Annotated in this window: 105 protein-coding genes, 2 pseudogenes and 1 riboswitch; of the genes and pseudogenes, 42 read left to right on the forward strand and 65 right to left on the reverse strand. The window is 62.8% G+C overall.

The window, feature by feature from the left end; all coding sequences use genetic code 11:
- The 5 genes from HGO38_RS25640 to HGO38_RS25660 form a co-directional block, all read right to left on the reverse strand.
- Positions 1-1,816 (reverse strand): methyl-accepting chemotaxis protein (locus HGO38_RS25640; RefSeq protein WP_250958646.1); only part of this gene is annotated, 1,816 nt, incomplete at its 3' end.
- Between the two features lie 340 nt (positions 1,817-2,156).
- Positions 2,157-3,995, reverse strand: a complete 1,839-nt coding sequence (locus HGO38_RS25645; RefSeq protein ID WP_250958647.1) for a methyl-accepting chemotaxis protein — start codon at positions 3,993-3,995, stop codon at positions 2,157-2,159.
- 404 nt (positions 3,996-4,399) lie between these two features.
- On the reverse strand, positions 4,400-4,903 hold the full coding sequence (locus HGO38_RS25650; protein WP_250958648.1) for a plant virulence effector HPE1-like domain-containing protein: 504 nt from the start codon (positions 4,901-4,903) through the stop codon (positions 4,400-4,402).
- Between the two features lie 148 nt (positions 4,904-5,051).
- Positions 5,052-6,323 (reverse strand): phosphoribosylamine--glycine ligase, encoded by a 1,272-nt coding sequence (gene purD, locus HGO38_RS25655; RefSeq protein ID WP_250958649.1) that lies wholly within the window; start codon positions 6,321-6,323, stop codon positions 5,052-5,054.
- A 55-nt stretch (positions 6,324-6,378) separates the two neighbouring features.
- The gene (locus HGO38_RS25660; RefSeq protein WP_250958650.1) at positions 6,379-7,434 is read right to left on the reverse strand and encodes an acyltransferase family protein; all 1,056 of its coding nucleotides are present in this window, start codon (positions 7,432-7,434) and stop codon (positions 6,379-6,381) included.
- 227 nt (positions 7,435-7,661) lie between these two features.
- Between HGO38_RS25660 and HGO38_RS25665 the strand changes: the two genes are divergently transcribed.
- From HGO38_RS25665 to dmeF, 6 genes are all read left to right on the forward strand, one after another.
- Positions 7,662-9,974, forward strand: a complete 2,313-nt coding sequence (locus HGO38_RS25665) for a Tex family protein (RefSeq protein WP_250958651.1) — start codon at positions 7,662-7,664, stop codon at positions 9,972-9,974.
- Positions 9,975-10,118: 144 nt separating this feature from the next.
- On the forward strand, positions 10,119-11,375 hold the full coding sequence (locus HGO38_RS25670) for a cyclopropane fatty acid synthase (RefSeq protein WP_250958652.1): 1,257 nt from the start codon (positions 10,119-10,121) through the stop codon (positions 11,373-11,375).
- Positions 11,376-11,439: 64 nt separating this feature from the next.
- The gene (locus tag HGO38_RS25675; RefSeq protein WP_250958653.1) at positions 11,440-11,934 is read left to right on the forward strand and encodes an acyl-CoA thioesterase; all 495 of its coding nucleotides are present in this window, start codon (positions 11,440-11,442) and stop codon (positions 11,932-11,934) included.
- Between the two features lie 101 nt (positions 11,935-12,035).
- Complete coding sequence (gene ubiA / locus HGO38_RS25680; protein WP_250958654.1) at positions 12,036-12,989, forward strand: 4-hydroxybenzoate octaprenyltransferase; 954 nt, start codon at positions 12,036-12,038, stop codon at positions 12,987-12,989.
- A 92-nt stretch (positions 12,990-13,081) separates the two neighbouring features.
- Complete coding sequence (locus HGO38_RS25685) at positions 13,082-13,360, forward strand: metal/formaldehyde-sensitive transcriptional repressor (RefSeq protein WP_250958655.1); 279 nt, start codon at positions 13,082-13,084, stop codon at positions 13,358-13,360.
- Entirely contained in the window at positions 13,357-14,490 is a 1,134-nt protein-coding gene (gene dmeF / locus HGO38_RS25690) for a CDF family Co(II)/Ni(II) efflux transporter DmeF (RefSeq protein WP_502941632.1), read from the forward strand. Before HGO38_RS25685 ends, dmeF begins: the two co-directional genes overlap by 4 nt.
- Before the next feature lie 85 nt (positions 14,491-14,575).
- Here the strand turns inward: dmeF and HGO38_RS25695 are convergent, their stop codons facing one another.
- Complete coding sequence (locus HGO38_RS25695; protein ID WP_250958656.1) at positions 14,576-15,142, reverse strand: DUF6101 family protein; 567 nt, start codon at positions 15,140-15,142, stop codon at positions 14,576-14,578.
- Positions 15,143-15,425: 283 nt separating this feature from the next.
- On the opposite strand from HGO38_RS25695, the gene HGO38_RS25700 reads away from it, so the two are divergent.
- From HGO38_RS25700 to modC, 5 genes are all read left to right on the forward strand, one after another.
- Positions 15,426-17,597, forward strand: a complete 2,172-nt coding sequence (locus tag HGO38_RS25700; protein ID WP_250958657.1) for a DUF1217 domain-containing protein — start codon at positions 15,426-15,428, stop codon at positions 17,595-17,597.
- Between the two features lie 350 nt (positions 17,598-17,947).
- Positions 17,948-18,244, forward strand: coding sequence for a hypothetical protein (locus tag HGO38_RS25705; RefSeq protein WP_250958658.1), 297 nt, complete (start codon positions 17,948-17,950; stop codon positions 18,242-18,244).
- 168 nt (positions 18,245-18,412) lie between these two features.
- The gene (modA, locus tag HGO38_RS25710) at positions 18,413-19,210 is read left to right on the forward strand and encodes a molybdate ABC transporter substrate-binding protein (protein ID WP_250958659.1); all 798 of its coding nucleotides are present in this window, start codon (positions 18,413-18,415) and stop codon (positions 19,208-19,210) included.
- 12 nt (positions 19,211-19,222) lie between these two features.
- Positions 19,223-19,915 carry a molybdate ABC transporter permease subunit gene (modB, locus tag HGO38_RS25715; RefSeq protein WP_352230511.1) on the forward strand — a complete coding sequence of 231 codons (693 nt, stop codon included), beginning with the start codon at positions 19,223-19,225 and terminating at the stop codon, positions 19,913-19,915.
- Complete coding sequence (gene modC, locus HGO38_RS25720) at positions 19,912-20,997, forward strand: molybdenum ABC transporter ATP-binding protein (protein WP_250958660.1); 1,086 nt, start codon at positions 19,912-19,914, stop codon at positions 20,995-20,997. Before modB ends, modC begins: the two co-directional genes overlap by 4 nt.
- Positions 20,998-21,283: 286 nt before the next feature.
- Here the strand turns inward: modC and HGO38_RS25725 are convergent, their stop codons facing one another.
- The 4 genes from HGO38_RS25725 to HGO38_RS25740 all read right to left on the reverse strand — a co-directional run bounded on the left by HGO38_RS25725 (position 21,284) and on the right by HGO38_RS25740 (position 24,662).
- Positions 21,284-21,670 carry a winged helix-turn-helix domain-containing protein gene (locus HGO38_RS25725; protein ID WP_250958661.1) on the reverse strand — a complete coding sequence of 129 codons (387 nt, stop codon included), beginning with the start codon at positions 21,668-21,670 and terminating at the stop codon, positions 21,284-21,286.
- A gap of 10 nt (positions 21,671-21,680) precedes the next feature.
- Positions 21,681-23,138, reverse strand: a complete 1,458-nt coding sequence (locus tag HGO38_RS25730; protein ID WP_250958662.1) for an FAD-binding oxidoreductase — start codon at positions 23,136-23,138, stop codon at positions 21,681-21,683.
- A 27-nt stretch (positions 23,139-23,165) separates the two neighbouring features.
- Positions 23,166-24,140, reverse strand: coding sequence for an L-threonylcarbamoyladenylate synthase (locus tag HGO38_RS25735; protein WP_250958663.1), 975 nt, complete (start codon positions 24,138-24,140; stop codon positions 23,166-23,168).
- Positions 24,141-24,239: 99 nt separating this feature from the next.
- Positions 24,240-24,662: a nuclear transport factor 2 family protein gene (locus tag HGO38_RS25740; RefSeq protein WP_250958664.1), complete on the reverse strand. Its 423-nt coding sequence runs from the start codon at positions 24,660-24,662 to the stop codon at positions 24,240-24,242.
- A gap of 243 nt (positions 24,663-24,905) precedes the next feature.
- On the opposite strand from HGO38_RS25740, the gene HGO38_RS25745 reads away from it, so the two are divergent.
- Positions 24,906-25,976 (forward strand): GGDEF domain-containing protein, encoded by a 1,071-nt coding sequence (locus HGO38_RS25745; RefSeq protein WP_250958665.1) that lies wholly within the window; start codon positions 24,906-24,908, stop codon positions 25,974-25,976.
- A gap of 22 nt (positions 25,977-25,998) precedes the next feature.
- Here HGO38_RS25745 and HGO38_RS25750 read toward each other — a convergent pair whose 3' ends face one another.
- The gene (locus HGO38_RS25750) at positions 25,999-26,604 is read right to left on the reverse strand and encodes a DUF6656 family protein (protein ID WP_250958666.1); all 606 of its coding nucleotides are present in this window, start codon (positions 26,602-26,604) and stop codon (positions 25,999-26,001) included.
- 312 nt (positions 26,605-26,916) lie between these two features.
- Positions 26,917-27,119: riboswitch (cobalamin riboswitch) on the forward strand.
- Between the two features lie 104 nt (positions 27,120-27,223).
- Between HGO38_RS25750 and HGO38_RS25755 the strand changes: the two genes are divergently transcribed.
- From HGO38_RS25755 to HGO38_RS25765, 3 genes are all read left to right on the forward strand, one after another.
- Positions 27,224-28,468, forward strand: a complete 1,245-nt coding sequence (locus HGO38_RS25755) for an aromatic ring-hydroxylating oxygenase subunit alpha (RefSeq protein WP_250958745.1) — start codon at positions 27,224-27,226, stop codon at positions 28,466-28,468.
- A 1-nt stretch (position 28,469) separates the two neighbouring features.
- Entirely contained in the window at positions 28,470-29,552 is a 1,083-nt protein-coding gene (locus tag HGO38_RS25760) for an FAD-binding oxidoreductase (protein WP_284739558.1), read from the forward strand.
- Positions 29,553-29,853: 301 nt separating this feature from the next.
- Positions 29,854-30,282 carry a BA14K family protein gene (locus HGO38_RS25765; RefSeq protein WP_250958667.1) on the forward strand — a complete coding sequence of 143 codons (429 nt, stop codon included), beginning with the start codon at positions 29,854-29,856 and terminating at the stop codon, positions 30,280-30,282.
- A 65-nt stretch (positions 30,283-30,347) separates the two neighbouring features.
- Here HGO38_RS25765 and HGO38_RS25770 read toward each other — a convergent pair whose 3' ends face one another.
- From HGO38_RS25770 to HGO38_RS25785, 4 genes are all read right to left on the reverse strand, one after another.
- On the reverse strand, positions 30,348-31,343 hold the full coding sequence (locus HGO38_RS25770; RefSeq protein WP_250958668.1) for a transporter: 996 nt from the start codon (positions 31,341-31,343) through the stop codon (positions 30,348-30,350).
- A 109-nt stretch (positions 31,344-31,452) separates the two neighbouring features.
- On the reverse strand, positions 31,453-32,568 hold the full coding sequence (locus HGO38_RS25775; protein WP_250958669.1) for a ligand-gated ion channel: 1,116 nt from the start codon (positions 32,566-32,568) through the stop codon (positions 31,453-31,455).
- The gene (locus HGO38_RS25780) at positions 32,565-33,692 is read right to left on the reverse strand and encodes a cache domain-containing protein (protein WP_250958670.1); all 1,128 of its coding nucleotides are present in this window, start codon (positions 33,690-33,692) and stop codon (positions 32,565-32,567) included. Before HGO38_RS25780 ends, HGO38_RS25775 begins: the two co-directional genes overlap by 4 nt.
- A 203-nt stretch (positions 33,693-33,895) precedes the next feature.
- Complete coding sequence (locus HGO38_RS25785) at positions 33,896-35,809, reverse strand: PhoX family protein (RefSeq protein WP_250958671.1); 1,914 nt, start codon at positions 35,807-35,809, stop codon at positions 33,896-33,898.
- 275 nt (positions 35,810-36,084) lie between these two features.
- On the opposite strand from HGO38_RS25785, the gene HGO38_RS25790 reads away from it, so the two are divergent.
- From HGO38_RS25790 to HGO38_RS25800, 3 genes are all read left to right on the forward strand, one after another.
- Positions 36,085-37,863: an acyl-CoA dehydrogenase gene (locus tag HGO38_RS25790; RefSeq protein WP_250958672.1), complete on the forward strand. Its 1,779-nt coding sequence runs from the start codon at positions 36,085-36,087 to the stop codon at positions 37,861-37,863.
- Positions 37,864-38,176: 313 nt separating this feature from the next.
- Positions 38,177-38,938, forward strand: coding sequence for a crotonase/enoyl-CoA hydratase family protein (locus HGO38_RS25795; protein WP_250958673.1), 762 nt, complete (start codon positions 38,177-38,179; stop codon positions 38,936-38,938).
- A gap of 152 nt (positions 38,939-39,090) precedes the next feature.
- Positions 39,091-39,414, forward strand: a complete 324-nt coding sequence (locus tag HGO38_RS25800) for a hypothetical protein (RefSeq protein ID WP_250958674.1) — start codon at positions 39,091-39,093, stop codon at positions 39,412-39,414.
- A 53-nt stretch (positions 39,415-39,467) separates the two neighbouring features.
- Here the strand turns inward: HGO38_RS25800 and HGO38_RS25805 are convergent, their stop codons facing one another.
- Genes HGO38_RS25805 through HGO38_RS25815 form a run of 3 tightly spaced genes read right to left on the reverse strand, consistent with a single transcriptional unit; the run spans position 39,468 to position 41,668 of the window.
- On the reverse strand, positions 39,468-40,721 hold the full coding sequence (locus HGO38_RS25805) for a class I SAM-dependent RNA methyltransferase (RefSeq protein WP_250958675.1): 1,254 nt from the start codon (positions 40,719-40,721) through the stop codon (positions 39,468-39,470).
- The gene (locus tag HGO38_RS25810; protein ID WP_250958676.1) at positions 40,718-41,482 is read right to left on the reverse strand and encodes a TlyA family RNA methyltransferase; all 765 of its coding nucleotides are present in this window, start codon (positions 41,480-41,482) and stop codon (positions 40,718-40,720) included. The genes HGO38_RS25805 and HGO38_RS25810 overlap by 4 nt, the downstream gene beginning before the upstream one ends.
- Before the next feature lie 6 nt (positions 41,483-41,488).
- Positions 41,489-41,668, reverse strand: a complete 180-nt coding sequence (locus HGO38_RS25815; RefSeq protein WP_250958677.1) for a hypothetical protein — start codon at positions 41,666-41,668, stop codon at positions 41,489-41,491.
- Between the two features lie 255 nt (positions 41,669-41,923).
- Between HGO38_RS25815 and HGO38_RS25820 the strand changes: the two genes are divergently transcribed.
- Entirely contained in the window at positions 41,924-43,855 is a 1,932-nt protein-coding gene (locus HGO38_RS25820; RefSeq protein WP_250958678.1) for a methyl-accepting chemotaxis protein, read from the forward strand.
- A 95-nt stretch (positions 43,856-43,950) separates the two neighbouring features.
- On the opposite strand, the pseudogene HGO38_RS25825 reads toward HGO38_RS25820, so the two are convergent.
- Positions 43,951-44,085, reverse strand: a pseudogene (locus tag HGO38_RS25825) (TlyA family rRNA (cytidine-2'-O)-methyltransferase); the annotation flags it as partial.
- Positions 44,086-44,474: 389 nt separating this feature from the next.
- Between HGO38_RS25825 and HGO38_RS25830 the strand changes: the two are divergent.
- The 3 genes from HGO38_RS25830 (at position 44,475) to HGO38_RS25840 (ending at position 49,736) form a co-directional block, all read left to right on the forward strand.
- The gene (locus HGO38_RS25830; protein ID WP_250958679.1) at positions 44,475-46,412 is read left to right on the forward strand and encodes a HAMP domain-containing methyl-accepting chemotaxis protein; all 1,938 of its coding nucleotides are present in this window, start codon (positions 44,475-44,477) and stop codon (positions 46,410-46,412) included.
- 180 nt (positions 46,413-46,592) lie between these two features.
- A complete protein-coding gene (locus tag HGO38_RS25835; RefSeq protein ID WP_250958680.1) occupies positions 46,593-47,591 on the forward strand; it encodes a DUF4424 domain-containing protein in 999 nt (332 codons plus the stop codon).
- Between the two features lie 213 nt (positions 47,592-47,804).
- A complete protein-coding gene (locus HGO38_RS25840) occupies positions 47,805-49,736 on the forward strand; it encodes a methyl-accepting chemotaxis protein (RefSeq protein WP_250958681.1) in 1,932 nt (643 codons plus the stop codon).
- Between the two features lie 61 nt (positions 49,737-49,797).
- Here the strand turns inward: HGO38_RS25840 and HGO38_RS25845 are convergent, their stop codons facing one another.
- From HGO38_RS25845 to HGO38_RS25890, 10 genes are all read right to left on the reverse strand, one after another.
- Entirely contained in the window at positions 49,798-50,310 is a 513-nt protein-coding gene (locus tag HGO38_RS25845) for a YcxB family protein (protein ID WP_250958682.1), read from the reverse strand.
- A 3-nt stretch (positions 50,311-50,313) separates the two neighbouring features.
- The gene (dxs, locus tag HGO38_RS25850; RefSeq protein ID WP_250958683.1) at positions 50,314-52,233 is read right to left on the reverse strand and encodes a 1-deoxy-D-xylulose-5-phosphate synthase; all 1,920 of its coding nucleotides are present in this window, start codon (positions 52,231-52,233) and stop codon (positions 50,314-50,316) included.
- A 118-nt stretch (positions 52,234-52,351) separates the two neighbouring features.
- Positions 52,352-53,278 (reverse strand): pirin family protein, encoded by a 927-nt coding sequence (locus tag HGO38_RS25855; protein ID WP_250958684.1) that lies wholly within the window; start codon positions 53,276-53,278, stop codon positions 52,352-52,354.
- Between the two features lie 115 nt (positions 53,279-53,393).
- Complete coding sequence (locus tag HGO38_RS25860; protein WP_250958685.1) at positions 53,394-53,756, reverse strand: HepT-like ribonuclease domain-containing protein; 363 nt, start codon at positions 53,754-53,756, stop codon at positions 53,394-53,396.
- Positions 53,746-54,057, reverse strand: a complete 312-nt coding sequence (locus tag HGO38_RS25865) for a nucleotidyltransferase family protein (RefSeq protein WP_250958747.1) — start codon at positions 54,055-54,057, stop codon at positions 53,746-53,748. Before HGO38_RS25865 ends, HGO38_RS25860 begins: the two co-directional genes overlap by 11 nt.
- Positions 54,058-54,099: 42 nt before the next feature.
- A complete protein-coding gene (locus HGO38_RS25870; RefSeq protein WP_250958686.1) occupies positions 54,100-54,462 on the reverse strand; it encodes a DUF1850 domain-containing protein in 363 nt (120 codons plus the stop codon).
- The gene (locus tag HGO38_RS25875) at positions 54,459-56,570 is read right to left on the reverse strand and encodes a TRAP transporter permease (protein WP_250958687.1); all 2,112 of its coding nucleotides are present in this window, start codon (positions 56,568-56,570) and stop codon (positions 54,459-54,461) included. Before HGO38_RS25875 ends, HGO38_RS25870 begins: the two co-directional genes overlap by 4 nt.
- Before the next feature lie 237 nt (positions 56,571-56,807).
- Positions 56,808-57,767 carry a TAXI family TRAP transporter solute-binding subunit gene (locus HGO38_RS25880; protein ID WP_250958688.1) on the reverse strand — a complete coding sequence of 320 codons (960 nt, stop codon included), beginning with the start codon at positions 57,765-57,767 and terminating at the stop codon, positions 56,808-56,810.
- 361 nt (positions 57,768-58,128) lie between these two features.
- Complete coding sequence (locus HGO38_RS25885; protein WP_250958689.1) at positions 58,129-58,383, reverse strand: exodeoxyribonuclease VII small subunit; 255 nt, start codon at positions 58,381-58,383, stop codon at positions 58,129-58,131.
- Positions 58,384-58,390: 7 nt separating this feature from the next.
- Positions 58,391-59,326 (reverse strand): histone deacetylase family protein, encoded by a 936-nt coding sequence (locus HGO38_RS25890; RefSeq protein WP_250958690.1) that lies wholly within the window; start codon positions 59,324-59,326, stop codon positions 58,391-58,393.
- A 183-nt stretch (positions 59,327-59,509) separates the two neighbouring features.
- Between HGO38_RS25890 and HGO38_RS25895 the strand changes: the two genes are divergently transcribed.
- The gene (locus HGO38_RS25895; RefSeq protein WP_250958691.1) at positions 59,510-59,911 is read left to right on the forward strand and encodes an acyl-CoA thioesterase; all 402 of its coding nucleotides are present in this window, start codon (positions 59,510-59,512) and stop codon (positions 59,909-59,911) included.
- 16 nt (positions 59,912-59,927) lie between these two features.
- On the opposite strand, the gene HGO38_RS25900 is transcribed toward HGO38_RS25895, so the two are convergent.
- The 12 genes from HGO38_RS25900 to HGO38_RS25955 all read right to left on the reverse strand — a co-directional run bounded on the left by HGO38_RS25900 (position 59,928) and on the right by HGO38_RS25955 (position 68,950).
- Positions 59,928-60,449 (reverse strand): SH3 domain-containing protein, encoded by a 522-nt coding sequence (locus HGO38_RS25900; protein ID WP_250958692.1) that lies wholly within the window; start codon positions 60,447-60,449, stop codon positions 59,928-59,930.
- 314 nt (positions 60,450-60,763) lie between these two features.
- A complete protein-coding gene (locus tag HGO38_RS25905) occupies positions 60,764-62,095 on the reverse strand; it encodes a PQQ-dependent sugar dehydrogenase (RefSeq protein WP_250958693.1) in 1,332 nt (443 codons plus the stop codon).
- Positions 62,096-62,243: 148 nt separating this feature from the next.
- Positions 62,244-62,531: a hypothetical protein gene (locus HGO38_RS25910; protein WP_250958694.1), complete on the reverse strand. Its 288-nt coding sequence runs from the start codon at positions 62,529-62,531 to the stop codon at positions 62,244-62,246.
- Positions 62,532-62,717: 186 nt separating this feature from the next.
- On the reverse strand, positions 62,718-63,833 hold the full coding sequence (gene pqqE / locus HGO38_RS25915) for a pyrroloquinoline quinone biosynthesis protein PqqE (RefSeq protein ID WP_250958695.1): 1,116 nt from the start codon (positions 63,831-63,833) through the stop codon (positions 62,718-62,720).
- Positions 63,830-64,153, reverse strand: a complete 324-nt coding sequence (gene pqqD, locus HGO38_RS25920) for a pyrroloquinoline quinone biosynthesis peptide chaperone PqqD (RefSeq protein ID WP_250958696.1) — start codon at positions 64,151-64,153, stop codon at positions 63,830-63,832. The genes pqqE and pqqD overlap by 4 nt, the downstream gene beginning before the upstream one ends.
- A complete protein-coding gene (gene pqqC, locus HGO38_RS25925; protein ID WP_250958697.1) occupies positions 64,150-64,929 on the reverse strand; it encodes a pyrroloquinoline-quinone synthase PqqC in 780 nt (259 codons plus the stop codon). Before pqqC ends, pqqD begins: the two co-directional genes overlap by 4 nt.
- Positions 64,913-65,827 carry a pyrroloquinoline quinone biosynthesis protein PqqB gene (pqqB, locus tag HGO38_RS25930; RefSeq protein ID WP_250958698.1) on the reverse strand — a complete coding sequence of 305 codons (915 nt, stop codon included), beginning with the start codon at positions 65,825-65,827 and terminating at the stop codon, positions 64,913-64,915. The genes pqqC and pqqB overlap by 17 nt, the downstream gene beginning before the upstream one ends.
- A 24-nt stretch (positions 65,828-65,851) precedes the next feature.
- Positions 65,852-65,947 carry a pyrroloquinoline quinone precursor peptide PqqA gene (pqqA, locus tag HGO38_RS25935; RefSeq protein WP_028736886.1) on the reverse strand — a complete coding sequence of 32 codons (96 nt, stop codon included), beginning with the start codon at positions 65,945-65,947 and terminating at the stop codon, positions 65,852-65,854.
- A gap of 408 nt (positions 65,948-66,355) precedes the next feature.
- Positions 66,356-66,637: a DUF930 domain-containing protein gene (locus HGO38_RS25940; protein WP_352230512.1), complete on the reverse strand. Its 282-nt coding sequence runs from the start codon at positions 66,635-66,637 to the stop codon at positions 66,356-66,358.
- A 438-nt stretch (positions 66,638-67,075) separates the two neighbouring features.
- Positions 67,076-67,639, reverse strand: coding sequence for a biotin transporter BioY (locus tag HGO38_RS25945; protein WP_250958700.1), 564 nt, complete (start codon positions 67,637-67,639; stop codon positions 67,076-67,078).
- Positions 67,640-67,670: 31 nt separating this feature from the next.
- A complete protein-coding gene (locus HGO38_RS25950; protein ID WP_250958701.1) occupies positions 67,671-68,273 on the reverse strand; it encodes an energy-coupling factor transporter transmembrane component T family protein in 603 nt (200 codons plus the stop codon).
- Positions 68,270-68,950, reverse strand: coding sequence for an energy-coupling factor ABC transporter ATP-binding protein (locus HGO38_RS25955; protein ID WP_250958702.1), 681 nt, complete (start codon positions 68,948-68,950; stop codon positions 68,270-68,272). The genes HGO38_RS25950 and HGO38_RS25955 overlap by 4 nt, the downstream gene beginning before the upstream one ends.
- A gap of 132 nt (positions 68,951-69,082) precedes the next feature.
- Here HGO38_RS25955 and HGO38_RS25960 point away from each other — a divergent pair, with 132 nt between their 5' ends.
- Positions 69,083-70,309, forward strand: a complete 1,227-nt coding sequence (locus tag HGO38_RS25960) for a winged helix-turn-helix domain-containing protein (protein WP_250958703.1) — start codon at positions 69,083-69,085, stop codon at positions 70,307-70,309.
- Positions 70,310-70,570: 261 nt separating this feature from the next.
- Here the strand turns inward: HGO38_RS25960 and HGO38_RS25965 are convergent, their stop codons facing one another.
- The 5 genes from HGO38_RS25965 to HGO38_RS25985 all read right to left on the reverse strand — a co-directional run bounded on the left by HGO38_RS25965 (position 70,571) and on the right by HGO38_RS25985 (position 77,809).
- Positions 70,571-71,527, reverse strand: a complete 957-nt coding sequence (locus tag HGO38_RS25965) for a flagellin N-terminal helical domain-containing protein (RefSeq protein ID WP_250958704.1) — start codon at positions 71,525-71,527, stop codon at positions 70,571-70,573.
- A gap of 163 nt (positions 71,528-71,690) precedes the next feature.
- On the reverse strand, positions 71,691-72,197 hold the full coding sequence (locus HGO38_RS25970; RefSeq protein ID WP_250958705.1) for a DUF1993 domain-containing protein: 507 nt from the start codon (positions 72,195-72,197) through the stop codon (positions 71,691-71,693).
- A 128-nt stretch (positions 72,198-72,325) separates the two neighbouring features.
- Positions 72,326-73,426, reverse strand: a complete 1,101-nt coding sequence (ribB, locus tag HGO38_RS25975; RefSeq protein WP_250958706.1) for a 3,4-dihydroxy-2-butanone-4-phosphate synthase — start codon at positions 73,424-73,426, stop codon at positions 72,326-72,328.
- 12 nt (positions 73,427-73,438) lie between these two features.
- Positions 73,439-74,533, reverse strand: coding sequence for a chorismate synthase (aroC, locus tag HGO38_RS25980; protein ID WP_250958707.1), 1,095 nt, complete (start codon positions 74,531-74,533; stop codon positions 73,439-73,441).
- Positions 74,534-74,707: 174 nt separating this feature from the next.
- Positions 74,708-77,809, reverse strand: coding sequence for a putative bifunctional diguanylate cyclase/phosphodiesterase (locus HGO38_RS25985; RefSeq protein ID WP_250958708.1), 3,102 nt, complete (start codon positions 77,807-77,809; stop codon positions 74,708-74,710).
- Between the two features lie 362 nt (positions 77,810-78,171).
- On the opposite strand from HGO38_RS25985, the gene HGO38_RS25990 reads away from it, so the two are divergent.
- Positions 78,172-78,432 (forward strand): DUF1344 domain-containing protein, encoded by a 261-nt coding sequence (locus HGO38_RS25990; RefSeq protein ID WP_250958748.1) that lies wholly within the window; start codon positions 78,172-78,174, stop codon positions 78,430-78,432.
- Positions 78,433-78,450: 18 nt separating this feature from the next.
- Here the strand turns inward: HGO38_RS25990 and HGO38_RS25995 are convergent, their stop codons facing one another.
- The 4 genes from HGO38_RS25995 to HGO38_RS26010 all read right to left on the reverse strand — a co-directional run bounded on the left by HGO38_RS25995 (position 78,451) and on the right by HGO38_RS26010 (position 81,967).
- On the reverse strand, positions 78,451-79,041 hold the full coding sequence (locus HGO38_RS25995; protein WP_250958709.1) for a histidine phosphatase family protein: 591 nt from the start codon (positions 79,039-79,041) through the stop codon (positions 78,451-78,453).
- Between the two features lie 17 nt (positions 79,042-79,058).
- Positions 79,059-79,877, reverse strand: coding sequence for an enoyl-ACP reductase FabI (fabI, locus tag HGO38_RS26000; protein ID WP_250958710.1), 819 nt, complete (start codon positions 79,875-79,877; stop codon positions 79,059-79,061).
- 122 nt (positions 79,878-79,999) lie between these two features.
- Positions 80,000-81,244: a DnaJ C-terminal domain-containing protein gene (locus HGO38_RS26005; protein WP_250958711.1), complete on the reverse strand. Its 1,245-nt coding sequence runs from the start codon at positions 81,242-81,244 to the stop codon at positions 80,000-80,002.
- Positions 81,245-81,511: 267 nt separating this feature from the next.
- Positions 81,512-81,967 (reverse strand): RT0821/Lpp0805 family surface protein, encoded by a 456-nt coding sequence (locus tag HGO38_RS26010; RefSeq protein WP_502941634.1) that lies wholly within the window; start codon positions 81,965-81,967, stop codon positions 81,512-81,514.
- 64 nt (positions 81,968-82,031) lie between these two features.
- Here HGO38_RS26010 and pdxH point away from each other — a divergent pair, with 64 nt between their 5' ends.
- Positions 82,032-82,652 carry a pyridoxamine 5'-phosphate oxidase gene (gene pdxH, locus HGO38_RS26015; protein ID WP_250958712.1) on the forward strand — a complete coding sequence of 207 codons (621 nt, stop codon included), beginning with the start codon at positions 82,032-82,034 and terminating at the stop codon, positions 82,650-82,652.
- A 17-nt stretch (positions 82,653-82,669) separates the two neighbouring features.
- Here the strand turns inward: pdxH and HGO38_RS26020 are convergent, their stop codons facing one another.
- The 3 genes from HGO38_RS26020 to HGO38_RS26030 all read right to left on the reverse strand — a co-directional run bounded on the left by HGO38_RS26020 (position 82,670) and on the right by HGO38_RS26030 (position 86,455).
- Positions 82,670-83,713 (reverse strand): polysaccharide deacetylase family protein, encoded by a 1,044-nt coding sequence (locus HGO38_RS26020; RefSeq protein WP_250958713.1) that lies wholly within the window; start codon positions 83,711-83,713, stop codon positions 82,670-82,672.
- A gap of 390 nt (positions 83,714-84,103) precedes the next feature.
- Positions 84,104-84,895: a sulfite exporter TauE/SafE family protein gene (locus HGO38_RS26025; protein WP_250958714.1), complete on the reverse strand. Its 792-nt coding sequence runs from the start codon at positions 84,893-84,895 to the stop codon at positions 84,104-84,106.
- An 87-nt stretch (positions 84,896-84,982) separates the two neighbouring features.
- On the reverse strand, positions 84,983-86,455 hold the full coding sequence (locus HGO38_RS26030) for an MFS transporter (protein ID WP_250958715.1): 1,473 nt from the start codon (positions 86,453-86,455) through the stop codon (positions 84,983-84,985).
- Positions 86,456-86,836: 381 nt separating this feature from the next.
- Here HGO38_RS26030 and HGO38_RS26035 point away from each other — a divergent pair, with 381 nt between their 5' ends.
- The 4 genes from HGO38_RS26035 to HGO38_RS26050 all read left to right on the forward strand — a co-directional run bounded on the left by HGO38_RS26035 (position 86,837) and on the right by HGO38_RS26050 (position 89,820).
- Positions 86,837-87,142, forward strand: a complete 306-nt coding sequence (locus tag HGO38_RS26035; protein ID WP_250958716.1) for a hypothetical protein — start codon at positions 86,837-86,839, stop codon at positions 87,140-87,142.
- Positions 87,143-87,276: 134 nt separating this feature from the next.
- Complete coding sequence (locus HGO38_RS26040) at positions 87,277-88,593, forward strand: D-alanyl-D-alanine carboxypeptidase (RefSeq protein WP_250958717.1); 1,317 nt, start codon at positions 87,277-87,279, stop codon at positions 88,591-88,593.
- 168 nt (positions 88,594-88,761) lie between these two features.
- Positions 88,762-89,298 carry a hypothetical protein gene (locus HGO38_RS26045; protein ID WP_250958718.1) on the forward strand — a complete coding sequence of 179 codons (537 nt, stop codon included), beginning with the start codon at positions 88,762-88,764 and terminating at the stop codon, positions 89,296-89,298.
- Between the two features lie 219 nt (positions 89,299-89,517).
- Complete coding sequence (locus HGO38_RS26050) at positions 89,518-89,820, forward strand: MazG nucleotide pyrophosphohydrolase domain-containing protein (protein WP_250958719.1); 303 nt, start codon at positions 89,518-89,520, stop codon at positions 89,818-89,820.
- Positions 89,821-90,100: 280 nt separating this feature from the next.
- Here HGO38_RS26050 and HGO38_RS26055 read toward each other — a convergent pair whose 3' ends face one another.
- Together HGO38_RS26055 and HGO38_RS26060 are read right to left on the reverse strand one after the other, a co-directional pair.
- The gene (locus HGO38_RS26055) at positions 90,101-90,283 is read right to left on the reverse strand and encodes a hypothetical protein (RefSeq protein ID WP_250958720.1); all 183 of its coding nucleotides are present in this window, start codon (positions 90,281-90,283) and stop codon (positions 90,101-90,103) included.
- Between the two features lie 15 nt (positions 90,284-90,298).
- Entirely contained in the window at positions 90,299-90,907 is a 609-nt protein-coding gene (locus tag HGO38_RS26060) for a TetR/AcrR family transcriptional regulator (protein ID WP_250958721.1), read from the reverse strand.
- A gap of 154 nt (positions 90,908-91,061) precedes the next feature.
- On the opposite strand from HGO38_RS26060, the gene HGO38_RS26065 reads away from it, so the two are divergent.
- Positions 91,062-91,823: an SDR family NAD(P)-dependent oxidoreductase gene (locus HGO38_RS26065; RefSeq protein WP_250958722.1), complete on the forward strand. Its 762-nt coding sequence runs from the start codon at positions 91,062-91,064 to the stop codon at positions 91,821-91,823.
- 135 nt (positions 91,824-91,958) lie between these two features.
- Here HGO38_RS26065 and HGO38_RS26070 read toward each other — a convergent pair whose 3' ends face one another.
- The 7 genes and pseudogenes from HGO38_RS26070 to HGO38_RS26100 all read right to left on the reverse strand — a co-directional run bounded on the left by HGO38_RS26070 (position 91,959) and on the right by HGO38_RS26100 (position 95,656).
- Entirely contained in the window at positions 91,959-92,300 is a 342-nt protein-coding gene (locus HGO38_RS26070) for a YciI family protein (RefSeq protein ID WP_250958723.1), read from the reverse strand.
- A 5-nt stretch (positions 92,301-92,305) separates the two neighbouring features.
- Positions 92,306-92,671, reverse strand: coding sequence for a type II toxin-antitoxin system RelE/ParE family toxin (locus HGO38_RS26075; protein ID WP_250958724.1), 366 nt, complete (start codon positions 92,669-92,671; stop codon positions 92,306-92,308).
- Position 92,672: 1 nt separating this feature from the next.
- The gene (locus tag HGO38_RS26080) at positions 92,673-92,924 is read right to left on the reverse strand and encodes a ribbon-helix-helix domain-containing protein (RefSeq protein ID WP_250958725.1); all 252 of its coding nucleotides are present in this window, start codon (positions 92,922-92,924) and stop codon (positions 92,673-92,675) included.
- 110 nt (positions 92,925-93,034) lie between these two features.
- Entirely contained in the window at positions 93,035-93,190 is a 156-nt protein-coding gene (locus HGO38_RS26085; protein ID WP_250958726.1) for a GNAT family N-acetyltransferase, read from the reverse strand.
- A gap of 9 nt (positions 93,191-93,199) precedes the next feature.
- Positions 93,200-93,678: pseudogene (locus HGO38_RS31185) on the reverse strand (GNAT family N-acetyltransferase); the annotation flags it as partial.
- The gene (gene tldD / locus HGO38_RS26095; RefSeq protein ID WP_250958727.1) at positions 93,606-95,021 is read right to left on the reverse strand and encodes a metalloprotease TldD; all 1,416 of its coding nucleotides are present in this window, start codon (positions 95,019-95,021) and stop codon (positions 93,606-93,608) included. The gene tldD and the pseudogene HGO38_RS31185, both read right to left, overlap by 73 nt.
- 110 nt (positions 95,022-95,131) lie before the next feature.
- Positions 95,132-95,656: an invasion associated locus B family protein gene (locus tag HGO38_RS26100; protein WP_250958728.1), complete on the reverse strand. Its 525-nt coding sequence runs from the start codon at positions 95,654-95,656 to the stop codon at positions 95,132-95,134.
- 360 nt (positions 95,657-96,016) lie between these two features.
- Between HGO38_RS26100 and coxB the strand changes: the two genes are divergently transcribed.
- From coxB to HGO38_RS26130, 6 genes are all read left to right on the forward strand, one after another.
- Positions 96,017-96,871, forward strand: a complete 855-nt coding sequence (coxB, locus tag HGO38_RS26105) for a cytochrome c oxidase subunit II (protein ID WP_284739564.1) — start codon at positions 96,017-96,019, stop codon at positions 96,869-96,871.
- Between the two features lie 17 nt (positions 96,872-96,888).
- A complete protein-coding gene (ctaD, locus tag HGO38_RS26110; protein WP_250958730.1) occupies positions 96,889-98,577 on the forward strand; it encodes a cytochrome c oxidase subunit I in 1,689 nt (562 codons plus the stop codon).
- 84 nt (positions 98,578-98,661) lie between these two features.
- On the forward strand, positions 98,662-99,618 hold the full coding sequence (locus HGO38_RS26115; protein ID WP_250958731.1) for a heme o synthase: 957 nt from the start codon (positions 98,662-98,664) through the stop codon (positions 99,616-99,618).
- Positions 99,618-99,755 carry a cytochrome c oxidase system small membrane protein gene (locus tag HGO38_RS26120; protein ID WP_250958732.1) on the forward strand — a complete coding sequence of 46 codons (138 nt, stop codon included), beginning with the start codon at positions 99,618-99,620 and terminating at the stop codon, positions 99,753-99,755. The genes HGO38_RS26115 and HGO38_RS26120 overlap by 1 nt, the downstream gene beginning before the upstream one ends.
- 18 nt (positions 99,756-99,773) lie before the next feature.
- Complete coding sequence (locus HGO38_RS26125; RefSeq protein WP_250958733.1) at positions 99,774-100,376, forward strand: cytochrome c oxidase assembly protein; 603 nt, start codon at positions 99,774-99,776, stop codon at positions 100,374-100,376.
- Between the two features lie 58 nt (positions 100,377-100,434).
- Positions 100,435-101,310, forward strand: a complete 876-nt coding sequence (locus tag HGO38_RS26130) for a cytochrome c oxidase subunit 3 (protein WP_250958734.1) — start codon at positions 100,435-100,437, stop codon at positions 101,308-101,310.
- Between the two features lie 92 nt (positions 101,311-101,402).
- Here HGO38_RS26130 and HGO38_RS26135 read toward each other — a convergent pair whose 3' ends face one another.
- Positions 101,403-102,008, reverse strand: a complete 606-nt coding sequence (locus tag HGO38_RS26135) for a phosphotransferase-like protein (protein ID WP_250958735.1) — start codon at positions 102,006-102,008, stop codon at positions 101,403-101,405.
- Between the two features lie 104 nt (positions 102,009-102,112).
- Here HGO38_RS26135 and HGO38_RS26140 point away from each other — a divergent pair, with 104 nt between their 5' ends.
- The 4 genes from HGO38_RS26140 (at position 102,113) to ispH (ending at position 104,673) form a co-directional block, all read left to right on the forward strand.
- Entirely contained in the window at positions 102,113-102,496 is a 384-nt protein-coding gene (locus HGO38_RS26140) for a DUF983 domain-containing protein (RefSeq protein ID WP_250958736.1), read from the forward strand.
- Positions 102,489-103,235, forward strand: coding sequence for an SURF1 family protein (locus HGO38_RS26145; protein ID WP_250958737.1), 747 nt, complete (start codon positions 102,489-102,491; stop codon positions 103,233-103,235). Before HGO38_RS26140 ends, HGO38_RS26145 begins: the two co-directional genes overlap by 8 nt.
- Positions 103,236-103,297: 62 nt before the next feature.
- A complete protein-coding gene (locus HGO38_RS26150; RefSeq protein WP_250958738.1) occupies positions 103,298-103,663 on the forward strand; it encodes a DUF1304 domain-containing protein in 366 nt (121 codons plus the stop codon).
- Between the two features lie 5 nt (positions 103,664-103,668).
- The gene (gene ispH, locus HGO38_RS26155) at positions 103,669-104,673 is read left to right on the forward strand and encodes a 4-hydroxy-3-methylbut-2-enyl diphosphate reductase (protein WP_250958739.1); all 1,005 of its coding nucleotides are present in this window, start codon (positions 103,669-103,671) and stop codon (positions 104,671-104,673) included.
- Between the two features lie 34 nt (positions 104,674-104,707).
- Here ispH and HGO38_RS26160 read toward each other — a convergent pair whose 3' ends face one another.
- Together HGO38_RS26160 and HGO38_RS26165 are read right to left on the reverse strand one after the other, a co-directional pair.
- Complete coding sequence (locus tag HGO38_RS26160; RefSeq protein ID WP_250958740.1) at positions 104,708-105,370, reverse strand: hypothetical protein; 663 nt, start codon at positions 105,368-105,370, stop codon at positions 104,708-104,710.
- Positions 105,367-105,783, reverse strand: a complete 417-nt coding sequence (locus tag HGO38_RS26165) for a RusA family crossover junction endodeoxyribonuclease (RefSeq protein ID WP_250958741.1) — start codon at positions 105,781-105,783, stop codon at positions 105,367-105,369. Before HGO38_RS26165 ends, HGO38_RS26160 begins: the two co-directional genes overlap by 4 nt.
- A 193-nt stretch (positions 105,784-105,976) precedes the next feature.
- Here HGO38_RS26165 and HGO38_RS26170 point away from each other — a divergent pair, with 193 nt between their 5' ends.
- Positions 105,977-106,675, forward strand: a complete 699-nt coding sequence (locus tag HGO38_RS26170) for a L,D-transpeptidase (RefSeq protein ID WP_250958742.1) — start codon at positions 105,977-105,979, stop codon at positions 106,673-106,675.
- Positions 106,676-107,000: the final 325 nt, after the last annotated feature.

Here is a 107,000-nt window from a genome sequence, read left to right on the forward strand (position 1 = left end):
GCTGGGCCATGCCGGCCAGCTGGCCGGACTGCGCGGCAGTGGAGACCTTGAAGCTGCGGATCAGCTCCAGCAGGTCGCCGGTGTCATTGGCGAGAACGTCCGCCGATGCGGTGGTTTCCTCGGCCATGGCGGCGTTCTGCTGGGTGGCGGTGTCGAGCAGGTTCATGGCGCTGGAGATGCTGCGAAGCGTGGTATCCTGCTCCTGGGCGCTATGGGCGATCTTGGAGACCACGGCATTGGCGCTTTCGATCTGGCTGGAGATGCGCTTCAGCGCCTCGCCGGTCTGGGCGACCAGCTGCACGCCCTGGCCGACCTGGCCGGACGAGCGGGAGATCTGTGCCTTGATCTCCTTGGCGGCAGCGGCAGAGCGCTGCGCCAGTTCGCGCACTTCCTGGGCAACGACCGCAAAGCCCTTGCCGCTTTCGCCGGCCCGTGCCGCCTCGACGCCGGCATTCAGCGCCAAAAGGTTGGTCTGGAAGGCGATTTCGTCGATCACGCCGATGATCTTGGTGATCTCGGCAGACGATTGCTCGATGCCGCTCATCGCCGTAATGGCGCGCTCGACGATGGCGTCGCTCTGCCGGGCTTCTTCGCTCACCGATTTGACCTGGCCGGCCGCCTCGCGGGCACCGTCTGCCGTCTGGCGAACGGCCACCGTCAGCTCGTCGAGAGCCGCCGAGGTTTCCTCGAGATTGGCCGCCTGGCGCTCGGTGCGCTGGGCAAGCTCGCCGGAAGCCCGGCGGATCTCTTCCTTGCTGACGGCAATGTCATTGCCCTTCAGGTTGACGCGGCCCATGGCTTCTTCCAGCCGGGTCAGGGCTTCGTTGAAGTTGTCGCGCAGCGTCGAATATTTCGGGCCGAGATCGGCGCAGCGCACCGTCAGGTCGCCATCCGCCAGCTGCGCCAGCGACGCGCCGATGGTCGAGACGACGCGGGCCTGCTGGGCGGCTTCGGCCTGCTGCATGTCGATATTCTGCTGGCGCTCGGTGCTGATCGCCGCATCCTGCTCGGCCTGGCGTTCGGCCATGGCGTGGCGTTCGCGGATCTTCTGCTGCAGCGAGAGCGTGGCCTTGGCCATCATGCCCACTTCATTGCCCATGGCGGTGTGGGGAATGTCGATCGAGACATTCTCGTCGGCCACGGCCTCCAGCGAGCGGTGAATGGCCGCCAGCGGCGTGGTGATGCCACGGATGACGTAGAAGGCTGCTATCATGCCGGCAAGCAGCACCAGGGCGCCGATACCGGCGGCCTTCCAGACCATCCCGCGGATCTCCGCCTGCAGATCGTCGATATAGACGCCGGTGCCCAGAACCAGGCCCCAGGGCGCAAATGCCTTGGCATAGGAGCTCTTCAGGTAAGCGCCTTCCTTCTCGCCAGGCTTGGTCGAGCTGTAATAATCGACAATGCCGCCGCCTGCCTTGCCGATCGACACCATTTCGTCGCGAAACATGTGACCCGTTGAGTCAGGTTTGCCCTTGCTGCTTTCGCCGACCTTGTTGGCAACCGGATGGATGCGCATCACGACGTCGTAGTCGTAGGCGAAGACGTAGCCGTCGGGATTGTATTTGATCGCGCTGATCTGGCGGAAGGCCTGCTTCTGCGCCTCTTCGCGGGTCAGTTCACCCGACACTTCGCGGTCATAATAGCTCTGCATGGTCGACAAGGCGGATTCCACCTGCGACTGCAGCATGCCGTAACGCTCGGCATAGATCGCGTTGGTGGCAGATTGGATCTGGTAATAGACCAGGCCGGCCGCAGCAATGAACAGGCCGACGACCAATATAATCAATTGCCGTGAAATCTTTAAATTTTTCATCTTCGAAACCTCAGGCCACGACGGGCGCAAACGGAACTGGAGATGCGCACGATCATGGGGCGCATATCGGGGATAGAGTTCCGGTACCTGGGCTGGTCATGGCCATGGAACATTCCGGCATGGCCAAACTATCAAGCAATCAAAAATCAAAGCTTAAAATTTGTCAAATTTTTCGCGCTTCATGTAGATTACGAATCGCTACATGAACATAAGCTGAATATCGGAAATATATGCCAGTTTATACTCGAAGCTTATGGGTTTATTCCTTGTGCAAGATTAATCACAAAGCCGCCAGTCGCAACGGACGGCTTTGTTCAACTCATGAGGGCTTGACGAAGGCTCAGCTGGCCCGACGCATCGGCTGGGCCATGCCGGCCAGCTGGCCGGACTGCGCGGCAGTGGAGACCTTGAAGCTGCGGATCAGCTCCAGCAGGTCGCCGGTGTCATTGGCGAGAACGTCCGCCGATGCGGTGGTTTCCTCGGCCATGGCGGCGTTCTGCTGGGTGGCGGTGTCGAGCAGGTTCATGGCGCTGGAGATGCTGCGAAGCGTGGTATCCTGCTCCTGGGCGCTATGGGCGATCTTGGAGACCACGGCATTGGCGCTTTCGATCTGGCTGGAGATGCGCTTCAGCGCCTCGCCGGTCTGGGCGACCAGCTGCACGCCCTGGCCGACCTGGCCGGACGAGCGGGAGATCTGTGCCTTGATTTCCTTGGCGGCAGCGGCAGAGCGCTGCGCCAGTTCACGCACTTCCTGGGCAACGACCGCAAAGCCCTTGCCGCTTTCACCGGCCCGTGCCGCCTCGACGCCGGCATTCAGCGCCAAAAGGTTGGTCTGGAAGGCGATTTCGTCGATCACGCCGATGATCTTGGTGATCTCGGCAGACGATTGCTCGATGCCGCTCATGGCGCTGATGGCGCGCTCGACGATGGCGTCGCTCTGCCGGGCTTCTTCGCTCACCGATTTGACCTGACCGGCTGCCTCGCGGGCACCGTCTGCCGTCTGGCGAACGGCCACCGTCAACTCGTCGAGGGCCGCCGAGGTTTCCTCCAGATTGGCGGCCTGGCGCTCGGTGCGCTGGGCAAGCTCGCCGGAAGCGCGGCGGATCTCTTCCTTGCTGACGGCAATGTCATTGCCCTTCAGGTTGACGCGGCCCATGGCTTCTTCCAGCCGGGTCAGGGCTTCGTTGAAGTTGTCGCGCAGCTCGCCGTATTTCGGGCCGAGATCGGCGCAGCGCACCGTCAGGTCGCCATGCGCCAGCTGCGCCAGGGACACGCCGATGGTCGAGACGACGCGGGCCTGCTGGGCGGCTTCGGCCTGCTGCATGTCGATATTCTGCTGGCGCTCGGTGCTGATTGCCGCATCCTGCGCGGCCTGGCGTTCGGCCATGGCGTGGCGTTCGCGGATCTTTTGCTGCAGCGACTGGGTGGCCTTGGCCATCATGCCCACTTCATTGCCCATGGCGGTGTGGGGAATGGTGATTGCGGTATTTTCGTCGGCCACGGCTTCCAGCGCCTTGTGGATCGCGTTGAGTGGCTGGGTAATGCCGCGGATCACGAAGAAGGCGGCGCCGAGGCCGAGAACGAAGACCACGAGGCCAACGGAGATCGCCTTGAAGATCGAGGCATTCACTTCTGCCTTCAGGTCGTCTGTATAGAGGCCGGTCGCCACCACGATTTTCCAAGGCTCGAAGGTCTTGCCGTAAGCGGCCTTGGCAAAGCTATAGTCATCCACCGGATGGCCGGGCTTCGGGCCGATGAACTCGACATAGCCGCCACCGTTCTGGCCGAGGCGGACCAGTTCGTCACGATAGGCATAACCATTCGGATCACCCTTGCCTTTGTTGCTCTGTCCCACCGACTTGGATGTCGGATGAAACACCAGAACCACGTCATAGTCGTAACCGAAGAAATATCCGTCCGGATCGAACTTCAACTTGTTCAAGGTGGCGAACGCCTGCGTCTTGGCATCCTCCAGCGACAGTTCGCCGGTCTGCACCCGATCGTCATAGGTCTTCATGACGGAGATGGCCGTTTCGACCTGCGTCCTCAAAAGCTCGTAGCGCTGATGATAGATCGCCTCGGACGAGGCGCGCACCTGGAAGAAGGTTGCAACAGCGAAAGCTGCCATCAGACCGCCGACAATCAGGATCAGCTGCATCGATATTTTCAGATTTCTCATTTCGCCTCACAGACATGGGTCGTCGGCCGGCGGATCTCGAACGCTGAGGTGCACGCCGTTGCAACCGAAAATGATTTCAGCGCTTCCTGCGCGTATAACGGTGCTACATCGCACTTGAGCGAAGAGAATTGCAGAATATTCTAAACAAATATCTAAAGTAATCCTAATGCATGGATCGTATCGTCAGAGACAAAACAAAAAGAGCCGCCGGATATTGATCCGGCGGCCCGTGCTTGATTTGCCGAGACTTGGTATTCGCTGGCCATGCGCATCTTCTGGGCCATAGCCCGGTGGTGAAAAGAAATGCGCCCCCGCTTTTGAGGGCGGAGGCGCATCTGCCCGCTTTGCAGCGGAACCCCTACAGCCCGGATCGTATGGCTGGGTGGGGCAGGGAATGGGGCCTTTTACGGCAGCCGAAGCGTGAAGTTCGAAGGGCGGAGAGCAGCCGGTGGCGCGCCCATCGCCGGGGGGGCCGGAGGGCCCATGCTTGGTGCGCCCATGTCGGCCCGTGTCGGCCGCGCCGTGACCGCCGACGTGGTGGCGGCCGGGTCGATGCCGTCGCCGTTGAGGCCCTTGATGCCATTGGTGGCCAGCATGCCGCCTTCGGCCAGCCAGCCGTCAGCCTTGCTGATGAACACCACCGGCGAGCCGCCCATCCAGGCCTCGGTCCGGCGCATGGTCGCCACGCCGTCGACATCGTGGATCTCGACCGTCTGGGTGCCCGTGGCAAGGTTCGGCACGATATAGCTCGGTTTGCGGGTATCGGCAGCCAGCGCCGGGCAGTCGCTGCAGCGCAGGGTCACGATACTGTGGCTGCTGCCGGTGGCCGGCGTGACGAATTCGATGGACGATGCCAGCACCGGACCGCTGCTCAAAACGGCAAGGGCTGTCAGGATCAGATGGCGCATCAACTCTACTCCGCTTGATTGTCAAGCTGAAGAATAGCGTGCAGTTGTTTCCATCCCGTCAGGGAGACCGGTAAATTTTGAACTAATCGTCGTTTTAATCCCGGCTTGGGGCGGGTGGCTCAAACCAGGCCAGGATGGGACTGGGGTCTCAGGCCTTTTCCCGCGCCACGGCGCGCCAGCCGATATCGCGTCGGCAAAAGCCGTTGTCCCAGCGCACCCCGTCCACAAGCCCGTAGGCACGGGCCTGCGCCTCTGCCACGGTGGCGCCGGTCGCGGTGGCATTCAAGACGCGGCCGCCGGTCGCCACCAGCGCGCCGTCCTTCATGGCTGTGCCGGCATGAAACACCTTTGCACCTGCGGCCTCGGCCGGCAGGTTGCCGATCGGCGTGTTCTTGGCATAGCTGCCCGGATAGCCCTTGGAGGCCAGCACGACGGTCAGCGCCGGATCGTCGCTCCACTCCGCCGTCACCTGGTCCAGCGTGCCGGTCGCCGAGGCATGAAGCAGCGGCAGCAGATCGCTTTTCAGCCGCATCATCAGCACCTGGCATTCCGGATCGCCGAACCGCACATTGTATTCGATCAGTTCCGGCCCCTTTTCCGTGATCATCAGGCCGGCGAAGAACACGCCGGAAAACGGCATGCCGCTGTCGGCCATGCCGCGCATGGTCGGCTCGATGATCTCCGTCATGGTCCGCTCGACCAGTTCCGGCGTCATGACCGGCGCCGGCGAATAGGCGCCCATGCCGCCGGTATTGGGTCCGCTATCGCCATCGCCAACCCGCTTGTGGTCCTGGGCGGTGGCCAGCGGCAAAAGCGTCTTGCCGTCGCAGAGACAAAAGAAGCTCGCCTCCTCGCCATCCAGAAACGCCTCGACCACGACTTCCGCGCCGGCCGCTCCAAAAGCGCCCTCGAAACAATCGTCGACGGCGGCCAGCGCCTCCTCGACGGTCATCGCCACGGTCACGCCCTTGCCGGCCGCCAGGCCGTCGGCCTTGATGACGATCGGCGCGCCCTGTTCACGGATATAGGCCTTGGCCTTCGGCGCATTGTTGAAGCGCTGATAGGCGCCGGTCGGGATATCATATTTGGCGCAGATATCCTTGGTAAAACCCTTGGAGCCTTCCAGCTGGGCGGCCGCCGCCGACGGGCCGAAGGTGGCAATGCCGGCTGCGCGCAGCACGTCGGCCAGCCCCGCCACCAGCGGCGCTTCCGGGCCGACCACCACGAAGTCGATCGCCGTGTCGCGGCAAAACGACAGCACGGCGGCATGGTCGTCGGTATCGACAGCGGCAATCGTGGCATGCTCGGCAATGCCGGGATTGCCAGGGGCGGCATAAAGGGTCGTCAAGAGGGGCGATTGCGCCAGCTTCCAGGCGAGCGCATGTTCGCGGCCGCCCGATCCGATCAACAGAACTTTCATCGCTCGCCCTCTCAATGCCGTGGTCACCGGCGGTTAAGGGCAGAGCGGCGAAAGGTCAAGAGGAAAGGCCCTGCGAGCCGGGCACGGCCGCCGATGCAGGTCCGGCGGGGCGCTGCCGGAGCCGGTTCTTCCACAGCGACAGCAGCAGATGGCGCGATGGTTTCTCGATGGCGTGGTAGCTGAGCGTCGCGACGCCAAGACTGGCGGCCAGGAAGAGCACGGCGCGCAGCCAGCCGGGCACACCTTCGGGCAGGGCGGCCATGGTCAGGTAGCCGATCGGCATGTGGAACAGATAGAGCGAAAAGCTGATCTTGCCGGCAAACCGCAGCGGTGGCGAGGACAGCACGGCCCTGGCAATCGGCGCTTCGCAGGCCGTCAGATAGACGATGATCGTGGCGATCAGCGCGGTCGAGGTTCCCCAGAACGGTCCCGGCGAGACAAAGACATTCTTGGCGAGGAAGAAGAAGGCGATCAGGCCGAGAGCCGCAAGCCCCGCGGAGGCGGTGTTCGGGCGAAACCAGCCGGTCGAAAACAGCCGTCCGGCCAAGGCGCCGAACAGGAAATAGGGGATCTTCGACAGCAGCACGATGCCGGGGCCGGGAAAGCCGAGATGCTGGGCCACCACGAAGCCGACCAGCAAGGCCGCGATCAGGCCCTGTCGCCGGCCCGGATGTTCGAAACACAGCCACAGCAGAAGAAAGAAGAGGTAGAACTGGATCTCCGGCGGCACCGACCAGAACACGCCGGTCGAGCCGATCATCGCCAGGTGGCGGACGATCTGCACGGCGCCGGTGATCGGTTGCGCATAGGTGAAACCCGGAAGATACGAGAGAAAGATGACGAAGAGAATGGCAACCAGATAGACCGGATAGATGCGCACGAAGCGATGCACGAGATAGTCGCTGACCGCCTCTCGGGTAAAGGCCTTCGAGCCGTAGAGATGGGCCATCAGGAAGCCGCTCAGCGCAAAGAACAGCGCCACCGATTCGTCGCCGATATGCAGGCCGGGGATGCCGACGCCCAGCATCAGCGACAGATGGGACAGCACGACGGCAAAGGCGGCCAGCCCTCGCAGCCCGTCAAGGCTCTGGATATAGGCGCTTCGTTCCATGCGTCACTCGCTTAGCGATCAGGATGGCTTGGATGATCTTGTTTTGATCTGTTCCGGACAATCATTACGAGCAGGACGTAAAGAATGAGCGCCTTTATGTGGTTAACGCTCCGTCTCGATGGGTGGAGGGCGGTGGATGAGCGCTTTCTTGTGGAGCTTGCTGCTTTGCTGTTGTCTTGCCATCTTGTCTGACTACAGTCCGCCGGCATTTTCCAGAAGGAAGTCCTATGGCTGACGACAGCAAATCCATCGCCGCGATCATCGCCTCCGAGATCAACGCCCGGCCCGAGCAGGTGGTCGCAGCGGTGGGGCTTCTCGACGAGGGCTCGACCGTTCCGTTCATCGCCCGTTACCGCAAGGAAATCACCGGCGGGCTGGACGATACGCAGCTGCGCAATCTCGCCGAACGGCTGACCTATCTGCGCGAGTTCAACGCCCGGCGCAAATCCATCGTCGAATCGATCACCAGCCAGGGCAAGATGACCGATGAGCTGATGGGCAAGATCTTCAAGGTGGTCACCAAGGCCGAGCTTGAGGACATTTATCTGCCCTTCAAGCCCAAGCGCCGCACCCGCGCCGAGATCGCCCGCGAAAAAGGCCTCGGTCCCCTTGCCGAAGCGATTCTCGCCGACCGCAGCTCGGATCCGGTGAAGCTCGCAGAGGCCTATCTCAAGGACGAGGTGCCGGACACCAAGGCGGCCCTGGAAGGCGCCCGCGACATCATCGCCGAAGGCATGTCGGAAAATGCCGATCTGCTGAAGACGCTGCGCACCTATCTGAAGGACAAGGCCTTCCTCTATTCCAAGGTCGTTGCCGGCAAGGAGCAGGCCGGCGAAAAATTCGCCGACTATTTCGATCATTCCGAGCGCTGGGCAACCGCCCCCGGTCACCGGGCGCTGGCCATGCTGCGCGGCTGGAACGAGGAAATGCTCACCTTGTCGATCGAGGCCGACAAGGACGATCCGGCGCCGATCAAGCCGGCCCACCGCACCATCGCTGCGGCCTACCAGATCGGCCAGAAAGGTCCCGCCGACCTCTGGCTGATGGAGGTGGCCGGCTGGACCTGGCGGGTCAAGCTCTCCATGTCGCTGTCGCTCGACCTGATGCGCGACCTGCGCGAGCGGGCGGAAGAAGAGGCGATCCATGTCTTTGCCCGCAACCTGAAAGACCTGCTGCTGGCGGCTCCTGCCGGCTCGCGTCCGACCATGGGCCTCGATCCGGGCATCCGCACCGGCGTCAAGGTGGCGGTGATCGACGGCACCGGCAAGGTGCTCGATACCACCACGGTCTATCCGTTCCCGCCGCGCAATGACATTCGCGGCGCGCAGGCCGAGCTTCTGGCCCTGGTGCGCAAGCATAAGGTGGAGCTGATCTCGATCGGCAACGGCACCGGCAGCCGTGAAACGGAAAAGCTGGTCGCCGACATGCTCACCGACCTGCCGGCCCCCAAGCCTACCAAAGTCATCGTCTCGGAGGCCGGCGCCTCGATCTATTCCGCCTCGCAGGCCGCCGCCACCGAGTTTCCCACTCTCGACGTGTCGCTGCGCGGCGCCGTCTCGATCGCCCGCCGCCTGCAGGATCCGCTGGCCGAACTGGTCAAGATCGAACCGAAATCGATCGGCGTCGGCCAGTACCAGCACGATGTCGACCAGGCCCGGCTCGGCCGCTCGCTCGATGCCGTGGTGGAAGACGCGGTGAACGCCGTCGGCGTCGATCTCAACACGGCGTCCGCGCCGCTTTTGGCCCGCGTCTCCGGTCTTGGCGGCTCGATCGCCGAGGCGATCGTCAACCATCGCGACCAGGAGGGGCCCTTTGCCACCCGCAAGGACCTGCTGAAGGTCGCCCGCCTCGGCAACCGCACCTTCGAGCAATGCGCCGGCTTCCTGCGCATTCCGAACGGCAAGGAGCCGCTCGATGCCTCCTCCGTGCATCCGGAAGCCTATGGCGTGGCCAAGAAGATCGTCGCCGCCTGTGGCCGCGATCTGCGCTCGCTGATGGGCGACAGCGTCGCGCTGAAGGCCGTCGATCCGCGCAAGTTCGTCGACGAGCAATTCGGCCTGCCGACCGTCAAGGACATCCTCGCCGAACTCGAAAAGCCCGGCCGCGACCCGCGCCCGAGCTTCAAGACCGCAACCTTTGCCGAGGGGATCGACGAGATCACCGACCTGAAGCCGGGCATGTCGCTGGAAGGCACCGTCACCAATGTCGCCGCCTTCGGCGCCTTCGTCGATATCGGCGTGCATCAGGACGGCCTGGTGCATGTCTCCCAGCTCGCCGACCGCTTCGTCAAGGACCCCCATGACGTGGTCAAGGCCGGGGATGTGGTCCGGGTCCGCGTCGTCGAAGTGGACGTCAAGCGCAAGCGCATCGCGCTCACCATGCGCAAGGACGGCGGCGAGGCGGAAGCGCCCTCGATGCGCGATCCGCGCGGCTCCGCCAATGCCATGCGCCACGCCAGCGCCAAGCCGGCCGGAAAACCGGAAGCGCCCGCCATGGGCGGCCTGGGTGCGGCGCTGGCCGAAGCCATGCGCAAGAAGTGAATGTCCAGGGCTGGCGCGGCGAGAGTCGATGCCGGCTCTTTTGGACAATGCTCATATGACGCAGCGCCTCTTGCTTGCAGATGGAAACGGGGTAGTTTTTGAAGGAGCTTCTGCAAGACACCGTTTTCAGGCACAGGTGTATGGATGGCCTCTTCTCTGCGTCGCATGCTGGCAAGGATCATCAGGACTGGGACGCTGGAGGTCACCGGCGCGGATGGGCGAAGGCAGAGGTTCGGCGATGGCACGGGCGGCGTGGTGGCGATCCGTTTTTCTGATGACGGCGCCGAGCGCGAGATTGCAGCCGATCCGCAGCTGAAGCTCGGCGAGATCTACATGCAGGGCCGCCTGACCTTCGACAGCGGCGACATCTACGATCTGGTCGCCCTGGTCAAATCCAACACGCTGGCCGAAGACCTGACCTTCGGCATGATCTGGCGCGGTGTGGCGCGGCTATTGCTGGCCCGCCTGAAAAGCCTGCTGCCGGTCAATCACAACCGGGAAAACGTCGCCCATCACTACGATCTGAGCGCGAAACTGTTCGATCTGTTTCTCGATGCCGACTGGCAATATTCCTGCGCCTATTTCCACCCGCCCGGCATTTCGCTTGATGCGGCGCAGGTCGCCAAGAAACGCCATATCGTCGCCAAGCTGCTGCCCGAGCCCGGCCAGCGCGTGCTGGAGATCGGTTCCGGCTGGGGCGGCATGGCCATGTATCTGGCGGAATCGTCCGGTGTCCATGTTAGCGGTATCACGCTCAGCGAAGAGCAGCTGAAGGTGTCGCGCCTGCGGGCCGAAAAGCGTGGCCTGACGGGGCGGGTACGCTTCGACTTGCAGGACTACCGCACCCTGAAGGACGAGCCCTACGACCGGATCGTCTCGGTCGGCATGTTCGAACATGTCGGTCCCGCCCATTACCGCGACTATTTCGCCAAGGCCGCAGAATTGCTGAAGGACGACGGCGTGATGCTGCTGCATTCGATCGGCCAGCCCTATCCGGCGCGGGTCAACAATCCGTTCTTCGAGAAATATATCTTTCCGGGCGGCTATATCCCTTCGCTTGCCGAAGTCCTGCCGGCCATCGAGGCATCCGGCCTGCTGGTCCGCGACATCGAGATCCTGCCCTGGCACTACGCCCATACGCTGCGTCATTGGCGGCAGCGTTTCCTGGCGCGGAAGGAGGAGGTTCTGGTCCTTTATGACGAGCGTTTCGTGCGCATGTGGGAATTCTATTTGGCTGCTTCCGAAATGGCCTTCACCCATGAGAATTTCTTCATCTTCCAGATCCAGCTGGCCCGCAACAATTCTGCGACGCCGGACAATCGCGGCTATATTGCCGAGCGCGAAAAAGCGCTTACCGCTTTCGATGCCACCCGGCCGCCCCTGGAAAAAGTGGTGTTCTAGCCATTGTCTTGAGCCCCGCAGGCGATAGGGTGGTGACATCGCGGATTAGCCGGATGGAGGCCCTATGGACGTCGGACATGACACAAGCCAGCTCGAAATGGTCGTGCTGATGACGCCCGACATGGCCAATTTCAGCGGCAAGGTGCATGGCGGCGCGCTGCTCAATCTGCTCGACCGCGTCGCCTTCTCCTGCGCCTCGCGTTATTCCCAGCAATATGCCGTGACGCTGTCGGTCGACCAGGTGGTTTTCCGCCAGCCGATCCATGTCGGCGAACTCGTCACCTTCCGCGCCGCGGTCAACTATGCCGGCCGCACCTCGATGGAAATCGGCATCCGGGTCGAGGCGGAGACCATTCGAACCGGCGAGCGCCGCCACACCAATTCCTGCTATTTCACCATGGTGGCCGTCGATGCCGAAGGCCGCCCGACACCCATTCCCGCCTATTCTCCCAAGACCGAGATCGCGGAGCAGCGCCTGCGCGCCGCCGAAGTCCGCCGCAGCCTGCGCCTGGAATTCGAAGCCCGCTTCAACGCCGCCGCCGCTGCGCCGAAGGGGTGAGCGGCGAGGGAGGCCGGAGGCCGGCATGAGGCGGGTTTTCCGACCTGCAACGGGTGGCAGATCTGTTCCATTTCCCAAGACTTTGTTCTAACACTCTGACCATGGACACAACAGACGAACATGCCGGGCGCGTTGCCGACGCGCCTTCCGACAACTGGGTCTACCGGGTGCTGCCGCGCTCCGCCTGGCCCTATGCGCAGCTGGCGCGCTGGGACAGGCCGATCGGCTGGCAATTGCTGCTCTGGCCGTGCCTGTGGTCCTCGGCGCTCGCCGCCAATGCGCTGGCTGCCGATGGCCGGCTGGATGTCGCGCTGTTCGTCGGTCAACTCGTGCTGTTCTTCATAGGAGCGGTGGCGATGCGCGGCGCCGGTTGCACCTATAACGACCTGGTCGACCACAAGATCGATATGGAAGTGGCCCGCACCCGCTCGCGGCCGCTGCCGTCCGGCCGGGTCAGCCGCGTTCAGGCCAAACTGTTCGTCGCCGTGCAGGCCCTGGTCGGCCTTGCCGTGCTGTTGTGCTTCAACCTCTTCACCATCGTGCTCGGCATCCTGTCGCTCGCCATCGTGGCGATCTATCCGTTTGCCAAGCGCTTTACCGACTGGCCGCAATTCTTCCTCGGCCTGGCCTTTTCCTGGGGCGCGCTGATGGGCTGGGCCGGCCTGACCGGGTCCCTGTCTGTCGCCGCCGTGCTGCTCTATGGGGCGGCGATCGCCTGGACCATCGGCTATGACACCATCTATGCCCACCAGGACACCGAGGACGATGCGCTGATCGGCGTGCGCTCGACGGCCCGCCTGTTCGGCGACAACACAAGGCAATGGCTGGTCGGCCTCTATGGCCTGACGCTCGTGCTGCTGCTGTTGTCCTTCCTGTTTGCCGGCGTCGGGCTGCTGGCCTATCTCGGCCTGGCTGTCGCCGCCGTGATGTTCGCCTACCAGATTGCCGTGCTCAACATTCACGATCCGGCCCAGTGCCTGGCGCTGTTCAAGTCCAACGGCCGGGTCGGCGCCATCCTGTTTGCCGGCCTGCTGCTCGCTTTGCCATTTGCCTGATCCCTTCTCAAAGATCTGACTGCGCCTCATAGGGGGACCGGCCGCGTCAGGCCTGTTGTCTTTCAGCCCAAAATAGGGTACCCCCCTATACTATGAGCCATACCATCAAGCACAAGACCAAGCTGCTGGCCCGCATCCGCCGGATGAAGGGGCAGATCGAGGCGATCGAGACCGCGCTGCTCGTCGAAGCGCCCTGCGGCGACATTCTCAACATGGTCGCCTCGGTGCGGGGTGCCGCCACCGGGCTGACGGCGGAACTGATCGAGGACCACATTCGCGAGCATGTGGTCAATCCGGACCGGGAGGAAGACGCCGACCGGGCCAAGGGTGCAGCCGATCTCATCGAGGTCATCAGGAGTTATCTGAAATGAGCGACCATCATCACGACGGCCATTCCCATTCCCATCCACATCCACATCCACATTCCCATCCGCAGGCCGGCGCCAGGCGCCTGGTTAGCCGCCACGACCACATGTTCCTCGGCGACGACCACGAGCGCAATGCGCGCCGCACCTGGATCGTCATCGCCATCACCGCGACGATGATGGTGCTGGAAATCATTGCCGGCTCTCTGTTCGGCTCCATGGCGCTGACGGCCGATGGCTGGCATATGGCAACCCATGCCGGCGCCATCCTGATCGCAGCGCTTGCCTATCACTATGCCCGCCGCAATGTCGGCAATCCGGATTTCACCTTCGGGACCGGCAAGTTCGGCGATCTGGCGGCCTTCGCCAGCGCCATCATCCTCGGCATCGTGGCGCTGCTGATCGGCTGGGAAAGCCTGATGCGGCTCAGAGCCCCCGTGTCGATCGATTTCAACGAGGCCATCCTGGTGGCGGTGCTGGGCCTTGCGGTCAACCTGGTCTGCGCTTGGCTGCTGAAGGACGACCACGGCCATCATCATGGCCACGGGTCTCAAGCTCATCATCATGGCCACGGGACTAATCCTCATCATCATGGCCATGGGTCTCCGACCCATCACGCTGCCGGCACCCATAGCCACGATCATGATCACGAGCATGATCATGACGCGCGTCACGACCACGCCAACCACAGCCGAGACGATCACGCCGGCCGCGACCAGAACCTGCGTGCCGCCTATCTGCATGTGCTGGCCGATGCGCTGACCTCGGTTCTTGCCATCGCGGCGCTGGTGGCCGGCACGATCTACGGCTGGCTCTGGCTCGATCCGGTGATCGGCATGGTCGGAGCGCTGGTCATCGCCCACTGGTCGATCGGCCTGATCCGCGATTCCGGTGCCGTGCTGCTCGACCGGCTGCCCTCCGGCGATCCTCTCTCCGGCGAGATCCGCGATATCCTGGAGAAGGACGGTGCCGAGATCGCCGATCTGCATGTCTGGCAGCTCGGTCCCGGCCACCACGGCGCCATCGTCTCGCTGAACGACGCGGCTCCGCGCGCCCCGTCCTATTACCGCGAACGGCTGGCACCGCTGAAGAACCTGTCCCATGTGACGGTCGAGGTGGAGCTGAAAAGCGCCTGAGGCGCATATCGACACAAAAGAAGAACCCGGATCGGCTGTCGCTGATCCGGGTTTTGTCGATTTGGGATAAGCTGCGGGGACCAGTTCAGGTCCGGGCGATGATTTCCTTGCCGGAAATCTTCATCGTCACGCCAAGGCTGCCAGTGGCGCGGCGCACCAGGAAGCGCGGCCGGCGATCGGCGAAATAGGAATGCCGGCGGCGCGGCTTGGCGGCATGTGCCCGGACATCGCCGAGATGCTCCTCGAGCGGCCGGGCAACGCCATCGGCCTCGATCATCAGCATGGGAATGCGGAAGGCGTCCGACCAGCCGCGCCAGTCGGCGGCAATGTCGCAAAGGTCGTGGGCAACCAGAAGCGGAATGCACAGGTCGGGATCGTCGTGATGCAGTTCCAGGGTCACGGTCACCTCGCCGTCGCCATGGTCGATCGCCCGGGCAGCCACACCCTTGAAAGCGCGGGCCGGCAGGGCGAAGGACAGCGGCAACCCGCTGGAGGGGAGGATCTTGCGCAGCACGGCGCCGCGCTCGTCGATCGTTATGGTGACATCGCCGGTCGCCTCGCGCAAAGCGTAAGTGACCTGTTGCGGAAAGCGCTTCGGGTCGAGCCGCAACGTTGCGCCTGCCCATGCAGGCTTCATAACGGTGTTTGTCATCAATAATACCCTTGTTTTACCTCGAGAGCCTGTTGGCCTACTCTTCGGGACTTTTCGTCCTCTGAGGGTCAAGATAGCGGCGCGCCCTTCCAGACAGCTTAAAAATCGCGGTTAAAAAAACTTTGCTATCTCAAATGGTTAGCAAATTGGCGCGGATAACGGTTTCGAACTGGTGAACATGATTCGCAAAGTTCGAACGATCGACCTTGCGAAAAGCCACGGACAAGCCTCGCAGCAGATACTCCGCGGGCCGGTCCGTAAGCCCAAGGGAAACGCACGAACAATGGTCTCCACCTATCTGAGCTATGATCTCGTCGCACGTGATACGAAGGCCAGCCTTGAGCGTGTCGCGACGAGCTCCCAGGTCCAGCGGGATGCCGCTTATTACAAGGAGAATATCGGCAAGGTCACCACGGTCGATGAATTCCTCGACGACTACCAGCTCTATTCCTATGCGATGAAGGCCCATGGTCTCGAAGAGATGACCTATGCCAAGGCCTTCATGAAAAAGGTGCTGGAAAGCGATCTGTCCGACGAGAACAGTTATGCCAACAAGCTCTCCGATGACCGCTATCGCACCTTTGCCACCGCGTTTACCTTTTCCACGGCGACCACCGATGCCCAGTCGGACAGCCAGGAAGACGAGATGATCGGCCTCTACAAGCAGGCGCTGACCGACGAAAGCACCGAGATCGAGGCGGAAATCGCCTATTACGACGAGGCCGTCGACAATGTTCAGACGGTCAGCGACCTGCTCGACAATTCGCGGCTGCGCAATTTTGTGCTCGATGCCTTCGAGCTCGACAGCACCTATTACTCCGTCGACTTTCTGACCTCGGTCCTGACCAGCGATGTCAGCGACCCCGCAAGCTTCGTCAACCAGGCCGGCAATGAGGACTATGTCTCCCTGGCGTCGGCGTTCAGTTTTAATGCCGACGGCACCATTTCCGGCACCACGGCCCAGACCGCCGCGCAGAAGACCTCGGTCGAGGATCTTTATCTTGAGGTCGTGCCGTCCTACACCATCCCCTATGTCGCCGAGCGCGAGAAAGCCTATTACGAATCGAAAATCGGCACGATCACCAATGTCGACGAGCTGACCAATGACAGCCGGCTGTTCAACTACGTCAAGACGGCCTTTCAAATGCCGGCGAGCACCTTGAAGGCGACCTTCTCCAATATCGTCACCAGCGACCTCACCGACCCCAACAACTATGCCATGCAGCAGGGCGGCTCGGCCTATACCAGCATCGCCGCGATGTTCAATTTCGAGACGGATGGCACGGTTGCCGCCGGTTCGGCGCAGAGCGCCACCCAGCTGGAGCGTACCAATACGGGCTATCTCAGCCACTATGACGATGCCGATCAGGAAGATCTGGACGATCTGGTGGATTACTATTCAACCCAGATGGGAACCGTCGAAACGGTCGACGACCTGCTGGGCAACACGAAAATGTACGCCATGCTGCTCAAGGCCTATGATCTGGAGGATGGCGAGGTCTCCAAGGCCAATCTGCGCCGAGTCCTGACCAGCGACCTCACCGACCCCAAGAGCTATGCCAACAAGAGCAAGGACGAGCGCCTGATCAGCATGGCCAGCGCCTTCAATTTTTCCTCCGAAGGCGATGCAACGGCGCCGCTTCTCGCCCAGTCGCAGATCGCCATTACCGATATTGCCAAGAGCTATATCGTCAACAAGACCCGCCTGCTGGAGGATCCGGAGCTGACAACGGCAAAGACCGCGGCGACCGAGGAATCCACCTATTACCAGGAAACGGTCATCGGCATCCGCACGGTCGAGGAACTGCTGGAGGATCCCAGACTCGTGGATTTCCTGCTGGTGTCCAAGGGGCTCGATCCCGAGGAGGTCGACGACGACTTCATGGAGCAGCTGTTCGCCTCGGATCTGGAGGATCCCGACAGCTTTGCCAATAGCCAGGCCGACGAGCGCTATGCCGAGATCGTTGCTTCCTTCAATTTCGACAGCGAGGGCAACCTGACATCCGACACGGTCGGCACGGTCCAGCAGCGCGGTGCCGTCCTGGAGACGCAGAATCTCTATCTGCACCAGACCATGGAAGAAGAGCAGGGCGAGAGCAATAACGGCGTTCGTCTGGCGCTGTACTGGGAACGCATGGCGCCGACCATCAACTCGGCCTACGATATTCTCGGCGATACGGCGCTTCTGGAGACCTTCCGTACCGCCTTCGGCTATACCTCGGATTTCAGCAGCCTGGATATCGACAAGCAGGCCGCACTGGTCGAGAAGAACCTTGATCTTGAGGAATTGCAGGATCCGGACAAGGTGAAGAAATTCCTGCAGCGCTTCACCTCGATGTATGACATCGACAATGTCGACACCACATCGGGAGCCTTGAGTGTCCTCAGCGGCAACGGTTCGGGCGGCATCAGCGCCGACCTGCTGCTGTCGATCTCGCAGCTCAAAAGCGGCTGAGGCGGGGCGTTTGAACGATCCTTAAGGCTTGCTGCCCGGAAATCGGTTGAATCAGACCTGCACGGTCTGCGGTTTTACGGCATCGCCCTGCCGTGAACTGGCCTCATGCGGTGTGAACTGCTATAGATAGTCCCAATGCGGATGTGTTGAGGAGCGCGATCAATGGCCGACGGGCGCAGAGAGTCTCAGGATTTCGTGGGCATGCCGGAGGAGGTTTACGACGACCTCCTGAAGAGATCGCGCCAGGTGTCGCCGGATACGGCCCAGAGCATTGATCAACATCGAAAGCTCGTTCGGCAAGAACGCGCTGAGCGCCGACAGTCCGAATCGGGGATATCCGCGGACGTCTGATGAAGCTCGATCCTGCGACAAGGCGCGACTTTCACAGAATATACGCCCATCATGAGCATCACAGTTCGGCGGACAATGCGCAGGCGATTGAAGACGCGCTCTACGAGGATGTCGCAACTTGCGATAGCCTGCAAACAGCAAGATACCGAGCGCTGACCTATAAGCGGGTCCGAAATGGCTATCGCCTCTTCTTCGTTGAGATCGCCGGCATCAACATCATCTACGCGATCTACCACCAACGGGAAGATTGGCAGACTTTGATCTCCGATCGCCGCGTCGGGTTGGATGAGGTGTAGGACCTGCTGCTGTCGATCTCGTCGCTCAAAAGCGGCTGAGGCGGGGCGTTGGAAAAACTTTAGAATCGTTCAAATTTACGGCCGGGCGGCTCTTGCTTGGCCTTTTCTTTTCCGCTATCGATATATCCATAGAGATATATCGATCGTTAAAAAAATGGAGAGTATTTCATGAGAAACGCTTCCCGGCGCGGCTTTTTCGCGCGGCTTCTTGTCATTGCCTCGTCCTTGGTTCTCGCGCCGGTGTCGACCGTGCTGGCGGGCGAACCCGTCACCGTCTTTGCCGCCGCCAGCCTGAAGGACGTGCTCGGAACGATCGCCGAGGACTGGAAGAGCGAGACCGGCGGCACCGTCGTCCTGTCCTTTGCCGCCAGTTCCGCCCTTGCCAAGCAGATCGAGGAGGGCGCTCCGGCCGATCTGTTCATCTCCGCCGATCTCAAATGGATGGATTACCTCGCCAAGGCCGACCAGCTGGTGGCCGATACCCGCACCGACTTGCTCGGCAACCGCATCGTGCTGGTCGCCCCCGCCGAAGCGACCGCGACCGTTCATATCGAAAAGGGCTTTCCGCTGGCCGATCTGCTCGGCGGTGGCCATCTGGCCATGGGCAATACCGACGCGGTGCCGGCCGGCGTCTATGGCAAGGCGGCGCTGCAGGCGCTCGGGGTCTGGGACAGCGTCAAGGACAAGGTCGCCCAGGCCGAAAACGTCCGCGCTGCCCTGCTGCTGGTATCGCGCCAGGAAGCGCCGCTCGGCATCGTCTACGAGACCGATGCCAAGGCCGATCCGAAGGTCAAGGTGCTCGACCGCTTCCCCGAGGACAGCCATCCGCCGATCATCTATCCGGCCGCCGTTCTGAAGCAGGCGAAAGGCCCCGAAGCCCGGGAATTCCTTGCCTATCTGCAGTCCGCCAAGGCCCATGCCGTGTTCACCGATGCCGGCTTCACCGTGTTGAGCAAGACCAACTGAAGCAGGCGACGCGTGATCCTGACGGACCAAGAAATCACGGCAATGCTGTTGAGCCTGAAGGTGGCGGCCACCGCCGTCGCCTTCTCGCTGCCGCTCGGCATTGCCACCGCCTATCTGCTGTCGCGGCGCGACTTCTGGGGCAAGACGCTGCTGAACGGGCTGGTTCATCTGCCGCTGATCATGCCGCCGGTGGTGACCGGCTATCTGCTGCTCTTGAGCTTCGGGCGCAAGGGCGCGATCGGTGCCTTTCTTGATCAATGGTTCGGCCTGGTGTTTTCCTTTCGCTGGACAGGTGCGGCACTGGCTGCCGCCGTCATGGGCTTCCCGCTGATGGTGCGCGCCATCCGCCTGTCGCTCGACGGCGTCGACCGGCGGCTGGAAACCGCAGCATCGACGCTCGGCGCCAATCCGCCATCGGTCTTTGCCACCGTCACCCTGCCGCTGATCCTGCCGGGCATTTTTGCCGGCTCCGTGCTGGCCTTTGCCAAGGCCATGGGCGAATTCGGCGCCACCATCACCTTCGTCTCCAACATTCCCGGCGAAACCCAGACGCTGGCCTCCGCCATCTATACCTATACCCAGGTCCCCGGCGGCGACGCCGCGGCGCTGCGGCTGACGGCGATTTCGATCGCCCTTTCGCTGGCAGCCCTGGTCGGATCGGAAGTGCTGGCGCGCCGCATGGCGGCAAGGCTGGGCGCACCATGACGCTGCAAATCGACATCCGCCATCGCCAGGGCGCCTTCGACCTTTCGGCCGAGGTCGAGGTCGGAGCAGGGCTGACGGCCCTGTTCGGCCCCTCCGGCTCGGGCAAGACGACGCTGGTCAACCTCGTGGCCGGCCTGGTCCGGCCCGACGAGGGGCGCATTACCTTTTCCGGCGAGGTCTGGAGCGACCAGCGCTCCGGCATCTTCGTACCGCCGCATCGCCGCCGCATCGGCTATGTCTTCCAGGAAGGCCGGCTGTTTCCGCATCTGACCGTGCGCGGCAACTTGGTCTATGGCACCCGCTTTGCGCCACGCCACGAGCCGGGCGAAACCCTCGACCGGGTCGCGGCCCTGCTGCGCATCGCGCCCCTGCTCGACCGCCGCCCGTCCCATCTCTCCGGCGGCGAGAAGCAGCGCGTCGCGCTCGGCCGGGCGCTGATGGCAAAACCCCGCCTGCTGCTGATGGACGAGCCGCTCTCGGCCCTCGACAATGACCTGAAGGCCGCCATCCTGCCCGATATCGAGCGCATCCGCGACGAGGCCGGCATTCCCATCCTCTATGTCAGCCATTCCGTCGAGGAAGTGACGCGGCTCGCCACCCGGGTTCTGGCCATGAGCGCCGGCCGGACGGTGGCGATCGGCACGCCGGACGAAATCCTCCATGTCGTGCCGCGCGCCTCCGGCGACCTCAAGGCCGGCAGCTTCCTGCATGCCATCGTCACCGGCCACAGTTCGGAAGAAGGGCTGACCTTTGCCGAATGCCGGGCCGGGCCGCTGTTCCTGCGGTTGACCGACATTGCCGTCGGCAGCCATATCCGCGCCTTCGTGCCGACCAGCGAAATCGTCCTGTCCACCTCCCTGCCGGCCGGCATCTCGACGCTCAACCGTCTGCCCGGCACGGTCGAGGAAATCGGCGACGCCGGCGCCACCATCATCGTCTCGATCGATTGCAACGGCGCCCGTCTGCTGGCCAAAACCCCCCGCCGCTCCGCCGCCAATCTCGAACTGGCCCACGGCTCGCCGGTGCACCTGCTGTTCAAAACCGTCTCGATCGCCGCCGAAGGCATTTTCCGCACGCCGTAGCGGGTTGGGGGGAGAGCGGGATTGTGTCCGCATCCGACAGAGCAAGTTCGCCCCCCTCTGTCACTCCGTGACATCTCCCCCTCAAGGGGGGAGATCGGCCGTCAGCTTGGTGCCCTCACACTCTCGTCCAGTGTCTTGCCACCACCGTGGAGTGATCGCGGCAGCGGCTCCATCCGATCTCCCCCCTTGAGGGGGAGATGCCCGGCAGGGCAGAGGGGGGTAAGCCGCAAATCGCAGCGGTCCTGTCGATTACCGTGATGCGCCTTTGGACCGATTCTCTCAGACTTTACTCCCCGTCCACCCCCTTGGCCGCCGCCTGAAACCCCATGTCCACGGCGGCGTCGAGCCAGGCGATATCGGCCTCCAGCACGCGCCGGCTCTCGGCCTCCATATGCCGGGCGCGGGCGAGAAGGGCGGTGCCGAAGTCGGTGAGGCCTGCGCCGCCGCCGCTTTTTCCGCCGTGCCGGGTGAAGATCGAGGGCTCGAGGAACATCCGGTTGGTCTCGTCGGCCAGAAGCCAGGCGCGGCGATAGGACATGCCGAGGGCGGCACCGGCCGCCCGGATCGAGCCGTGTTCGGCAATCCCGGACAGAAGCGCGATCTTGCCGGGTCCGAGCCGCACCCCATTGGCAAAATCGATCCTGAGCGTCACCCGCGTCGGCTTGTTGCTCATGGCTTTCTCGTCATAGCTGGCCGACAGGCGTGCCGGTCATCTGGCCTGTCACCTTGCCCGGATTCATGATGCCGGCCGGGTCGAAGGCCCGCTTGATGCGGTTCATCAGTTCCGTCTCGATGGCCGGTCGGCTGCCGATCAGCTCGTCGCGCTTCAGCTGGCCGACGCCGTGTTCGGCCGAAATAGAGCCATTGTATCTGTGCACGATGGCATGGACGATCGCATTCACCTCGCGCCAGCGGCCGATGAATTCTGCCTTGTCGGCCCCGACCGGCTGGCTGATATTATAGTGGATATTGCCGTCGCCGAGATGGCCGAAGCCGCAAATGCGCGCCCCCGGCACGGCGGCCATCACGGCGATCTCGGCCTCGCGCATGAAGGCCGGCACGGCCGAGACCGGCACGGAGACGTCATGCTTGATCGAGCCGCCCTCGGGTTTCTGTGCATCCGACATGCTCTCGCGCATGTGCCAGAGGGCCGCGGCTTGGGCCTGCGAGGCGGCGATCACCGCATCCTCGATCAGTCCGTCCTCAAAACCCTGTTCCAGCAGCGCCTGGACCATGACCGACGCGGTATCGGCCGAGTCCGACGTCGAAATGTCGATCAGCGCATACCAGGCATGGGGGTTTTCCAGCGGATCGCGCACGCCGGGAATATGCCGCGTGGTGAAGTCCACGCCGATGCGCGGCATCAGCTCGAAGCCGGTCAGCGCCGTGCCGCAGAGATTGGCGGCCCGCTCGAACAGCGCCAGCGCGTCCTCGGGCGATTTCAAGCCGGCAAAGGCCACCTGATGGCCGAGCGGCCGCGGATGCAGGCGCAGCACGGCGCCGGTGATCACCCCAAGCGTGCCTTCCGCGCCGATGAACAGGTCGCGCAGGTCGTAGCCGCTATTGTCCTTCTTCAGCCGCCGCAACCCGTCCCAGATCTCGCCGGTCGGCAACACCACTTCCAGCCCCAGGCACAATTGCCGCACATTGCCATAGGCCAGCACCGCCGTGCCGCCGGCATTGGTCGACAGGTTGCCGCCGATCCGGCACGAGCCTTCCGAGCCGAGCGACAGCGGAAACAGCCGGTCGATCTCTTCGGCGGCTTTCTGGATATCGGCAAGGATGCAGCCGCCATCGGCGACGATCACATTGGCCACCGCATCCACTTCGCGAATGCGGTTCATGCGCTCCAGCGACAGCACGATGTCCTGCCCGCCGTCGCGCGGCACCTGGCCGCCGACCAGGCCGGTGCGCCCGCCGGCCGGCACGATCGGCGTGCCGGTCTCGCTGGCAAGGGCAAGGATGGCGGAGACTTCGGCTGTCGAGGCCGGTTTGAGCACCAGCGGCGAGGCGCCGTGATAGAGGCCGCGGTTTTCGGTCAGATAGGCGGCAATGCCGGAGGTCTCGGTGACGGCATTGGCCACCCCGACAATGGCGACGAACCGCGCCATCAGTTCTGACGGATATCCGGCCTGGCTCATGCTCATTCCTCGTTATTGTTGCGTGCGTTATGGCCTTGGGGCGGCGGCGCGCTGCAGCCGGTCGTTGATCGCCTCGCCAAGCCCGGTCTGCGGGATCGGCGTGACGGCAATCCGCCCCGTGCCGCTGGCATCCGCGGTCTTCAGATAGTCAAACAGATTGGCGGCCGCTTCTGAAAGGTCGCCGGAAGGGCTCAGATCCAGCACCAGCCGCGCCACCTCGAAACCGTCCGGCAGCACTCCGGCAAAGGTGATCAGCGCATCGCCCGGATCGACGTGCGCCACATCGAGCCGCACCGCCGCATCCGGGGCATAATGGGAGGCGAGCATGCCCGGCGCTTCGATCGTCGCATGGCTGCCCACCGGCCGGATGACGGCAAGCCCGGTGGCCGCCTCGATCGCCTCGGCCGAAAGCCCGCCCGGCCGCAGCATGCGGATCGTGCCACCTTCCACTTTCAGAATGGTCGATTCGACGCCGACCGGCGACGCGCCGCCGTCGAGGATGAGCGTGATGCGCTCGCCGAGATCGGCGGCCACATGGGCCGCGCTGGTTGGGCTGATCTTGCCGGAAGTATTGGCGCTCGGGGCTGCCAGCGGCCGGTCGAAGGCGCCGATCAGCTCAGCCGCAAAGCCGCGCGGCACGCGGATGCCGACCGTGTCGAGCCCGGCGCTTGCCAGCGGATGGATGGTGCTGCCTTGTTTCAGCGGCAGGATCAGGGTGAGGGGGCCGGGCCAGAACCGTTCCGCCAGCCGGCGCGACAGCGGATCGAACACCGCATAGCGCTCCGCCATCGCAAGATTGGCCATATGGCAGATCAGCGGATTGAAGCGCGGCCGTCCCTTGGTCTCGTAGATGCGGGTGATCGCCGCCGGATTGGTGGCATCGGCCGCCAGGCCATAGACGGTCTCGGTCGGGATCGCGATCGGCAGGCCGGCCGACAATTCGGCGATGGCCGCGTCGATGGCTGCCTGCCTGTCGCTGTCGATGGAGATGTGCCGTGCCATTCTTGCCTGAACCTTGGACCTCGGCCGTCCATAGCGCGTCTTGGCCCGTAGGATCAAATTGTTTCGCCAGAAAGCGCGGTCTGGAGATTTACGGGACATTCAACGTCCGGAGTCGAGTGCGTTTTGCAACGGCTCGGCGGGAGATTTCGTCAGCGTCCCTTGGTGAAACAACATCTGCCATTTCGCCCCTGTATGCTTCCAGATGGAGCTTCGCAAAACGTGTCTCTCGGATCCATCACTTTTCTTGCGCCGCGTTCTGTAGGTCAACAGGACAGCGTCGCCCGAGATGGATACCAGAGAATAGGCGTCCGTATGGAGATCCCAGTCATCCGCATTGTCGCCCTCCCGAACCAGATGATCAACCATGTCTCCTCGCTGGTAAACGGTGCCGGAAGCTCCGATTTCAAAGAACCCTTCTGCAAGCAGTTCCTCGACGGCCTCTCGTGAGCGACGGATCTCAGGACGATGAAGCGCTTCTTCGAGCGCCCGGATTTCGGCTAGAAGCGTCAGAAGGTTGGTCATGGCTTGGCTCGCTCCTGCTCTTTATATGCTCGACTTTGGTGTCTTTCGCACGCGACTGCAACAGTCCCAGGACGTGCAGGTCGGGTTTGTGGCACTTGCTCTGAAATGTCGATTTTTGCACCCTTTCGGGACCCTTTGTGAGGACCGCTAAAAGTTTAGATATGGCTGTAACTGAAAGAAAGAGATGTTGCCGCTATGGTCCGCGTCAACGGTTTTCGTGTCATAGCCCGGGAAAGCAAGTCCATGCAGCCTTCGAAGAATCCGGCCTCCAGCATCGCCCTTCGCGTGGCCTCCGCCATGCACCAGATGGGCATCGACGGTCTGCCGCGCAATTACGAACTGGTCTATGAGGCCTATTCCGGCAGCAATCCGGACCTGGTGCGGGATTTCATCGGGCTCGGCAAGGTCAAGACCCAGGAAGCACTGGACGCGCTCGGCCGCAAATATCTGCCCCATCATCACGAAGACGGGCTGCTCAGCCGCCACAGCAGCAAGGTGCGGGCCGAGATGAGCAGCTTCATCAGCCTGCTCAACGAGGAAAAGGTCTCGCTGTCCGACTACGGCCGGCTGATCGGTGATGCGTCCAAGGTCATCCTGACCGACGGCGAGATCGAGAACACCGAGCTTGGCCAGTCGATCAAGGCGCTGAAGGCGGCGACCGAGAAACGCGCCAGCCAGAACAGTACCGTGGTGCGCACGGTCGTCGGCCACACGGCGGCGCTGGCCGACGTGCAGCGCGAGGCCGAGCATGCCGAGGTTGCGAAATTCGTCGATCCGCTGACCGGCATGGGCAGCCGCCGCGCCTTCAACAAGGCGCTGGCCAAGGTCTATGCCAAGCCCGACATGCCGGTTCTGTGCGGTCTGGCGGTCGGCGAAATCGATGAATTTGCCAAACTGGCCGAGCAGATGGGCCCGACGGTCGCCGACCGTTTCATCAAGCAGATCGCCAAGGTCGTGGATGCCGTGGCCGGCAGCGAGGATCTCGCCTGCCGCTTTGATGGCAGCCGCTTCGGCCTGCTGTTCTACACCTCCGACCAGGACGAGATCAGCCGCATCGTCGAACTGGTGCGCACCAAGCTGCGCGCCACCGCCCTCGTCAACCCGGCTTCGCGTGGCGCGCTTGGACCGCTGTCGATGTCCTTCGGCATCTGCCTGTCGCAACAGGCGCCCAATGCCTTCGATCTGCTGAGCTATGCCGAGCGTGCCCTGGCCTCGTCAAAGGCCTCTGGCGGCGACATGGTCACCATCTACGGCGCCAACGATCCGACCTATGTTCCAAAGGATTGGATGATCTACAAGAAGCAGGTTGTGTAAAACGACAGCCGTGTGAAGCGGGTCAGAGCTTGTCGATGATCTGGCGGAGTTCCTTCGAGCGGGTGCCGAGCTTCAGAACGTTCTTCAGGGCCTGCTTCGGGTCGTGGGTGCGAAACAGCAGCCCGTCCGGGCGGATCGACCGGTCGATCGTCATGGCCTTTGTCTTGGCATCCGGCTGCATGGCGACCGCGAAATACATGCGCGAATAGTAAGGCTGGATCTCTTCGAAGAAATGCTCGCCTTCGCCGATCTCGGCTGAAAAATTGGCGATGTAGAAGGCCCATTTGACATCGGCGAACTTGGCGAAGTTGGCGCGCGCAGCCGTGACATGGCAATAGCCCAGATGCGGGCTGTTCTCCAGCGTCTGGTGGAACACCAGCTTGGGAAAGCGAATGCTGCGATGGAAGGCATTGATCCGCTGATGGGTCGTTTCGCCGGCCGTCGTCAGGCGCCGCCCGGTACGTTCCGCCACTTCCTCATAGGTCAGGTAGCGCCGCTCGTCGACCAGCCAGTCCTCGTTCTTGCGCGAAATCCGGCCTGTGCGGAGAAACTCCGTATGCACCGCCTTCGGCAGAACCGCCACCGGCGACGTCTTTTCATTCGCTGCATAATATCTGAGCTTGGACATGGTGGCTCTCAAATCCCGATCTTGCCGCGCACCAATGAAGTGTACCCCGACAAAAATTAACGATATATTGCATCACCTTGGCCGCCGTCGGTTTCCCGAGGCTTGTGATGCGCGGCGGCGAGGGACAGGAATCGCCGCGACTTGTCTCTCTGCGCCATCGCATGGCAAGGCGCAGCCTGACTATTTTGATATCTATTTGTAATTAAAAGGGAATGGCATTTTCGACCTGGACCGGCAGAAATCCGTGTCATGTCGCAATCGCTGGAGGGCGTGTCGTATCGCAGTGCAGCGCACGACGTGCGCTTATGGTTAGATGATATCCAAGCTCAAGGTGCCGTCTTGCTAGGGAAGACGGAGAATTGGGAAGTCGGTCGAATTCCGGCGCTGCCCCCGCAACGGTAGTGGAGAGTGCGCAAGGCGAAAAGCCACTGGGGTTGAAACCTTGGGAAGGCGCCGGCGCGGACCGATCGGTCCATCTCCTGAGCCCGGAAACCAGCCGTGGGAGACAGGTCTTAAGCGGGTCGCGGTGGGCGGCTGCGGGCGGGTTCGGCCATGCCTTCGGGGCTTTGCCGCGCATTGCCTCGCGTCCCACCGCTTTTGGTCAAGGAACGAGGATATGATGGATTTTCAGAATTCCGTATTGCGCCAGTTGAAGGGTCGCCGCGACGGCTTCAGCCTGGAACAGCCCTTTTATATCGATCAGGACTATTTCAAGCTAGACATGGAGATGATCTGGTATCGCGACTGGCTGTTCATGGGCCATGATTGCGAGATCCCGCGGGCCGGCAACTATTTCACCGTGCAGATCGGCGATTACCCCGTCGTCATCGTGCGCGGCCGCGACGGCCAGATCCGCGCCTTCCACAACACCTGTCGCCACCGCGGCCACCGCGTTTGCACCCAGGACCGGGGTGCAGCTGCCAAGCTGGTCTGTCCCTATCACCAGTGGACCTATGAGCTGGATGGCTCGCTGCTGTTTGCCCGCCAGATGGGCGAGGATTTCGACAAGGCGCAATTCGGCCTGAAGCCCGTGCATTGTCAGAGCGTCGCCGGCTATATCTTCATCTGCCTGGCCAACGAGGCGCCGGATTTCGCGCCCGTGCGTGCCACCGTCGAGCCCTATATGGCGCCGCACCGGCTGCGCGAGGCCAAGGTCGCCCATCGCACCACCATCATCGAAAAGGGCAACTGGAAGCTCGTCTGGGAAAACAACCGCGAATGCTACCACTGCGCCGGCAATCATCCGGAACTGTGCCGCACCTTCCCTGAGGCGCCGACCGTCACCGGCGTCGAGGGCGCCATGGATGATCCGGTCATTCTCGAACACTGGAACCGGTGCCAGGCCGCCGGCCTGCCCAGCCAGTTCGCCATGGATCCGGCCGGCCAGTTCCGCGTCGCCCGCATGCCGCTGATCGAAGGCGTCGAGAGCTATACGATGTCGGGCCAGAATGCCGTCAAGCGGCGCCTGTCGGATGACGTCACCATCGACAAGATCGGCACCATGCTGTTGTTCCACTATCCGACCACCTGGAACCACATGCTCGGCGACCACGCCATCTCCTTCCGCGTGCTGCCGATCAGCGCCGAGGAAACCGCCGTCACCACCACCTGGCTGGTGCACAAGGATGCGGTCGAAGGCGTCGATTACAATCTCGACGAACTGACCCATGTCTGGAACATGACCAACGACCAGGACCGCTCCATCGTCGAGGAAAATGCCTTCGGCATCCGCTCGCCTGCCTATGAGCCCGGCCCGTACTCACCGGAACATGAGGGCGGCGTCATGCAGTTCGTCGAATGGTACGCGAATTTCATGACCCGGCGCCTTGAGGGCGAAAAAGCCCAGCTGTCGGTCGTGGCCTGATATGGCGGATCTGGGCGGCTACAAACATATCGATGAGATGCGTCCGTGGAGCGACCGGGTGCATCTGCTGGAATGCGTCGCCTGGACGCCGGAAGCACCCGACGTCATGACGTTCACCTTCAAGGCCGACCAGCCGGGCCATTGGTTTCGTTACCTGCCCGGCCAGTTCGTCACCCTGGAGCTTCCGGTCGGTCCCGAGCCGGTGCTGAGGACCTACACGCTGTCGTCCAGCCCGTCGCGGCCCTATACCATTGCCGTCACCGTCAAGGCGCAGAAGGAGTCGATCGGCACCCGTTGGATGTTCGATCACCTGAAGCCGGGGATGAAGATCCGCGCCATCGGCCCGGTCGGCGATTTCTCCTATGTGCGCCATCCCGGCGAGAAGTATCTGTTCATCTCGGCCGGCTCCGGCGTCACGCCGATGATGTCGATGACCCGCGACCTCGGCGACCGTGCCCCCGACACCGATATCGCCTTTATCCACTGCGCCCGTTCGCCCAACGACATCGTCTTTCGCTGGGAGCTGGAATACAAGGCGCGCTATATGTCGCACTTCTCGCTCGGCTTCATCGTCGAGCAGCTCGACCGCACCCAGCTGTGGTCCGGCCTGAAGGGCTGGATCGACAAGGCCAAGGTGGCACTGCTCGCCCCGGACTTCCTCGAGCGAACAGTGTTCTGCTGCGGTCCCGAGCCGTTCATGCGGACGGTGCGCGAGGCGCTCTCCGGCGCCGGCTTCGACATGCGCAACTACCACGAGGAAACCTTCCAGCCGGTGGCACCTGAACTGCCGGTGGTGGTCGCCGAGCATGCCGGCGACGCCAAGCCGGTACGCGTCAGCTTTTCGATGTCGGGCAAGCAGGTGCTGTCCGAGCCCGGCTTCACCATCCTGCAGGCAGCCCGCGCCAATGGCGTGCGCATCCCGGCGGCCTGCGAATCCGGGCTATGCGGCACCTGTCGGGTGATGAAGCTGTCCGGCGAGGTCGAGATGAACCACAATGGCGGCATCCTCGACGAGGAGATCGACGAGGGTTACATCCTCGCCTGCTGTTCGCGGCCGAAAGGCGATGTCGAGATCGAGGCATAGCGGTTACGCCGCAGCAACGCCTCTTTTGCGGCGCCTTCAGCGCTGGTCAGAATGTATTTCTACTGCCTGTTCGACTGGCCTCGGCGCCGCTAACCTTTGCCGACATTCAACAAAGTCGCACCCAGCTCGAAATATTCTTCCGCGCATGGAACCTAACCGCGCTTCGCGCGCTTAATGAATGTTAATCGTGGGTTCATCCTGGCCTCGCTAAAGTGCACACAGCTTACAACAACTGGAGTGCCTTCGTCACTGCAGGTGGAATGAGGCTTTCGATGAAATTTAAGCGGGAATGGAGAGTCCAATGACAGGAATGATGAAAAGCTGGGCCGCCGTCGGGCTGGCAGCCGCCGTCGTTATGACCAGTTTCGTGCCCACCCAGGCCATGCCGATGATCGCCCCGGCGGTCAAGGCGCAGGCCGATGTTGAAGCGGTCGATTATCGTCCGCCACCACCGATCTACCGCGGCCATCGCGGTTATCGCGATTACCGGCCCGGTTACCGTCGCCACAGCAACGGCTACTGGTTCCCGCTCGGCGCCTTTGCCGCAGGCGCCATCATCGGCGGTGCCGTGATGTCGCAACCGCGTCCGGCCTATAGCGGCACGGCCAGCGGGCTCAATCCGCGCCATTACGAATGGTGCCAGAATCGCTATCGTTCCTATGATAGCTATAGCAACACGTTCCAGCCCTATGGCGGTCCGCGCCAGGAATGCCTGTCGCCTTACTACTGAACACGGCGATTGTGATGTGTGATCAAAGACGCCCGGCCTCGGCCGGGCGTTTTTTCGTTCTCGTCTCAAAGAATGCCGGTACGGCGCAGCAGCAGCCAGGCGAGCAGGATCGAGCCGGTGATGAAGCCCAGCGCCAGCATCGAGCCGCCGGTTCCCTCGGTAAACGGCAGGTTCGAGGTGTTCATGCCGAAAAAGCCGGTGACCAGCGAGGGCGGCAGCAGGAAGGCGGTCATCAGCGACAGGATGTAGAGGTGCCGGTTGGTCTCGGAAGACAGCTTGGAGTCGATTTCTTCATGCAGCAGCCGGGCCCGCTCATGCAGCGCGTAGACGTCCTGGTCGGCCGCATCCAGCCGGTTGGTCAGCCGCTGCGCCACATCCTCGAAACCGGCCGGCATCTCGTCGTCGTCGGCCGCTGCCGTGCGGCGCATCAGCGCCAGCATGATGCGCAAATGCCGGTGCAGGCGCACGATGATCCGGCGCACCGGTGCCAACCGCCGCCGCTCGTCGCGCGTCTCGTGGTCGTAGACGATATCCTCGATGACGTTCAGCTCATCGGTCAGTTCCAGCACCAGCGAGATGATGCCGCGCTGGAATTCGGCGACCAGCGTCTCGAAGACATGCATCGGTCCGGTGAACTTGGCCGGGTTCTTTTCCACCGCCGCCCGCAACAGGTCGATCGAACGGATCGGCTGCAGCCGGGACGTGATGATGAAACGGTCGGACAGCGCGAAATGCAACCAGCCGATATCGCGGGTGGCGCTGTCGAAATTGCGTTGGAAATCGACCAGCGTGCCGTAGAACATCTGGTCGTCGACCGACAGGGCGGCATGGGTGTCGTGGGTGGTGAGTGCTGCGCGGGCCGCTTCCGTCAGGCCCGGAAACCCTTCCAGAAAACCGCTTACCCGCGTATCGCTGATATTGAGATGCAGCCACAGAAAGCCGCTGGCAACGTCAAGCGCCGACGTTTCGACATCGGCCGGCAGGCGCCGCGCCGTGCCGGTCGTCGGGTCGATATGATAAGCCCAGACCAGGCCCGGAACGACAGTGGACAGCGTATGCATCGGCGGGAACTCCTGGAATGACCACTCGTCCTCCATATGCCCGTTATATGAAAATCGGATCAAGCCTTGCCTGAGCACTTTCGGGCCGAGCCGGCCTTCATATCGGCCGTCACACCATCGAGCGCAGCACCGAGCAAAGGCAGGTCAGCAGGAAGACCGCCGGCACGGTGTAGCGGATGTTGCGGCGGATCTCGCCTTCCAGATGCGGATAACGGTCGCGGATCGCCAGCGGCGCATAGACCAGCAGGATGTTCATCAGCAGCACGCCGGTCAGATAGAGGTAGCCGATCGAGGTCATGAAGGCGATCGGCGAATTCATCGATATGCTGCCGGGAAAGCTGGCCTCATAGGTGAAACTCAAGGCCGCCAGCGCCATCAGCGCCGAAAAGGTCAGCGGCGCCTTGTCGCCGAGCAGTTTTTCCGGCGCCCACAGGATGAACACGGACACCGACATGACAGCGGCGAAGGGTACGAAGATGCGCAGGAGATAAAAGCTCCATTCCCGCTCGACCACCGCCGAGGCGATCACCCGCACGAAGGGCCGCGCGTTCCAGCCGTAGAAACGCTCCATGACGAACCGCATCGACCCTGCCGTCCAGTTGCTGGCCGACAGGGTTCCGGCCACCGACGACAGTTCCCGGTCGAGATCGGTCATCACGAAGATCACGTCATCGGCGGAATAGCGGGGCGAGACGAGGGACAGTTGCAGGTGCTGGCGGTCGAAGGGAAAGCTCGACATGTCGATGGCAACGCGGAAATCCGCGTCCATGCGGCTGATCAGCGTCACCGTCCCGTCCGCCCGGATCGAGATCGAGGTCGATTGCGAGCGCGGCACGCTGATCTGGTTCTCGATGACGGCGCCGGGCGTCCAGATCGACGAGAGCACGGCCTCGGCATCCGCGCCGACCAGGTCCCGGCGCCCGACGCCAGTCGCCCGCGCGTCAAAAGCCTGGCCAGGATCCTTCCATCTTTGCGTCACCTCGACGACGAGCGAGGCCTCGCGCAGCGGCTCATCGATTTTCGAGACATTGAGGATGCGCATGGCGATGTGCACGGGGACCGGCAGGTGGACGCCCCGAGGCATGGGCACGGACTGTCCGACCTGCTGCGCCAGCGCGGCACTGCTGGCCGTGGCAACCGTTCCGGCCACCAGCAGGCAGGTGAGCATGAGCAGCACCGACCGCGCAAGGGGAAAGGCCGGACGGAGTGTCGCGCCGCGGCTCATGCCCGGATACCGTGTGATCCGGCGCCCGGATCCCGGCTGGCGGCCAGCCGGTCTATGGCACGGCGAAGATCGGCGATTTCGGGTCGGCTGCTGGTCGCTGGCGCGTCCGGATCACCGGTGCCCGCGGCAAGCGCCTGCGCATGGGCGGTCAGGTCGGCGAGCGGCCGGATCAGCATGGCCCGCAGGCTGACCATGATGACGGCAAAGCCGATCAGCAGGCCGCCGAGCGCCACCGCGCAGGCCGTCAGGATCGAGCGGTCGAGGCCGCTGTCGAGGCCGGAGAAATTGCGGGCGATGATGATCGTGCCGATCATCCGGCCGCTATAGTCGAGCAGCGGCTGGCCATAGGTGCCGAGCTCCTCGCCGTTGATCCGCGCCGACCCCTGTACCGGCTCGCGGGCCAGGCGGATCTGGCCATCGCGATAGAGCGACTGGAACAGCGCCGAGTCGGTGGAGGATTCGATCTCCAGGCTGCCGTCGCCCGGCGCGGCCTGCTTGTTCTTGGCACCAATGCCGGCCATGTCAGGGCTGAGATAGAGGGCGAAATCGGCGCCGGAGGCCGATTTGGCCAGATCCAGCAGCGATTTCAGGTCGATGCCGACCTCCACCGTGCCGATCACGCTGTCGCCATCGACGATCGCCGAGACGGCGCGCAGGCTGAGCCCCGCCAGGCCGACCTCGAGACCCTTCTGCGAATTCCGGCTGCGGTTGGCCGCCAGGATCATCGGCCGGAAGCCCGACAGGTCCTGTCCGAAATTGCCGGGGTCCTGCACACGCAGGAAGGAGTGGATATCGCTGGTGTGGAAATGCAGCATGTCGACGCCGGCGACACTGGACAGATTGGCATAGATCGGCTGCATCAGGGCCTGCAGGCCGGCCCGGTCGCCGCTGCGCATCAGCGTCTTTACCTCGGGGCTGCGGGCGATCTGGTCGGCATGGGTCTGCGACAGGCTGGCGGCTTGCGCCATCGCCGTCGTCAGCAGCAGCGCCGTGGTCTGCATTTCGCTGGCCTTGCTTTCGTCCAGCCTCTGGCGGCCGCTGGAAACAACGATCGTGCAGGAAATCGCCAACACCACGGCGAGCAGCGCTGCGGTGGTGATGGCCAGGCTTCTGTCCAGTGTCATGATATCCGGCCGGTTCGAAAGGAATGCGATGCCGGAAGATCTAGGGGATTCACCGGATCAGCGGAACGGCCAAATCTGGGGGCAATTCGATGCCACGCCTTGTGGGGCAAGACGATCGCTCTGTCGGCGCATGATCATTTGCCCTTAAGCGGGCAGACAGCGCGCCGGTTAACGGCGCGCTGTCCTGTCGTGTGTTACGGCAATCAGCCGATCAGGGCGTTGTCGTCGCGCTTGACGGCGATGACGGTCGAACGCGGCAGCTTGCCTTCGCCATCCGGGAACGGCGCGTCGGGGTGCTGGATGCCGACGAAGTGGGTGCGCTTGTCGGCCGACCAGGTCTGGCCGGTGACCTCGGCGCCCTTCGGTGCGGTGAGGAAGCGTTCGATGCGGCCCGTTGCCGGATCGCCGGCCAGCATCTGGTTATTGCCCTGGCCGAGGAACTGGCCCTCGTTGCTGTCCTCGCCGTCGGTCTGGATCCACAACAGACCGGTCGAGTCGAACATCATGCCGTCGGGCGAATTGAACATGTTGCCCGAGTTGATGTTGGACGAACCGGCATAGGCGTCGCCCTTGTGCACATCCGGATTGCCGGCCATGACGAACAGGTCCCACTTGAACTTGCCATCGGCATGGTCGTCGTTTTCCGGATACCAGCGCACGATCTGGCCGTATTCGTTGGCTTCGCGCGGGTTGACGGCGCTGATCTCCATGACATCGCCGCCGGCATTGGTGCGCATCTTGCCGTCCTTCATGACGGCGCGGTTGCTGTTGTTGGTCAGTGCGCAATAGGCTTCGATGGCGACCGGGTTGACGGCGACCCATTCCGGGCGGTCCATGGTGGTGGCGCCGACCTTGGAGGCGGCCTGGCGGGTGAAGACGTAGATCTCGTCGGCCTTCATGCCGGTTGTTTCAGGCGTCAGAGCCAGCCATTCGCCGGTGCCTTCGTCGGTGAACTTGGCAACGAACAGCGTGCCTTCGTCGAGCAGCTTGGACGTGTCGCCGCCCGGCACGTAGATGCCGTTCGAGACATACTTGTAGAGGAACTCGCCCCGTTCGTCGTCGCCGAGATAAACCACGACGCGGCCGTCGCGGGCAACCACGACAGCGGCATTCTCATGCTTGAAGCGACCGAGCGCGGTGCGCTTGATCGGCGTCGAGGACGCATCCGACGGATCGATCTCGACGATATAGCCGGTGCGATGCGGTTCGTTGGGGTTCTTCGAGACGTCGAAGCGGGCGTCGAACTTCTCGTAGGAATATTGCGACTTGGCGGCAATGCCGTAGCGCTTGTAATCGGCCGGCAGCGCGAAAGCCTCGTCGGTGGAGCCGAAATAGCCGTTGAAGTTTTCTTCGCAGGTCAGATAGGTGCCCCACGGCGTCTTGCCGGCGCCGCAATTGTTGAAGGTCCCGAGACAGTCGGTGCCGTTCGGATCGGCTGCGGTCTTCAGAAGGTCGGTGCCGGCAGCCGGACCCGAGATCTTCATCGGCGTGTTGTGGTGGATGCGGCGGTTGAACGGGCTGTCGAGCACGATTTCCCAGCCGTTTTCGCCCTCAGCCACTTCCATCACGGTCACGCCCTGCATGTTCTGCAGGATCTTGACGTCGTCGGCGCTTTTCGGCGTGCCCTTCTCGTTGTGGGGAAGGTTGATTTCCGGGTTGACGTATTCGTGGTTGATGGCGATCACCTGATGCTCGCCGATGATGAACAGTTCCATGCCATCGGTGTTCTCGCCGAATACCTTGTCGGAATGCTCAAGGCTGACGCCATTGGCCGGATCGACATCCGGGACGTTGGAAAACAGCGGCTGGCCCCATTTGGCGAGCGGCTTCCAGCTATAACCTTCCGGAACGTGGATGGTGTTATCGGTCGAAATCGCGATCGGCTTGAACGAGAAGCGCGAGGCAGCGTCCTGGGCCTGGGCCGAGGTGGACGACATCAGGTTGCCGAGCGTGCCCATGGCAGCAGCCGCCGAGCCGACGGCCAGGATGCCGCCGAGAAAGCCGCGGCGCGACAGGGCCGATTCGACGACCTGGTCAAAATCGGTCACGGCCGGTGGCGGGTTCTGCAACTCATCCCATTCGTCCCAGGACAGGTAGTTCGTTTTGTTGTCGGTCATGTCGGTTCTCCGCGGTTGGAATTAGAATGTTTCCAATGCTGGGATAGCTCTCCGCCATAACAGAAAAATGACGATAGGCGGCGATGTCCCCAGTTCCGTGGCCTCTTGCCATGCTCCGATATCCGGCGTGATATGCCGCCACGGCAGCGATCCTGCGACAAGATTGAATTTGACGTTTACGTAAAAATCAATTAGCCAGAATCCGGGTCTGGACGCATGTCGGGGTGGCGACGGGCGGATAGATCCACTGTACAAAAGACGAGGAGGAGCATCCGATGTACAAGGCGCCGGTCGAGGAGATCGCTTTCACCCTGAAACACGTGGCCGGCATGGCCGAGGCGCTGCAAAATGGCCGCCTGGGTGATCTGAGCGACGATCTCGTCGATGCCATTCTATCGGAAGCGGGACGCTTTGCCACTGACGAAGTGGCGCCGCTCGGCGAGATCGGCGACAAGCAGGGCGCCCGCATGGTCGACGGCAAAGTTGTCGTGCCCGATGGCTGGGCCGAGCTTTACCGGCAATGGTCCGAAGGCGGCTGGAATTCCCTGACGGCGGCGGAAGATTTCGGCGGCCAGGCGCTGCCGCATATGCTCAATGTCGCAGCCCTCGAAATGTGGAATTCCGGCTCGATGGCCTTCGCGCTCGGCCCGACCCTCACCATGGGCGCCGTCGATGCCGTCACCACCCATGGCAGCGACGCCCTGAAACAAAAATTCCTGCACAAGATGGTCTCCGGCGAATGGATGGCCACCATGAACCTCACCGAGCCCCATGCCGGCTCGGATCTCGGCGTGATGAAGAGCCGTGCCGAACGCCGCGACGATGGCAGCTACCGCATTTTTGGCCAGAAGATCTTCATCACCTGGGGCGACCACGAGGTCACCGACAATATCATCCATCTCGTCTTGGCCCGTCTCCCGGATGCGCCGGCCGGAACGCGCGGCATTTCGCTCTTCCTGGTGCCGAAATATCTGGTCGGTGACGACGGCGCGATCGGCGCCCGCAACGATCTGCATTGCCATTCGCTGGAACACAAGCTCGGCATTCACGGCTCGCCGACCTGCACGATGATCTATGGCGACGGCAAGTTCGGCGACGAGGCCGGCGCCATCGGCTACCTGATTGGCGAGGAGAACAAGGGCCTCAATTGCATGTTCACGATGATGAACAATGCGCGGCTGGCGGTCGGCATGCAGGGCGTGGCGATCTGCGAGGCGGCCACCCAGAAGGCCGTGCACTATGCCAAGGATCGCACCCAGGGCAAGGCGCCGGGCTGGACCGGGTCCGGCATGTCGCCGATCATCGAACATCCCGATATCGCCCGCACCCTGGTGACGATGAAGGCGCTGACCCAAGGCTCGCGCGCCATCTGCTACACCTGCGCCCATGCCACCGACATGGCCCATCACGCCGACAGCACTGAGGCCGCCCACTGGGCCGAGCGCGCCGCCCTGCTCACCCCCATCGCCAAGAGCTTTGCCACCGATGCCGGCGTCGAGGTCGCCTCGCTCGGCATCCAGGTGCATGGCGGCATGGGCTTTATCGAGGAGACGGGTGCGGCCCGCTACCTGCGCGATGCCCGCATTGCGCCGATCTACGAGGGCACCAACGGCATCCAGGCGATCGATCTGGTCACCCGCAAGCTGCCGCTGTCGAACGGCGCCCATGTGCGCGGCTTCATCGCCGAGTTGAAAGCCATTGCCGCCGAGGTGCGCGCCTCCAACCGCGAGGGTTTCGGCAGCACGGCTGAGCGGCTGGAAACCAGCCTTGCCGATCTCGAACAGACGACCGAATGGCTGCTGGCCCGGCTCGGCGAAGGCAATGCCACCGCAGCCCTCTCCGGCGCCACGCCCTATCAGCGCCTGTTCGGCCTGGTCTTGACCGGCTGCTATCTCGCCAAGGGCGGCCTGGCCGACGAGGACCACGGCCGCGACACCCGCATCGCGCTTTGCCGCTTTACCGCCGAAAACCTGATCGCCGAAACCGCCGCCCTGAAGGATCGCGTCATCAACGGCGAAGCCAGCCTGACCGCGGCGCGGGCGGTTTTGGGATAGAGTCTTTTACGATTTGACGTGTCGAAGAGCGCTATCCGTTGTCCCCTGGCGCTTTTCACCCCCCTCTGTCCTGCCGGACATCTCCCCCTCAAGGGGGGAGATCGGATGGAGCACCGCTCGCAAACTTTTCTAAGGTTTGCATTGGTGCCAAGGCATAGTTCGCAGACCGTGTTCGTCGACGAGTTGTCGTGCCGGGTGACTGACTTGCCTTGAGTCGATCTCCCACCTTGAGGGGGAGATGTCCGGCAGGACAGAGGGGGGTATTCGGACTCACGATGCACGAATAAGCAGTTACAGCCCAAGGAAACGCACAATGACCGACCACATCCTGATCGAACGCCCAGAGGCCCATGCCGGTGTGCTGGTGATCCGCTTCAACCGGCCGGAGAAGAAGAACGCCATCACGCAGGCCATGTATGGCCGCATGACCGAGGGGCTGCTGGAGGCTGCGGCCGATCCGGCCATTCGCGCCATCGCCTTTCTCGGCACGGAAGGTTGTTTTTCGGCCGGCAATGACATGGCGGACTTTTTGGCCTTTGCCATGGCCGGTGCGGTCGGCGAGCCGGCCGCCTTTGCCTTCCTCAAGGCGCTGGCCTGCGCCGGCAAGCCCATCGTGTCGGGCGTCGACGGTCTGGCGATCGGCATCGGCACCACCATTCATCTGCATTGCGACATGACCATCGCCTCCAGCCGCAGCCTGTTCAAGACGCCCTTTGTCGATCTGGCCCTGGTGCCGGAAGCGGGCTCCAGCCTGCTGGTGCCGCAGATCGCCGGTCACCAGCGCGCCTTTGCGCTGCTGGCCGCCAGCGAGGGCTTTTCGGCCGAGCAGGCGCGCGAGGCCGGCCTGATCTGGAAACTCGTCGAGCCGGCCGCCGTCGAAACGGAGACCCTGGCGCTGGCCGCCTCGCTTGCCGCCAAGCCGCCGGAGGCCATGCGCATCGCCCGCACTCTGATCCGCGGCGACCGCACGGCCCTGCTGTCCCGCATGGACGAGGAACTGGTGCATTTCGTTGCCCAGCTGAAAAGCACCGAGGCCCGCGCCGCCTTCGAGGCCTTCATGCGCCCGAAGGCCTGAATCGCCGGAAAGATCGCATCTTATCGGTGCCGTTCAGCCGCCTTTAGGAGGTCATGGGTTTAGATCGGCGCTTAAGGGCTTGCCACGGATGGGGACGGAGCGTCACCCATCCCGGTCAAGCGAGGGTTACGCATCAAGGGAGGCTTGGCGCCATGCGCCTTATGTTCTTGTGTTTCATGGCAGCACTCTGCGCGGCACCGGCCGGGCATGCCGGGCATGCCGGGCATGCCGGGCAGGCGACCGGCGACGGCGCCTATCAGCTTGCCGAAGTCATCTATGGCGGCGGCATCAGCACCCAGAACGGCAACAAGAAGCCGGTTCCGGGCGTGCGTCCGCAACGCTTCGTCTGCGTCATCGATCCGCCCGACAGCGCCAAGACCGATGGCAAATATTCCTGCCCGGCCAAACCCGGCCGGGTCGGCGGCAGCTGCCGCTGCTCCGGCACGGTCGGCAGCGGCACGCTGCTGTCTTACTGAGAAGACGGCCGCACGCCATCGCGCGGCCTTTGGTATCAGACCGCGGCCAGGACTCAGCCCTTGACCAGCGTTGCCACCACTTCGACATGCGAGGTCCAGAGAAACTGATCGATCGGCGTCACGCTGGTGATGCGATAGCCGCCTTCGATCAGGATGGACAGGTCACGCGCCAGTGTCAGCGGATTGCAGCTGATCGCCACGATCTTCTTGACGGTGGAGCGGACAAGCTCCCTGCACTGCGCTTCGGCGCCAGCCCGCGGCGGATCGAACACCACGGCGTCATAGACCTTCAGCTCCTGCGTCATCAGCGGACGGCGGAACAGGTCGCGCTTTTCGACCGTCACGGCTTTCAGCCCTTGCGTATTGCGGGCCGCCTGGTCGAGCGCCTTCACCGCCTTGTCGTCCGATTCCACGGCATGCACCTGGCCGATGCGCGCCAGCCGGAGCGAAAACGTGCCGGTTCCGGCAAACAGGTCGGCAATGCGCTTGGCCTTGCCGATATGCTCGATCGTCAGCCGCGCCATGGCTTCTTCAGCCGGGAGGGTGGCCTGGGCAAAGGCGCCCGGCGGCGGCGAAACGTTGACACCGCCAAAGTCGACCAGCGGCCGGCGTGGCTCCAGCACGATTTCGCCGTTCAACGACACCCGCGCCACGCCGCGCAGCCCGACCATGGTGTCGGTGATCGCCCGGCGCTGCTTGTCGCCGACCGATTTCAGGCCGTCGATGGCAACGTCGAGGCCGGACAGCGTCTCCAGCACGCCGATGCGGAACGGCTCGGACCCAACCGCCGCCGCCAGGCCGATCCTGCGCAGAGCCTCCAGGCTGGCCAGAATGCCAGGGGAGGCGATGGGACATTCCTCGATGGCGACGATATGGTGGCTTTCGGCCTGGTTGAAGCCGATCAAAAGGTCCTTCTCGGTGCGCCGCGCGGCAAACACCACCCGCCGCCGTTCGCCGGGATGCGCCTCGACCAGATCGCCGACCGGCACATCGATGCCCTTCGATTTCAGCGCCGCCACCACCAGCGCGCGCTTGTAGTCGCGATAGGCGGGAGCGGCCAGATGCTGCAGCGTGCAGCCGCCGCAGGTGCCGCCCTTGCCGTCCGGGCCGAAATGCCGGCAGGGCGGCTCGACCCGGTCCGGCGACGGCACGGTGATCGACATGATCGTGCCCTGGTTCTTGACGCGGGCGATCGCCACCGTCTCGCCGGGCAGGGCAAAGCCGACGAACAGGGGCCCGTCTTCGCCATGCACGATGCCGTCGCCCTGGGCGCCGAGGCTATCGATCGTAACTGTCTGCGCGCTCATGCTTCGTCCTCGGGCTTCCGGCCGGCCAGCAGGAACTCGGCATTGCCGTCGCCGCCGGCAATCGGCGAGGGGATCAGGCCAAGGCTCGCCCAGCCCATCTCCTCGACCAGCCAACGCTCCAGCTCGGCCGCCACCGCAGGCGCGGTCTCCGGATCCTTCAACAGTCCGGCCTTGCTGATCGCCTCGCGCCCGGCCTCGAACTGCGGCTTGACCAGCAGCAGGCAATAAGCGCCCGGCTCGGCCAGCTCCAGGGCCGGCGCAATGGCAAGCTTCAGCGAGATGAACGACACGTCGGACACCACGAAGGTGATCGGCCGGTTGTCGATATCCTCCGGCTCCAGATAGCGGGCATTCAGCCCCTCGATATTGGTGGCGCGCTCATCGGCCGCCAGCCGCGGATGGAACTGGCCATGGCCGACATCGATCGACGTCACATGGGCCGCCCCGCGCATCAAAAGCACTTCGGTGAAACCACCGGTCGAGGCGCCGATATCGAGACATTCCTGTCCGGCCGGATCGAGGCCGAAATGGTCGAGACCGGCCACCAGTTTGAGCGCAGCGCGCGACACGAAATCCTGGGCCGGATCGTCGATCTCGATCGTCACGTCGGGCGCAAAGGTCAGGCTCGGCTTGGTCACGATCTTGCCGTCGATGCGCACGGTGCCGCGCTGCACGGCATCGCGGGCGCGCGACCGGCTGGCAAACAGATTGAGCGAGACCAGCAACTGGTCGAGACGTTGATTTTCAGAAGGATTGGACATGGCCAGTCAATGGCGGTCCGCGGGGTCTCTGGCAAGTGTTTTGTTGCCAAAGTGATGCATCGGCACGATGCGGCCAAACGATATCTCGGGTGTTGGCAACTGTCTCCGCCAGTTCGGTTGCCAAAACTCGTCGTTCGGACGCTCCAACTTCAGGATTTGCTGATACGCAATTTCCATCTTAGACATGTGTTAATTCGAATGTAGTAACACATATTGGTATTACCAATTCCGGCTCACGATCCAGTGAGTTTATCAGTCACCACGCTCATGATGAAACGCTGGTGGCTTGTCCCGATGTCCGACACGGCTCGTGGCTATCGTTCTGATCTCTCCTCTCAGTTGCCAACCTACCCATCGAAAAACTCACGCGCTGGAACCGTATCTTGGGGTTCTGGTGAATCTCACCCGTTTGGCTGCAACGCTTTAACCTGGAAAATGAAAATGCAGACTATCAACAATATACGCACCATGGCAAAAATGATCGCCGCGTTTGCGATGGTTATTCTTGTCAGCATCGTCGTCAATGCTCTCAGCTGGAACTCGCTGGCGTTTCAGCAGACCTCCAACGGCTGGACAGTGCACACCTATGAGGTGCTGGAGGGCGTGAAAGAGATTACCGCAGCGATGACCGACAGCCAAACCGGCGTGCGGGGCTTTTTGATTACCGGCAAGGAAGAGTTTCTTACCCCATACTCTGTCGGCCTCGAGGAATACAAAACGGCGATCGACAAGGTCCGCAACCTGACCTCCGACAACGCCACCCAGCAGAAGCGTCTGGCTGAGCTCGACGAGTTTGTGAAGGGCTGGATAGAGAATGTCGCGTCAAAGGAAATTGCCCTGATGCGCGATCCTGCGACCGTTGAACAGGCACGTGCCATGGTCACCGACAGAGCGGGCAAGAACTGGATGGATGGCATGGATACCAAGACGGCGGAGATCGCCGCCGATGAAGAAAGGTTGCTGGTCGTTCGTCAGAAAGCTTCCGAGGACGCTGCCGACAGCGCCCGCTTCACGATCCTGGCAGGCGCCGGAGGTATGATTGTGCTCGTCGCCTGCGTGCTCTTGCTGCTGCAAAAGAGCCTTGTCGTGCCGCTGGTTCAAATCGCGTCCTCTATGAAGAGGCTTGCGACAGGTGATACGGCCATTGACATTCCCGGAGTGGGCCGCAAGGACGAGGTTGGTCAGATGGCCACGGCAGTCGAGGTCTTCCGCCAGAACGCTCTGAACAACCGCAAGCTGGAAGAGCAGGCCGCCCTTGCCCGCGGCGAGACCGAAGAGACCCGCGCCAGCGCCCAGCGCCGCGCCGAGCAGGAAGCCGAACAGCTGCGCTTTGCCACCACCACCCTTGGCGAGGGCCTGAAGCGTCTGGCCTCCGGTGACATTTCCTTCCAGCTCAATGAGCCCTTCGCCGGCGAATACGAATCCCTGCGCCAGGACTTCAATGCGTCGCTCGCCCAGCTGGGCATCACCATCGGCTCGGTGCTCGAGACCGTCAACAGCATGGACAACGGCACAAGAGAGATCGCCGATGGCGCGCAGGATCTGTCCAAGCGCACCGAACAGCAGGCCGCATCGCTCGAAGAAACCGCCGCAGCTCTCGACGAGATCACGGTGAACGTCGGCAATTCCTCGAAGCGTACAGAAGATGCCCGCTCGGTCGCCGTCCGGGCCAACCAGAGTGCCGCCCAGTCGGCCCAGGTCGTGTCCCATGCCGAAGAGGCGATGGGACGCATCGAGGAGAGCTCGCAGCAGATCTCCAACATTATCGGTGTGATCGACGAGATCGCCTTCCAGACCAATCTTCTGGCGCTGAACGCCGGCGTGGAAGCCGCCCGCGCCGGTGACGCCGGCAAGGGGTTTGCCGTCGTCGCCCAGGAAGTGCGCGAACTGGCGCAGCGGTCCGCCAATGCCGCCAAGGAGATCAAGGGCCTGATCCAGAAGTCGACGACGGAAGTCGAAGGCGGCGTCAAGCTGGTCCGTGAAACCGGCGTCGCCCTGCAGACGATCGGGGATTACATCACCCAGATCAACAAGCACATGGATTCCATCGCCGTCGCGGCCAAGGAACAGTCGGTCGGCCTGGCCGAAGTCAACACCGCCGTCAACCAGATGGACCAGACAACCCAGCAGAATGCCGCCATGGTCGAGCAGTCGACAGCCGCCTCCGCATCGCTTGCCATGGAAGCCGCCAAGCTGCGCGATCTGGTCTCCCAGTTCAAGCTGAGCGGCATGCAGTCCAATCCGGCCCAGGCGCTCCGCCAGACGGCCCGCAGCATGGCGCAGCCGGCATCGCGGCCCGCAGCGCCAGCCCGCAAGGCCTATGCCAGCCACGGCAGTGCGGCGCTGAAGTCCGATGAATGGACCGAGTTCTGATCGCCAGGCGATATCAGGACCCATAAAAGACGACCCCCTCGGGTTCCAACCCGGGGGCAAATCCTTTCGCCGTGCCGGGTAGGGCAAGCTCCGGCATTGCCGCCGGCAATCGGTGAGGGGATGAGGCCAAGTGATCCATCCCATCGCCTCGAGCAGCCATCGTTCCAGCTCGGCTGCTACCTCAGGTGCGGTCTCCGGATCCGTCAAAGTCCGGCCTTGCCGATTGCCTCGACATCGATCCACGTCACATTGTCAGAAAGATTGGACAGGGCCGGTCAACGGCGGTCTGCCGTTGCGCTTGCAAGCTTTTAAGGGCACCCCGCCCGGTCTAAACCGCTGTTTTGCCGGCAAATCCGGGGCATGGCGCCCCCTCGGGAGGCGCAGACAAAGGGCGATGTCTGCGTGAGCGCATGCGGTCCGTCTGTTTCAACCTGTAAATTCTTGGCTTTCGCCATTAACAATTTAGAAATTTATTAATTTAGAAGGTCTAAAACAGAAATAGCTGCGCGCGTTCTGCGCATTCGCAATGATTGCGGATCGAGCCCGTCACAATCCTCATGATGATGAACGTGAAATCAGATCTGCCGCAGGCCCTGTGGCGCCCAGAGGAAACTCACCCATGTCCCGCCTTAGTATAAAGGCTTCCCTGATCGCAATTTTTGCGACGATTGCCATCGTGTCTGCAGTTTTCGCATGGCTGTCCGTCGGCGCATTGAAATCCGTCGATTCGGCCGCCGATGAACTGGCCAGAAACTGGCTCCCGAGCGTCAAGGCCGCCGAGGAAATGAAGATCGAGACCCTTTCGCTGCGCATCGCCTATCTGAACCATATCACCGCGAGGACGCCTGAGGCGACCGCTGCGGCCGAAAAGACGGTCCTGGAGGAAATGGCCAAAGTCGACCAGGCGATCAAGCGTTACGAGCCGCTGATCTCCTCCGATGCCGAACGGCAAGCTCTGAAAAAAATCGCCGATGGTGTGCAGGCTTACCAGAAGGTTGGCGAGGACATGCTGACCCTGTCGCGTGCCAACCAGGACGTCGAGGCAGCAGTGGCGCTCGACGGCATGCGTGAGCTCATCCGGCCCGTCCTCGTCAGTGTCGATGAATTGTTGGCGATTAACGAAAAGGGCGCTGAGTCCGCTATCACTGAGAGCGAGGCCGCCTTCATCGCTGCCATCAATCAGACCTACGTGATCATTGCCATCCTCGCGCTGATCATCGTTGTCGCCAGCATCTACGCCCTGCGTTCTGTCGCCAAGCCGATCGAACGCATCACCGATTCGATGAAGCATCTTGCCGATGGCAATGTCGACAACGCCATCCCCTTTGCCGGACGCGCCGACGAGATCGGCTCCATGGCCGCAGCGGTTGAAATCTTCCGGCAAGCCGCCATCGAGAACAACCGTTTGACCGTCGATGCCGAATTCCAGCGCAAGAGCAACGAAGAGCAGCGCATCGCCCTGCAGCGTGTCGCCGAGGAGAATGCGCGCGCCAAATTGCTTGAAGCCACCAGCGCGCTTGCCGTCGGCATGAAGAATCTGGCGGATGGTGACCTGACCTACCAGATCACGCAGCAAGTCTCTGATGATTTCGCAGGCCTGCGTGACGATTTCAACGCCTCCGTCGCCCAGCTGGCCGAGACGCTGACCGCCGTTGCCGGTGCCACCCGCACCATCGACAACGGCACGCGGGAAATCTCTTCGGGCACGGAGGACCTCTCCAAGCGTACCGAACAGCAAGCCGCATCGCTGGAAGAAACCGCCGCCGCCCTCGACCAGATCACCGTCAATGTCGGCAATTCGTCGAAGCGCACCGAAGATGCCCGCTCGGTTGCCATCCGGGCCAACCAGAGCGCTGCTCAGTCGGTTCAGGTCGTATCTCACGCGGAAGAGGCGATGGGCCGGATCGAGGAGAGTTCCAAGCAGATCTCCAACATTATCGGCGTGATCGACGAAATCGCCTTCCAGACCAATCTTCTGGCGCTCAATGCCGGGGTGGAAGCGGCCCGCGCCGGGGATGCCGGTAAGGGCTTTGCCGTCGTCGCCCAGGAAGTGCGCGAGCTGGCACAACGCTCGGCCAGTGCCGCCAAGGAGATCAAGGGTCTGATCCAGAAGTCGACGACGGAAGTCGAGGGCGGTGTCAAGCTGGTGCGCGACACCGGCGTGGCGCTGCAGACGATCGGGGATTACATCACCCAGATCAACAAGCACATGGATTCCATCGCCGTCGCGGCCAAGGAACAGTCAGTAGGGCTGGCCGAAGTCAACACCGCCGTCAACCAGATGGACCAGGTCACCCAGCAGAACGCCGCCATGGTCGAGGAATCGAATGCGGCGAGCGCCAGCCTTGCGGTGGAAAGCCAGCGCCTCAGCGAACTGATCTCGCGCTTCAAACTGGCAAGCGGTGGGTTCACGTCTGTTGCGGGCTCGGCGCCTGCGCGGCGGCCCCAATCGCCAACCTCGTCCTCGGCACCGACCCGCTACCCGGCGCCCGTCCGGAAGGTCTATGCCAGCCACGGCAGTGCGGCGCTCAAGTCGGACGAGTGGACGGAGTTTTGATCGCCAGGCGATCGTAGGCCCCTGCAAAGACGTCCCCTCGGGTTTGATCCGGGGGGACATTGCCATCGCGATGACAGCCCAAAAACGGTCGATGCTCTTGATTGACGGGCGGCCGGTTTGCCCGCTAACTCTGGGCCAGATGCACTGGCCATAACGGGCCGGACCGGAGGATAGACCGCGATGACGAAATGGCTCCCGACAGTTTTCACCGCGATCATGCTGGCGGCCCCGGCCGCCGCCAATGACACGACAGCGGTGCTGGAAGCCGGCGGTCTCGTCTATACCCGCCAGGACGACATTTCGATGGAGAGCGAACACCTGTTCATCTCGACAAGCGAGGTCCATGTCGACTACGTCTTTAGCAACGAAGCGGACCGGGATCTGGAGACCGTGGTCGCCTTTCCGATGCCCGACATCGCGGGCGGCGTGGATTTCATGGGCGGCCTTGACGATGCCGAGCATGACAATTTCATGGGCTTCACCGTCTCCCAGGATGGCAAGCCGATCGAGCCCACCTTGCAGCAGCGCGCCTCGGTCAATGGCATCGACATGACGGATGTCATCACCGCGCAGGGCGTCTCCCTGCTGCCGCAGAGCGACGCGACCCGTGCTGCCATCGCCAAGCTGCCGGAGGATGTGCTCAAGGACTGGCAGACCCGCGGCCTGATCATCGACATGGCCTACAATCCCGAAAGCCCGGTCGAGCCAGAATTCTATCCGACCTGGACGCTGAAGACGGTCTTCTGGTGGCGCACCACCTTTCCGGCCGGCCAGCAGGTCAAGGTGCACCACAGCTATCGCCCGAGCGTCGGCGGCACGGTGGCCATGGGCTTCATCCAGGATGGCAAGCCGAACGACTTCTTCGCCGAATACAAGGAGCGTTACTGCATCGACGACGCCTTCATGAAAACGGCGGCCAAGCTCGAAAAGCAGCAGGACTATGACAAGGGCGTATTCTTCACCGAGACATGGCTGTCCTACATCCTGACCACGGGCGCCAACTGGGCAGGTCCGATCAAGTCCTTCACCCTGACGGTCGACAAGGGCGACCCGGCCTATTTCGTCAGCTTCTGCGGCCAGGGTGTGAAGAAGACCGGCCCCACCACCTTCCAGATGACGGCTAAGGACTTCTATCCGGAAAAGGACCTGCATATCCTGCTGATCGGTCAGAACCAATAGATTTAAGGGGTGTTCCGAAAAGTTTCATGAAACGCTAACGGATTATAAGGGCAATCGCGGCAAAATGGCCCCGATTGTTAGCTTCGTCGACGTCCGAGCGAGCCATGATGGCCTGCGCTGCGGCGAAATCCGATCATGTTCTGTTCCCTTGCCGATGTCCTGTCCGGACCGCGTCGCATATCGCTTGACCCCCAAAGCGAGAAAGAATGATCGATGTCCCTGAAGAATCTCTCTCTCAACAAAAAGTTGATCCTGACCTTCTGTGGAATCATGGCCGGCTGCTTCATTGCCTCTGCCGTGGTATTCTGGGAAGCCTATGTCGCCAAGCTCGCCTCCCGGGAGCAGGCCCAGTCGGAAAAGATCCTGGCTGAGGTCGACAATGCGCTGGAAGCCATGCTGGAGCAGGCGGTCAACCAGCGCGGCTTCCTGCTGTTCCGCAGCGAAAGCACCTACAAGGACGTCTTCGCCCAGCGCGAGAAGATGCTGAAGGCGATCGACGCCGCCAAGACCCATGCGGCTGGCGACACCAATCTCATCACCCTGCTCGACGGCATGAAGTCGGCCGCCGATGTCTTTCACACCCAGCTGACCGAGCCGCAGATGGCGGCCCGCAAGAACACCGAGGCGCCGATCTCCGAAGTGATCGAGATCGGCCGCAGTGCCTCCAAGGGTCAGCTCGATGCCTTCCGCGAGGCATCGGCCGCGATCAAGCAGGCCGTCAATGGGCAGATAGAGGCCAATACGGCCAGTCAGGCCAATGCGCATTTCAATCTTGAGATGGCGCTTCTGCTCGGCGGCGCTGTCGCCGGCGGCATGGCCGTCATTCTGATCTGGGCGCTGTCACGCTCCATCGTCACGCCGATCGTCGGCATGACGGCGGCCATGGGCCGCCTGGCCGACGGCCAGCACGATGTCGAGGTCCCCGCTCTCGACCGCTCCGACGAGGTCGGCCGGATGGCCAAGGCCGTTGTCGTCTTCAAGGAAGCCGCCATCGAAAAGCTGCGCCTGTCCGGCGAAACCGACGCCATGCGCCGCAAGTCCGAGGAAGAGCGTCGCATCGCCGAAGCCGAAAAGGCACAGGAAGCCGAAGAAATCGGCTTTGCCATGGACCAGCTCGCCTCGGGCCTTGCGGCGCTCGCCGATGGCAATGTCGCCTTCCGCATCCGCACCGGCTTCGCACCGCGTCTGGACGCGCTGCGCGTCAACTTCAACGACTCGCTCGAAAAGCTGCAGGCTGCCCTGCAATCGGTCGGCGCCAATGCCTCGGCCATCAATGCCGGCGCATCCGAAATCCGCGCCTCGGCCGACGATCTCGCCAAGCGCACCGAACAGCAGGCGGCCTCTGTCGAAGAAACCGCGGCCGCCCTCGAACAGGTCACCACCACCGTCAAGGACACCGCCAAGCGCGCCGAGGATGTCGGCCAGCTGGTCGCCAGCACCCGCGACGGGGCCGAGCGCTCAGGCCAGGTGGTGCGCAATGCGGTCTCCGCCATGACCGAAATCGAAAAGTCGTCCGGCGAGATCGGCAATATCATCGGTGTCATCGAGGATATCGCCTTCCAGACCAACCTTCTGGCGCTGAATGCCGGCGTCGAAGCTGCCCGCGCCGGTGATGCCGGCAAGGGTTTTGCCGTCGTCGCCCAGGAAGTGCGCGAACTGGCCCAGCGGTCTGCCAATGCCGCCAAGGAGATCAAGGCGCTGATCTCGACCTCCAGCAAACAGGTCGGCTCCGGTGTTGCCCTGGTTGGCGAAACCGGTCAGGAACTGGAAAAGATCGTCACCGCCGTGCAGGAAATCAGCGGCCATGTCGCGGCCATCGTCACGGCCAGCCGCGAACAGTCGACTGGCCTGCAGGAGATCAACACCGCCGTCAACGCCATGGACCAAGGCACCCAACAGAATGCCGCCATGGTCGAGGAACAGACGGCGGCCAGCCATTCGCTGGCCACGGAAGCGGCAGCGCTCAACAATCTGCTGAGCCAGTTCACCTTCGAGGAAGGTCGCGGCAACCAGGTGGCGGTCGCCAGCCGCTCGTCCACCCCGGCCGCCTCGCCGGCCCGCGCTCTCGCCTCCCGCGTCAGCAAGGCGTTTGGCGGCGGAGCCTCGTCGTCGTCGGCCGCCAAGCCGGAATGGTCGGAATTCTGATCGACACGGTCAGAACAGCAAAATCAAAAAGCCGGTCGCGCAAGCGGCCGGCTTTTTTGCGTCATGGGGAGATCCGCGCAGCGAAGTGTTTCAAGTCGTCCAACTGCTCCTGCGAAAGAGCACGAGTTGGCAAAATCTGGAACAGATTGGGGCTTTGGTAGAACAACAGTGTCTTGGGACCTCCCAGAAACCGATGGTACTCGCTCCAGGCGATTGTCCAATGACCGGTCTGCCCCGTCGCCGTCAAACCGTCCTCGGACCATTGGAGGGTTAACGGCTGATGCAGCGATTTCTGCCTCTTGTAGGTGGACCTGGCGCTGAGTGGTGTGCCGATAAAATATAGGAAAAAGGGCGCAGCAAGCAGAGCAACAAACAATAGCAGTGCCGAATGGTCCCACCACTCGAATACGGGACTCTTGAGAAGGTCGCTGACCAGAACATAAAGTGGAATGCTGCTGAGCGCGGCTATGGCGACAAACCACGGTCTTTTGAACCTGCTCAACAGATGAAGCTTCATCGCGTCAACGAAATCATCGGCGCTGATTGTCAGTGTGACGGAGCGCTCCGGAGCCATGGCCTAACCAGCCGCCCCGACGCCGAGATGCGTCTGGCCCAGCGCCTTGAACACCGTCGAGACGATGCCGGCAGCGTCGAGGCCGGATTTGGCATACATGACTTCGGGCTTGGCCTGGTCCATCCAGACGTCAGGCAGAACCAGCGGCCGCACCTTGAGGCCATTGTCGAGCAGGCCCTCGGTGGCCAGGAACTGCAGCACCTGGGCGGCAAAGCCGCCGGCTGCCCCTTCCTCCACCGTCACCAGCACCGCATGCTCGCGGGCCAGCCGGCGGATCAGGTCCTGGTCGAGCGGCTTGGCGAAACGCGCATCGGCAACCGTCGTCGACAGGCCGCTGGCGTCGAGATCCTCGGCCGCCAGCAGGCAATCGGCGAGCCGCGTGCCGAACGACAGCAGCGCCACCTTGGTGCCTTCCTTGACGATCCGGCCGCGGCCGATTTCCAGGATCTCGCCGCGTTCGGGCAGCGCCACGCCGACGCCTTCGCCGCGCGGATAGCGAAACGAGATCGGGCCGTCATCATAGGCAGCAGCGGTGCGCACCATGTGTTTCAGTTCGGCCTCGTCGGCCGCCGCCATCACCACGAAGCCGGGCAGGGAGGCCAGGAATCCCGTGTCGAATGAGCCGGCATGGGTCGGCCCGTCGGCGCCGACGAAGCCGGCCCGGTCGATCGGGAAACGCACCGCCAATCCCTGGATCGCCACGTCATGCACCACCTGGTCATAGGCGCGCTGCAGGAAGGTGGAATAGAGCGCGCAGAACGGCTTGTAGCCTTCGGTCGCTAGCCCCGCTGCAAAGGTCACCGCATGCTGCTCGGCAATGCCGACATCGAAGGTGCGCTTTGGAAAAATCTCGGCCAGCTTGTCGAGCCCGGTGCCGGAGGGCATGGCCGCGGTAATGCCGACGATCTTGTCGTCCAGCATCGCCTCCTGCACCAGCGCCTCGCCGAACACGGCGGTATAGCTCGGCGCATTCGGCTTGGCTTTGGCCTGGGCACCGGTGATGACGTCGAACTTGTTGACGCCGTGATATTTGTCGGCGGCGGCCTCGGCCGGCGCATAGCCCTTGCCCTTCTGCGTCACCACATGGATCAGCACGGGACCCTTGGCATTGTCGCGCACATTGCGCAGCACCGGCAGAAGATGCTCGAACGAGTGACCGTCGATCGGGCCGATATGATAAAAGCCCATCTCCTCGAACATGGTGCCGCCGGTCACATAGCCCCGCGCATGTTCTACGGCCCTGGTGATGGCCCGGTCGATATTCTTGCCGAGATAGGCCGTCAGCTTCTTGCCGAGATCGCGGAAGCCCATATAGGTGCGCCCCGACGCCAGCCGCGCCAGATAGGCGCTCATCGCGCCGGTCGGGGGAGCAATCGACATGTCGTTGTCGTTGAGGATGACGATCAGCCGGGCGTCGAGCGCCCCGGCATTGTTGAGCGCCTCATAGGCCATGCCGGCCGACATGGCGCCATCGCCGATCACCGCGATCACCTTGCGGTCGGTCTCGCCGAGTTCGGCGGCGACCGCCATGCCGAGGCCGGCGGAGATCGAGGTCGAGGAATGGGCGGCGCCGAACGGGTCGTATTCGCTCTCGGCGCGCTTGGTAAAGCCCGACAGGCCGCCTTCCTGGCGCAGGGTGCGGATGCGGTCGCGCCGGCCGGTCAGGATCTTGTGCGGATAACACTGATGGCCGACATCGAAGATCAGCCGGTCGCTCGGCGTATCGAAAACCTTGTGGATGGCGATGGTCAGCTCGACGACGCCGAGACCGGCGCCCAGGTGCCCGCCGGTCATCGACACCGCGTCGATCATCTCGTCGCGCAGCTCGCGCGCCAGCTGCGGCATGTCGCGATCATTCATGCCACGCAGATCGGCAGGCAGATGAACCGCATCCAGCAGCGGCGTATTCGGCTTCGATGTCACAGGCTACAGCCTCTTCTTTTGCAGTCTTCAACAAGGCGCTGAGGAACGCCTTTACTTCAGTTCGGAGTGAGGCAAAAGCATGCAGTCGAATTAAACCGCGCCAGACCCTATATAGAGCCTACGGCCCGTCGGGCAAAGGGATAAACTCTTCCTCGTCGCCGGGCACGATATCGAAGCGCCCGGTTCTCCACTCCTGTTTGGCCTGTTCGATGCGTTCTTTCGAGGACGACACGAAATTCCACCACATATGGCGCTTGGAACTGAGCGCCGCACCGCCAAACAGCATGATATGACAGCCTTGCGCGCCGGCCTTCAGCGTGATGGCATCGCCCGGCCTGAACACCAGCAGCTGGTCGGCGGCAAAGACGTCTCCCGCGACATCCAGTTCGCCCGACAGGATATAGGCGGCGCGCTCCTCATGGCCGGCATCGAAGGGGAAGCTGCGGCCGGCCTCAAGCGTCAGGTCCACGTAGAGCGTGTCGGAAAACACCTTGACCGGTGAGGTCAAACCGGAGATCGAGCCGATCACCACCCGGCCGCTGGCGCCATCGGCATCAAACAGCGGCATGGCGCTCTTGTCGGTGTGGGAAAAGGCCGGATCGATCTCTTCCTTGTCGTCGGGCAGCGCCAGCCAGGTCTGCAGGCCCGACATCGACAGTGGCCCGCCGCGCAGGTTTTCGGGCGTGCGCTCGGAATGCACGATGCCGCGCCCCGCCGTCATCAGGTTGATGTCGCCCGGCTTAATGACAAGCTCGGTGCCGAGGCTGTCGCGATGCTTGATCTCGCCGTCGAACAGATATGTGACGGTGGAAAGCCCGATATGCGGATGCGGCCGCACATCCATGGCATCACCCGGTTTCAGGATCGCCGGCCCCATGCGGTCGAAAAAGATGAACGGCCCGACCAGCCGCCGCCGCGCGGTCGGCAGCGCCCGGCGCACCGAAAACCCGCCGATATCGCTGGTGCGCGGAATGATCAGATGCTCGATCGCATCGCAGGCAAACCCGTCGCCGGGCAGGGGGTCGTTGCCGGGGAAGAAGGACATGGGGCCTCGCTTACGTTTGAAATCTCTTGAGATTGGATATTATAGCGGCGTCCTGTGGGTGGATAGGAGCGAAACAGGAACGGTGTGTCGCGCAAAGGCAGTCGTCATAGGAGACCTAAAGATCGTTACGGTCTTCAGGATAGCGGGAGAGGACCTGCTCCACTTTCGCAAGAAGCGGCTCCAGCCGGTTGGAAATCAACTCCCACACGATGACCACTGAGACATTGTTGTAGTCGTGCAGAAGAATATTGCCAAGATTTCGCAGTGCCCGCCAATCTTCGTCAGGTATCAGCTCCTCCGCAACCGGTCCCATTTTCACAGCCGCTTCAGACATCCTCGCAAGACAGCGTTCACTGGCATCTCTCACTAGCCTGTTTGAAAGAAACCCAGCTTCGTCCAACTTGCCGACATAGTCGCGAATGCTGAGAGCGTTGTCTCTGATATCGCGCAGGCGAGACAAGGGACGTTTAGAAGGCATTCACGAGATCCTTTTCCACGGATCGACGCACGCGTTCCTTCTCGATGGGATCAATCACGACATCGACCTGCGGCGCTCCGGTCAGCTCCTTCAGGCGATCGGTCAAATCCTCAAGCAGACTGAAAAATCCAAAGCCGCTCTTGAGGGTCGGTTCGGAAAAGTGGACCAATAGGTCAAGATCCGACTCCGGGCTTTGGTCTCCCCTCGCGACCGAGCCAAAAATGGCAATATGCTCCACCCCCATCGCCGAAAGTTCGTCGCGATGTTCCCTGAGCTTGGCGATGACGGCGTCCTTGTCCATGGTCGACAAGATAGGCGCTTTTAGCCCTATGGTCGAGTGGCCTCACTCCCCGCACGGCCGCAGCACCGCATCCTCGCCGGCCTTGGCGCCGAGTTCGACACAGCCGCCCGCATGGCATAGCGTCCAGGCATCCGGCGTCATGCCGGAGGCGGCGAGCCGCAGGGTTGGGAGTGCCGGCACATGCGGCGTCCATTGCCACCAGCCGTCTTTGAGTACCGCGCCGTCTCCCGGCTCCATGCCGGCGCCAGAACCTTTGACGTAAGCCTTGCGCAGTTCCAGCCCGGCCGGCGTCACCGCCCAGTCTTCCCGCCACTCCGTCTTCTGCACCGAATGGGTCCAGCTCAGCGAAAACAGCGACACCGCCAGCGTCAGCACCTTGCCGCCGGCAATGACGCACAGACTCACGGCACGGCCGTGGGCTGGGTGACCTGACGGCTGCGCCACCAGTGAAAGCCGACCACCAGCGCCCCCAGCGCAAAGCCGAGTTCGTCGGTCCAGGGCAGGGCCAGCACCACGCTGCAGCCGGCGACGAAGGCCAGCAACCTTTCAATGATGGTCAGCGGTTTGAACAGGAAACCGACCACGGCCACGCCCCACAGCGCAATGCCGAAACAGGCCTTGAACACCACATAGGCGACCTCGACCGGATAACCCCAGGCGGCGGCCATCGGCCCGGCATCCTGCAGCATCAGCGCCGGCGTGTAGACCGCCATGAACGGCACGACGAAGCCGGCGGTGGCAAGTTTTGTCGCCTGCAGCGAGATCTTCAGCCCTGAGGTCTTGGCCATCGGTGCGGCGGCAAAACAGGCCAGCGCCACCGGCGGCGTCAGGTCGGCCATGATGCCGAAATAGAAGACGAACATGTGGCTGACCAGCAGCGGCACGCCGAGTTCGAGCAGGGCAGGGCCGGCCAGCGACGAGGTGATGATATAGTTCGGGATGGTCGGAATACCCATGCCCAGCACCAGGCAGGTGATCATCGTCAGCAGCAGCGACAAGAACAGATTGTCGCGGCCGATCTCGATGATCGCGCCGATGAAGGTCGAGGCGATGCCGGTCAGCGTCAGCGTGCCGATGACGATTCCGACAATGGCGCAGGCAATGCCGACCGGCAGGGCGTTCTTGGCCCCTTCGGCCAGCGAATCCCGGCAGATCGCCAGCGTCTGCCGTCCGCCCTGGAACAGCACACAGGCCAGGATCAGCGCGCCGATCACCAGCATGAGTATGTTGACGCCGAATTTCAGGAAGGCGGCCGAGGCGAGCCCCAGCGCCAGCCAGAATACCAGCCGGAAGGCGAACGGGCCGATCAGGGCGGCTAGCGGTGTGCCGAGGATCAGCACCACCACCAGCGCCAGCCCCATCGTGCCGGCAAAGATCGGCGTAAAGCCGGCAAACAGCAGATAGACCAGGGCTGCCAGCGGCAGAACCAGCGGCCAGTGTTCTTTGACCGCCGCCCACGGATTGGGCAGCTCCGCCTTGTTCATGCCCCTCAGCCCCGCCTTGCCGGCCTCCAGATAGACCATCCAGAAACACACGCCGAAATAGAGCACGGCCGGGATGATGGCGGCCTTGACGATCGAGGCATAGGAGACGTTCAGCGTCTCGGCCATGATGAAGGCGACGGCGCCCATCACCGGCGGCATGATCTGCCCGCCCATCGACGAGGTCGCCTCGACGCCGCCGGCAAAGGCCGAGCGGAAGCCGAAGCGCTTCATCAGCGGAATGGTGAACTGTCCGCTCGCCACGACATTGGCGACGCCCGAGCCGGATATGGTGCCCATCAGCGCCGACGACAGGATGCAGACCTGCGCCGGCCCGCCGCGCCAGGTGCCGACCAGGCCAAGCGCGAAATCGTTGAACAGGTTGAGCATGCCGGCCTTTTCCAGAAAGGCGGCAAACACCACGAAGATGAAGATATAGGCGGCCGACACATAGATCGGCGTGCCGTAGATGCCTTCGGTGCCGTAGCCGAAATGCTCGACGATCTGCTCGAAATCATAACCGCGATGAATGAACGGCGCCGGCAGATACTGGCCGAGGAAACAGTAGGCCAGAAAGATCGCCGCGATGATCGTCAGCGGCAGACCCATCAGCCGCCGCGCGCATTCGAAGACCAGCAGCACCATCACCGTGCCGACCGTCAGGTCCATGGCGTTGAGAAAGCCGGAGCGGTCGATCAGTTCGACATAAAAGACCCAGTTATAGAGGCCGGTGGCAAAGCCGAGCATGCCGAGCGCCCAGAACCAGGCCTTGCCGGCCGTGGTCTTCGCCACCAGATTGCCGAACAGCGCAAAACCGAGCAGCAGCAGGAAACCGACATGCATGGCCCGCACGATCTGGCTCGGCAACGTGCCATAGGCGGCGGTCCACAGCTGGAACAGGGCAAAGGCAACGGCGATCCAGAAGGCGGCCTGGCCGGATATACCTGTGCCGAAGCCCGACGGCAGCCCCTCGATCGATTCTTCGGCGGAAGGAGCGGCGGTGTGGTGCTGCGGCATGGTCGTTTCGGTCATTATTCCTCCTAAGCGTATTGCCCCTCACCCTAGCCCTCTCCCCGCATGCGGGGAGAGGGGACGCGGCTGCGCTGCGCTGCTGACGCCCCATTTCCCATTCGACGGCGAAGATGCAAAGACCGCGAGGGGGCGGCATTTGCCTTCTCCCCGCTTGCGGGGAGAAGGTGGCGGCAGCCGGATGAGGGGCCGCTCGCAACGTCCGGCAAGCGGCAGATGGCCGCCCGCCGGCCCCAATCCCTACTTCAGCACACCGACTTCCTTGTAATACCGTTCCGCCCCCGGATGCAGCGGCACCGGCATGCCGTCGATCGCCTTCTTCACATCGATCGCCTTGGCGGCCGCATGGGCGGCCGTCAGCGCCGGCAGGTTTTCAAACAGCAGTTTTGTCATCTGGTAGGCGGTCTCCTCCGACACGCCCTCGTGGGTGATCAGGAAATTGCCGACCGCCGCCGTCTCCACATCTTCCGTCTGGCCCTCATAGGTGCCGGCCGGAATGATCGCCGGCAGATAGGGCGCGCCGATCTTTTCCACATCGGCCTTCGGCACGGCGACCACATTGATCTTCAGCGAGGTGGCAAGGTCGCGGATCGAGGCGACGCCCATGCCGGCCGATTGCAGCGTCGCATCGAGCTGGCGGTTCTTGATCAGTTCGACGGATTCGGCAAAGGGCAGATATTCCGCCCGGCCGAGATCGCCATAGCTCATGCCGGCGGCGGTCAGAATGGCGCGGGCATTGAGTTCGGTGCCGGATTTCGGCGCGCCGACCGACAGGCTCTTGCCCTTCAGGTCGGCGAGCGTCTTGATGCCCGACTCCTGGCTGGCGACGATCTGGATATAGTTCGAATAGATGCCGGCAATGCCGCGCAGCTTGTCCAGCTTGCCCGGAAAGCCCGCTTCCTTGTTGCCGTCCCAGGCCATCTGCACGGAATCACCGAGCGAGAAACCGATCTCGCCGCGCCCGGCCTGCAGCAGGTTGAGATTTTCCACCGAGGCCTTGGTGGCCTGCACCTGCGTCGTCACGCCGGCAATATTGTCGCCGTAGATCTTCGAGAGCGCAACGCCGAGCGGATAATAGACGCCCGAGGTTCCGCCGGTCAAAACGTTGATGAATTCGGCAGCTCTCGCCGTGGCACTGCCAAACGCGGTCGAGATTGCCAGCGCTCCGGCAAAAACGGCAATCCGTGGTGATATCGTCATGATTGTCCTCCCAAACAACGCAAGTGATGGGGGCATCATGGGCAGCGGCAGACAATGCGTCAACCGCTGAAAGCCAGAAAGGGAGTAATACCAAGTCTCGATGATAGGAACCTATAGGATGGCTTATGGCAGGTCTCTGGCTAGGCGCGGTGCGCAGGGCGATGCTGTCGCATCGGCCAAGCGGCGCAACAACGCCAGAGGCCTGCCATAAGCCACCTTCGGCCGGCTTCTCGGACCTTCTGGCGTCGTCGAGCCCCTCGACCGATGCGTCAGCATCGCTCTTCAGACCTCTCCTAGCCAGCAGGACCGATCGAGCCGGTCCTATAGGTTCCTATCATCGAGACTTGGTATCAGCGTCCGGTTATTCCCGGTCGAGCGGCTCCACGCCGGCCGGTTTGCCGGCCCGGTCGAGGCGGATCTTTTCGATGCGGTTTTCGGCGGCCGACAGCAGCGTTTCGCAATGCTTCTTCAGGAGTTCGCCGCGCTCGTAGATGGCGATGGATTCGTCCAGCGCCACGTCGCCGCGCTCCAGCCGGGCAACGATGCTTTCCAGTTCGGCCACGGCCTTCTCGAAGGAATAGCCGGTCAGATCAGTGGCAGCGGCGCTCTCGGTCATCGTCAACTCAACCCTTTATCAGTCGCAGAATGTGCAGGCCCGCCGATTCGGCCAGACCTTCCAGATCATAACCGCCTTCGAGAAGGCTGACGACCCGGTTATGGGCAAATTTGTCGGCCACTTCCAGCAGCCGTCCGGTCGCCCAGTCAAAGTCCTCACCGACCAGGTTGATCTGCGCCAGCGGATCGCGGTGATGGGCGTCGAAGCCCGCGGAGATCAAAATGAGATCCGGCGAAAAATCATGGAGCGCCGTCAGCACCCGCGATTTGAACGCCTCGCGAAAGTGGTCGGAGCCGACATTCGGCGACAGCGGTGCGTTGACGATATTGCCATATCTGCCGGTCTCGTCCTTGGCGCCGGTGCCGGGATAAAGCGGCATCTGGTGGGTCGAACAGAACAGCACCGAGGGGTCGTCGAAGAAAATGTCCTGGGTCCCATTGCCGTGATGCACGTCCCAGTCGACGATTGCGACGCGCTCCACGCCATGCACCTTCTGGGCATGGCGGGCGGCAATCGCCACCGTGTTGAAGAAGCAGAAGCCCATGGCCTTGTTCTTCTCGGCATGGTGGCCCGGCGGCCGGCCGGCGACGAAGGCATTGTCGGCGACACCCGTCATCACATCGTCGACGGCCGCCATCGCTCCGCCGATCGCCGTCAGCGCTGCCTGCAGGCTTTTTGGCGAGGCATAGGTATCGGCCTCGATCTGGTTGATCTCGCCCTCCTCTTCCGGGATCTGCCGCATCACCGAAAACAGATGTTCTTCCGGATGGGCGAGCAGCACCGCATCCTCGTTGGCGATTTTTGCCTCGATCCGCTCGAGGCTTGCGAAATTGGGGTGTTCCAGCGCGATATTGAGCGAACGCAGCCGGTCGGCGCGCTCGGGATGGCCGGGCGGCGTGTGGTGTTCGAGAAAAACGGCGTTTTCGTAAAGACGTGTCGTCATGGTTTGATCCCTTTGCGCCTAGCTTACGGAATGCCACTGTCATGTACCACCGCCGAAACGTTGGGCCCCGGCCTTTGTCAACAAGACCGCGTGCGAACCAATTTTGGCCATGCCTTGTCCTCTATTGCCGAATACCCTTAACTAGGGCGGCGAATGGCAGGATCAGGGGCTTGGGGGAAAGACATGAAAAACAGCGAACGGGTCGATGTGCTGGAGATCCGCATTCCCTTCCGCGATATCGACATGATGGGGGTCATGCACAATGCCGCCTATATCACCCATGCCGAGGCGGCCCTTGCCCATTTCTGGCGCCATCGTCCGCAGCTGGAGGGCGAACCGCTGTTTTCCGCCTCGCGCATCGAATGCCGCCTGCACCAGCCCCTGCAACTCGATGACGTCGCACGCTTCACGGTGCGCATCGACAAGATCGGCGGCAAGTCGATCGGCTTCAACATCTCGGTCGACAAGAGCAAGCGCCAGATGGCCGAGATCGAAATGATCTGGACCGCCCACGACCGCGAAACCGCCGCCCCGATCGCCCTGCCGGAAGACATCCGTGACTGGCTGTATCAATATCTGCCGTAAGGGCGTTGCTCCATCCTCAAAAACTCCCCGGCGGATACTCTCCGCAATCATACAGCACGCCGTCCGGCTTTGTGCCGCCCTGGGTGCAGAAGATGCCGCCCCAATGGTAGCCGGTGCCGGATTTTGTCTGGACCTTGTACCATTTGTACTGGTCGAACCAGATGTCGGGATCTTCGAGAATCCGGATCGGCTGGCCGGGCTTGAGGCTGGCCTTCTTGGCGCTGTCCATGCTCGGGCCTTGGCGCAGGATGCCGCCATAGGAGAAGGCGGTCAGCTGGTCGAGCGGCGTCGCCTCCTGTTCGGCTTTCGCCTCGCGCTCCATCTCGATCATGGTCTGCACATCGCCGGTGCAGCCCTCCGGCAAAAGCGTCCATTTGGCCTCGTCGGCAAAACAGGCGCCGATCTCGCCGGGGCGGCAGAGCTTTGCCACCGCCTGCTCGCAGGCCTGCCCGAACCCCTGTGCCTGCAAGGGGGCGGTGAGGCCGCCCGACAGCAGCAGGGTGGATAGGGTGATGATCCGTCTGGTCTTGGCGTGCATGAGGGCCTCCCCGGGGCTTTTTGGCAGCGGGCATAAGGGCCGCCGCTGTCAGGCCCGCATGGTAGCGGGTCCATGGGCCGGTGCACGGGCTATTTTGGGGTTTTGGCGGCCAAGGTTCACCCTCTCTGGCCTGCCGGCCATCTCCCCCACAAGGGGGGAGAAGACTCGTGGAAACCGCTCGCTTTTATTCGCAGAGGGCAAGGCTGTATTAAGCCCTCCCCCTTGTGGGGAGGGTGGGGAGGGGCCTTTTCCAGACGCGATTGCCTGCCTGTGTGGGGGCAAACTGGCTCTGCCGCTTATGGTGCAGCCCGAGATCAGGCCGCCGTCACGCGCCAGATCACGTCGCCGACATCATCGGCAACCAGCAGCGAGCCATCCGGGCCGATCTTCACGCCGACCGGGCGGCCGTAGGAGAATTTCTCGTCAGGCGCCAGGAAGCCGGTCAGGATATCGCGCGGCGGGCCGGAGGGGCGGCCGTTCTCGAACGGCACGAAGATCACCCGGTAGCCGCTGAGCGTCGAGCGGTTCCACGAGCCGTGCTGGCCGATCACCATGCCGTCGGGAAAGCCCGGCAGCGTGCCGGCCGGTAGCCAGCAAAGGCCGAGCGAGGCGGTATGGCCGCCCAGCGCATAGTCGGGGGTCAGCGCCGATGCGACCAGCGCTGCATCCTGCGGCACCCGGTCGTCGACGGTCTGGCCCCAGTAGCAGAACGGCCAGCCATAAAAGCCGCCGTCGCGCACCGAAGTGAGATAATCCGGCGGCGTTTCGTCGCCAAGCCCGTCGCGCTCGTTGACCACGGTCCACAGCATGTTGGTCGACGGTTCGAAGGCAAGGCCCACCGGATTGCGCAGGCCGCCGGCAAAGATGCGGTTGGTGCCGGTGGTGAGGTCGAGTTCGTAGATCGCGGCGCGGCCTTCCTCGACCTCCATGCCGTTTTCGGCAATGTTGCTGAGCGAGCCGACGCCGACATAGAGTTTCGTGCCGTCGCTATTGGCCAAAAGGCTGCGCGTCCAGTGGCCGGCCGGCTTGAAATCGGCGATCTTGCGGCCGGTCGCCTCGATCCGCGTCGCACCGTCGCTATAGGGATAGGCCACCACGCCGTCGGTATTGCCGACATAGAAGGTGCCGTCGAGCATCGCCATGCCGAAGGGATGGTTGAGCCCCTCCATGAACACATGCCGGGTTTCCGCCACGCCGTCGCCGTCCGTGTCGCGCAGCAGCGTGATGCGGTTGGCGCTGACGCCGACGGCGGCGGCCCGCTTCATCGTCGAGTACATGGCATAATCGAACGGCGTCTTGATGCGGCCGCCATCGACCCCCAGCGCTTCGGCAATCAGCACGTCGCCGTTGGGCAGGACATGGATCCAGCGCGGGTGCTTCAGGCCCTTGGCAAAGGCATTGACCTTGAGCCCGGGGGCGACCGTCGGCACATGGCCGTCGCTCCAGCCCTTGGCCGTCGGCATTTTCAAGGTCGGAATGCGTTGCGGCTGGGCCTCGGGAATGGCGGGTGCAGCTCCCACGGCCGGCGCATGCGGGCTTTTCCCCCAGCGCCGCATGAGGATCATCACGGCACCTATCATGGCAACAATGCGGGCGAAAATATCTGACATGCCGTCTATCCTCTTCAAGCTCTTTGCGCGGACCATAGCCGATGGCCGGTCTGCTTGGAACTGACGAAGCGCAGCTTTTTGCAGGTGCCGCGCAGGCGGCAATAGCCCGTCTTGCGGACACGGCTTTACGGCCGTCGACGGGCAGCCGACGGGCCTTTGTTTCGTCTGGGTCGGGTCGCTTGGACTACTTGTTCTTCAGCAGCCAGATCTTGCCGGCCATGGTGATCTCGTGGGCATCCTCTTCGAGGACTTCCGACAGATTGCGGCGCTGCAGGAAGCCAAGCGCGCGCAGCTCGTCCACGGTCGTGTTGGTCAGGAACTTGACCTTTTGCGGCCGTTCCTTGAAGCGGTCGGTGCGGGCATAGGTGATGCCGGCGTTCTCGTGCGTCCACCGCTTGGCGGGCTGGGGAAAGAGGTCGCCATCATTGGCAAGTTTCAACCCGCGGATTTGGGTCGGTGTCAGCTCGATCATCATGTGTCCTTGAGAGGTTTTAAAAGGGGCCGGGCCGTGAAAGAACGGCTCAATAAAGGCGCCTGTCGCGTATCGTAGCTTCTCGGTATCAGATAACCCCACCCAATTACTAGGTTGAACGGCCTTATTTCTCATGCAAATGGCGGTTCTTGGGGCAAGAAGAGCCTAAACAGCCCGGATTTATGCCTATCGCCCGCGATAGACGAAGGCCGCAGGCACCGCCAGCCCGTCCTCTTCGGCCTGCGTGGCAAGCGTCCCATGCAGCGGCGCATGCTGGCAGACCGGGTCGACGGCGGCCGGATCGCCGGCAAGCGCCATGGCCTGGCAGCGGCAGCCGCCGAAATCGATATGCTTGCGGGCGCAGCTGCGGCAGGGCTCCTGCATCCAGCCGTCGCCGCGATAGGCATTGAAGGCCTGGCCGCCATACCAGATCTCGGCAAGCGGCGTCTGGCGCACATCGTCGAACTGCAAGCCCTTAATCGTCTCGGCGGCGTGGCAGGGCAGCACGCGTCCTGAAGGGGTGATGTTGAGGCCCGTCCGCCCCCAGCCGCCCATGCAGGCTTTCGGATAGCGCGAGTGATGATCGGCCGGCACATAATCGATCACCAGCACGCCTTCGTGCCGGCGGCGCGCCGCCTCGACAAAGTCATTGGCCGACAGCACCTGCTCGCGCGTCGGCATCAGCGCCTGGCGGTTGCGCTCGGCCCAGCCGTGAAACTGCACCGTTGCGATTTCGATGCGCCGCGCCCCAAGCGCGATCGCCAGTTGTACCATGCTTTCCAGCTCGTCCATGTTCTGCTTGTGGCAGACGGCATTGACGGTCAGCGGAATGCCGCTCACATGGGTCCAGCCGGCCACCGCCATCTTGCGGGCGTAGCCGCCGGCATAACCGCCGACCCGATCGGCTTTGTCCGGCGTCACGCCCTGGATCGACAGCTGCAGATGGTCGAGCCCCGCGTCGGCCAGCGCGCCGATGCGCGCCTCGGTCAGCCCGACGCCCGAGGTGATCAGGTTGGTATAGAGCCCGAACCCGGATGCAGCCCGGGTCAGCTCGACCAGATCGCGCCGCGACGCCGGCTCGCCGCCGGAGAGATGCAGATGCAGCACGCCGAGAGCGGCGGCCTGCCGGAACACCTCGATCCAATCCTCGGTCGAAAGCTCGTTTGCACTTTCAGTCAGCTCCAGCGGATTGGAGCAATACGGACAGGCCAACGGACAGCGATGGGTCAGTTCCGCCAGCAGGGCGATCGGCGGCGGCGCTTGATGGGTGGCAAAGCGTTCGGGGGCCGGATGTTCGGTCATCGGACGATCTCCAGCAGACGGCGGTTGGAGAATTCGCGGATAAAGGCGATCACGTCGGCCAGCACCTGATCCTGTGGCGCCTCGAACTGCCGGGCAAAACCCTCGGCAATCGCCGCCAGATCGCGGGTCCCGTCGAGCGCCTTGACGATGGCAACGGCGATCTCGTCCAGCGCCAAAGCCCGCTCCGGCGCCAGCAGCACGGTCTGGCCGCGCACCGGATCCTCGCGCAACCGCACGCCGCGCGCCAGCCGGGCGACGGTGGCACCGCTGACGGCAACCGGGTCCGGGGTGCTTGCGGTCTTGGCCAGGGGATCGCTCATTCCGCCGCTCCGCGCATCGAATTCTCGTCGATCTCGCCGGTGACGCCTTCGTGTCCGTCCCAGCCGCCGGGCGGCAGCCGGGCCGGTGCCACATAGGCCGAATGCAGCGTGTCGAGCTGCGACCACAGCACATCCGTCTTGAAGGTGAGGGCTGCGGCGGCGGCATCCTGCTTTTCCAGCGTGTCGGCATGGTCGAGCACGAAACTGAGCCCGAAGGCCACATCGTCCGGCGCCTCGTTGAGCCGCTGGCGGAAGTAAGACAGCGCCTGGTCGTCGGCAAAGGCATAGTGCTGCAAAAGCCCGGCAATGCGGTTGGTGTGGATGGCCGGGGCAAACATTTCGGTCAGCGACGAGGCCACCGCCTCCAGCAAGGGTTTCTCCCGGACGAAATGCACATAGGCATCGACGGCAAAGCGCGTGCCGGCCAAGACGCCGCGGGTCGAGGCGACATAGTCCGGATCGAGCCCGACCGCCTCGGCCAGCTTCAGCCAGCGGCGGATACCGCCGCCGTCGGATAGCCCGCCGTCATGATCGTCGATGCGGCTGCGCCAGATGCGCCGGAGCTGCGGATCCTCGCAGCGCGACAGGAAGGCGGCGTCCTTCATCGGAATGCGGCTCTGGTAATAATAGCGGTTGATCACCCAGGCGCGCACCTGCGTCATCGAACAGCCGCCGCCATGCAGCATCTGGTGGAACGGATGCTTGTCGTGATAGCGCGCCGCGCCGATGGCCCGCAGCCGCGCCTCGAACGTGTTTCTGTCAGGGGCAGGCTGCAAGGGTCACCTCCATTCCGTCATGGCCGATTTGGAACCCGTGCGCCGCGACGAGGTCGCGTTCCGGTCCCGCCTGCCAGATCGGGTTGGTATTGTTGATATGCACATAGATTGTCCGGCCGATCGACAGCGCCGACAGGGCCGACAGGCTGCCGCCCGCCCCATGGATCGGCATATGCCCCATGCGCCGCCCGGTCTTTGTCCCGACGCCGGCGGCGATCATGTCGGCATCGTTAAACACCGTGCCGTCGAAAAACAGCAGATCGGCGCCGTCAAGCCGGGTTGCCAACGCCTCCGGCAGGGCGCCGCAGCCGGGAATGTAATAGGCGCGCCGCGTGCCGAGCCGGAATTCGACGCCGACGGTCTGATCGGTCTGCTGGTCGAGCTGCAGATCGGCGGTCTCAAGATAGAGCGGCACCTTGCCGGGCACGGCAAACAGCTGGATCTCCAGCCCCGGCAGGGGCGAAAACGGCGTATCGAGGGCAACCACCGACTGCCGCACGAAGGCGGGGTCCAGCACCTGGAAGACAGGGTTCTGCCGCAGCGTGTCGCTCAGCGCCGGTGTCGCATAGAGCGTGAAACCCTGCTTCTCGCGCAGCGTCAGCAGGCCGGCGATGTGATCCACGTCGCCATTGGTGATCACCACGCTTGAGATCGGACTGTCGCGCAAGTCCCGCGGATGCAGACAGGCATTTTGCTCGACCTGCGCACGCAGGTCCGGCGAGGCGTTGAACACCACCCAGCGCTCGCCATCGAGGCTGACGGCCAGGGACGATTGCGTCTGGGGTTTGACGCCTGACGAAGGATCGCGCGCCGCCACGCAATTGCGACAGCCGCAATTCCATTGCGGCAGGCCACCGCCGGCCGCTGCGCCGAGCACGAGGAAACGCGCCTCCGCCATCGCCTCGTGCTCCGCTAAGACAGACTAGAACAGCACGGGCTCGTCGCCGTCGGCCGGTGCATACCGGTTGATTTCCATGCCGCAGCTGACCTCGACGAATTTAGGGGCATTCCATTTCATGGTCATTCCTCCCAAGGTTGAACGCACGCTTGATGTCCCTTGCCAAGCGGCAAGAGCCTGTGCCCGACAGATCGGGCAGTTCACGGCCGGACACTCCTCCAAGCAGGACCGATGCTATCCGCTGCCGTCCAACACCGGCAACACAGCCAAACGTATCGGTTTTGACGGTGATGGGAAACGCTTCGATATGTGGTTACCCCCCTCTGCCTTGCCGGGCATCTCCCCCTCACGGGGGGAGATCCGCTGGAGCCGCTGGCAACATCAGTCCACGGTCAAGCAATGCTTCGCTGTCGACCGGTTGAGACGTTACCGCGAGTCAATCTCCCCCCTTGAGGGGGAGATGCCCGGCAGGGCAGAGGGGGGCGAACTGGCTCCACGGCGGACTGTAGAGCGACAGACGCGAACACCCTAATCCGCCGGCTCGTCCTGAACCGCCAGATTATACTCCGGCCATTTCCCCTCCGGGACTTCCTCGCCGAGCGTGAACTCAAACGCCGTGACGGTCTCGGCCTCGCCGGTCTGGCAGGTATAGCGCAGGGCGAACCAGTGGTTGGCGATGCGGATCGCGGCGCCCTTGGCGGTCAGCACCGTGCCGGCCAGCTTGGTGTCGGCAAAGGTATAGGCAGGCCACCACGAAATCCGGCTGCAGGGCCCTGTTCCACTGGTGAACCTGCTCCATCGCCTCGAGATTGCAGGTCTGGATGATCTTTTCGTCGCGCGCCAATTGGCCAAGGCCGAGGCGGGCCTTGCTGCTGCGCGGATCGGCAAGGCGCTTCGCTGAATAGAGGGTCTTGGCCTTGACGGACTGACCGGCCTGCGGTGCCGGGTCGGGCGTAGGCGTAGGCGTAGGCGTAGGCGTAGGCGTAGGCGGTGGCGGCGGATCCGGGACCGGCGCGCTCGGTGGTTCCGTCGTGGGAGCAAGGAGCGGCGGTGCGGAGACGATCTCGACGCTGACGCTGTCTTCCGGCGGCACGGATGGCGCCTCGGGCAGGGGCAGGGACAGCAGAACCGCTGCGAGGGAGAGATGCAGCAGCAGGGCTGCCGCAAGGCTCCATCGCAGGGTCTTGGTGTCTGGCTTGAGCGGCTCGCGCCGCATCGGCTAAAGCGGGGCGGACCGCCTGTTGATCGTCAGGCGCGCGACGGCAGCAAGGGATAGCCGACCATCACGGCGCGGCCGGCGAGGCCCGCAATGACGGCTTTCAGGAGATCGCCCGGAACGAAGGCCAGCGAACCGTAAAATGCCTTGGAAAGCCCAAGGCCGGCGCCGAAGGCGAGATAGCCGATGCCGCACAGATAAAGCACGAACACGCCGCCGATCATGGCGGCTGCGATGAAGCCAAGCGTCTGCGGCAGCGCCTGGCGGCTGAAGCCCGCAAAGCGTTCGGCAATCAGGCCGGTCACGAAGGCGGCCGGCACCCAGCCGATCAGGAAGCCGACGGTCGGGCCGGCAAACACCGGCAGGCCGCCGCGCCCGCCCGACAGCACCGGCAGGCCGATCGCCACCAGCAGGATGACCAGCACAGGCGCCAGCGCGCCGCGTTTGGCGCCGAGGATCACGCCGGCCAGCATGACACCGAGCGATTGCGCGGTGATCGGCACCGCGGCGAAGCCGAGCGTGATCGGCGGCACGAGGCCAAGGGCGACAATGATTGCGGCAAAAAGCGAAATGAGAACGAGGTCACGGGTCGTCATGCAAATCTCCCAAATTATCCCCAGCCAAGCCTCATTGGCCGCGAATGCCGCGGGCGTCAATGGCGGCGGCAATGTTATCCGCATCCTTCAGCGTCAGAATCATCAGCGGCCCGAGCATGGTCAGCGGCCGCACGGCGAGCCCGCGTGCCCGGTGCGCTTCGCGGATCGCCTCATAGCGCGAAAGGATCTCCGGCACGAAACGCAGCACCAGACCGACCGCAAGGCCGATATCGGCCGCCTTGATCAGGCCGATCTTTTCCAGCGGCGCTGCGGCTTTCGTCACCGTGTCGATGAACTGGCCGATCGTCGTCGTGGCGGTGACCGAGGCTGCCATAAACACCAGCGCCGTCAGCCGCAGCACGGTGACGATTGCCTCTTCGCGCGAGGTGAAGATCAGGTTGAACAGCGCCACCAGCACGATAGTGGCCAGCACCGCTTTCAAGGGCTGAAGCGCGGCGCGCAGCGACCGGTGGAGATTGAAATAGACCAGCGCTGCGGCGAGCAGGGCAGGGCCGAGCAGCGCCGGGTTGCGCGTGAAAAACAGCGCCAGCGCCAGGACGGCGAGGCCACCGAGCTTGAGCTTGGGCGACAGACGGTAGAGAAAGCCGCTGCCACCGACATAGAGCGATTTCATGAGTGCGCGATCTCCCGGTAATGGGCCACCGCCGGACGCCCCGGACCGTCAAACACCGGGCGGCCCTCGTGAAACACCAGCACGCGTGCAAAATCCTCGACCAGCGCCAGATCATGGCTGATCACCACCGCCTGTTGGCTCAGTCCTGCAATGGCCTGCTCCACCATGCTGCGGTTTTTCAGGTCCAGCTGGTTGGTCGGCTCGTCGAACAGGATCAGCTTCGGCTCGGTCACCACCACGGCGGCCAGCGCCGCCAGCTGCAATTCGCCGCCCGACAGTTCATGCGGCCGGCGCTCGGCCAGATGCACGATGCCGAAGCGCGCCATCACGGCATCGACCCGGGCATTCGTCTCGTAAACGCTCAGCCCCTGCGGTTTCAGCCCGAGCGCTATGTCGTCGCGGATCAGCGGCAGGATGATCTGGTTGGCGGGGTTCTGGAAGATGAAACCGGTCGCGCCGCGCAAAAGCTTCTCGTCCTTGACCGTATCCAGCCCGTCCAGCGTCACCCGGCCGACGCTCGGCTTCAGCAGCCCATTGATCAGCCGCGCAAAGGTGGTCTTGCCGGAGCCGTTCAGCCCGATCACGCCAATGCGCGGCTCCTCGAGCACCAGCGTCAGCGGCTGCAGCACCGTCCGCTTCTCGAAATCCACCCCGGCACCCTCAAAACTGATCCGCAAGCCTTTGATCCTCACATTACGTCCCGGCCTCTATAGACCGGCGGGCGGGGGAAGGGAATTGGCATACCTTCACGGTTGATAAACGCGCCAACCGCATTGAACAAATCAAGAACATCCGCTAGGCTCAGATCCATGGCGATTCTGATATCCAATCCGCGGGCACGGCATCTCTTTCTGGCACGGCAGGGGCTTTGCGCCCCGCCGCATAAGGCATTGGGCAAGGCAGGGCTGTTGGCGATGATCCACGACCTGGGTTTCGTCCAGGTCGACAGCATCGCGACCGTCGAGCGGGCCCATCACCAGATCCTGTTTTCGCGCAATCAGACCTATCGGCGCGAGGACCTTAAAGTCCTGCTCGAAACCGACCGGGCGCTGTTTGAACACTGGACCCATGACGCCTCGATTCTGCCGGTCGCCTTCTATCCCTATTGGAAGCACCGTTTCGTGCGCGAAGAGGCGCGCATCCGCGAAAACTGGCGCAAATGGCGCGGTGAGGATTTTGCCGCGGCCTTCGAGGACACCTATAAGCGTATTGCCGAAGGCGGCCCGGCTTTGTCGCGCGAGATGAAGGAAGACGATCACAAGTCCGGCGGCTGGTGGAACTGGCACCCCTCCAAGACGGCGCTGGAATTCCTCTGGCGCACCGGCCGGCTGTCGATCAGCGGCCGCGACAATTTCCAGAAGATCTACGATCTGTCGGAACGGGTCGTGCCGGCCGATCATCATACAGCCGAGGTCGAACATGACGCCTTCGTCGACTGGGCCTGCCGGCAGGCGCTGACGCGGCTCGGCTTTGCCACGTCAGGCGAGATCGCCGCCTTCTGGAACCTGGTGACGCCGCAGGAGGCCAAGCTCTGGGTCGAGCGGCAGCGCAATGAGCTGGAGGAAGTGCTGATCGCCCCCTTCGACGGCGGCCGGCCACGCCCGTCGTACGCCTTCGCTGGACTGGGTGACCGCCTGGCCGCCAACCCCGGTGCCGACTCTGGCGATGGCCTGGCCCACCTGCCGGAACCGCCGGCCCGCGTGCGCGTGCTCAGCCCCTTCGATCCGCTGCTGCGCGACCGCAACCGCGCCGAACGGCTGTTCGGTTTCTACTATCGCATCGAGGTTTTCGTGCCGGAGGCCAAGCGCGACTATGGCTATTACGTCTTCCCGCTGCTCGAAGGCGACCGCATGATCGGCCGCATCGACATGAAGGCCGACCGCAAGTCCGGCAGCCTCGACGTCAAGCGCCTGTGGCTCGAACAGGGCATAAAACCCTCGGCCGGCCGGCTGGAAAAACTCGACGCCGAACTGGCGCGACTGGCGCGGTTCACCGGCGTCGAGCGGGTGACCTATCTGGATGGCTGGCGGGGCTAGGCTGACAGGGGAGTGTCAGGAGACAGGCGTCTGAGCCGCCACCCCCCTCTGGCTTGCCAGCCATCTCCCCCTCAAGGGGGGAGATCGGATCGCGGCGGCCGCCCCTTTCCACCTTGGGACCAGTGCCTGCGGAATGCTCCATGTTTTGTGATCGGGCATGAGCCCGCGTCTTGCCGATCTCCCCCCTTGAGGGGGAGATGTCCGGCAGGACAGAGGGGGTAACTACCTGCGCACAGGTCAGTATGATGTCCTTCACCCCCTCTAGTTCTGGAACAGCTGCAGCAGCTGGTCCGGGCCAGAATTGGCGATTGACAGGGATTGGGTTGCCAGTTGCTGGCGGGTCTGCAGCGCCTTCAGGCGTGTCGATTGTTCGTTCATGTCGGCATCCACCAATCCGCCGACGCCGGTCTGCAGGCTGTCGCGCAGGTCCTTGGTGTATTCGGTCTGGATGGAGACCCGCTTGCTGATCGCGCCAAGGTCTGCCGCCGCGTCGATCATCGCGCCGATCATCGCATCGACCACGCTGATCATCTCCTCGACGTCCTGGTCTGTCGTGGTGGCGGTCAGCTCCATGTCCTGATGGATGGCGTGGTTCTTGCCGCTCATCAGCACCCATTCGGTCGCCGTGCCGAGATCCCGTGCGAATTCCACATTGGTCAGAATGCCATTGTGGTAGTTTTCATCGATCAGGTGGTTGGTGCCCCACTGATTGCTCATCTCATAGGTGATCGTGCCGACGCTGACATTGTCGGAACCGTCGCGGTAGAAGGACCCGACCATCGACTTGTCGCCATCATCGGTGGCGTCGATGCGGTGCAGCCAGTTTTCGCCGGCAAAGCTCGAGGATTCGACGATCGTGTAGATTTCCGCCTTGAGCTCGGTCAGTTCCTTGTTGATCTTGCCCTTGTCGACACCCGGTTCGCGCGCCGCCACCAGCCTGGCCTTGATCTCGTTGACCACGTCCAGCGAGGCCGTCATGCCGGTATAGGCGACATCGATGGTCGCGGCTGCCACTCCCATCGAATCCTCCACCGCCGACAGCGCCTTGTCGTCGGAGCGCATGGTGGTCGAGATCGACCAGTAGGAGGAATTGTCCGACGCCTTGCCAATCCGGTAGCCGGACGAGACCTGATCCTGTGCGTCGTCGAGATTGCTGGCAATCGAGCGCATCACGTCGAGCGAAGCGATCGCGCCGTGGTTGGTATTCAGGCTGATCATGGGGGGAATATTACCTGTAATGAAAATCGAAGCGTTTCTAATTTGCCTGTGAAAATAACACTTTATTTGGTTAACGAGACGTAAATTGCAAACCGCAAATGTCGTACTCTGCCTTTCGTGTCCCCAAAAAGGGCAGCGAAAGGCAGACCGAAAGGAAGGGCTTTTACGCCCGCCCGAGATAGTCGAGCTTGCCGATCGGCACGCCCTTGTGGCGCAGCAGGGCATAGGCCGTGGTGATGTGGAAGTAGAAATTCGGGATGGCAAAGCCCAGGACGTAGTCGCGGGCGGTGAAGCTGCGCACGCTCTTGCCGGTCTTCAGCTCGACCATGGTCTCGTCGCGGCCGGCCATGGCCTCGGGCGAAACCGACTTCAGGAAAGCGACGGTATCGGCGATGCGCTTCAGGAGGTCGTCCAAGGACGTTTCGTCGTCCTGCATCGACACGGTGGCGACGTCGCCGACCCGCACGGGCACGAATTTCGCGGTGTCGCTGGCCCGCTGGATCTGGGAAATCAGGTTGCCCATGTCGGGATAAAGCCGGGCCTCCAGCAGCTCCTGCTCGCTGATGCCCTGCTCGGCGGCAAAGCTGCGGCCTTTTTCAAGGATGTCGGTGAGATTGGCAAAGGCCCGCAGGAAAAGCGGCACGCTGACGTCGTAGAGGGACAAGGACATCGAAAACCCCGGATAAAAGCGCTGGCCGGATCGCGCCGGCCTCGCGTCCCGCCCGGATTGCCGGGTTTGAATGGAACGCGATGCAGGTAGGTCGGCGCCACCGGGTGATCAAGGGCTGACCCCTGCGATCAGCCGATTTCCGTCGAGGTAATCTTGATGCCGAAGCCTTCCAGCCCGACATAGTGCCGCTCACGGGTGGTCAGGAGCCGGATCGAGCTGATGCCGAGATCCTTGATGATCTGCGCGCCAAGGCCGATTTCCAGCCACTCGCTGTCGCGGGCCTTGGCTTCCTGATGGGTCTCGCGGTCGTGCTTGCCGGTGCGCGCCGTGGTAGAGGCGCCGACGCCGACCGAGCCTTCGCGCAGGTAGACGATCACGCCGCGGCCGTGCTCGGCGATCTTGCCCATGTAGTGCATGACCGGCTTGCGCTTGGAAAACACGTCGTCGCCGACATTTTCCGGATGCAGGCGCACCGGAATGTCGACGCCGTCGCGAATGTCGCCGAACACCACGGCCAGATGCTGCATCGGATCCCAGGGCAGCGAATAGCTATGCGCCTTGGCCGGGCCGAACGGCGTGTCGATATCGAAGCTCGAATGCAGCTGAATCAGGGTTTCCTTGCGCTGCCGGTAGGCGATCAGGTCGGCGACGGAAACGCGCTTCAGGCCATGCTCTTCGGCAAAGGCAAACACTTCCGGACCGTGCTTGACCGTGCCGCTGTCGTTGACCAGTTCGCCGATCACGCCGATCGGCGGCAGGCCGGCCAGCTTGCAGAGGTCGACGGCGGCTTCCGTATGGCCCGAGCGCATCAGCACGCCACCTTCGCGGGCGATCAGCGGGAAGATATGGCCGGGACGCACGAAATCGGATGGGCCGACATTGGGATTGGCCAGGTTGCGCACCGTCAGGGTGCGGTCCTCGGCCGAAATGCCGGTGGTCGTGCCATGCTTGAAATCGACGGTCACGGTAAAGGCCGTGGTATGGGCGCTGTCATTGTCGGCCACCATGGCGTTGAGGTTCAGCCGCTTGGCCTCTTCCTTGGGCATGGGGGCGCAGACGATACCGGAGGTGTGGCGCACGATGAAGGCCATCTTCTCCGCCGTACAGTGCACGGCTGCGACGATCAGGTCGCCTTCGTTCTCGCGGTCGTCGTCATCGGTCACGACGACGATTTCGCCGGCCTCGAAAGCGCGGATGGCGTCGACGACGCGGCTCTGGTCATAGCTCATGGAAAGTCCTCGTCACTTCAGCCGGCCGGTCTGGCCGCGGTCTCTTAGATAATGATCGGCAATCGTGCAGGCCAGCATCGCCTCGCCGACAGGAACTGCCCGGATCCCGACGCAGGGGTCGTGGCGGCCCTTGGTGCGCACGTCCACCTCGTTGCCATCGGCATCGATCGAGCGGCGCTCGGTGAGGATCGACGAGGTCGGCTTGATGGCAAAGCGCGCCACCACGGGCTCGCCGGTGGATATGCCACCCAGCACGCCGCCGGCATGGTTGGACAGGAAGATAGGCTTGCCGTCCGGGCCGATGCGCATCTCGTCGGCATTCTCTTCGCCGGTGATTTCCGCCGCCTCGAAGCCATTGCCGATCTCGACGCCCTTGACGGCATTGATCGACATCAGGTTGGAGGCGATGTCCTGGTCGAGCTTGCCATAGATCGGCGCGCCAATGCCGGCGGGAACCCCATCGGCCACCACTTCGACCACGGCGCCGACGGACGAGCCGGATTTGCGGATCTCGTCGAGATAGGCCTCCCAGACGGGAACGATGTCGGCATCGGGCGCGAAGAACGGGTTTTCGCTGACCTGTGCCCAGTCCCAGTTGGCGCGGTTGATCTTGTGTTTGCCGATCTGCACCAGTGCGCCGCGCACGGTAACGCCGGGCACGACGAGCCGGGCAATGCCGCCGGCCGCCACCCGGGCCGCCGTCTCGCGGGCCGAGGACCGTCCGCCGCCGCGATAGTCGCGAATGCCGTATTTGATGTCATAGGTGAAATCGGCATGGCCGGGACGGTAGCGCTTGGCGATCTCGCCATAGTCCTTGGAGCGCTGGTCGGTATTGTCGATCATCAGCGAGATCGGCGTGCCGGTGGTGATCATCGAGCCGTCTTCCCCAGGCATGACGCCGGACAGCACCTTGACGAGATCGTCCTCGCGGCGCTGCGTCACGAAGCGCGACTGGCCGGGCTTGCGCTTGTCGAGCCAGGTCTGCAGGTCTTGCAGCGTAAAGCTTAAGCCGGGCGGGCAGCCGTCGATCACGCAGCCAAGGGCTGGACCATGGCTTTCGCCCCAGGTGGTAACGCGGAACAGGTGACCGAAGGTATTATGCGACATGTCTCTAAAAACCGGAATTCTGGCGCGGCGCTTTTGTCCGCTGAAGGTTTTTCTTGGGCCAGACCTATAGGCGAAAACACCGGAAAGGGAAAAGCCTTTCTTTCATCCAAAGGGCAACGCAGCGTTCGCGATCACTGCACGCCCAGCCGTGCCCGGTCTCCGAAAATCTGCCGCTCAGGACGCCTTCTGCCAGACGGGGCGCGAGGCCAGCCGCGAGAATTCGTCAAACGGCAGGGGTTTTGCAAAGGCATAACCCTGCAAGAGGTCAACGCCGAGTTGCCGCAGCAGCTCGGCATGTTCGCCGGTTTCCACGCCTTCGGCCACGGTCTCGACACCGAGCGAGCGGGCGATGTCGATGATCGAGCGCACCAGCGAACGCTCCTGCGGCGAACTGACGATCGGCATGACCAGCTGCCGGTCGATCTTCAGTCGCTTGGGCTTCAGCTTCAGCAGGCTGACGATCGAGGTATGGCCGGTGCCGAAGTCGTCGATCTCGATATCGATGCCGAGATCCTTGATCCGGTCGATATTCGCCGTCGTGAGGTCGTCGTTTTCGTCGAGGAAGATCGATTCCACCAGTTCAAAGGAGATTTCGCCGGGGGTGATGTTGAGCCCCTTGAGACAGTCGATCAGCGTTGCGTCATGAAGCCGCTTGGAGGAGACGTTGACCGACACCTTCGGAACCCGGATGCCCATGGCGGCCCAGCGCATCTTGTCGCTAAGGGATTTTTCCAGAACCAGCTGGTCGATGCGCGCCATGACGTTCAGTTCCTCGGCGATCTTCAGGAAGACGTTGGAGGCCAGAATGCCGCGTTCGGGATGTTGCCAGCGCACCAGCGCCTCGGCGCCGGTCAATTGCATGGTGTTGGCACTGAACTGCGGCTGATACCAGACGGTAAACTCGTCATTGTCGAGACCGGCGAGGATCTCGTCGGCCATGCGCTTGGTCTTGACGATATGGGCCTGCAGGTTGGGCGTGAAGAATTCGAAGCAGTTACGCCCCGTCGCCTTGGCCTGGTACAGCGCGATATCGGCGTTGACCAGCACCTTGCGGGCATCGATGCCGATGCCTTGCGCCTGGGCAATGCCGATCGATACGCCGCAGCGGCAGGAAAACCCTTCGAAATCAATCGGCACGCTCATCTCCTCGATGATGCGGGCCGACAGGGTCGAGAGGTGCTCGGCATTGGTATTGTTGTGCGACAGGATAACGAATTCGTCGCCGCCGATGCGCGCCACCAGATCGTCGGCGCGCACATTGCGGGTCAGGATCCTTGAGGCATTGACCAGCATAGCATCGCCGGCCGCGTGGCCGAGCGTGTCGTTGATTTCCTTGAAGCGGTCGAGGTCGAGATGCAGGATCGAGAACTTGTGGCGCAGGCCCTGGCCGTTGCGGGTCAGGCTGTCGAGTTCCATGTCCAGCCTGCGCCGGTTGGCAAGGCCGGTTAGCGGATCGTGCAGCGAATTGAACTCGATGCGGTTCTTGACGATCTCCAGCTCGACATTGCGGGCATCGGCCTCTTCCTTGGCAACCTTGAGTTCCTCGGTCAACAGCATGTCGGCGGTGACGTCAAAAGCGATGCCGATGATCTTGCGGCGGCCGTCGCGCGTGGTATGCAACTGGCCGACCGAGCGTACGAAGCGGAAGCTGCCGTCGGGCAGCACGACATGCTGGACGCTTTGCAGGGTCGTGCCCCGGGCGATTGCCCTTTGGGTATCCTCCAGGGTCTGCTGGCGGTTTTCGGGCTCCAGGCAATTGAGCCATTGCTCTTCGGTAACGACGCCGGACGCAAAGGAAATGCCATAGAGCTGCATCATGCGCTCGTCCCATATGGCGCCGCCATCGACCGGGTCGGCTTCCCAGATGCCGCAATTGTAAGAGGCCAGCGCCAGGTCGAAGCGGCGCGACAGTTCTTCCAGCTGCTGTTCGCGGCTCGAAAGCTCGTCCAGCGCCAGTTCCAGCTCGGCATTCTTGATGTCGCTGGTTTCCTTGGCATTCTGCAGGGTGTGGGTCACCAGGACGTCGGCGGTGACATCCCAGACGATGCCGGTAACACGGCTTTCGCCGGTCGATTCGGAATGCGCGCCGACGGAGCGCAGATAGCGCACCGATCCGTCCTGCATCCGGATCCGATAGACCTCCTCGCAGGTCTTGCCGTCCTGGGCGCAGGAACACTGGAAAAAATGCGCCTCGGCCAGCACCCGGTCCTCGGGATGGACAGCCTCCATCCAGTCGGCCAGCCGGTCGTCGCTCTCGGCCCTGCTCGGCGTCAGGCCATGTAGGGCGGCGGCGCGGTCGTCCCAGAAGAGCCGGTGCCCGTCTTCCTTGACTTCCCAGATGCCGATATTGGAGGATTCCATCGCCAGGTTGAAGCGCTCGGACAGTTCGAGCAGCTTCTCCTCGCGCAGTTTCAGCTTGGCTATATTGCGGTTACGTTCGGCGATCAGCAGGGTGGCGATGAAGATCGGGATGATGATCGCACAGCCGGCAATGATGATGACCAGACGAAACGGAACCTGGTTTTCCGGCGCCTGGTCCCATCCGTCATGGGGAACAGCGCGGATCTCCCAGACGCCGCCCGGATGGCGGATCTGGCCGATCGCCGGCTCTCGGTCGCTGACCGCCTGTGCGCCGAAGATCGGGTTGCCTCCAGCCAGGGCGCCGCCCACCGAGGCGCCCCCCACCGAGGCGCTAATGTCGTGAATGGCGATATCGAGATGATCCAGGCCGAGATAACGGTCCTGCTGGTCCTTTGCGGTCGAGTGCAGCAGCCCGCTGCGCTCGAAGAAGGCGTTGTTGTCCAGGACGATCTCGATCACGCCCCAGTAGGTGCTGACGCCTTTCGTGTGCAGCGTAACGGGCAGGTGCAGCAGGAAATTGCCGTCTTCTGTCTGCCGCAGCGTCGGGGTCTTGCGGTCGGTCTCGATCACCGCGCCGATGCGCTTGCGTCCGGCATCCGCCGGCCACACGCTGCGGATCACCTGATCCGGCGCCATCCCCAGGCTCAGGAAATGCGGATTGCGCTCCAGGATCCCGGTGGAGAGCTCCTGGAGCTCCTCGATGGTCAGGTTTTCGTGCGAATCCATGACCACGGCGAGGTGCTCGACCACGGAAAAATCGGCCAGCAGCCGCGAGTTGAGGCTGGCCTGGATCAGCTGGACGTCTTGCCTTGTGCGCTCCTGCAAAGCGGCCCGCTTGGTCGCCCGGTGGTCGCTGTCCAGCATGAAGCCCGCGGCAACGATGCCCAAAGCCACGGCGACGGCACCGATGAACATCAGCCGGGCACTTCCGGAAAGGCCCATGTTACGTCGATTGAAAAAGGCCCCGATCGCCAATACCCGCATTCCCCACTGATTACGTCGCCGAGTATAGTTAGGCAGAGTTAATTTAAAATTGCGCGGGTTCGCTCGGGGTCGCCGGGCAGAGACCATTTTTGGGCAGCTTGGCTGCATTCGGCCCTGGCGACCGATCCGCGGCACCTCAGCTTGGGAATAACTGTAACAGATCTTGATTAGTGGTTGGTTTCCGTTCAACAATCATACGGAAAATGACATTGTTCCGGGCAATTTTTGCCACATTCGGGAGGCTATCCTTGGTCCGTATTCTTCCTCTGTTTTATCCGGCAAAGGTGCTTGCCATGCGCTTCCTGATCGCTGCATTGCTGATGACAGCCGGTATGCTGTCGCCGTTGACGTCCTTTGCCGCCAGCGCGGATGTCGAGGCCACCATCAAGGCGGTGAACCTCGACGCGATGAGCCTGACGCTGGACGACGGGAAAACCTATTCGGTGCCGGAAGAGTTCAATTTCGACGGCCTGGAAGCCGGCGTCCGGGTGATCGTCTATTTCACCCTGGTCGACGGCAAGCGTGTGGTCGACGATCTGGAGGTCATTCAGTAGCCGTCGGCCCGGCTGGCGTCAGAGCCAGCCGATGGAACCGGCCGCGGTGTCCATCTTGAGAATCCGGTCCTGCGGAATGTCGATGTCGCAGGCCTCTTCCTCGTCCATCTTGCCAACAAGCCGGAAACAGCTGCGGATGACCCCGCCATGGCTGACGCAGACCGTCGGGCGCTCGACCGAGGCGAGCCAGGCGCCGATGCGCCAGGAGAGGATTTCGTAGCTTTCGGCGTCTGGGCCGGGCGGGATGAAGTCCCACTTGTGCCGTGCCCGCTCTTCGACCCGGTCTGGCGTGATCCTGGCGATCTCCGGCAGGGTGAACCCCTCCCAATCGCCGAAGGAGACTTCCTTCAGCCGCTCGTCGAGCCGATAGGCGAGGGGGTCGAGGCCCATCTCGGCGCGGATGCGCTCCATGGTCTCGCGGGTGCGCTTCAGCGGCGAGGCGACGAAGTCGAACTGGCCCGCCGTTTCGCCCAGCACATGGGCCAGTGTTTCGCCATTGCGCATCGCCTGGCCGCGGCCGGTTGCATTGAGGTCGATGTCTTTCTGACCCTGCATCCGGCCTTCGGCATTCCAGTCGGTCTGACCGTGGCGGATCATATAGATGAGCACGGCTTGAAACCTCTGTATCAGTCCTTGACGACGGAAATATCCGGGGCGTCGACGGCTTTCATGCCGATCGTATGGTAGCCCGAATCGACGTGATGCACCTCGCCGGTGACCCCGGTCGAAAGATCCGACAGCAGATACATGCCGGACTTGCCGACTTCGTCGGTCGAGACATTGCGCTTCAGCGGCGCATTGTATTCGTTCCACTTGAGAATATAGCGGAAGTCGCCGATGCCGGAGGCGGCCAGCGTCTTGATCGGGCCGGCCGAAATGGCGTTGACACGGATGCCGCGGCCACCGAGATCGACGGCGAGATAGCGCACGCTGGCTTCCAATGCCGCCTTGGCCACGCCCATGACATTATAGTTCGGCATGACCTTTTCGGCACCGTAATAGGTCAGCGTCAGGATCGAGCCGCCGTCATTCATGATCAGGTCGGCGCGCTTGGCCACGGCTGCCAGCGAATAGACCGAGATGTCCATGGTCTTGGCGAAATTCTCGCGGCTGGTGTCGACATAGCGGCCGGTCAACTCGTCCTTGTCGGAAAAGGCGATGGCATGCACGACGAAGTCGATTTTGCCCCACTTGTCCTCGAGGTTGTTGAATACGGCGTCGATCGTTGCCATATCCGTGACGTCGCAATGGCCTGCCATGAAGGCATCCAGTTCCTGCGCCAGCGGTTCGACCCGCTTTTTCAGGGCATCGCCCTGCCACGTCAACGCGATTTCCGCGCCGGCGTCGTGACATGCCTTGGCAATGCCCCACGCGATAGAACGGTTGTTGGCGACGCCCATAATCACGCCGCGCTTGCCTGCCATGAGGCCTGATGCTTGAGCCATACGCTGCTCCCTAGGTCTTTCGATTGGCCCTGCCTATGACATAGCCGGAACCGGGGTTCAAGCTTGGCGCAGATCATCAACTGTTAGGCAGCGTAATAAAGGGTGTGTCTGTCATTGAAATTTCATAAAAAAAGACCCTCGCGCATGACACGCATCAAGTCCGTCACCTTGTCGTCGGGCTTCTCCCACAGCACCACGCGCAGCTCGATCACCAGGTCGCCGCGGCTGTCCTGACCGCCCGGCAGACCAAGGCCTTCCAGCCGGATCACCTGATCGGACCCGGACCATGCCGGCACCTTGACATCGACCGGGCCGCTCGGCCCTTCGATGGTGGTGTCGCAGCCGAGAACGGCGTTTTCCAGCGTGATCGGCAATACGGTGTGGATATCCAGTCCATCGACGCTGAATTTGTCGGTTTTCAGCACCCTGAGCGTCACCGCCACATCGCCGCGCTGCATGCCCGGAAGGCGCAGGCCCTGGCCCTTCAACCGCACGACATGGCCGTCGGTATGGCCGCCTTCCAGCCAGAAGCGCACGTCTCGCCCGTCGGGCAGTTGCACGCCGATCGATTTCTGATTGAGCAGATCGTCGATGGCGATCACGGAGTCGACGACCATATCCGGTGCTTTTTCCAGCACCGGCTGGGTGCCGCGGATGCGTCGCACCAGCGAACTGATGATCTCGATCGGCGCAAAGATGCGCGGCGTCGCCGGCTTCAACGGCGCGCCGTTCTCGTCCGTGGCGGTCTCGGCCGTTGTCGCGGCCTTGGCTTCGGCCTCGCGGCGCAGGTTTTCCGCAGCGGCACTCGCCTGGGCGGACGAGCCGAAAATGCGCGAAATCAGGTCTTCGGGATTTTCCGGCGCAGCACCCAGGGGCGTCTGGCTCTGTTGCGATTGCTGCTGTTGATCGCCGGCCGGCGCTGGTCCCGGCTGGGACTGCTGCTGCTGTGGCTGCGGCTTGGCCTGGCCCGATTGTGCCTTGGCATAGGCCTGGGCGGTCTGGGCCGTCTTGTCGGCTTTCGCCTTCTGGGCTTCGGCCAGCGCCAGTTCGGCCAGAATGCGCTCGGCATTGGCCTTGGCCACCTTGGCGCGTTCGGCGGCTTCGCGGGCCGCTTCGCGCTGCTGCATGATGGTCTGCTCGCGCTGCTTGGCCTCGGCCTTGAAGCGCTGTTCGTCGTAGCGGGTCCGCTTCATCGGATCCTTCAGCACGTCATAGGCCTGGCCCACCTCGGCGAAGCGCTGGGTGGCGTTCGGATCGTCGTGATTGTGGTCCGGATGGGACGATTTCGCCTTGTTCCGCCACGCCGCTTTGATTTCGTCGGCGCCTGCATCCCGCTTTACGCCAAGTACTGAATAGGGATCGCGCATATGATTACACCGGTTAACAATTGATCGACATCTTTTGTCCTGTCGAGGACCTTCTGCCCCCTCAATAAAGTGCCGCTCCCGCAGAAAATTGCCATGGGCGCGGTTCATCTCTGCTCGACTATGTCAAAAAGATGCTAATCAGTGGTTACGTGGTTCTGCCGATGATTTCGGTTCGCCGAGCCCATTGCTGCTGAATACCGGAATGCCGCCCGGACCCGTCTTGAAACGGCACGACCGGGCCTTTGCCCGGGTTGTGGAAACAAGCGATCAGGATTGTTTGTCGAAGCTCAGCAATTGCCACTGGCCCTGGCCCACCAGGCAGGTGCGACCGGAGAAATTGGCGACGCCGTCATAGGCGTGCCGTGTCGTTGAGAAATTCCGGCAGACCAGGCCGTCCTGCCGCTCCTCGCGGATGGCCGAGACGACGCCGGCACTTCCCGTCGAGGTATTGGCCCAAGGCAGCGGATCGGCGCCGAGCTTTTGCAGATCGGCCGAGGACACGGCATTGCGCACGGTCGCCTCGTCGGAGCGGCCGTCCATCGACTTGGTCTGCGAGATGGTGGCTGTTGAAATGGACTTGTCGACGCCCGCGCTGCCGGCAAAGTCGAAAGCCGTGCCGACACAGCTGCAAAGCGGCAGGCACAGTGCAAGCAAGGCAACAAAACTGCCGCGTCGGGTGGCTATGCCCTTTTGGCGGTGATGAGGCTTTGCTATGTCTTCCAAGTTACGTCCTGTCCGGCAGTGAGGGCATGGGCGATGTCAAGCATTTCGGAGCATTTGAACCAATATGTCAGAAAACGGGTTAACAAGCGGTGACTTCACCGAGGAGCAGGAGCCTTTCTCTCTGTTTGCGTCCTGGCTGAAAGATGCCGAAGCCTCCGAAATCAACGATCCCAACGCCGTGGCGTTGGCAACCGTCGATGAAAACGGCCTGCCCAATGTGCGCATGGTGCTGCTGAAGGGCTTCGATACGGGCGGTTTCGTCTTCTACACCAATTTCGAGAGCCAGAAGGGTACGGAAATTCTCGGCCAGAAAAAGGCGGCCATGTGCTTTCACTGGAAATCCCTGCGCCGCCAGGTGCGTCTGCGCGGCGAGGTGGAGGTGGTCACATCAGAGGAGGCCGATGCCTATTACCGCACCCGGCCGATCGGCAGCCGCATCGGCGCCTGGGCGTCCAAGCAGTCGCGCCCGCTGGAGGGCCGCTTCGCGCTCGAAAAGGCCGTGGCCGAGTATACCGCCCGCTACGCGATCGGCGACATCCCCCGCCCGCCGCACTGGTCGGGCTTCCGCATCAAGCCGCTAACCATCGAATTCTGGCACGACCGCAAGTTCCGCCTGCACGACCGCATCGAGTTTCGCCGCGATCATGCCGAGGGCGATTGGTCCAAGGTGCGCATGTATCCCTGATCGGCGTCAGCGGCCCATCAGCCGGATCGGCCCATCAGGCGGAAGGGAATACCGGACGCCAGCGCCGAGACATAGCGGGTCTTCTGGTAAAAACCGTTCAGCGAAATGCGCGGCAGGCTCGACAGCGCCTGCCGATGCTGCGGCGTCAAGGTTCCGGCCGTGGTGGTCACCGCGATCGGCAATCCCGCGGCTTCTGCCAGGCCTATGGTCTTTTCCGTGACGCTGCGGCCGTCGCCATAGGGATAGGCGAAGGTTGCCGGGCGCCGGCCGGCAATCGCGTCGACATAGCCGGCACTCTCGTTCAACTCGCTCAGCACCACCTCGTCGCCGAGAAGTCCCAGCGCCCGATGGCTGACCGTATGGGCCCCGAGGCTTGCCAGTGGATGGGCGGCCAGACCGCGCAATTCGTCCGCCGTCATGACAAGCTGATCGACGATCGCGATGTCGTCGATGCCGTGCCGGGCCGCCAGGGCATTCAGCCGGGCGATGGCGCAGGCTTCGTCCGTCGTGTTGATGGATGCGGCAACGGTTGCGAAGGCGGCGGATTTCTCTGCAATCGTCCGCGTCGCGAAGCTCCGCGTGTCGCCGTCGATGGCATAGTCGAAACCCTCCGCCCGCCGCACCAGTTCGGCGAGCGTCTCCCACCACAGACCATGGCTTCGCTCAGAAAACCCCTTGCAGACAAAGACCGTGAAGGGCGCTGCATGGCGCTCGAAGACCGGCAGCGCCAGGGCGGCATTGTTGCGGTAGCCGTCGTCGAGCGTGAAGGCCGCAAAGGGTTGTCCGCCGGCGGGCTCCTTCAGCAGCGCCGGGATGTCGTCCAGCGCCACGAAGCGATAACCGTCCGCCTTCAATTGCGTGAGGGCCGCATCGAGGAACTCAGGTGCAATTTCCAGATGCCGGTTCGGGTCGGGCAGACGCTCCGCATAAGGCCGCACATGATGCAGGGTGAAGATCGCGCCGCGGCCGCGCGACGCCGCCATCAGGCCGGCACGGCAAAGCGCAGCCGAGGCCTCGAGCCCTGCCGAAATCACCGCCTTCTTGATCAGCGCCTTGTCCATGCTGCGTGCCTCTTCTGCGGTTCGTTCCTGTATAGGTAATACCAAGTGTCGATGATAGGAACCTATAGGATGGCTTATGGCAGGTCTCTGGCTAGGCGCGGTGCGCAGGGCGATGCTTGCGCATCGGCCAAGCGGCGCAACAACGCCAGAGGCCTGCCATAAGCCACCTTTGGCCGGCTTCTCGGCCCTTCTAGCGTCGTCGAGATCCTCGACCGATGCGCAAGCATCGCTCTTCGGACCTCTCCTAGCCAGCAGGGCCGATCGAGCCGGTCCTATAGGTTCCTATCATCGACACTTGGTATAAGAGCAACCGGAAGTTATCGGCTGGCGGTTAAGCCTTGTTGAACACGTGTCAACTTGTTGAAACCGTTTCAACAGGGTTCAACCCCTTCAGCGCAGCAGCGGATCGAGAACCGGCAGGCCGATCACCGCCGCAACGGCAATCAGCCCGAAGCAGATGCGCCGGAAGGTGACGTCGTTGGCGAACCCAAACAGCCGCGCGCCACTGATGAGGCCGATGCCGAAGGCCGGCGCGACCAGCAGCGCCAGGAAGAAGGCGTCTCTCACCAGAATGCCGGCCAGCAGATAATTGATCGCGGTAATGGCCGTCGTCGCGCCGAAATAGAGGACGATATTGGCCCGCACCACCACGGCCCGGATCACGCCGCCCAGCCAATAGGCCACCACCGGCGGTCCGCCGATCTGCGCCGCACCGCCGAACAGGCCCGACACGGCGCCCACGCCGATGGTGAGCGGTGCCGAGGGCGTGCCGCGAAAGCGCCAGCCGGAGATCAGCAGCGCCAGCATGGCCACCACAACGCTGACGATGAACCAGCGCAGCACCAGGGGATCCGTGCGGGTCAGCAACAGCGTACCGATCGGAATGCCGATCAGCGCGCCGGCGGTCATCAGGCCGACGGCCTTCTTGTCGGCCTTGCGGAAGGCGTCGGGGATCATCGGGGCGGTCATCGCCGCATCGATGATGAACAGCACGGCGGCGGCAAGCGGCGGGTCGATGACGGAACTGGCCGCCGGCATGAAGATCAGTGCGCCGCCGAATCCGGAAAAGCCGCGCGCCAGCCCGGCCACCAGCGCGGCCACGAGCAGGAACAACACCGCGCCCGCGGACTGCTCGGCGACAAGCGACTGGAAGGCCGCCAGTTCGGCTGAAAGCAATGCCATGCGGTGTCCGGAAATCCGTGCTGGTGCTGAAAAGGGCTGGACAGCGGGATAGCAAAGCCCAACCCCTTTCGGAAGTATGCGGCGCGATTATTCCGCCCTGGTCCGGTCGATTGCGGCGCTGTGGACCAGAGCGACCGCGCGCCGTGCCGCCAGAAAACCCGGCGCCGACCATAGCACGGCGATGAAGAAGGCGACGGCCAGCGCCACACGCAGACCGTCCACCGGCAGGCCGGCGGCAAGGCCGGCGCCATTGGCGGCGAGCCCCGCCAGCCCTGCGCCGAGCGCGTAGCCCGCCGATTGCAGCGTGGGCAGCAGGGCAGACGTCTTGTCGCGCTCATTGGCCGGCGTCACGTCCATCAGCAATTGGCTGAGAGTGCCCCAGGTTAAACCGAAGGCGCAGCCGATCAGCACCTGCCCGAGCACCAGCACGGCGAGGATGCCCGACGCGATGGCCGAAAACAGGCACGCCATGCCCAGCACCTGCAGCAGCGGACCGAGCCAGATCGCCCGGCGCTGCAGGGCCTGCGATTTGAGGTTGGCGATCGCGATGGCCGACAGGCTCCAGAAGATCGCCATCAGCGCCCCGAGCGCGCCGGCATGGGTAGGACCGAAACCCCAGAGATGCTGCAGGCTGTAGACCAGGTAGACGCCGCTGGTCGATTGCGCCAGCGGCATCAGCAGGATGACCCAGAGGCCAAGGCCGAGCGTCGAGCGGAGCGAGAAGGCGCCGGCCGGCAGGATGCGGCTTTTCGCTCGGCGGTCGAGCCGGATGAAGACGACCAGCATGACGGCACAGAAGGCCACCAGCGCGGCGGAGATCAGCACGCTCGGAGCCAGGCCGGCAAACAGCACGGCGACAAAACCGCAGCACAACAGCGCCAGCCGCAGGCCGGGCAGGGCAAGCCCGCCGCCCGTCGAGATGGTGCGCGGCACGATGGTGATCGCCAGCAGCATAAAGACGGCGATGATCGGGATATTGATCAGGAAGGCGGCCCGCCAGGAGATCGTCTCCGTCAGATAGCCGGCCAGAACAGGTCCGCCGAAGGCGGCAAGCGCCCAGACGCTGGCCTCGGCGCCGAACACTTTCGGCACCAGACGCGAGGGAAACATTTCGGGGATCAGCGCATAGCAGATCGCCGCCACCACGCCTTCGCCGAGCCCCTGCAGCACGCGGCCGACCAGGATGGTCTCCATACTGGTGGCGCTGGCGGCCAGCAGAGTGCCGGCCAGAAACACAAGCGCTGCCCCGATCAGCGACAGCCGCGCCCCGAACCGCGCCTTCAGAAGTGCCGCACTGGCCCCGGCAACGATCGAGGCCGCCAGGAACAGCGTCAGCGACCACGATAACAGCGCCTCGCCGCCCAGTTCCGCGACCGCCGTCGGCAGCGCCGTGGTCACCAGAAAGCCGTTGAAGGCATAGAGCGCCACGCCGATGCACAGCATCACGGTGGTCACCAGATAGCGCGGAGTAAGCAATTCCGCCCAGCGCCCGCTGGTCGGGTTCTGGGCCATGTCGAGCGGGGCGGAGGGTTCGGCGGATGTGGCCTTCGGCATGGGCATTCCAGTCTCTTGATTTTAAGGCAGGGTGGTTGATGCGCCGCACGCTACGACCTCAACCAAGCTTGAGGTAAAGAGGCTTTTTTCGATTTTGTCCCCGTGTCGTTTGGTTGCATTTCATACGGTATCGAGCGGGCATGCGCGGCTCGGTCCTGTTGACAGAGTTCACCTTCATCGAGAAGGTTCCGGCCGTTAAAGGTCCGGAGGAATGGTTTGCCAGCGTCTTCAGCAGTTTTTGAGAAGTACCGATCGGCGCTACTATCGCAACCCTTGTCAGCGGTCTGGCGCGGCCATGGTTCAGCAATCTTCCTGGAGTTTGGCCGCTTGTCGCCGCAAGTGAGGCGCGATGGGTCCGCCGGAAATTCACAGGGTGAATACACGGTCATGATCGAGTGGAGTTGGCGGATTGAAAGTGAGGCTGCCATCCTGTGCGGAAGTTGGAGCGACGAGGAAGGCTGGGATAAGGTCTGCAACTCGCTGATCGGTCGCAAGGTTCAAGATGTCTCGCTATTCGGGCGGCTGCCGGAATTGTCGATTGCATTGACCGGTGGGCTTTATGTCGCTTCGTTCATGACCGCCGAGGGCCAGCCCGCGTGGACCATATTTGATCGTGGCGCCGAACAGCAGACTTCCGGCTATATCGAAGTTCGCGATGGCCGAATCTGTGAGGGTTTGCAGGCGCTTTCGTAACCATGACCAAAAAAGTCGTCTTCATTGCGCCATTCTCGCCCCATTCTTCGGGCAAGGAGGGCGCGCCGCGCGGTCGTGCTTTGCCGATTCGCGGATTCGGGACGGGCTTTTAAAAATTCCACCTTGGAGGGAAAATGCACAAGCTATTGATCGCTTTCACGTTTCTTGTCGCGATCGCTTGCCTTCCCCAGGGTGTTTCTGCCGGCCAGGCCAATTTCCTGCTCGATGCCCGCACCGGCCGCGTGCTGGCGGCGGAGAATGCCGATACCGCCAATCACCCGGCCTCGCTGACCAAAATGATGACGCTCTACATGACATTCGACGCCATCCGCCGCGGCCAATTGTCCTGGGATACGCCGGTGCGCTTCTCCAAGCTCGCCGCCAGCCGGCCGCCGACCAAGCTCTGGGTCAAGGCCGGCGACAGCATTACCGTGCGCGACGCGGTGATGGGCATGATCGTCGTGTCGGCCAATGATGCGGCCACCGCGATGGCCGAGAAACTCGGCGGCAGCGAGAGCCAGTTCGGCGCGATGATGACCGCCAAGGCCCGCTCGCTGGGCATGACCCGCACCGTGCTGGTCAATGCCTCCGGGCTGCCGGACAAGCGCCAGATCACCACGGCGCGCGACATGGCGACGCTCGGTGTCGTGCTGCTGCGCGACTTCCCCGAAGAATATAAGCTGTTTGCGGCCGAGAGCTTCACCTTCCGCGGCAGGAAGATCCGCGGCCACAACAATCTGATGTATGGCTACAAGGGCATGGACGGCATCAAAACAGGCTATACCGACTGGTCCGGCTTCAACCTGGTCAGCGCCGTGCGCGACGGCGACCGCCGCGTCATCGGCGTCGTGCTGGGCGGCCGCACCGCCGCCAGCCGCGACAAGACCATGAAGACCCTGCTCGACCGCAACATCGCCAATGCCTCCAGCGGCCGGCAATTGCTGGCCAGCCTGTCGTCGGGCGCGCAAGTGGTAGCCCTTGGCAATGACGTTCCCGTGCCGCTCGCAGCCCCCCGGCCCGGCGAGGCGCTGGCGGTCGTGACCAGTATGGCCGAAGGTACGCCTATCCCCAGTTCGCGCTACGAAAATGCCTTTGCCGAAAGCGCGTCGGTACCTGAGATTGCGCTCGCACCCGCCGCTGCCCGCAACACCGCGCCGGTACCGCCGCAGCCGCTGGCGGCCGTCCCAACCGCCGCCATCCCAACCGAAGGCTGGCAGATCCAGATTGCCGCCGCCCAGAGCCGGCAGGCCGCCGTTGACATGCTGGTCCGCGCCCAGCAGCAGATCGGCGGCCCGCTGACGGGCCGCTCGTCCTACACCCAGGAAGTCACCCGCAACGGCATGACCCTCTACCGCGCCCGCTTCGTCGGCTTTGCCAGCAAGACCGACGCCCGCGCCGCCTGCGACCGCCTGGTCAAGAAATCCTACGACTGCCTGCTGATGCCCTCGTAGGGTTATACGCCAGCGGCTTCCGCCAGCCGATGATTGTCTTGACTGCAAAAGTGGCTATTGTGGCGCTTTGTGAAACGCAGGCGGAAATTCAAACTGTCGTTTTCGGTGCACGCAATGCCACATGTTTGCGACGGGGCGAGTTGAGCGATGATAATGAGGCGGTCGTTCTTGGCGGGGTTGATCGGTGTGATTGCTGCAAGGAACGCCACGGCTCAGACGCCGCAACAAGCATTTCCGCCCGTTCCATCCTGGCGTCCGTCCTTTTCGCAGCCACTTGACCGGGTGATCGACCGGATTTCCTATTATACGAACGGACGTCGAGATTTTGCTGTATTTCGCAACGGGACATGCGTCCTGCTCCACGATGGGTTGGCCGATCAGGAGGCTACTGAGTTCTCGCTCAACGCCCTTTCCGGTATCCTCAACTATCATCCGGATGTAGATCCGTCTCCGATGGACGATGGCAATGTTCTCGTTCGTTACAATCAGCCCGCAGTCAATGTTGTTCTGCATGACATTGCTGAGGCCCATTGGTCCGAGATTGAAGATCGTCATTTGGATGGACTGACGCCGGATGAAGTTGTCATCACGCCTCTGGGACCAAACACGTTTGACACATTCGGGAAACAGGTTCTGCTCGGTCGAACCTATATGTTCATGGATGCACTGAAGCCTGAGATCGCTGAGATCAGACGCGTTCGCTAATGACGGGTTCTGGCCGGGTCTGTGATGCAGGTGGCTCCGGCGATTTGCGTCTTTTGGCACCCTAACCAATCAACTGTCAGGCGGATCGTATGAGCTATAGAGGCTCGGGTCCTTGTCGAAGACATCATAGTGGTCGGCTGATGCCCTCGTAGGGGTGAGGGGCTCGACTCCCGGTCGGGAATCGACCATGGTTGCCATGAACATATGAGGAACATGGCGATGTGTGATCTGATGGCCCAATTCGAGGCTGCGTCTCAAAATTATGCGCAGGTGCATGGCGTGAACCGCGATTCCGACTGGTTTCTGCTGAAACTGCTGGAGGAGGTCGGGGAATTGGCCCAGGTCAGCAATCGCATCAGCGGCCGCAGCCGCCGCAAAGGTTTGAGCGATGCCGATTTGCGCCAGGCCATGGAAGACGAGACCGCCGACCTGCTCGGCCACGTCCTGCTCTTCGCACACCATCACGGCCTGAACCTCGAAGACGCAATTGAACGAAAATGGCGTTTCCGGCCGGGGTTGTGAGGCGGGTAGATTTGGTTCCGGCGATTTGCGTCGTTTGGCACCCCAACCGATCAACTGTCAGGCGGATCGTATGAGCTATAGAGGCTCGGGTCCTTGTCGAAGACATCATAGTGGTCGGCTGTGCTGGGCAACACTTTCTTCGACGTTCTGACTCTGAACGAAAACAGAGCCACCCCCGCCAAAATAATCAGACCACAGGTTATGCCAACAATCGTGAGAAAGAAGACTGCCATCTTGGAACCCTCTTAAGGACTGTGTAGCGATAGATCATCTCAAGGTGTCAGTCGGCGTTGTCGGTGTCCAGGCCAATCTGGCGGGCAAGGGTGCGGGCAGATTCCAATTCCTGTCGCGCGTCTTTAAGGACCTGATCGAAATCCACCTCGGTCGGCTCGCCGCTCGCCTTGCCTTCGGTCCACAGGGCCTGCAGCTTTGCGATGCCGCCCGCTTCTGCTATTCCCGTCATCGCCTCATACCCTGACTACACCCCGCCCGCAACAGCCGACCGCCCCACCGGCCAGCTGGCCAGGGCCTGCTCGGCGACATCCTCCAGCGTGTCGCGGCTGAAGCCGGCCTTGGCCTGCACGGCCATGCCGTGCAGCACCGCCATCAAGAAGGCCGCAAGGGCCTGCGGTTTGGCCGTTTCGGGCAGGTCGCCCTCGGCCTGTGCCTGTTCGAAACGCTCCCTAAGCTGGGCCTCGGCTAAAGCCCGCGCCTCGATCAGGATCTGCCGGACAGGCTCCGCCTCATCCGATCCCGCCAGAACGCCGTTGATGACCAGACATCCCGTATGGTCTGGAAAGCGCGTATTCAGCTCGATGGCATGGTGGAGAATATGGGCTGCCACCTGCCGCGACGTGGGAAGCGCCAGCGCGGCGGGAATATAGTCCAGGAAGCGCACATAATAGCGCTCCAAAGCTTGGCGAAACAGCGCCTCCTTGTTGCCGAAGGCCGAATAGAGGGCCGGTCGCTCGACGCCGGCCGCTGCCGTCAGGTCGGCATAGGAGGCGCCCTCATAGCCCTTGCGCCAGAACACGCACAACGCGGCGTCGAGGACTTTCTCCACGTCAAACTCGCGATGGCGTCCCATCAGGTGATCTCCGAAAATTTCATAACGACCATTATTAAACCTCTTGACGCTCTTGGTCAAATTTCATACCAATCGTTACAGTAACGAACGTTACGAAAAATCTCCGCCTGTTGCAGGTGGTTGAAACCAGATCGAACATCGAAGGAATGACGTTATGTCGGATACATTCAAGGGCAAGGTCGTACTGATCACCGGCGGATCGCGCGGGCTCGGAGCGGCCACGGCGGAGGCATTCGCCGATCATGGCGCAGACGTGGCGATCAGCTATGCGGCCTCTGCCGACAAGGCCGAAGCCGTCGTCGCCAAGCTGAAGGCCAGGGGCGTGCGCGCCATCGCGGTCAAGAGCGACCAGGCCGACCTTACCTCCGCCAGGCCGCTGATCGAACGGGTCATGGCCGAGTTCGGGCGGCTCGATATTCTCGTCAACAATGCCGGCATCGCCATCCAGGGCCAGATGGTCGACGATCCGGATCTTGATGGCGACAACTATAACCGCCAGTGGCAGGTCAATGTCATGGGCACCATCGCCAATACCCGCGCCGCAGCGCCGAAGCTTTCCGATGGCGGCCGCATCATCTTCGTCGGATCCCTGCTCGGCGCTGCCGTGCCGTTTGCCGGCGTCGCCGATTATGCCGGAACGAAATGGGCGCTCGCCGGCTATGCAAAGGGCATCGCCCGCGATCTTGGCCGCCGCAATATCACGGTCAACGTCGTCCAGCCCGGCATCATGCCCACGGATATGGCCGCCGATGTGGCCGGTGAACTACCCAACCGCGACGCCATCCTCGACATGCACCCGATCCGCCGCATCGCAACGCTAGAAGAGGTGGCCGAAACGATCTGCTTCCTCGCCGGCCCACACGCTGGCTACATCAACGGCGAAACCGTCAACATCGCCGGCGGCCTGGCCATCTGACGCTTCGATGACCGAAGCTCCGGCCTATCAATCCGGACCGGATCACCACATGACTGAGATCCTGAGCTTCATCCGAAGTTCAGGATCCGGCTGCCACGCCGCCGTTCTCCACGGCCGGCCGCAGGCGCTCCACCCTCAGTGAAACGGCCGCACCTCGACCGGCGCGCGGCAGACGATGGCCGCCTTGCGGCCCCAGGTGAGCGCTTCGTCCATGTCGGCAACGTCAAGCACCCAGAAACCGCTGACATGTTCCTGGCTCTTCAGGTAAGGCCCGGCCGCGATCAGCACCTCTCCATCGGGCAGGGCCCTGAGCGACATCGCGTTTGCGACCGGCCGCAGCCCGCCGACGAAAACCCTGACGCCCGCCGCCACCATCTCGTCATTGAGCCCGTCGATCTCCCGCCCCATCGCCGCATCCTCGGCGACCGACGGGTCGTAATCGTCAGGGCGATGAAGGGCCACCAGATACCGGGTCATGTTGCTTACTCTGCCTTATCGTCGTTTCGTTTTGCGTCGAATGCAGAGAGGTCGTTCGCCAAGCGCCTCGGTATGTCCATGCGATGATGCAGGATACTCATCACGCCTATATGTCCGCCGGGCAGTTCGCGGAAGAATACATAATGTTTCTCGTAACGGCTGAAATAGGCCTTGTCTTTCAATTGGCTGGAAATAGGCATGGTCTCCGGAAAGCGTCGCCAAAGCGCCCGCGATTCCGCAAGCTTTGCCAGATGGGCATGCAGGCCATGGATGTAAGCGATTGCCTGAGCTTCGCCCCAAATCTCTGCCGTATCTTTCCAGATCCTATCCTGGGCGGCATCTGCTCTCGGATAAAACAGATAACGCGCCATATCAGCGGTTTTGATTGCGCCGGATGACGTCCTGGGCCGACACAGGGAAAAATTCGCTCTCTTCGGCCTGCATCGCTGGCTCAAGATGGGCGTCAAGCCATTCCGACGCCTGGATATCGGACTGCATGTCCTGACGGATCAGGGCATCGACATATTCGCTGGCATTTTTGTAGCGGCGTTTATCGCCAATCTGCTTGCGGATATGGTCGCGAAGGCCGGCATCCAGCTCGATATGGATATTTCCCGATGTCATCGGCAACGCCCTCCAAAGCTTGAGCTTGCGGTCGTAAAAATATGGGCGTGGCGTCCGTCCTTGTCAACGCAAGCCGATCTCGACAATCCGATCTGCGGTGAAACCCCGGTCTATGCCCCGCCGTTCCACACCGAGCGTTTCAGCCCGTACCAGACTTCGCCCTCTTCGCTGCCCGCAATGGGATTCGGCCAGTCGGCATGGACGGTGCGGTCGTAGCGCATGCCGATCTTTTCCATCACCCGGCGCGATCCGTGGTTCACCGCCATCGTGGTCGCGACGATCTCGTCATAGCCGGCGCTTTCGAACCCCCAGTGGGTGAGGGCTGCTGCCCCTTCCGAGGCCAGGCCTGACCCCAGGCGCTCCGGCGCAGTCGATATCCGAGTTCCGCCAGGGTTTCACTCTCCGGCCATAGGCAGAACCACCCGACAAAAGCACGGTCACTCGTGCGGCGCCCCGTCCAGACGTGGGGCTCGGTTCCTCTGGGCTGCAGGAAGGTCGCGTCCGGATCGATCGTCTCGGGATCGACGGCCTGTCCGCCGTTCAGAAAACGCATGACGTCGGGATCAAGCTCGAGGGCGATGAAATCGGCGCGGTCGCTTGGGCAGCAGGGGCTCAGCGTCAGATGCTGCGTCTGCAAAATGGCCATCGTCGGCGCTCCATCGGTTCGGCCCGCGGCAAGCCTTACGCCTTGGTGCCGCCGACGGTGACCTGGTCCATCCTCAGATGCGGCTGGCCGACGCCGACCGGTACCCATTGGCCGGCCTTGCCGCAATTGCCGATGCCGGTGTCGAGCTTCATGTCGTTGCCGATCATCGAGATCCGCCGCATGGCGTCCGGGCCGTTGCCGATCAGCATGGCGCCCTTGACCGGCGCGGTGATCTTGCCGTCCTCGATCAGATAGGCCTCGGTACAGCCGAACACGAACTTGCCGGAGGTGATGTCCACCTGGCCGCCGCCGAACGACACGGCATAGAGGCCCTTCTTCACCGAAGAGATGATCTCTTCCGGCGTCTTGTCGCCGGACAGCATGTAGGTATTGGTCATGCGCGGCATCGGCTGGTGCGAATAGCCCTGACGGCGGCCGTTGCCGGTCGCCTTCATGCCCATCAGCCGGGCATTCTGGCGGTCCTGCATATAGCCGACCAGGCGGCCGTTCTCGATCAGCACGTTATAGGCCGAAGGCGTGCCTTCGTCATCGACGGTGATCGAACCGCGGCGATTGTCCATCGTGCCGTCGTCGACCACGGTGACGCCGGGCGACGCCACCATTTCGCCCATCAGGCCGGCAAAGGCCGAGGTCTTCTTGCGGTTGAAATCGCCTTCCAGCCCGTGGCCGACCGCCTCGTGCAGCATGACGCCCGGCCAGCCATTGCCCAACACCACGTCCAGCGTGCCGGCCGGCGCCTCGATCGCCTCGAGATTGACCAGCGCTTGGCGCAGTGCCTCGTCGGCGCCATGGTGCCAGCTTTCGGAGGTCAGGAAGTCGGCAAAGCCGACGCGGCCGCCGACGCCGAACGAACCGCTCTCCTGACGGTCGCCTTGGCCGGCCACAACGGAAATGTTGAGCCGCGTCATCGGCCGGATGTCGCGCACCAGATGGCCGTCGGCGCGCAGAATCTCGACGACCTGCCAGCTGGCGGCAACCGAGGCGGTGACCTGGCGGACTTTTGGATCCTTGGCGCGCAGATAGCCGTCGATTTCCGACAGAAGCTTGACCTTCTCTTCAAAGGACGGGCTGCCGATCGGATTGTCCTCGCCGTAGAATTTTGCATTGGTGCGCTGCGGGGCGGCGGCATAGGAGCCGGCATGGCCATGGGTCACCGCACCGACCGCATCGGCCGCCCGGGTCAGGGCCGACAGCGACAGCTCGCCCGCATGGGCGTAACCGACCGCTTCGCCGGCCACGGCGCGCAGGCCAAAACCCTGGTCGGTGTTGAAGCTGCCACCCTTCAGCCGGCCATTGTCGAAGCTCAGCGATTCGGATTGCGCATGCTCGATATAGAGTTCGCCGTCATCGGCGCCGGACAGCGCCTTGGAAACGGCCGCGCGCAGCGCGGTCTCGTCGCAGTCGAACAAGGAAATGAGGTCGGTGGTCATGGGTGTCTCCAATACCGGATCAGTTCCATGTAGTCGCGCGCAACCGGCGCGGCAAGGGCCGGCCCCGTGTTCGTTAAGCATGTCGCCCGGAAAGGCTATGCAAACAGACGTTAGGGCAGGGCGTCATAGCCGGCGGCAAAGCCAGCCAGTTCGATCGGAATGCCGACGCGGTCCTGGTCGGCTGATTCGCGCAGCGCGAAGACGGCATTCTTGCCGGCTCTGAGGATCTTCATCAGCTCCTCGTCGATTTCGACCTCGACATAACAGCCCTCGGCAAAACAGCGGGTGAAATAGGCCCGGCCGATATTGTTGGAATCGACATAGAGTTCCATGCCGTCCTTCAGCAGCACGCCGAGCGGCGCCAGGATGCGCAGGATCTTCGCCTTGCGGTCGGCCGTCTTCAGCACCACCACGGACAGGCCCACCTCGGGGCGGTCCTCGGCAATCACGTTCTGCATCAGCGCGCACTGCTCGACCGACGTTCCGGCCGGCGTATCGCAGATCACCGACCATGCCCCATGGTTGGAGCGGATCGTACCCGGCTGCGGCTGCTGGCCATGCGCAGGAGCGCCGGTCATCGCCAAAGCGATGCCGGTGGCGAATAGACCTATCCGCGCAACACTGTTGAAAGCCATGGGTACCTCTGGAAATCGAATCATCGCGGCCATTCTTGTCGGGCGGGCCGGCATTGAAAAGCCCTGCCGTGTCTTTTCCAGTTGAGTGAGGCATAATTGGGACCGAAGCGAAAGGCTTTAAAGCCCGATGTCGCGGCTTTTCGATGGCGGGCTAAGCACTTGGGAAGGTGCGGCCGTTCCGGCGAATTGATGATGGACAAAAATGCCGCACAGCCTTTTCCGCGCAGATATTGCGAATGTGGGCAAACTGTGATTTTAAACGCAAAGAATAGCATGCATTAGGCGTTTTGGTTTGACCTGGATCAAACGCATGAGGGAGACACCATCGTGATTAACAGAGCTTGCGCAGTTTTGGCCGCCATGGCCTGTCTGCTTTTTGCCACCGGCAGTTATGCAGACCAGCCGGTCGACTGGCAGATCGATCTGCAGCCCGCCGCAACGACGATCATGGAGCAGATCCGCTGGTTTGAGAACTACACCCTTTGGTTCATCATTCCGATCACGATCTTCGTGCTGATCCTGCTGATCGTCGTGGGGTTCAAGTTCCGCGCCAGCGCCAATCCGGTGCCGTCCAAGACCAGCCACAACACGGCGATTGAAATCGTCTGGACCCTCGGTCCGGTTTTGATCCTGCTGTTCCTGGCCATTCCGTCCTTCAACCTGCTGACGGCGCAGCTCACCATTCCGAAGGATCCCGACATCACCCTGAAGGCGACTGCCACCCAGTGGCAGTGGAATTACGAATACCAGGGCGAAACCGCCGTGGCCTTCGATTCCTATCTGCTGAAGGACGGGGAACGCGCTGCCGCCGGCAAGGAAGATCGCGCGCTTTACCCGCGCCTGCTCGCCGTCGACAACGAGGTCGTGCTGCCGGTCGGAAAGACCGTGCGCCTGCTGGTCACCGCAGCGCCGACCGATGTCATCCATGCCTTCGCCATGCCGTCTTTCGGCGTGAAGATCGACGCTGTTCCGGGTCGCCTCAACGAGACCTGGTTCAAGGTTGATCGTGAAGGCCTGTTCTACGGCCAGTGTTCGGAGCTCTGCGGCAAGGACCATGCGTTCATGCCGATCGCCATCCGCGTCGTCTCGGAAGCCCAATACGCCACCTGGCTGGCAGCTGCCGCCACCAATGTGGGCGACGCCAACAAGGCCCTGATGGCCTCGGTCGACGGTGCGGCATCTGCCGTGCAGCTCGCCGATAACGTTTCGAAGTAAGAGAGGGAGTGAGCACAATGGCTGGACCTATTGCCCACGACGAACACGCTCACGGTCAGGGCGCGCACCATCACGATGATCATCATGACCACAAGCCCGGTTTCTTTACCCGTTGGTTCCTGTCGACCAACCACAAGGACATCGGCACCCTCTATCTGATCTTCGCCATCATCGCCGGCATCATCGGCGGCTCGATGTCGGTTGTCATGCGCTGGGAACTGGCCGAGCCGGGTATCCAGATCTTCCATGGCCTCGCATCCATGGTCTACGGTTTTGAAGGCGACGCGGCCATCGACGGCGGCAAGCACATGTACAACGTGTTCACCACCGGCCACGCCCTGATCATGATCTTCTTCATGGTCATGCCGGCGCTGATCGGCGGCTTTGCCAACTGGATGATCCCGATCATGATCGGTGCGCCGGACATGGCGTTTCCGCGTCTCAATAACATCTCCTTCTGGCTGATCGTTCCGGCCTTCCTGCTGCTCCTGCTCTCGATGTTCGTCGAGGGACCGGCAGGCGCCTTTGGCGTCGGCGGCGGCTGGACCATGTACCCGCCTCTGTCGACCTCGGGCATGCCCGGACCGGCGGTGGATCTGGCGATCTTCTCGCTGCATATCGCCGGCGCGTCGTCGATCCTCGGTGCGATCAACTTCATCACCACCATCCTCAACATGCGCGCTCCCGGCATGACGCTGCACAAGATGCCGCTGTTTGCCTGGGCCGTTCTGGTCACCGCCTTCCTGCTGCTGCTCTCCCTGCCGGTTCTGGCAGGCGGCATCACCATGCTTCTGACCGACCGCAATTTCGGCACGACCTTCTTCGCGCCCGAAGGCGGCGGCGACCCGATCCTCTACCAGCACCTGTTCTGGTTTTTCGGTCACCCGGAAGTCTACATCCTGATCCTGCCCGGCTTCGGCATCATCAGCCACATCATCTCGACCTTCTCGAAGAAGCCGGTATTCGGCTACCTCGGCATGGCCTATGCCATGGTCGCCATCGGCGCGGTCGGCTTCGTCGTCTGGGCTCACCACATGTACACGGTCGGCCTGTCGCTCTCCGCGCAGCGTTACTTCCTGTTCGCCACCATGGTCATCGCGGTGCCGACCGGCATCAAGATCTTCTCGTGGATCGCGACGATGTGGGGCGGTTCGCTGTCCTTCCGCACGCCCATGGTCTGGGCGATCGGCTTCATCTTCCTGTTCACCGTCGGCGGCGTCACCGGTGTTCAGCTGGCCAATGCCGGCCTCGACCGCTCGATGCATGACACCTATTACGTCGTGGCCCATTTCCACTACGTTCTGTCGCTCGGCGCCGTGTTCGCGATCTTTGCGGCCTGGTACTACTGGTTCCCGAAGATGACCGGCTACATGTATTCGGAATTCCTCGGCAAGCTGCATTTCTGGGTCATGTTCATCGGTGTGAACATGGTGTTCTTCCCGCAGCATTTCTTGGGCCTGGCCGGCATGCCGCGCCGTTACATCGACTATCCCGATGCCTTTGCCGGCTGGAACTACGTCTCTTCGATCGGCTCCTACATCTCGGCCGTCGGCGTGCTGATCTTCCTGGTCTGCGTGTTTGAAGCCTTTGCCCGCAAGCGGGTGGCTGGCGACAATCCGTGGGGCGAGGGTGCGACCACGCTCGAATGGCAGCTGTCGTCGCCGCCGCCGTTCCACCAGTGGGAACAGCTGCCGCGCATCAAGTAAGCGGCCAGACACGATTGCCGGGCGCCGCGGGCTCGAAAGAGATCCGCGGCGCTCAGCACGAAACGGCAAGAACGGAATCACAGAATGGCAGTCATCGACACGATCGAAGGTCTGGGCGGGCAGGGCGACCTGCACCTGTCGGAAGCCGGTGCCCGCGACTTCTTCGCGCTGTTGAAGCCGCGCGTCATGTCGCTGGTCGTCTTCACGGCCTTTGCCGGTCTCGTTCTGGCGCCGGGCCATATCCACCCCGTTTTGGGTGCCATCGCCATTCTGTGCATTGCGGTCGGTGCCGGCGCCTCCGGCGCGCTCAACATGTGGTATGACGCCGATATCGACGCGGTCATGACCCGCACCGCCAATCGCCCAGTCCCTGCCGGCCGCATCGCGCCCCGCGAAGCGCTGGCCTTCGGCCTGGTGCTGTCGGGATTCTCGGTCACCATTCTCGGCCTGACGGTCAACTGGCTGTCGGCCGGCCTGCTGGCCTTCACCATCTTCTTTTATGCCGTCGTCTATACGATGTGGCTGAAGCGCTCGACGCCGCAGAACATCGTCATCGGCGGTGCGTCCGGGGCTTTCCCGCCGATGATCGGCTGGGCCTGCGTCACCGGCGGCGTGTCGCTCGACAGCATCGTGCTATTCCTGATCATCTTCTTCTGGACGCCGGCCCATTTCTGGGCGCTGGCGCTGTTCAAGATGCGCGACTACGGCTCGGTCGGCGTCCCTATGTTGCCGAACGTCTGCGGCGAAGCCGTGACCAAGCGCCAGATCACGCTATATGCCGTGCTGACCGCCGTCTTCGGCGTCGTGCCGACGCTGACCGGCCTCGCCTCGATTGGCTATGGCGTGGTTGCCGCAATGCTCGGCGCTGTCTTCGTGCTCTGTTCCATCGCCGTCTGGCGCATGCCCGACGGCGACGTGAAGATGCTGCCGGCCAAGAAACTCTTCGCCTTCTCGATCGTCTATCTCTTCGCCATCTTCTCGGCGCTGCTTGTCGACCACTATGCCCTTGCTATCATGGGCCTGTTTGGAGGAGCCGTCTGATGGAAACCATCAAGCTTAACGAAGCCCAGAAGAAGTCGCGCCGCGGCCGCAACGTCGCCCTTGGCCTGGTTCTGGCCGGGCTCGTGGTTCTCTTCTACGTCATGACGCTGATCAAGATCAGCAATGTCGGACAATAGGGGAGGATGGTTTCAAGCATGACAATCAGCACTACCTCCCAGCAGTCGCGCAACAATGTCGTGGTTCTTCTCGCCTGTCTCGCCTTTGTCGGCGGCATGGTCGGGGTCAGCTTCGCCGCCGTGCCGCTCTATCGCATGTTCTGCCAGGTCACCGGCTATAACGGCACGACGCAGCGCGTCGAGCAGATGTCCGATACCGTGCTCGACCAGGGAATGACGGTGACCTTCGACGCCAATGTGTCGTCGGGCCTCAACTGGGATTTCAAGCCGGTGCAGAAATCCATCGCGCTGAAGATCGGCGAGACCGTCAAGATCGACTATCTGGCGACCAACCGGTCGCCGCGGGCCACCAGCGGCCAGGCGGTGTTCAATGTGACGCCGATGGAGGCTGCTGCCTATTTCAACAAGGTCGAGTGCTTCTGCTTCACCGAAACGAAGCTGGAACCCGGCCAAAGCCTGGAAATGCCCGTGGTGTTCTTCATCGATCCGGCAATTGTCGATCAGGAAGAGACCAAGGATATCGGAACGATTACCCTGTCCTATACTTTCTATCCGCATGAGGGGGATAAGCCGGTGGCACAATTGCCGGCCGAAGGTGTGGACGGAAATCCAAAACTGTAAGAGGACGGGCCCGGGACAGCCGGGCCTGGACAGAATTTGACATTCGGGGATTGCTGACATGGCCGAAGCGCATCAGAAGAATCACGACTACCACATCATCGATCCGAGCCCGTGGCCGCTTTTGGCCTCGATCGGCGCCTTTGTAATGACCTTCGGCGGCGTGGCCTATATGCGCTATCTGAACGGCGGTTCGTTCAAGCTGTTCGGTCTGGAACTGGCCTCTCCGTGGCTGTTCTTCATCGGCCTTGCCATCGTGCTCTACACGATGGTCGGCTGGTGGGCCGACACCATCAAGGAAGCCAACGAGGGCCACCATACCCGCGTCGTGTCGCTGCACCTGCGCTACGGCATGATCATGTTCATCGCCTCGGAAGTGATGTTCTTCGTCGCCTGGTTCTGGGCCTTCTTCGATGCCAGCCTGTTTGCCAACGAGGCGATCCAGGCGAGCCGCGTCGAGTTCACCGGCGGTCAGTGGCCGCCGAAGGGCATCGAGGTTCTCGATCCCTGGCACCTGCCGATCTACAACACCGTCATCCTGCTGCTGTCGGGCACCTGTGTCACCTGGGCGCACCATGCCCTGCTGCACGGCGACCGCAAGGGCCTGATCAGCGGCCTGACGCTGACCGTTCTGCTCGGCGCGCTGTTCTCCTTCGTGCAGGGCTACGAATATGCCCACGCGCCGTTCGGCTTCAAGGACAGCATTTACGGCGCCACCTTCTTCATGGCGACCGGCTTCCACGGCTTCCACGTTCTGGTCGGCACCATCTTCCTGACGGTCTGCCTGCTGCGGGCGCTGAAGGGTGATTTCACCCCGAAGCAGCATTTCGGCTTCGAGGCCGCCGCCTGGTACTGGCACTTCGTCGACGTGGTCTGGCTGTTCCTGTTCTTCGCCATCTACATCTGGGGCGACTGGGGCGCACCGCTGGCCCATTGAGCGAGCGGAACTGAATGGAATGAAAAAGGGCGGCGCCGAGGTCTCGGCGCCGCCCTTTTGTTTGCCTGCGGGCTCGTCTGCCGAAGATTGCCTCAGGCGCGCCCGGCGACCCGCTCCAGGGCGGTGGGCCGAGGAATGCCGCGGTCGAGGCGCTCCAGGATGGCATCGGCGCATTCGGTCGGCGTCAGCACATCCGTATCGAGTTCCATGTCGTAGAGACCCGGCCGCCGCCAGGCGCCCGGCAGCAAGGGTGTCGCGTCATCGGCGCGGCGAAACAGCGCCTGTGCCGCGGTGCCGTCGCGACGGCGGGATCTGGTCAGGTCGGATGAGAGGTTGCGCAGGCCGACCAACAGCACGGGATAGGCCGAAAGCCGTCCGGCACAATGGGCAAGCAATCCCGGCGCACGGGTCGCCCGGCCATTGAGGCCGAAATCGGCCACCACATTCAGCCCCATGCGACTATAAAGCGCGGTCGCCTCGTAGAGGGCGGCATGAGCCGGCGATAGCGGCGGCAAGCCGGCCGTGCCCGCGTCTTCTGCGCCTCGCCCCACCGTTGGCTCGGAACGCGGCGCACCGGCACAAAGACTGATCCACAGGCCCGGAAAGCGGGTCTGGATGGCGCTGGCGATCGTGGTTTTCCCGGATCGCGGCATGCCATTCAGAATGACGATCTGCCCGCAGTTCTGCATGGTGTTCATGACACGGCAACTCCTCGGCTGGAGTGCAAGCATGCCCTTTAAGGTTTGCCTCTGCAACAAGGATAAACTAATGAAAGGGCGCAGGGCACGCAAAGGGAATGACCATGGATGAAGACACCGCACGTTATGCGCCGGTGACGCCGCTAAAAGCCGCGCTCGGTGCCTGCTGCCCGCGCTGCGGTCAGGGCAAGCTGTTCGACGGCCTGATCAAGCTCAAGCCGCGCTGCGCCAGTTGCGGGCTGGATTATGCCTTCGCCGATACCGGTGATGGCGCCTCGATCTTCGTCATCCTGATTGCCGATTTCCTGGTGGTCGGCCTCGCCGTCTGGTCCGAGATCACCTATTCGCCGCCGGTCTGGCTGCATATCCTGCTCTGGGGACCCTTGGCCATCGGCCTGTCGCTCTGGCTGCTGCGCACCATCAAGGCTCTGCTGATCTTCCAGGTCTATCACCACAATGCAAAGCCCGGCACGATCGACCATGAATAAGGCGGCGGATAGGCCGACCGGCATGAGCCGCGGCAAACTGTGGGCAAGCGTCGTTATCGTCCTGCTGGCGCTGGCCCTTCTCCTGACGCTTGGCACCTGGCAGGTCCAGCGCCTCTATTGGAAAGAGGCCCTTATTGCCGATATCGAGCAGCGCCGTGCCGCACCTCCCGCACCCCTGTCCGAAATCGAGGCGCTCGCCACCTCCGGCAGCGATGTCGACTATCGCCACGCCACCGCCACCGGCCGCTATCTGAACGACAAGGAACGGCATTTCTTCGCCACCTTCCAGGGCATGACGGGTTTCTACGTCTATACGCCGCTGGAGCTTGCCGATGGGCGCTACCTCTTCGTCAATCGCGGTTTCATCGCCTATGAGGACAAGGCGCCGGAGGGGCGCGCGCAGGGTCAGCTGCAGGGCGAGCAGACGGTGGTCGGCCTGGCCCGCGCCAAGCTCGCCGAAAAACCGTCCTTCATGGTGCCGGACAACGATCCGGCCAAGAACATGTTCTACTGGAAGGATCTCGACCAGATGGCGGCAACCACAGGCCTGCCGGCCGATCGGGTTCTGCCCTTCTTTCTCGATGCCGATGCCACACCCAATCCGGGCGGCATACCCATGGGCGGCGTAACACTGATCGACCTGCCCAACAGCCATCTGCAATATGCCATGACCTGGTATGGCCTGGCCGCCGTGCTGGTCGTGGTCAGTGCCATTGCGCTGTTCCGCCGCAAAATCTGAGCTTTTGCCCTCGGCGGCAATGGCTGTAAGATCGACGACACGCTCTCGACATGGAGTCCTGCATGGGTTTGCTTGCCAATTGTCTCGTCGCACTGGTGGCGCTGGAGCATGTCTATATTCTCGTGCTGGAGATGTTTCTCTGGACCACGCCGCGTGGCCTCAAAGCCTTCGGCATGAAACCGCCGCAGGCCGAGGCCACCAAGCTTCTGGCCGCCAACCAGGGCCTCTACAACGGCTTCCTGGCCGCCGGGCTGTTCTGGTCGCTGATCCATCCTGATCCGGGTTTTGCGTTCCAGCTCAAACTGTTTTTCCTTGGCGCGGTCAGCCTTGCTGCCCTATATGGGGCCTATAGCGTATCGCGGCGGATTCTGCTCATCCAGGGCCTGCCGGCGATTGTCGCCCTTGTTGTCGTAATTCTGGCTGGCTGATCTTGATGGACACACCGATTGCAAAACCGCCGCTGACGATCAGGCTTTGCGGCCCGCGCGGCTTCTGCGCCGGCGTCGACCGGGCCATCCAGATCGTCGTGCTGGCGCTGAAAGGCTACGGCGCCCCGGTCTATGTGCGCCACGAGATCGTCCACAATCGTTATGTGGTGGAAGGCCTGGAGGCCAAGGGCGCGATCTTTGTCGAGGAACTCGACGAGATCCCGCCGGAACACCGCCAGCAGCCGGTGGTGTTTTCCGCCCATGGCGTGCCGAAATCCGTGCCGGAAGATGCCACCGCCCGCAATCTGTTCTTTCTCGATGCCACATGCCCGCTGGTCTCCAAGGTGCACAAGCAGGCCATGCGCCACCAGCGCCTCGGTCGCCATGTCATCCTGATCGGCCATGCCGGCCACCCCGAAGTGATCGGCACCATGGGGCAATTGCCCGAAGGCACGGTCTCGCTGGTCGAGACCATCGAGGATGCCGATGTCTATGAGCCCGCCGATCCCGACAATCTCGGCTTCGTCACCCAGACCACGCTCTCGGTCGACGACACCGCCGGCGTCATCAAGCGGTTGCAGGAGCGCTTCCCCAACCTGACGGCACCGTCGGCCGACAGCATCTGCTATGCCACCACCAACCGCCAGGAAGCCGTGAAACAGGCAGCGCCGGGCTGCGACCTGTTCATCGTCGTCGGCGCACCGAATTCCTCCAATTCCAAGCGTCTGGTCGAAGTGGCGCTGCGCGCCGGCGCCACAAAATCGATGCTGGTGCAGCGCGCCAGCGAGATCGACTGGGCCGAGATCGGCGACATCGCCACGCTCGGCCTGTCGGCGGGCGCCTCCGCCCCGGAAGTCATCGTCAACGAGATCATCGAAGCCTTCAAGGCCCGCTTTGCCACCAGCCTGGAACTCGCCGAATTCTCGATCGAAAACGAACACTTCCTCGTCAACCGCGAACTGCGCCCCATTGAACTCACCACCGAGGATATGGCCTGGGTGAACGGGTGAGACGTCCAGCCGGCTCACGTTCCTCGTTTGCTGGTCAGGATGCGGCTTTATCCACCGGAACGCTCAGATCGGGCGAATTGATCAGCCTGAGGATGACGCCCATGAAGCGCTCCAGTTCGCTGCTGCTGGCGGACTGCTTCAGATCACCATGGGCGAAAGCATTGCGTTTTGCCGCCATGGTGCGGAGAAATGCGGCTTCCGATGGCAGTATGATGCCCTCGGACGCAAACAATTCGATGATCCGACCGGGCGATTGAGGCCTTGCGAAATCATCCGGTCTTCTTGAGCGGCCGAGCGCTTCCAAGGCGGCCCATGCCATCAGAAGGGCTGCTTCGGGATCGGTCAGCACGAGTTTCGATGCCCGTTCAAGAACCGTTGTTATGCTCGCCTCGTCAGCCTGGGCTATGTCCGGCGACGAGGGGCCAGAGCCCAGCACCAGATGAAGTTTCCAGTCCGGGACGTCTTTCAGGGCCTGCTGCAGTTGCGCCACCCGTGCCGCATCGCGCGGCCCTTCATGGGCAATCTCGATCACAAGCTTGGGGCTTTTTCCGATCGCGATGCCATCGGCACTGAAGGACTTCAACGGGTCCGGCAGCAGCGATGCGCTTGGTTCGACAATCACGTCATAGCCTTCTTCCGTGAGCTTGCTGGCCGTGGCGGCAAATATGTCTGTCGCTGTTTGTCTGGTGAGTGTCAAGAGCGTAGGTCCTCATGAGGATCGTTCGATACACGGATATAGAGAGCAGGTTTCGGGCCGAGCATACATGCGGCCAAGGTCACGGATGGATCACGAAACGGAAAAACGCGCCCCTTCTCGAACTTTTGTACCACAATACGTTCGATTTGCTCATCATCTTGATAAAGATGGCTGCTCATCGCGTCGAGTGTCAGTTTGACGATGTTGTCGACGTCGCCGGTCATTCGCTCCTCCGGATAGTAGTAGAGAGTGACGGCCAGGGCCTTGTCGGTGACGAAGTGCATCTCTGGCAGTTTGCTCTGGCTTGCCTGCCGAACCAGGTCTTTCCATTCCTGTTTGGCCCTTGAGTTTTCCCGTTGGAAGGACACGGGCGTTCCGAGGATGATGAACTCAAACGGAAATTCGGGTTCCAAGCGCACGCCCTCGGGTTTTGGTGTTCTTCAATCGGGAGTTTAGTACGCCCATTGTTTGCGTCAACTGCCTATGGCGTGGGCTGACAACAGCGGCAATGACGCGTTCGTGACGGGCTTTCGCCTTGCCAAACGGCGTGGGGCATCGTTAGAACACGACCTATATTCCGTCCCCCTATGTTTGAGAGATTACGCCATGCCGTCGGAAATATTGCTGTCCCGGAGAGGCTTCGTGCTGGCCGGGGCGCTCGCCGCCCTGTCCGGCTGTGCCAGCACCCTGCCGGGCGGCCGCAATGCGCCTGTTCCCGCCATGGCCCGCCGGCCCATCGTGCCGCCGACGCCGGAGGAACTGGCGATCACCTACGGTCCGGTCGAAGACGGCGGTTTCGTCCTGCCGCCCATTCCCTATGAGAAGATGGATCCGCAGTTCTACCGCCAGCGCGTCCTCGATCCGACCGGCGAGCGGCCGGGCACCGTCGTCGTCGATACGCCGTCGCGTTTCCTCTATGTGGTCGAGCCGGGCGGCACGGCGATGCGCTACGGCGTCGGTATCGGCCGCGATGGGTTTGCCTGGCAGGGCGAGGGCGTCATCCACTGGCGCCAGACCTGGCCGCGCTGGAAGCCGCCGAACGAAATGGTGGCCCGCCAGCCGGACCTTGAGAAATACTCGATCGCCAATGGCGGCATGGAGCCGGGCCTGCGCAATCCGCTCGGTGCCTGCGCGCTCTACATCTTCCAGAATGGCCAGGACACGCTCTACCGCCTGCACGGCTCGCCGGACTGGGCCTCGATCGGCAAGGCGAGTTCGTCGGGCTGCGTGCGGCTGATCAACCAGGACGTCATCGACCTCTACGCCCGCGTGCCCTTCAAGGCCCGCATCGTGGTCCGCCAGTAGACGCCAAAACGCCGCGGATGGCCGCGGCGAGGAGGGTGCCTACGAAATAGCGGCAATCTCCCGCTTCTCCCCGAGGCACGGCTATCGCCTATAGAACGATTCCCCTCCCAAACCCTCCCCACAAGGGGGAGGGCTTAACCTGGTCGCAACTCTTGGTGGTGGAGCCGAACAGCTTCCACGAGTCTTCTCCCCCCTTGTGCAGGGCTATCGCATATGGCCGAGAGCGGTGATGAGATAGTCGTCGTTCCAGGCGCATTTCTTGATGCGATGGCTGATCGGAATCTTTGGGCCGTCGATGCTCTGGAGGATGTTTCGAGCGATCCGG

Origin of the sequence: Rhizobium sp. CG5, from assembly GCF_023701945.1 — a bacterium.
Taxonomy (GTDB): Bacteria; Pseudomonadota; Alphaproteobacteria; order Rhizobiales; family Rhizobiaceae; genus Allorhizobium.

What these genes read in the sequence shown, in the direction of transcription:
- modA (WP_250958659.1), top strand. Translation starts at nt 18,413, where the DNA reads ATGAGAAACGCTTCCCGGCGCGGCTTTTTCGCGCGGCTTCTTGTCATT.
- pqqA (WP_028736886.1), bottom strand. Translation starts at nt 65,947, where the DNA reads ATGAAATGGAATGCCCCTAAATTCGTCGAGGTCAGCTGCGGCATGGAA.
- HGO38_RS25905 (WP_250958693.1), bottom strand. Translation starts at nt 62,095, where the DNA reads ATGGTCCGCGCAAAGAGCTTGAAGAGGATAGACGGCATGTCAGATATT.
- HGO38_RS25855 (WP_250958684.1), bottom strand. Translation starts at nt 53,278, where the DNA reads ATGTCCTTCTTCCCCGGCAACGACCCCCTGCCCGGCGACGGGTTTGCC.
- HGO38_RS25740 (WP_250958664.1), bottom strand. Translation starts at nt 24,662, where the DNA reads ATGACCAACCTTCTGACGCTTCTAGCCGAAATCCGGGCGCTCGAAGAA.
- HGO38_RS26065 (WP_250958722.1), top strand. Translation starts at nt 91,062, where the DNA reads ATGTCGGATACATTCAAGGGCAAGGTCGTACTGATCACCGGCGGATCG.
- HGO38_RS26050 (WP_250958719.1), top strand. Translation starts at nt 89,518, where the DNA reads ATGTGTGATCTGATGGCCCAATTCGAGGCTGCGTCTCAAAATTATGCG.
- HGO38_RS26020 (WP_250958713.1), bottom strand. Translation starts at nt 83,713, where the DNA reads ATGGACAAGGCGCTGATCAAGAAGGCGGTGATTTCGGCAGGGCTCGAG.
- HGO38_RS26055 (WP_250958720.1), bottom strand. Translation starts at nt 90,283, where the DNA reads ATGACGGGAATAGCAGAAGCGGGCGGCATCGCAAAGCTGCAGGCCCTG.
- HGO38_RS25970 (WP_250958705.1), bottom strand. Translation starts at nt 72,197, where the DNA reads ATGTCCTTGTCCCTCTACGACGTCAGCGTGCCGCTTTTCCTGCGGGCC.
- pqqB (WP_250958698.1), bottom strand. Translation starts at nt 65,827, where the DNA reads ATGGCGGAGGCGCGTTTCCTCGTGCTCGGCGCAGCGGCCGGCGGTGGC.
- HGO38_RS25950 (WP_250958701.1), bottom strand. Translation starts at nt 68,273, where the DNA reads ATGAAATCGCTCTATGTCGGTGGCAGCGGCTTTCTCTACCGTCTGTCG.
- coxB (WP_284739564.1), top strand. Translation starts at nt 96,017, where the DNA reads ATGGCCTGTCTGCTTTTTGCCACCGGCAGTTATGCAGACCAGCCGGTC.
- HGO38_RS25835 (WP_250958680.1), top strand. Translation starts at nt 46,593, where the DNA reads ATGACGAAATGGCTCCCGACAGTTTTCACCGCGATCATGCTGGCGGCC.
- HGO38_RS25780 (WP_250958670.1), bottom strand. Translation starts at nt 33,692, where the DNA reads ATGACACTGGACAGAAGCCTGGCCATCACCACCGCAGCGCTGCTCGCC.
- HGO38_RS26135 (WP_250958735.1), bottom strand. Translation starts at nt 102,008, where the DNA reads ATGAACACCATGCAGAACTGCGGGCAGATCGTCATTCTGAATGGCATG.
- HGO38_RS26100 (WP_250958728.1), bottom strand. Translation starts at nt 95,656, where the DNA reads ATGGCTTTCAACAGTGTTGCGCGGATAGGTCTATTCGCCACCGGCATC.
- HGO38_RS26040 (WP_250958717.1), top strand. Translation starts at nt 87,277, where the DNA reads ATGCACAAGCTATTGATCGCTTTCACGTTTCTTGTCGCGATCGCTTGC.
- HGO38_RS26085 (WP_250958726.1), bottom strand. Translation starts at nt 93,190, where the DNA reads ATGGCGGTGAACCACGGATCGCGCCGGGTGATGGAAAAGATCGGCATG.
- HGO38_RS26075 (WP_250958724.1), bottom strand. Translation starts at nt 92,671, where the DNA reads ATGGCGCGTTATCTGTTTTATCCGAGAGCAGATGCCGCCCAGGATAGG.
- HGO38_RS25805 (WP_250958675.1), bottom strand. Translation starts at nt 40,721, where the DNA reads ATGAGCGCGCAGACAGTTACGATCGATAGCCTCGGCGCCCAGGGCGAC.
- HGO38_RS26125 (WP_250958733.1), top strand. Translation starts at nt 99,774, where the DNA reads ATGACAATCAGCACTACCTCCCAGCAGTCGCGCAACAATGTCGTGGTT.
- dmeF (WP_502941632.1), top strand. Translation starts at nt 13,357, where the DNA reads ATGAGCGACCATCATCACGACGGCCATTCCCATTCCCATCCACATCCA.
- HGO38_RS25885 (WP_250958689.1), bottom strand. Translation starts at nt 58,383, where the DNA reads ATGACCGAGAGCGCCGCTGCCACTGATCTGACCGGCTATTCCTTCGAG.
- HGO38_RS26130 (WP_250958734.1), top strand. Translation starts at nt 100,435, where the DNA reads ATGGCCGAAGCGCATCAGAAGAATCACGACTACCACATCATCGATCCG.
- HGO38_RS25685 (WP_250958655.1), top strand. Translation starts at nt 13,082, where the DNA reads ATGAGCCATACCATCAAGCACAAGACCAAGCTGCTGGCCCGCATCCGC.
- HGO38_RS26025 (WP_250958714.1), bottom strand. Translation starts at nt 84,895, where the DNA reads ATGGCATTGCTTTCAGCCGAACTGGCGGCCTTCCAGTCGCTTGTCGCC.
- aroC (WP_250958707.1), bottom strand. Translation starts at nt 74,533, where the DNA reads ATGTCGCATAATACCTTCGGTCACCTGTTCCGCGTTACCACCTGGGGC.
- HGO38_RS25830 (WP_250958679.1), top strand. Translation starts at nt 44,475, where the DNA reads ATGTCCCGCCTTAGTATAAAGGCTTCCCTGATCGCAATTTTTGCGACG.
- purD (WP_250958649.1), bottom strand. Translation starts at nt 6,323, where the DNA reads ATGAAAGTTCTGTTGATCGGATCGGGCGGCCGCGAACATGCGCTCGCC.
- HGO38_RS26060 (WP_250958721.1), bottom strand. Translation starts at nt 90,907, where the DNA reads ATGGGACGCCATCGCGAGTTTGACGTGGAGAAAGTCCTCGACGCCGCG.
- HGO38_RS25645 (WP_250958647.1), bottom strand. Translation starts at nt 3,995, where the DNA reads ATGAGAAATCTGAAAATATCGATGCAGCTGATCCTGATTGTCGGCGGT.
- HGO38_RS25705 (WP_250958658.1), top strand. Translation starts at nt 17,948, where the DNA reads ATGAAGCTCGATCCTGCGACAAGGCGCGACTTTCACAGAATATACGCC.
- fabI (WP_250958710.1), bottom strand. Translation starts at nt 79,877, where the DNA reads ATGGCTCAAGCATCAGGCCTCATGGCAGGCAAGCGCGGCGTGATTATG.
- HGO38_RS26170 (WP_250958742.1), top strand. Translation starts at nt 105,977, where the DNA reads ATGCCGTCGGAAATATTGCTGTCCCGGAGAGGCTTCGTGCTGGCCGGG.
- HGO38_RS25895 (WP_250958691.1), top strand. Translation starts at nt 59,510, where the DNA reads ATGAAAAACAGCGAACGGGTCGATGTGCTGGAGATCCGCATTCCCTTC.
- HGO38_RS25785 (WP_250958671.1), bottom strand. Translation starts at nt 35,809, where the DNA reads ATGACCGACAACAAAACGAACTACCTGTCCTGGGACGAATGGGATGAG.
- HGO38_RS25660 (WP_250958650.1), bottom strand. Translation starts at nt 7,434, where the DNA reads ATGGAACGAAGCGCCTATATCCAGAGCCTTGACGGGCTGCGAGGGCTG.
- HGO38_RS26070 (WP_250958723.1), bottom strand. Translation starts at nt 92,300, where the DNA reads ATGACCCGGTATCTGGTGGCCCTTCATCGCCCTGACGATTACGACCCG.
- HGO38_RS25840 (WP_250958681.1), top strand. Translation starts at nt 47,805, where the DNA reads ATGTCCCTGAAGAATCTCTCTCTCAACAAAAAGTTGATCCTGACCTTC.
- HGO38_RS25650 (WP_250958648.1), bottom strand. Translation starts at nt 4,903, where the DNA reads ATGCGCCATCTGATCCTGACAGCCCTTGCCGTTTTGAGCAGCGGTCCG.
- HGO38_RS25815 (WP_250958677.1), bottom strand. Translation starts at nt 41,668, where the DNA reads ATGTCTAAGATGGAAATTGCGTATCAGCAAATCCTGAAGTTGGAGCGT.
- HGO38_RS25770 (WP_250958668.1), bottom strand. Translation starts at nt 31,343, where the DNA reads ATGCATACGCTGTCCACTGTCGTTCCGGGCCTGGTCTGGGCTTATCAT.
- HGO38_RS25875 (WP_250958687.1), bottom strand. Translation starts at nt 56,570, where the DNA reads ATGACCGAAACGACCATGCCGCAGCACCACACCGCCGCTCCTTCCGCC.
- pqqE (WP_250958695.1), bottom strand. Translation starts at nt 63,833, where the DNA reads ATGACCGAACATCCGGCCCCCGAACGCTTTGCCACCCATCAAGCGCCG.
- HGO38_RS25910 (WP_250958694.1), bottom strand. Translation starts at nt 62,531, where the DNA reads ATGATCGAGCTGACACCGACCCAAATCCGCGGGTTGAAACTTGCCAAT.
- HGO38_RS25665 (WP_250958651.1), top strand. Translation starts at nt 7,662, where the DNA reads ATGGCTGACGACAGCAAATCCATCGCCGCGATCATCGCCTCCGAGATC.
- HGO38_RS26145 (WP_250958737.1), top strand. Translation starts at nt 102,489, where the DNA reads ATGAATAAGGCGGCGGATAGGCCGACCGGCATGAGCCGCGGCAAACTG.
- ctaD (WP_250958730.1), top strand. Translation starts at nt 96,889, where the DNA reads ATGGCTGGACCTATTGCCCACGACGAACACGCTCACGGTCAGGGCGCG.
- HGO38_RS25800 (WP_250958674.1), top strand. Translation starts at nt 39,091, where the DNA reads ATGCGCCTTATGTTCTTGTGTTTCATGGCAGCACTCTGCGCGGCACCG.
- HGO38_RS25845 (WP_250958682.1), bottom strand. Translation starts at nt 50,310, where the DNA reads ATGGCTCCGGAGCGCTCCGTCACACTGACAATCAGCGCCGATGATTTC.
- HGO38_RS25735 (WP_250958663.1), bottom strand. Translation starts at nt 24,140, where the DNA reads ATGGCACGGCACATCTCCATCGACAGCGACAGGCAGGCAGCCATCGAC.
- HGO38_RS26005 (WP_250958711.1), bottom strand. Translation starts at nt 81,244, where the DNA reads ATGCGCGATCCCTATTCAGTACTTGGCGTAAAGCGGGATGCAGGCGCC.
- HGO38_RS26080 (WP_250958725.1), bottom strand. Translation starts at nt 92,924, where the DNA reads ATGACATCGGGAAATATCCATATCGAGCTGGATGCCGGCCTTCGCGAC.
- HGO38_RS25700 (WP_250958657.1), top strand. Translation starts at nt 15,426, where the DNA reads ATGGTCTCCACCTATCTGAGCTATGATCTCGTCGCACGTGATACGAAG.
- HGO38_RS25945 (WP_250958700.1), bottom strand. Translation starts at nt 67,639, where the DNA reads ATGACGACCCGTGACCTCGTTCTCATTTCGCTTTTTGCCGCAATCATT.
- ribB (WP_250958706.1), bottom strand. Translation starts at nt 73,426, where the DNA reads ATGAGCTATGACCAGAGCCGCGTCGTCGACGCCATCCGCGCTTTCGAG.
- HGO38_RS25960 (WP_250958703.1), top strand. Translation starts at nt 69,083, where the DNA reads ATGGCGATTCTGATATCCAATCCGCGGGCACGGCATCTCTTTCTGGCA.
- HGO38_RS25670 (WP_250958652.1), top strand. Translation starts at nt 10,119, where the DNA reads ATGGCCTCTTCTCTGCGTCGCATGCTGGCAAGGATCATCAGGACTGGG.
- HGO38_RS25860 (WP_250958685.1), bottom strand. Translation starts at nt 53,756, where the DNA reads ATGCCTTCTAAACGTCCCTTGTCTCGCCTGCGCGATATCAGAGACAAC.
- HGO38_RS26115 (WP_250958731.1), top strand. Translation starts at nt 98,662, where the DNA reads ATGGCAGTCATCGACACGATCGAAGGTCTGGGCGGGCAGGGCGACCTG.
- HGO38_RS25985 (WP_250958708.1), bottom strand. Translation starts at nt 77,809, where the DNA reads ATGTTCATCGGTGCCGTCGCCGTGGCTTTGGGCATCGTTGCCGCGGGC.
- pqqD (WP_250958696.1), bottom strand. Translation starts at nt 64,153, where the DNA reads ATGAGCGATCCCCTGGCCAAGACCGCAAGCACCCCGGACCCGGTTGCC.
- HGO38_RS25880 (WP_250958688.1), bottom strand. Translation starts at nt 57,767, where the DNA reads ATGACGATATCACCACGGATTGCCGTTTTTGCCGGAGCGCTGGCAATC.
- HGO38_RS25725 (WP_250958661.1), bottom strand. Translation starts at nt 21,670, where the DNA reads ATGAGCAACAAGCCGACGCGGGTGACGCTCAGGATCGATTTTGCCAAT.
- HGO38_RS25675 (WP_250958653.1), top strand. Translation starts at nt 11,440, where the DNA reads ATGGACGTCGGACATGACACAAGCCAGCTCGAAATGGTCGTGCTGATG.
- HGO38_RS25790 (WP_250958672.1), top strand. Translation starts at nt 36,085, where the DNA reads ATGTACAAGGCGCCGGTCGAGGAGATCGCTTTCACCCTGAAACACGTG.
- HGO38_RS25900 (WP_250958692.1), bottom strand. Translation starts at nt 60,449, where the DNA reads ATGCACGCCAAGACCAGACGGATCATCACCCTATCCACCCTGCTGCTG.
- pdxH (WP_250958712.1), top strand. Translation starts at nt 82,032, where the DNA reads ATGTCAGAAAACGGGTTAACAAGCGGTGACTTCACCGAGGAGCAGGAG.
- ubiA (WP_250958654.1), top strand. Translation starts at nt 12,036, where the DNA reads ATGGACACAACAGACGAACATGCCGGGCGCGTTGCCGACGCGCCTTCC.
- tldD (WP_250958727.1), bottom strand. Translation starts at nt 95,021, where the DNA reads ATGACCACCGACCTCATTTCCTTGTTCGACTGCGACGAGACCGCGCTG.
- HGO38_RS25745 (WP_250958665.1), top strand. Translation starts at nt 24,906, where the DNA reads ATGCAGCCTTCGAAGAATCCGGCCTCCAGCATCGCCCTTCGCGTGGCC.
- HGO38_RS25795 (WP_250958673.1), top strand. Translation starts at nt 38,177, where the DNA reads ATGACCGACCACATCCTGATCGAACGCCCAGAGGCCCATGCCGGTGTG.
- HGO38_RS25865 (WP_250958747.1), bottom strand. Translation starts at nt 54,057, where the DNA reads ATGGACAAGGACGCCGTCATCGCCAAGCTCAGGGAACATCGCGACGAA.
- HGO38_RS25890 (WP_250958690.1), bottom strand. Translation starts at nt 59,326, where the DNA reads ATGACGACACGTCTTTACGAAAACGCCGTTTTTCTCGAACACCACACG.
- HGO38_RS26140 (WP_250958736.1), top strand. Translation starts at nt 102,113, where the DNA reads ATGGATGAAGACACCGCACGTTATGCGCCGGTGACGCCGCTAAAAGCC.
- HGO38_RS25760 (WP_284739558.1), top strand. Translation starts at nt 28,470, where the DNA reads ATGGCGGATCTGGGCGGCTACAAACATATCGATGAGATGCGTCCGTGG.
- HGO38_RS25765 (WP_250958667.1), top strand. Translation starts at nt 29,854, where the DNA reads ATGACAGGAATGATGAAAAGCTGGGCCGCCGTCGGGCTGGCAGCCGCC.
- ispH (WP_250958739.1), top strand. Translation starts at nt 103,669, where the DNA reads ATGGACACACCGATTGCAAAACCGCCGCTGACGATCAGGCTTTGCGGC.
- HGO38_RS25820 (WP_250958678.1), top strand. Translation starts at nt 41,924, where the DNA reads ATGCAGACTATCAACAATATACGCACCATGGCAAAAATGATCGCCGCG.
- HGO38_RS25755 (WP_250958745.1), top strand. Translation starts at nt 27,224, where the DNA reads ATGGATTTTCAGAATTCCGTATTGCGCCAGTTGAAGGGTCGCCGCGAC.
- modC (WP_250958660.1), top strand. Translation starts at nt 19,912, where the DNA reads ATGACGCTGCAAATCGACATCCGCCATCGCCAGGGCGCCTTCGACCTT.
- HGO38_RS26150 (WP_250958738.1), top strand. Translation starts at nt 103,298, where the DNA reads ATGGGTTTGCTTGCCAATTGTCTCGTCGCACTGGTGGCGCTGGAGCAT.
- HGO38_RS26120 (WP_250958732.1), top strand. Translation starts at nt 99,618, where the DNA reads ATGGAAACCATCAAGCTTAACGAAGCCCAGAAGAAGTCGCGCCGCGGC.
- HGO38_RS25990 (WP_250958748.1), top strand. Translation starts at nt 78,172, where the DNA reads ATGCGCTTCCTGATCGCTGCATTGCTGATGACAGCCGGTATGCTGTCG.
- HGO38_RS25775 (WP_250958669.1), bottom strand. Translation starts at nt 32,568, where the DNA reads ATGAGCCGCGGCGCGACACTCCGTCCGGCCTTTCCCCTTGCGCGGTCG.
- HGO38_RS25750 (WP_250958666.1), bottom strand. Translation starts at nt 26,604, where the DNA reads ATGTCCAAGCTCAGATATTATGCAGCGAATGAAAAGACGTCGCCGGTG.
- HGO38_RS26030 (WP_250958715.1), bottom strand. Translation starts at nt 86,455, where the DNA reads ATGCCCATGCCGAAGGCCACATCCGCCGAACCCTCCGCCCCGCTCGAC.
- HGO38_RS25810 (WP_250958676.1), bottom strand. Translation starts at nt 41,482, where the DNA reads ATGTCCAATCCTTCTGAAAATCAACGTCTCGACCAGTTGCTGGTCTCG.
- HGO38_RS25730 (WP_250958662.1), bottom strand. Translation starts at nt 23,138, where the DNA reads ATGAGCCAGGCCGGATATCCGTCAGAACTGATGGCGCGGTTCGTCGCC.
- HGO38_RS26035 (WP_250958716.1), top strand. Translation starts at nt 86,837, where the DNA reads ATGATCGAGTGGAGTTGGCGGATTGAAAGTGAGGCTGCCATCCTGTGC.
- HGO38_RS25965 (WP_250958704.1), bottom strand. Translation starts at nt 71,527, where the DNA reads ATGATCAGCCTGAATACCAACCACGGCGCGATCGCTTCGCTCGACGTG.
- HGO38_RS25695 (WP_250958656.1), bottom strand. Translation starts at nt 15,142, where the DNA reads ATGACAAACACCGTTATGAAGCCTGCATGGGCAGGCGCAACGTTGCGG.